Source organism: Spongiactinospora rosea, assembly GCF_003315795.1.
GTDB lineage: Bacteria > Actinomycetota > Actinomycetes > Streptosporangiales > Streptosporangiaceae > Spongiactinospora > Spongiactinospora rosea.
Window position 1 is genome coordinate 54,638 of the sequence record NZ_QMEY01000009.1, and the last position, 112,448, is coordinate 167,085.

The following is a 112,448-nucleotide window of genomic DNA, read 5'->3' on the forward strand; positions in this document are numbered from 1 at the left end:
CATCCGCCTGGCCAGCCCGAGCACCGAACTCACCGAAGGGTCGGCGGCCAGCGCGGCGACCACGCTGGTCCCCACGTTCCCGGTCGCCCCCACCACCACTACTCGCATCACTGCACTCCCTTCACGCGACGGTCTCGGTGACCGGTTCGGCGGCGAACCACGCGATCGTGCGGCGCAGCCCCTCCTCCACCGGCACGACCGGCCGCCAGCCCAGCTTCTCCTCGGCCAGCGAGGTGTCCGGCCGCCGTACCTCCGGGTCGTCCACCGGGCGCTCGATGAAACGGATCGGCGAACGCGACCCGGTCATGTCCCTGATCAGCCCGGCCAGCGCGAGCATGGTCAGCTCCTCCGGGTTGCCGATGTTGACCGGCCCGGCGAACCCGCTCTCGGCCAGCGCCAGAATGCCCGCCACCGTGTCGTCCACATAGCAGACGGACCGGGTCTGGCTGCCGTCGCCGGTCACCGTGATCGGCTCGCCGCGCAGGGCCTGGCCGACGAAGGTGGGGATGGCCCGGCCGTCGGCGGGGCGCATCCGCGGGCCGTAGGTGTTGAAGATGCGCACGATGCCGGTGTCCACGCCGTGCGCGTTGCGGTAGGCGGTGGTCAGCGCCTCGGCGAAGCGCTTGGCCTCGTCGTACACGCTGCGCGGGCCGACCGGGTTGACGTTGCCCCAGTACGTCTCCCGCTGCGGGTGTTCCAGCGGGTCGCCGTAGACCTCGCTGGTGGAGGCCAGTACGAACCGCGCGCCCTTCTCCTTGGCCAGGCCGAGCGCGTGCAGGGTGCCCAGGCTGCCGACCTTCAGCGTCTCGATCGGGTGGCGCAGGTAGTCGGCGGGCGAGGCGGCCGACGCGAAGTGGAGTACCAGGTCCACGTCACCGGGGACGTGAACGAATCCGGTCAGGTCGCAGTCCAGCAGCCGGAACCCGGGAGCGCCGAACAAGTGCTCCACGTTGGCCGGGTCGCCGGTGAGGAAGTTGTCCATGCAGATCACCTGGGCGCCGCGGGCCAGCATGCGTTCGCACAGGTAGGAGCCGAGGAATCCGGCTCCACCGGTCACCACGACGGTGCCCGTGGCCGTCGGTGTCGTCACGTCTTCACCCCATCCGTCGGTCGCGGGCGGCGAGCGGGCTCGCCGTCCAAGGTCGCGCACACGGCGTCGAGCACCTGGCGCACCCCGATGTCCAGGAGCCCCGGGTCGGGGCCGTTCGCGTGCGGGTCGCCGGTACGCCCAGCCCACAGGGCCACGTGCCGGTCACGGCCCGGCGGCGGCCCCCACAGCGCGGGCGAGACCGGGCCGCAGATCACCACGGACGGCGTGTCCATGGCCACGGCCAGGTGCGCGATGCCGGTGTCGCCGCTGATCACCATCCGGGCGCGGGCCACCAGCACGGCCAGCTCCCCCAGCCCGGTACGCCCGGCCAGCACCCGATCCCCCGGCAGTCCGGCGAGGTCGGCGATCTGCCTGGCCAGGACGCGTTCGGCGACGCTGCCGGTGATCAGCACCCGGTGCCCGGCGGCGCTCAGCTCGGCGGCCAGTTCCGCGTACCGGGCGGGCGGCCAGCGGCGGGCCGCCGAGGACGCGCCGGGATGCACGATCACCGTCGCGTCCCGGCGTTCGGCGCGCAGGTCAAGGGCGAGGTCGTCGGGGTCGGCGGCGATGCCGTACCAGTGCAGCATCGCGCACCACCGCTGCACCTCGTGCAGGTCGGCCCGCCAGGCGGGGCCCTCGACCCCGGGCAGGCCGGGGTGGGCGTGGGTGAGCAATGTGGCCGGGCGGATGCGGCGCAGCGCGGAGGTGCTCTGCGGGCCGCTGCCGTGCAGGTTGACCGCGATGTCGGCGCGGTCCAGCGGGACCGGGCCGGTGCCGCTGGTGTGGACGAGTTCGTCCACCGCGCCGATCAGCGGCAGCAGTGGCCGCAGCGAGGACGGCGCGGCCAGCGTGATGCGGTGCCGTGGGTGCGCGCGGCGCAGCGCCCGCAGCGCGGGCACCGCGGTGAGCAGGTCACCGAGGCCGAGCCCGCGCAGCGCGACCAGCGCGGGCGCGCTCATCACCGTGCTCACGGCCATGATGTCTCCGTCGCGGGGCAGACGACCAGTTCGCGCACCTCGCAGCCGGACGGCTGGCCGAGCGCGAAGGCGATGGTGGCGGCGACGTCCTCGGGCTGGTTGAGCCCGGCGTCCGGGCCGGGCCGGTACCGCTCGTCGCGGCCGTCGAAGAACGGCGTGCGCATGCCGCCGGGGATCAGCAGGGTGACCCCGACCCGCCCGGCCAGCTCCGCCGCGAGCGCGCGGGTGAACCCCACCACGCCGAACTTCGCCGCGCAGTACGCCGTCGCGTCGCTCAGCGCGCGAAGCCCCAGCGTGGAGGCCACGGTGACGACCCGCCCGCGGCTTTCCACCAGGTACGGCAGCGCGGCCCGCACCACCGAGGCGGTGCCCAGCAGGTTGACCTGGATCACCCGGTCCCAGGCGGCGGCGGGCACGGCGTCGAGCCGCCCGCAGGCGTCCACCCCGGCCGCGGTCACCACGGCGGACAGCCCGTCCGCCCGGCCGGCCAGCTCGCGTACGGCACGTTCGGCCTGCTCACGGTCGGACAGGTCGGCGATCACGTGGTCGTGGTCGCCGATGGGAGCGTTGACGTCGATGATCAGCGGGCGGCCCCCGGCCTTGGCCACCGCCTCCGCGGTCGCCTGGCCCAGCCCGGACGCGCCACCGGTGATCAGGATGTTGCCCAGCACGATAGGTCCCCTCTCGGTTGTCATGTCCTCATGCGATTCCTCATGCGGTGGCCCGCGCCGCGGTGATCAGGCCGGTGGTGGAGTGGCCCGGGAGGGTGGGCAGGATGACGACCTCGCCGCCGATCCGCCGCACCACCTCGCTCTCGGGCAGGCCGGCGGCGGAGTAGTCGCCGCCCTTCACCCACACGTGCGGCCGCAGCCGGTCGATCAGCGCCGACGGGTCGTCCTCGTCGAAGACGACGACGCCGTCCACGCAGCCGAGCGCGTTGAGCACGGCCACCCGGTCGGCCTCGCGGACCACCGGGCGGCCCGGCCCCTTGAGCCGTCGTACCGAACGGTCGGAATTGACGCACACGATCAGCGCGTCGCCGAGCGCCCTGGCCCGGCGCAGCAGGCTGACGTGCCCGGCGTGCAGCAGGTCGAAGCAGCCGCCGGTGGCGATCAGCCGTCCGCCGGAGGCGCGTACCGCCTCGGCCGCCTCGTGCGGGGTGCGCGGATGGTCCGCCGCGGCCTTGAGGCGGATCGCCGCCGCGCCGCCCGCCGCCACGAACCGGCCCGCCTCGCGCACGGCGACGGCCACGGCCTGCTCGGGGGTGGCCCCGTCGCGCAGCGCGAGCGCCGCCGCGACCGCGAACCGGTCGCCCGCGCCGCAGGAGTCGCGGCCCGCGGCCACCTCGGGCGCGGGCACCCGTACGTGCTCGCCCGTGCCACGGGCGACCGTCGCGCCGTGATCGCCGAGCGTCACCGCCACGGCGTCGGCGTGGCAGGTGCGGGCCAGCCGTACCGCGGCCTCGCCGGGGGTCGCGGCGTCGTCGCAGAGCAGGCGGGCCTCGGCCGCGTTCGGGGTGACCAGCGCGCAGCCGTACGGCGGGGCGCCGCCGTTCGGGTGCGGGTCCCACACGACCGGGATGTCCAGGCCGTGCAGCAGCGGGCGGGCCAGGTCGGCGACCCCGCGCCCGTAGTCGGAGACCAGCACCACGGCCGCGGCGTGCAGCGCGTCCAGCGGGATCCGGCCGGGCCCGGCGTGGCCGTCGCCGTCGTCCACCCGCACCAGGGTCTGGCCCTTGGCGCGGACGCGGGTCTTGCTCGCCGTACGCCCGCGCAGCGGGAGCGCGGCCAGCCGCACCCGGCCCGCCAGCAGTTTGCGCAGCACGTCGCCCGCCGGGTCGTCGCCGATCGCGGTGACCAGCGTGACGTCGGCCCCGTCGGCGGCGGCGAGCAGCGCGGCCAGCCCCGCCCCGCCGGGACGCTGGTGGCGGCCGGACTCCACCACCACGGGAACCGGGGCGTCGGGCGCGATGCGGTCGGCATCGCCGTCGATGTCGACGTCCAGCAGGACGTCCCCGATCACCACGATGGGCCCGCCGGCCACTGCGGCACCTCCTCGATCACGTCGCAGAGCATGTGGATGAGCGCAAGGTGCAGTTCCTGCACCGTGCAGGCGTCGTCGGCGGGCACCGGCAGGGCGTCGTCGCAGAGCTCGGCCAGTGGGTTCGGCGCGGGGCCGGTGAGCGCCCAGGTCAGCAGGCCGCACTCGCGCCCGGCCACGGCGGCGGCCAGTACGTTGGCGCTGGTCCCGCTGGTGGACAGGCAGATCAGTACGTCGCCGGGCCGCCCGTGCCCGTGTACCTGGCGGGCGAACACCGACTCGGCCCCGAAGTCGTTGCCGATCGCGGTCACCGCCGAGGTGTCGGCGTGCAGCGCGATGGCCGCGTAGGGGCGGCGGTCGGCGCGGAACCGGCCGACCAGTTCGGCGGTCAGGTGCTGGGCCTCGGCGGCCGAACCGCCGTTGCCGCAGGCCAGCAGCCGTCCGCCGCCGGTCAGCACGGCGGCCAGCTTCTCGCCCCAGACGTGGATCTTCATGGTCTCGGCGTCCAGCGCGCGGATGGCGTCGCTCAGTTTGGCCAGGTGCCGATGCATCGCTCAGCCTCCCGCCACGGCCAGCCGCTGCCGCCGGGCGGCGATGGCGTTGAGGTAGACGTTCTCGGTGGCGGCGGCCACGGTGGGCCAGCCGTACCGGGCCTGCGCCCGGCGTTCGCCCGCCTTCTCCAGGGCGGCCCGCAGGTCGGGGCGGCAGAGCAGTTCGCGCAGCGCGGCGGCGAGCGCGCGGGGGCGGCGCGGCGGGATCAGCAGGCCGCAGCCCGCCACACTGTCCAGGTGGCCGCCGACCGCGGAGGCGATCACCGGTACGCCGCAGGCCATCGCCTCCAGCGGGACCATGCCGAACGGCTCGTACCACGGCACGGTCACCAGCACGTCGGCCGAGCGCAGCAGCGCGGGCACGTCGGCGCGGGCCACGCTGCCGATCAGCCGGACCCGTCCGGCCAGGCCCCGGCGGGCCGCCAGCCTGGCCAGCCGTACGGCCTCCTCGTCGCGTACGTCGCCTCCGGCGATCACCAGCTCCGTCTCCGGCACCAGGCACAACGCCTCGATGATCGTCTCGACGCCCTTGCGGGGGACCAGGCGGCCGATGCTCAGCACCCGGGGCCGGTCGCCGTCCCGGCCGGCCATCGGGCCGTCCGGCCGGAACAGGTCCAGGTCCACCCCGCACGGCACGACCCGCACGCGGGACAGCGGCACGCCCATCGCGCGCAGTTCCGCGGCCTCGTCGTGGCAGGTCGCCACGATGGCGTCGGCCCGGACGCCGATCTCGGTCTCGATCCCGACCCGCCGCGGCGGGCTGGTGTCCGCGTCGCCCTGCCAGCGCCGTTTGACCGTGCCGAGCGCGTGAAACGTGTGCACGACGGGCACCGGCACCTCGCGGGCGGCGGCGAGCGCGGCCAGGCCGCTCATCCAGAAGTGCGCGTGCGCCACGTCCGGCGGGTCGGCCGCCCAGCGCGCGGCCAGGTGCCGGGCGAAGGCCGGCATGTGCGGCAGCAGTTCGTCCTTGGGCAGCGGCATCGCGGGCCCTGCCGGTACGTGCTCGACGGTCACCCCCGGGGCCATCGGCACGGCCTGCGGCCCGTCCGGGGACGTGCGGCGGGTGTGGACGGTGACCTCGTGCCCGCGCGCGGCGAGGGCCGTGGCGAGCGCGGCGACGTGTACGTTCTGACCGCCCGCGTCCACGCCGCCGACGACCGCCAGCGGATCGGCGTGCTCGGAAACCAGGTCGATTCTCACAGGATCGCCTCCTCCAGTGCGGCCGGGCGGTGTGCCGTCAGCCGGTGTACCGCGGTCACTACGTCGTCGGCGGTCACGGACGAAAGGCAGGGGTGGCCGGGGATGGGGCAGATCCGGGCCCTGGTGGAGCGGCAGGGTGCGCGCTGGTCGCCGAGCAGTTCCACCGGCACGCCGTAGGGGGCCCAGCGGGCGGCCGGTACGACCGGCGCGAACAGGCTGACCACCGGCGTGCCGACGGCGGCGGCCAGGTGCGCGGGGCCGGTGTTGGGGGCGACCAGCGCGGCGGCCCCGGCGAGCACGGCCGCGAGTTCGGCGAGCGTCGTGGCCCCGCCCAGGTCACGGGCGTCGGTACCGGCCACGTGGGCGGTGAGCGCGCGTTCGCCGGGAGTGCCGGTGACCACGACGCGGTGGCCCGCGCGGGTCAGCGCGGTCACCGCCTGGGCGCACAGGTCCGGCGGCCAGCCCCGGGCGGGCGCGGTCACGCCCGGGTGGACGACCACGTAGCCGGGCGGGCCGGTCAGGCCGCCCACGGCGGGCAGCGGGCGGCGTACGGCGAGGCGTCCGTCGTCGCCCTGTGGCAGCGGGAATCCGGCGGCCGTGGCGAGGGTGAGCATACGCACCGGCTCGGGTACGTCGGCGTCCTCGTCCACGACGTGGCGGTGGTCCAGGAGGGAACCGGGGTAGTCGTTGCTGATCGCGGCGATCCGGGGCACTCCGGCCAGGCGGAGCAGCAGGGCCAGGGGGAGCGCGGACTGGTGGAAGGACGTCAGGATCACGGCGGTGGCAGGGGCGGCCCGGCGTACGGCGGTGAGCAGTTCGTCCACGTGCTCGTGGGTCACGGGCGGCGGCTCGGGGTCGATCCACGGGGCGCGCCAGGTGATGATCTCCGACACGCCGGGCAGCAGCCGGGCCGCCGTACTTCCGTGCGGACCGGCCAGCAGCACGACCTCCGCGCGGGCCGCGACGGCCCTGATGGCGGGACCGGCCAGCAGTACGTCACCGGCGTTGTCGGTCCGCGCCACCAGGACCTTCTCCCGGCGGGTCTCCTCGCGCGGGGCCGTCATGCGGCCTCACCCGCCCGCCGCGCGCCCCGTCTGGCGCGCAGTTCACCTCGCAGACGCCACGCACAGGCCACCGGTGGAATGACCACGCTGGTGATCGACATCCACCGGATCTCCTCCGACGTGCGCGGGCCGGGCGCGAGGCGGGCCCAAGTGAACTCGGCGGTCAGGCCTAGCCAGGTCAGCGCGGCGAGCGCGGCCATTCGCCGGGCCCTCCGTCCGCGAGACGCCAAGAGCGAGATCGCCAGCAGACCAGCGGCGGTGGTCAGGGCGTGTTCGCGCAGCCGTCCGGGCGCGCCGATCGCGGACCGCCAGGCGGGCCCGTGGACCTGGCGCATCAGGGCGTCGTCGGCGTTGCCGCGCTGGCGCAGCACGCTGGCCCACGGGCCGTCGTCGCGTACCGGGTGGCGAGTGACGCGGCGGCCCTTGACCAGGCGGTATCCGGCGGCGGCGACCCGCAGGGCCAGGTCGGCGTCCTCCCGGTAGGCCCGGGGGAAGCGCTCGTCGAAGCCGCCCACCCGTTCCAGGGCGGCGCGGCGGTAGGCGATGTCGGCGGTGATCCAGTCGGCGGCGGCCAGGCCGGCGGTGTTGCGTTCGGCGTCGGTGGGCCTGCGGTGGGCGGGCAGCGGTACGTGCAGCCTGGCCTGGCTGGCGGCCACGCTCTCGTCGATCTCGGTCAGGTCGGTGCGGAGCGCGTCCCACCAGCCCGGCTGCGGGATCACGTCGTCGTCCAGGAAGGCGACCCAGGGGGTGCGGGCGGCCCGCCAGCCGGCGTTCCGCGCGGCGGCCGGGCCCTTGCCGCCGGTGCGCAGGACCTCGGCTCCGGGCGCTTTGAGCAGCTTCGCGGTGCCGGGGCGGTCGTCCACGACGATGATCCGGGCGTCCGGCGGGGCCGGGGTGAGCGCGGCGAGCACGTCGGCCAGGCACGGCCGGCCAATGGTCGGGATGACGACGGTGATCACGCGGCGAACACCTCGTTCCTGCGCACGACGTACGGGCCGAGGACCAGTACGTCCACCGGGGCCGAGCCGAAGCACTCCAGCGCGTCGCGCGGGTCGTCCACCATCGGGCGGCCCGCCGTGTTGAGGCTGGTGTTGACCAGGACCGGCAGGCCCGTCCTGGCCTCGAACTCCGTCAGCAGCCCGGCCAGCAGCGGGTCTTCCGCACGGTCCACGGTCTGCGCGCGGGCGGTGCCGTCCACGTGGACCACGGCCGGGATGCGGTCGCGCCACTCCGGCCGTACGTCGTGGACGAACAGCATGTACGGGCTTTCGGCCGGGCCGCGGGTAAAGATTTCGGCTGCCCGTTCGGCGAGGACCATGGGCGCGATGGGGCGGAACTGCTCGCGGCCCTTGACGTCGTTCAGGCGTTCGGTGTTGCGGGCGTGGCCGGGGTGGGCGAGCAGCGAGCGGTGCCCGAGGGCGCGCGGCCCGTACTCGGCGCGGCCCTGGAACCACGCCACGATCCGGTCTCCGGCCAGGTCGGCGGCTATCGCGGCGGGCAGGTCGGGCGGCCGTTCGTACGGGACGCGGGCGGCGTCGAGCCAGGCGGCGAGGTCGGCGTCGGTCCAGCTCCGGCCGAGGGCGGCGCCCGGCATCGGGGCGGCCCGCTCGCCGTACGTGCTCGCCAGGTGCAGCGCGCCGCCCAGCGCGGTGCCCGCGTCGCCCGCCGCGGGCTGCACCCAGATCCCCTCGAACGGCCCTTCGGCCAGCAGACGGGTGTTGGCGACGCAGTTGAGCGCGACCCCGCCCGCCATGGTCAGGTGGCGCTCGCCGGTGCGTTCGTGCAGCCAGCGGGCCAGGTCGAGCAGCACCTCCTCCAGCCGGGCCTGCACGCTGGCGGCGAGGTCGGCGTGGCCCTCGGACCACGGTTCGCCCCGGGGCAGCGGCTTGGCGAAGACCGACCAGTCGATCGGGCCGGTGCGGAAGCCGCCGTCGCCGGTCGCCCTGATCAGTTCGCGGAGTTCGGGCAGGTGGCGCGGGGTGCCGTAGGAGGCCATCGCCATGACCTTGTACTCGTCGCTGGAACGCAGGAAGCCGAGGTGTTCGGTGACCTCCTCGTACATCAGGCCCAGGGAGTGCGGCAGGTCCTGGGTGGCGAGCACGGTGAGTTCGCCGTCGCGGTAGTGCCCGGCCAGGTGGGAGACGGCCTCGCCGCGTCCGTCGCAGACGAGTACGGCCGAGTCGCGGTACGGCGCGGCCAGCCCGGCGGACGCGGCGTGCGCGATGTGGTGCGGGACGTACCGGACCTGGGCGGAGTCCAAACCGGGCAGCGCGGTGGCCAGGAAGGCGGGCGCGCGGCGGGCGAAGGTCGTGCGCAGCGGCTCCCAGCGGGCGTCCTGGCCCTGCTGACCGGCTCTGACCAGGTCGGGGTCGTAGGAGTAGGCGACGGCGTCCAGATCCTCGGGGCGCAGGCCGGCGTGGGCCAGGCACCAGGCGGCGGCCTGTTCGGGGAGTTCCCAGGCGGAGAACGGCACCGGGCGCTTGCCGTGCTTGCGCCTGCTGAACCGCTCTTCCTCGGCGGCGGCGACGACCTCGCCGTCGATCACCAGCGCGGCGGCCGGGTCATGGAATATGGCGTTGATTCCGAGAAACCGCATCTCATCTCCCCCGGGCGGTGGATCTGGTTCGGTCGTGCCTGGGCCTTTGTTTCGGCCCTGGCACCGCTACCGAGCGAAGCGCTTCTCAAACCTCCGCGTCTCGTAGAAGTCCACGTGGCGAGTGCTCTGTACTGGCAATCGTCACTCTCCGTGGTTGTTACCCCGGGCTGCGGGCGGGTAGTGCGGAATTGTGGCGACAAATGTTGATTTGCCGGATTATCGCCGTTCGCTTGCCGTATTGTTCGACCGCGACGGGACCCTTGTGCGGGACGTTCCGTACAACGCGGACCCCGCTCTGGTAACGGCGATGCCGGGGGCGCGCGCGGCCGTGGAACGGCTGCGACAGGCCGGTGTGCCGGTCGGCGTGGTCACCAACCAGTCGGGGGTGGCCAGGGGGCTCATCGCCCCCGGCGCGCTGCGGCGGGTCAACGAACGGGTCGAGGAACTGCTCGGCCCGTTCGACGTGTGGGCGGTGTGCCCGCACGCCGAGGACGACGGCTGCTACTGCCGCAAACCGCGCCCCGGCCTGGTGCTGTGGGCCGCCGCGGCGCTCGGCGTACGTCCGGGCGACTGCGCGGTCATCGGCGACATCGGCAGGGACATGGCGGCGGCGCGGGCCGCCGGGGCCAGGGGCATCCTCGTGCCCACCCCCGTCACCCTGCCCGCCGAAGTCGCGGACGCGCCGGAGGTCGCCGCCACGATCGGCGAAGCGGTGGAGAGGGCGCTGGGATGAGGATTCTGTTGTGGCACGTCCACGGGTCGTGGACGACGTCGTTCGTCCAGGGCGGGCACGAGTACGTCGTGCCGCTCACCCCCGACCGGGGGCCGGACGGCAGGGGCAGGGCGCGGACGTACCCCTGGCCGGACAACGTCCGCGAGGTCCCGTGGGACCGGCTGCGCGAGGAACCGGTGGACGCGCTGGTGCTCCAGCGCCCGCACGAGATCGAACTGGCCGGACGCTGGCTGGGGCGGCGGGTCCCCGCCGTGTACGTCGAGCACAACACCCCTGCCGGGGACGTGCCCCGGACCCGGCATCCGCTCGCGGACCGCGACGACGTCCCGATCGTCCACGTCACCCACTTCAACCGGCTCATGTGGGACTCGGGGCGGGCGCAGGCGCTGGTCATCGAGCACGGGGTGGTCGATCCGGGGCACCTGTACACCGGGGAGCTGGCGCGGGCCGGGGTGGTGGTCAACGAGCCGGTACGACGTACGCGGGTGGCGGGGACGGACCTGCTGCCGGAGTTCGCCGAGGCGGTTCCGCTGGACGTGTTCGGGATGAAGGTGACGGGCCTGGCGTACGGGACCTTCGAGGACCTGCCGCAGCGGGAGCTGCACGCCGAACTGGCCAGACGCCGGGTCTACCTGCACCCCTACCGATGGACCTCGCTCGGCCTGTCGCTGATCGAGGCGATGACACTCGGCATGCCGGTCGTCGCCCTGGCCACCACGGAGGCCGTCGAAGCCGTACCGGCCGAGGCGGGCGTGATCTCCACCCGGACGGAAACGCTCACCGAGGCCCTGCGTGCCTTCGCCGCCGATCCCGCGTACGCCAGACAAGCAGGCAAGGCGGCCCGCGCCGCCGCGCTGTCCCGGTACGGGCTCGGCCGCTTCCTCGCCGACTGGGACCGGACGCTCACGGGAATTGTCGGAGGCGTTTGACATCGTGTGCTCATGAGCGGAGCACTTGAGGGGAAGATCGCGCTGGTCACGGGCGGCACGCGGGGCACCGGCCGGGGGATCGCGACCGAGCTGGGCGCGGCGGGCGCGACGGTCTACGTGACCGGCCGCAGCAGCCGCGCGGGCCGCTCGGAGATCGACCGGCCGGAGACCATCGAGGAGACCGCCGAGCGGGTGACCGCGGCGGGCGGCGTCGGCATCCCGGTCCGGGTCGACCACCTGCGGGCGGAGGAGGTCGCCGCGCTGGCCGAGCGCATCGACCGCGAGCAGGGGCGGCTCGACATCCTGGTCAACGACATCTTCGGCGGCGACCACCTCACCGAGTGGGACACCCCGGTGTGGGAGCACTCCCTCGACAACGGCCTGCGCCTGCTGCACCTGGCGATCGACACGCACATCATCACCAGCCACCACGTGCTGCCGCTGCTGATCAAGCGGCCGGGCGGGCTGGTCGTGGAGGTCACCGACGGCACCACCGACTACAACGCGGCCAACTACCGGCTCAACACCTTCTACGACCTGTCCAAGTGGTCGGTCATCAGGCTCGCGTTCTCCCAGGCCCACGAGCTGGCCCCGCACGGCGGCACGGCGGTGGCGCTGTCCCCGGGCTGGCTGCGTTCGGAGGCCATGCTCGACCACTACGGCGTGACCGAGGCCAACTGGCGCGACGCCACGGCCAAGGTCCCGCACTTCGTCATCTCCGAGACACCGGCGTTCACCGGGCGGGCGGTGGTGGCACTGGCGTCCGACCCCGACCGCGCGCGGTGGAACGGCCGGTCCTTGTCCAGCGGCGGGCTGGCCCAGGTCTACGGGTTCACCGACGTCGATGGCAGCCGGCCCGACGCCTGGCGCTACCTGGTCGAGGTGCAAGACCCCGACCGGCCCGCCGACGCCACCGGCTACCGCTGACCTGGTTTCCGCGCCGCCCGAGGGGTAGGCGCGACGGTTGGGGAGTTCCGGGACTTCGGGGAGGCGTTGATGTCCGATCGAATCGAGCCCCAGACCGACCTGCTGTGGCAGGAGTTCCACCGCATCGTCAACATGACCTCGGAGGAGCTTCGGGCCTGGCTGCTGACCGACGCGTCGGGCGAAGACGCCTTCGAGGCCGAGCCCGATCTGGGCGTCGAAGGGCTGGGCCGGGGCGTGCTGCACATCCTCGGCAAACGGAAGGTCGATCTCACCGGCGGCGACATCGAGGTGATGCGCCGCACGGTCGACTATGTGGAGGACCGGCTGGCCGCCGCGCCGCGCGACGCCGTCGCCGACGACGAGTGGCGGCACGAGCTGATGTCCGTGGGGCACGACCCGCTGCGTTCGACGGCGGCCGGCTGATCTTTCTTGAGGGGGTGCAGATGCGCGCCGCGTACGTCGAACGACCCGGTCCGGCGACCGACATCAAGTACGGCGAGCTGCCCGATCCGGAGTGCCGCCCCGGCGAGGTGGCGGTCCGGGTGGCGGCGGTGGCGGTCAACCACGTGGACACCTTCGTCCGCTCCGGCGCGTACGCCACGCCCGTCCCGATGCCCCTGGTGCTCGGCCGCGACCTGGTGGGCAAGCCGGTCGGCGGCGACCGGTGGGTCTGGTGCAACAGCCTGGGGCACGACGGCCGCCAGGGCGCGTCCGCCGAGCTGGCGTGCGTGCCCGCCGACCGGCTCTACCCGCTGCCCGACGGCGTCGATCCCATCGCGGCGGTGGCCGTCCTGCACCCGGCCGCCACCGCCTACACCGGCCTGATCCACCACGCCCGGCTGCGGCCGGGGGAGACCCTGTTCGTCGAGGGCGGCAACGGCGCGGTCGGCTCATGCCTGATCCGGCTGGCCACCGGCCTCGGCGCCCGCGTCATCGCCTCCGCCCGCGGCCCGGCCAAGGCCGAGACCTGCCGCTCGTACGGCGCGCACACCGTGATCGACACCAATGCGACCGACCTCCGCGAGGCGCTGGGGGATCTGGTTCCTGACGGCGTCGACGTCTACTGCGACACCACCGGCCGCACACCTCCCGCCGAGGCCGTCCCCGCCCTCGCCACCAGAGGCCGCGCCCTCGTCCTCGCCGGCTTAGCCGCCGGCCACCCGTCCCCCCTCGACACGAGCGCTTTGTACACCCACGACCGTTCGGTCATCGGCTTCGCGATCAGCCTCGCCACGGCGGACGAACTCGCCGAGGCCGCCGAATGGATCAACGCCGAGCTGTCCGGCGGCCGCCTCCGCCTGGACACCCAGGAAATGGACCTGTCCAGGGCCGCCGAGGCCCACGAAACCCTCGAATCCGGCTCCCACAAGGGCCGTCGCCTCATCCTTCGGGTGACCCGAGGTTGATTTGCCGCGCAACGGTGTTCGTCCTACAGTGTGACCACTTCGACGAGACGCTCTCCAGAAGTACGCCGCAGGGCGAGAGCGTCCCACCTCACTGAGGTGCCGGAGGGGCGGCAGTCGTCTTCGCCGACCCTTCCTCTCGGAGGCATCACCCATGAACATCGGTATCGGCCTGCCCATCGGCGACCCGCCCGTCCTGCTGGACTGGGCCCAGCGCGCCGACGCCGGTCCTTTCAGCACGCTCGGCCTGCTCGACCGGCTCGTCTACCACAACCCCGAACCCCTGGTCGCCCTCGCCGTCCTGGCGGGCGCCACCTCCCGCATCAGGGTCCAGACCGAGGTACTGCTGGCCCCGCTGCGCGAACCCGCCCTGCTCGCGAAGCAGGCCGCCACCCTGGACCAGATGACCGGCGGCCGGCTCACCCTCGGCCTCGGCATCGGCGGCCGCCATGACGACCACCTGGTCGCAGGCGTCGACATGCACACCCGCGGACGCCGCCTGGACGAGCAGATGGCGGTGATGCGCCGCATCTGGTCCGGCAAGCCGTTCAGCCAGGACGCCGGCCCGATCGGCCCCGCCCCCGCCCACCCCGGCGGCCCGGCGATCCTCTTCGGCGGCTTCCACCCCACCGCCCTCGAACGCGTCGCCCGCTGGGGCGACGGCTTCCTCGCCGCCGCACCCCCGACCTGGGCGGGCGACCTGTTCGACACCGTCCGCACGTTCTGGAAGCAGTACGACCGCCGGGGCCACCCCCGCATCGTCGCCCAGGTCAACCTCGCCCTCGGCCCCCAGCCCGTCATCGACGACGCCCGCGCCAACATGCACGCCTACTACGCCTTCACCGGCATGGCCGACCAGATGGTCACCACCATGCTCACCACCCCCGCCCAGGTCCGCGAAACGATCACCGCCTTCACCGACCTGGGCGCCGACGAGGTCATGTTCTACTGCTACGGCCTCGACCCATCCCAGGTAGACCGCCTATCCGAAGCACTGTGACCACCCCCCGCCCATAACCGCCCCAAGGGGGTGGACCGCCCCACCACCGCGGTTCACCCCCACCACAAGAGACCGCAGAACGCGCTACCGCGCCACAGGCCCCGCCTCCGGCGGAAAATGGACCTCGCTGGCGCTCGGCCTGTTTTCCCAGGCCCGGGCTCCGCCCGGTACAGCACGCCCTTTCTCGCCGCCCACCGTCGTCAATGACGCCCTGGTGCCCGGCATCTCCCATGCGCCGAGGTACCTCGCCGTTCCAGCACCGCCTAACCCGCCGCCTCGCCGTCTGATCCTCTCCCGCCGTAACCCAGCCCCCTACAGCTGTATCTCGATCACCGACGCGCTGACGCCCCCGCGCACCAGGGCCCCGCCTCCCGCGGACAGGACGCGCTACCGCGCCACAGGCCCCGCCTCCGGCGGGAAGCGGACCTCGCTGACGCTCGGCCTGTTTTCCCAGGTCCGGGCTTCGCCCGGTACAGCAGGCCCCCTCTCGCCGTCCACCGCATTCAGTGACGCCCTGGTGCCCGGCATTTCCCGTGGGGTCGTGGCACCTCGCCGTTCCAGCACCAACTAACCCGCCGCCGATGGCGTCCCGCCGGGTGGTGTGATTTCGCGGCTGGTCTCAAGATTCATGGCGGCCTCAGCGCCGGATAGTCGAGGTCCGGCACTTCGCGAAGATCACCCGAAGCTGTACCACTTGGTGGGACACCATCCCGCCGCCTCGCCGTCTGATTCTCTCCGCCGTCGCCCAATCCCCCCTTACCCTCGCGGCCTCCAGCACGCTCCATAGAGGCACACTGGTTCCGGCGGCCAGGACGCGCTATCGCGCCAGGGGTCGCGCCTTCGGCGGGAAGTGGGCCTCGCTGACGCTCGGATTGCTTTCCAGGCCTGGGCTCCGCCCGGTACGGCACGCCACCTCTCGCCGCCCACCGCCCTCACCAACGCCCCGTGCCCCGGCATTTCGCGTGGGTCGTGGTACCCCGCCGTTCCAGCACCGGCTAACCTGCCCTCTCCTGGGTATCCCCAGCCTCCGGCGCACCCGGCACTCCCTCCCCAGCCACAAGAGGGCGTAAAAAAGGGCCTCGTGCAGCGCTTCGCCCAGACGCACACCAATTACACCTCTAAACCATCAGAGATTTCCCAGATCGCCTCCGGCAGTGGCCCACGAAACCCTTGGAGACGGCTCCACATAAGCCCTGGGCGGTCCAGAAATTCGGCGGCGTGGGTCAGCGTATGCAAATCCCTGGCACGGCAAAGGCCGTGCGCCTAGCCTGATGGCAGCGGCGGCTCGGGAGGCGCAGGGCTCATGTACGACCAGGCCACCATCGGTGCTCGGCTACGGATGCTCCGCAAATGGCGAAAACTGTCACTGGTCGAACTGGCCGATCTCGCCGGGATGAGCAAAAGCTATCTGTCCATGGCGGAACGCGGTGAACGCGCCCTCGATCGACGTTCCTATATCGCCGCTCTCGCCGATGCCTTGCAGGTCTCCGAGACCGAGCTGGTCGGTGGCCCGCATCTGACCAAGGACCCCGTGCAAGCCGCACCGCACGCGACGATCCCGCAGATCCGCACCGCCCTGATCGCCAACACCCTGACCGCTCCCCTCGCCGACCAAGCCCGCCCGCTCCCCGAACTCCTCGCCGATATGGACCGGCTCGACCACAGCAAGTACAAGTTCCGCGAGGCGGGCCGACTGCTTCCGGCGATCATCGACGAGCTGCACGTCCACGCCGCCGACCCAGCGGACGAGGCCGAACACCGGCTGGCGCTCGAATGCCTCATCGAGGCGTTCCAGATGGCGACCTTCACCACAAAGGATTTGGGCTACGGTGACCTGGCCCATATCGCCGCGATGCGCGCGGGGGAGGCCGCCGCCATCCTCGGCGACCCGATCAATCGGGGGAAGGCCGACTCCCTGCGGATTCACACCATGCCGGCGACCACCTGGCGAGTCCGGCTCACAGCGGCGGAGCAGGCCGTCGAACGTCTCCAGCCGCATGTCAAGGACGACACCGGCGTCCACGTTCTCGGCATGCTGACCCTCGCCGCGTCCATGGCGGCCACGGTGGCCGCCGACGCCTCCCGGGCCCGGCACTGGCTCGATCACGCGGCCGAACTCGCCGGACGGACGGCGGACGCGCCAGGAGACAACTGGGGCGCGTTCTCGACCACGAACGTCAACGTCTGGCGCATCTCGCTCGCCGTGGAGCAAGGCGAGGGCGGCGGCGTACTTGAGCTGGCCCGCAACGTCGAAGAACGCCGCCTGGCCGAGCGTCGCGGAAGGCATACCGCCTTCCTGACCGATGTGGGACGGGGTTTGGCGCGCGACCCGCGCGCCAGGGAGCGGGCCGTCGAGTGGCTGCATCGCGCTGAGAACGTCGCACCGCACAAGTTCCGCAACGACGCGAAGGCCCGGGAGACGGTCGGCGTGCTGTTGCAGCAGGTCAGATCTACCACCGCTGGGCGTGTACTGCGCGGTATGGCCGCCCGGATGGGCCTTCCCCACTGATCTGACCGCCGCCGACCCAGCAGTTCACAGGCGTGGAATCACCGAGTTATCAGTCGACTACTTTCCGTGCTCATGGAACCTGAGACGGCACTGAGGGCGCGGCCCCAGCTCGAACGACTACAAGCCGCCCTGATGGAGCGGGGATGGCCGGCCGAGCTTCGCAACACAGCACAGAAGGCGGCCCTGTGGGTGCGGAACCCTGACGAGCCTTCAATGAACGAACTGATCCTCTACGCGGATGGGGCGTTCCGCTGGAGTTGGGGTCCTGGAATCGGGCCCGTCGCGGACGTCTCTCAGACGGCCGAGCGAATCATGCACGTGCTGCGAACAGTGAAGGCGTGACTCATGATCGAGCCCCGAGAGGGTGGGAGCGAATCCACCGCCCGAGATGACGGCCTGCTCCTTGTGTGGGAGGTCGAGGGCGGCGAGCGTGGTGCGGGTGATGTGACCCATTGTGAGGTCACCGCTGAGAAGACGATGCTCGACGCCCTGGCCTCCCTGTCCGAGGGCCGAGGGCGGGTTCGGTACGCGCGTCTGTCGTTCGTCCGCATCGGCTACGAGTACGGGACCACGCTGGTCACCGCGCATCGGGCCGATGGAGCGACGATCTCGGTCGCGGGAGATGCGTGGGAGGGCGTTCGGTGACCGAGTTGAGCCCGTGGGAGCGTGCTCACCTGGCCGCGATCGAGAGTACCTACCCCGGCTGGCACGTATACGTGCGAGACGGATGGTGGTGGGCGAGCAAACACGTCCCGCCCACGCTGGAGCAGAAGGCGGCCGGGGTGCTGCACGAGTTCGCCCGGCAGGGGCCGTACGAACTGGTGGCCGCGCTGACGGTACAGCTCGGCATTCTGGCCCGGATGGGCGCGGCTTGAGGGCACCCGCGGGCACGGCGGTCAGGCGTTGAGGTCTGGGTCGCGGGGGAGGTCCTTGTTTCTGGGGAATTCGAGGTCGTCTGCCCAGTCTGGGGCGGCGAGGAGGAACTGCGCGAGATCCGGGGGGCGGTGGGGCTCGGTGATGTCCACGGCCAGGGACTCTAGTGCGCCAGGGTGGGCCGTGTCAGGCGAGTAGGGCGGTGATCACGGCCATGAGGGGGACGGCGAGGGAGGTGGAGAGGAGGACGGCGCCGCGGGCGAGGTGGGGGGCGGCGTTGAACTGGCGGGCGTAGACGTAGACGTTCTGGGCGGTGGGGAGGGCGGCGAAGAGGGTGGCGGCGAGGAGCATGGTGCCGGTCAGGTGGAGGATGTGGGCCGCGGTGAGGTACGCGACGGCGGGCATCACGGTGGACTTGAGGGCGACGGCGAGGAGGACGTCCTTGCCGCCCTGGCGGGCCATGTCCGCGAGGCCGGGGCCGCTGAGGCTGAGGCCGTAGGCGATCAGGACGACCGGTACGGCCGCGGCGCCCACCAGGTCGAAGGGGCGCATGATGGGCTCGGGGATCTCGATGCCCGAGGCCGCGAACACCAGGCCGAGGAGTGAGGCGACGGTCAGCGGGTTGCGCAGGGGGCGGAGGAGGGCCTGTCGTACGGAGCGGCCGGCGGACGGGGGTTCGAGGAGCAGGAAGGTGATCGGGGCCAGTACCAGGAGCTGGAACAGCACGATGGGCACCACCAGCGCGCCGTCCCCCAGGACGTACACGCCGACGGCGATGCCGAGGATGCCGGCGTTGACGTACGACGAGGCGATGGCCCCGACCGTCGTCTCGCGCCGGTCGCGTTTCCAGCGCAGCCGGGCCACCGGCACATAGACGAGCTGGGCGGCGGCCAGTCCGGCGAGGCTGGTGAGCAGTACGGGGGAGAAGATCGACCGCAGGTCGGCGGTGGCCACGGTGCTGAACAGCAGCGCGGGCAGGGTCACGTAGAAGGCCAGGCGGGAGAGGACGAGTTCGTCCGGGAGGCGCAGTACGCCGAGCCGGCCCACGGCGTAGCCGAGCAGTACGACGGAGACGAGCGCCGCGAACGCCGCGAAGACCCCCGACATCAGCCTGCCGCGCCCATGGGCCTGGACTTGTCCTTGCCAGGCAACCGCCGCTCCTTGGTCCACCGTGCCCGACGCCGCCGCCCGCTCCGGCGATCAGCGGCGCTTTCCGACGAACCACGATAGAACGGACCTTTTCCACGAGGTCACGCCCCCCTCACGGTCCGGGCGGCGAGCGGTCCAGTTGACCTCAAGTTAGCTTGAGGTCATACCGTCTTTTCTGTCGTAGCCGTATGGGAGGGTTCGGGCATGGACATGGAAGTGACCGCGTGGCATTCGCTTTACAACGCCATGCACGCCAAGTCGGACCAGCGCCCGTTCTCCATGGCGACGCTGCGGCGGATCGCCGGGTTCGCGCGTCCGCATCGCATGATGCTGACGTGGTACCTCGCGCTCGGCGTGGTGCTGGCGGTGCTCGCGGTCGCGACCCCCATGCTGGCCGGGCAGGTGGTCAACGCCATCGAGCAGGGCGGTGAGCTGGGCCTGGTGGTCGGGCTGGCGGTGGTGATCGCGGTGATCGCGGTGGCCGAGGCCGGGCTCGGGCTGGTGTCGCGGTGGCTGTCCGCGAGCATCGGCGAGGGGCTGATCCTCGACCTGCGCAGTACGGTCTTCGACCACGTGCAGCGCATGCCGATCGCGTTCTTCACCCGCACCCGCACCGGGGCGCTGGTCAGCCGGCTCAACAACGACGTGATCGGCGCGCAGCGGGCGTTCAGCGACACGCTGTCCGGGTGGTCAACAACGTCGTGACGCTGGTGCTCACGCTGGTGGTGATGGTCCAGATCTCCTGGCAGATCACGCTGGCGGCGCTGGTGCTGCTGCCGGTGTTCGTGCTGCCCGCGCGGCTCATGGGCAAGCGGCTGGCCCGGCTGGAGCGCGAGGCCGCCGACCACAACGCGGCGATGGGCACCCAGATGACCGAGCGCTTCTCCGCGCCGGGGGCCACGCTGGTCAAGCTGTTCGGGCGGCCCGCCGACGAGTCGGCCGAGTTCACCGGCCGGGCCAGGCGGGTCCGTGACATCGGGGTGCGCACGGCGATGGTGCAGACGACGTTCGTCACCGCGCTCACGCTGGTGTCCGCGCTGGCCCTCGCCCTCGTCTACGGCCTGGGCGGCTTCTTCGCGCTGCGCGGCTCGCTCGACACCGGCGCGGTCGTCTCGCTGGCGCTGCTGCTCACCCGCCTGTACACCCCGCTGACCGCCCTGGCCAGCGCCCGCGTGGAGGTGATGAGCGCGCTGGTCAGCTTCGAGCGGGTCTTCGAGGTGCTCGACCTCAAGCCGCTGATCGCCGAGAGGCCCGGCGCGGTGCAGGTGCCGGAGGGGCCGGTCTCGGTGGAGTTCGACAACGTCTCGTTCGCCTATCCGGCGGCCGACAAGGTCTCGCTGGCCTCGCTCGAAGAGGTCGCCACGCTCGACACCCGGGGCGGGGTGCAGGTGCTGCACGACGTGTCGTTCCGGGCGGAGCCCGGTCAGATGGTCGCGCTGGTCGGCTCCTCCGGAGCCGGTAAGTCCACCATCGCCCAGCTCGTCCCGCGGCTCTACGACGTCGACGCCGGAGCCGTACGGCTGGCGGGCACCGACGTACGCGACCTGACCGCCGACTCCGTGCGCGACACGCTCGGCATGGTCACCCAGGACGGTCACCTGTTCCACGAGACCGTGCGGGCCAACCTGCTGCTCGCCCGCCCCGGCGCCTCCGACGACGACCTTTGGGACGTCCTGCGCCGCGCCCGCCTGGAAGACCTGGTGGCCACGCTTCCCGACGGCCTGGACACGGTGGTCGGGGAGCGCGGCTACCGGTTGTCCGGGGGCGAGCGGCAGCGGCTGACCATCGCGAGGCTGCTGCTGGCCCGGCCCCGGGTCGTCATCCTGGACGAGGCCACCGCGCACCTCGACTCCACCTCGGAGGCGGCGGTGCAGGAGGCGCTGGGCGAAGCGCTGGCCGGCCGTACCGCGGTGGTGATCGCGCACCGGCTGTCCACGGTCAGGGCGGCCGACCTGATCCTGGTGGTGGAGAGCGGGCGGATCGTGGAGCGCGGCACGCATACCGAGCTGCTGGCGGCGGGGGGCCGGTACGAGGAGCTGTACCGCACGCAGTTCGACCACCAGGAGCAGTCCGCCGCCGGTCGCCCGCTCGCGGAACGGGCCGCCACCGCGGAGGCGCTGGCCTGATCCGCCGCACGGCGGCCCTGTCAGAGGCGCGCGGCGGCCCTGTCAGAGGACCGCCACGATCCAAGCGAGGACAACGATGATCAGTATTGCCCTGACCACCAATCCGTTCACCCGCCGGAGCCCGAGTCCAGCCGCCGCTCGATGCGGTCGATGCGCGCCGCCAGCGGCTCCACCGCCCGCTCCACCGCCGCCGCCAGCCACTTAGCGGCGTCGCCGCCCAGGGCGGGGGCGGCCTGCTGAGTGCCCGCGAGGCCCTGCACTCCCTGGGCGCGCAGGTGGACATATCCGGCGAGGGCGGCGACGACGGCCCGCCGGGTCAGCCTGGCCTCGGCGCCCAGCGAGCGCAGCACCTGACCGGCGGTGCCGTCGGGCTCGCTGATCAGGCCGAGCAGCAGGTGCTCGCAGCCGACGTAGTTGTGCCCGAGGCCGTGCGCCTCCGACACGGCCATCTCCAGCGCGTTGGCCGCCGCCGGGCTGAACCGGCCCCCCGTACCCGCCTCTGACTCCTCCCCGGCGTCCGCGGCCTGGCCGTTAGGGAGGGCCTGCCGTACCTGGGCGGGGTCGACCTCGATGGCCCGCAGCACATGGAGTGCCAGGTTGGTGCCCTCGGCGAGCATCCCGGCGAGCAGGTGTTCGGTGCCCACCTCCGCCGCCCCGGCCGCCCGCGCCTGGGCCACCGACAGCTTCATGACCTCCCTGGTCCTGTCGGTGAAGTGCGGGAAGCGAGCCGCGGGGTCGCCGGTCTCCAGGTCGCCGAGCGCCAGTTCCCTGATCGCCACGACCCGCCGTACGGCCTGTTCCAGCGCGCGCTGACACACCGCGGAGACCGGCACCCCCGCCGCCTTGACCGCCTCGGCCAGCTCATCGGGCAGGTAGACATTGATCTTCGGCATCCGGCGTCACCCTCCCATGGGGTTACCTTAGGGGTATGAACCCTTTATACCCCCCTTGGGGTTACATGGCTAGAGAGAAGCCCGGGGGGTTCAAAAACGCGGACGGGGAAGAGAGGATGCGGTCGTCTTCAGCCGGTCGCGTCGGTCGCGTGAGCGATGGGCCCGGCGGCCGGTGAACCGGTGTCCCCCCATCTGCGAGGAGCAGAGCCATGAGACGTCTCCCCCGCCTGCTGATCGTCGCCGCGCTGATCGTGGCCGGAACGGCGTTACCGGCGTCACCCGCGTTACCCGCCAGGGCGTCGGCCACGGCCATCGAGTGCATCGGCTCGCAAATCTCATCCTTCAACCCCCCGTTGCACGACAAGCCCGCCACCGCCACCACCGTCCATTCGTGGGCGAACATCCGCGAGTGCACCCCCGCGCATCCCGCCCGCCGCAGCGCCGCTCTCCAACTGGATGGCCCCGGCACGCTGACGTGCGATCTCGCCCAGGTGGTGCCCGCGTCGGGCGAGATCACCTGGGACGGCCCCGGCACCGGCGACACGGAGGTCGCCCAGATCGTCGCCGAGCCGCTGCCCGTACCGCCGCCGGGGCCCCGCGCCCTGTACCTGACCGGCCGGATCAGCGGCGGCGCACTGGACGGGTACGGCCTGGCCGTGTACTTCCGCGTCTCGCCCAATGACTCGCTCGACTGCGCCTCGATCAGAGGGATGGGCATGACGATCGGTACGGCCAGGTTCACGCTGACCCCCCCGGGCGAGTGAGCAAAAAGGGATATGTAGTATCCCTGTTATGAACATGGGCGAAGGAGTCGAGTGGGGATTGCACTGCTGTGTGACCCTGGGCTGGCTCGACGGCGAGGGGCCGGTGCCCATCCGCAGTCTGGCGGCCTGGTACGACCTGCCGCAGGAGTACCTGAAAAAGCGCCTTCAGGCGCTGGCCAGGGCGGGCATCCTGGCGTCGGCGCCGGGGGCGCGCGGCGGGTTCATGCTGGCCAGGCCGCCGGAGCGGATCACGCTGATGGACGTCGTCACCGCCCTAGAGGGCGGCGCGGAGGCGTTCCGGTGCGATGAGATCCGGCAGCGCGGGCTGGGGGCGGAGGGCGGCGGCTTCGACCGGCCCTGCGGAATCGCCCGCGCCATGCGCCGCGCCGAACTCGCCTGGCGGCGCGAACTCGCCGCCCAGACCATCGCCGACCTGATGGCCGACAACCCGGCCAACGGCACCCGTACCAGGAAGAACTACGTCCGCCTCCGCGACTGAACGGCGGAGCGGGCCGGCAGTGACATCATCAGGAAAGGAAAGGGGATGCCTAGTATCCCGATTAGCGAGTCACCGTCACGTACCGCGGAACCCTCCGGCACCGACGCCCCCGGAAGCAGCCGGGGGCTGGGAGGGACGGTCGTGCTGGCGCTCGGGGCGTTCGCGGTGGGGACGGACGCCTACGTCGTCGCCGGGTTCCTGCCCGGGATGGCGCGGTCGCTGGCGGTCTCCGAGGCCGCCGCCGGGCAGTCGGCGACGGTGTTCGCGGTGGCGTACGCCCTGCTCTCCCCCGTGCTGGCCACCCTCACCGCCCGGGTGCCGCGCCGCCCGTTGCTGGTGGCCGCGCTGCTCGTGCTCGCGCTGGCCAACCTCGGCTCCGCCCTCGCCCCCGACTTCGGCGCGTTGATGGCGACCCGGGTCCTGGCGGCGTTCGGGGCGGCCGGGTTCACGCCGATCGCGGGCGCGGTCGCCGCCTCCCTGGTCGCCCCGGCGCAGCGGGCCAGGGCGCTCGCCGTCGTGGTCGGCGGGCTGACCGCGGCGACCGCGCTCGGCGTACCGCTCGGCAACCTGGCCGGCCGGATCATGGACTGGCGCGCGGCACTCGGTCTGATCGCCCTGCTCAGCCTGATCTGCGCGGCGCTCGTCGCGTTCATCCTGCCCGCGCTGCCGGGCGGCCCGCGCATTCCGCTGCGCAGGCGGCTCGCCGCGCTGCGCCATCCGGGGGTGCTGGCGGTGCTGCCGCTGAGCGTGTTCGGGCTGATGGCGAGCTACGGGCTGTACGCGTTCGCGGTGCCGCTGCTGCACGAACTCGGCGTGACCCCTTCGGCCGAGAAGTGGCTGCTCTTCCTGTACGGCGTGGGCGCGGTCGGCGGCAACCTGATCGCCGGGGCCGCCGCGGACAGGCGCGGACCGATCCGGGTACTCGCCATCGGGTACGCCGGGCTCGCTGTGACGCTGGCCGTGTTCGCCTGGGCCACCGGCGCGCAGGTCCACTGGCTGCCGCTGACCGCGCTGCTGATGATCGCGTGGGGCGCGAGCACCTGGTTCCAGACCCCCGCCCAGCAGGTGCGGCTCATCTCCGCCGCGCCCGACGAGACCGCCGTGGTCGTCGGCCTCAACGCCTCGGCGCTCTACTTCGGCATCGCCGTGGGCACCGGGCTCGGCGGCCTGCTGCTGCCGGTCGGCGTGCCGGTCGCGCTCGGGGTGAGCGCGGCGCTGGCCGTACTGTGCCTCGGGTACCTCGCCCTGACCCGCCACCACCGCTGACCTGGCCCTCTCGGGGTCGGCGTCAGGCAGCCGGGGCGAGGGCCCGCCACTGGGCCAGCGGGATGACGCGCGGATCGTCGCCGAGTGCCTGGATGCAGACGTGGTCGGCCCCCGCGGCGAAATGCTCGTCCAGGCGGCGCCTGATGTCGTCCGCGTCGCCGTACGCGACCAGGGCGTCCACCAGACGGTCGCTCGCGCCGCCAGAAGGCCCGCCGGTGAAGTCGTCGTCGGTGAAGCCGAGCCTGCGCAGGCTGCCGCGGTAGACGTCACCGCCGACGTAGGCGTTGACGTGGACGGCGGCCAGGCGCCTGGCCTCGGATTCGTCCGGATCGAGTACGACGGCCTGCTCGACCGCCAGCAGCCGGTCCGGGCCGAGCACGTCACGCGCGGTGCGGGTGTGCTCGGGGGTGACCAGGTACGGGTGCGCGCCCTGGCTGCGGTCCCTGGCCAGTTCCAGCATCTTGGGCCCGAGCGCGGCCAGCACCCGGGGCGCGCGTGGCGCGTCCTCCCGGGGCGCGAACGCCGGAAGGACCGACTTCACCGTGTCGCGCACGCCGTCGAGGTCGTCGAGATAGGTGCGCATGGCCGTGTACGGCTTGCCGTACGCCGTACCGAGGAACGTCTCCACACCGAACTTGTGACTCGTGCCCAGCCCGAGCAGGAAGCGCCCCGGGTACGCCTCGGCGAGGCCGTCGGCCAGACCGGCGACGACCTGCGGGCGGCGGGCCCAGATGCTGGCGATGCCGGTGGCGAGGGTGAGTGTGGAGGTCGATTCGAGGGCGAGGGCGGCGTCCAGGAAGGGGTCTCTGACCAGGCCCTCGCTCAGCCACAGCGTGCCGTAGCCCAGTTGTTCCAGCTCGGCGGCGACATCGCGGGCCTGGCCCGGCGGGACGAAGCCGAGCGCGGAGGTCCAGACGCCGATCCGGCCGGTCCTGGGGATGTCGGTCATGGCACGATCCTTTCCGGAGGCTTCCTCCGCAACTATAGGGAGGGTGCCTCCGGTTAGCAAACGTGTCCTTTCAGACGCGGCTCAAGGTCAGCATCGCGTCCCTTTCGAGGTGGGAGAGGTCGAGCAGGAGGTCGCCGGCCTGGTCCAGGTACGCGGCCGCACCGGTCTCACCGGCCTTCGCGATCAGGGCGGCCACGTCGGTCCACAGCGCGGCGGCCTCGCCGTACAGGCGGTGGCCGGTGCGGATCTCGCCGCTTGCGACATGCTCGGCGCATTCGCCGAGGAAATCGCGGTACAGATTACGGAAAAGCGCGCCGCCGGTGCCGCCGCGTTCCATGAGCAGCGCGGCGTGTGGCAGGTGCCGCTGCGGGTCGTCGGTGCGCGACATCCATTTCCGTACCTGGCCCGCGGCCTTTTCGATGCCGCGATGTCCCAGGTTGGCGATGGGGGCGGCGAGAAATGCGGTGGCGCACGAGCGGATGGCGGGGACGATGCCCGCCTGCCAGGAAAGGGCGGGCGGGCCGGTGATGGTGAACGACCGGTTCTTCGCGGCCATCGGGCCGCGTTCGGATCTGGCCAGGGCGAGGTTGCCGAGAGTGGTACGCACCGCGCCGCCCTGCTGGTCGGTGTCGACCAGATAGGCGTGTTCGTCGTCATAGCCGTACATGGCGACGACGTGACCGCCGAAATGGACCTTCGTCGTGAAGTAGTCCAGGTGAAAACTGTCGAGTTGCAGGCCCACCGGACGGCCGGAATCGATGGCGGCGGCCACGTTGTGCCATGCCTTGCGGGCAGAGGTGGTCTCCGCGACCGAAAGGCCCAGGCCCAGGGTAGTGGCCAGGTTCTTGGTGAGCTGGAAGGGCTTCACCCGGCCCCCGAGAAGGGGGAGGTCCATGCCCTTGGCGTCCCAGTAGATGAAGGAAAGGCCGGAGCCGAGGCCGAAGAGCATGGGTTCGGAAAGGGCGAGCCCGGCGTGCTTCAGCAGCACGCCGAGCGCCGTGGTCTCGCAGTGCCGCATTCCGCGGGCGTCGATGTTCTCAAGAATGGCCATGCGAGATCACTTCTTCAGGTAATTCGCGTGCTTCAAGTACTTCAAGTACGGCGGGCGCGGTGCAGTATGTCGGCCTGCTCGGCGAGCGCGGCCACGAGGTCGTCGCCGGTGAGGCGGGCGAGCTGGTGGTGTACGCCGAGCGCGCGTTCGGCCGAGTCCGGCGGGCGGTGCCGGGTCGCGAACCACACGCCCTTGAGGACGGTGATCCGCCAGCCCGGATAGGTCTGCCGGATGACCTCCAGCCGCCGATCGTCCGGCGTCACGCGGCGGATCCCCGGGCCACGGCCGATAAGGACATCAGGGGGGGCATCGGCTCACCGGGAAGGGAGGCTCGGCCGTACCGGAGCCGCGGCACACCGGGGGGCCTGTCCTGCGGCAGCGGAGGGGCGTTGCACAGCACTCCGGCAGTGTAGGTCAACGGGCCGGCGATGGACGGACCGCCGGGCGTACGAGCATGGGCCCAGGTGGTGCGGCGAGTCGATATGTGTCATCGATGCCTTACTCTCTGTAGCTGAAACTGCTAGGGTCATGCTCGTATCCCCAAAGCGTTTTTGCAAGACGGAGCCCCACGTAATACCTCAATCGCAAGGCAAGCACATCGCTCCCGCGCTACGACCCCCCTCAACAGGAGATCCCGTGCCATACAGCCCGACGGTGCGCCGCCGCCGACTGTCCTCGCTGCTGCGCCGACTCCGGCAGGACGCCGGGCTCCACGCCGACGAGGTGGCCCGGCGGCTCGAATGGACGGCCTCCAAGCTCACCCGGATGGAACGCAACGAATGGAAGCTGCCGAGCGTCCGTGACGTACGCGACCTCCTCGATGTCTACGGCGTCACCGACCCCTCTCTGCGCGAGGCGGTCATCGCCCTCGCCCGGGAGGCGCGTCAGCGCGGGTGGTGGGAGGAGTACAAGGACGTCTTCCTGGTCGGCGCGCTGCCGGAGTTCGAGACGGAGGCGAGCGAGATCCGCGCCTTCCAGGCCCTCCTCGTTCCCGGCCTGCTCCAGACACCCGACTACGCCGCCGCCGTGTTCCGCGGGGGCGGCCGGGCGATCGACGACGCCAAGGTCCGGCGGCGGGTGGAGGCCCGGATGGCCCGCCAGCAGATCTTCGAACGGAACGATCCGCCTGTGTTCAGGGCGGTCATCGACGAGGCGGCGCTGGCCAAGCACGTGGGCGGCGCCGACGTGATGCGCAAGCAGATCCTGCACATCGCGGACATGGCGACGCGGTCGCACATCGACGTCCACGTGGTCCCGAACGGCATGGGCGCACACGCCGCCCTCGACAATCCCTTCACGATCCTGCGGTTCGCCACACCGGAGGACCCGAGCCTGGTCCATGTCGGGACGGTCGCCGGCGACCTGTTTCTGGAGAAGACGGACGACGTGCGGAGCTATACGCTGGCTTATGACCATGTACGCGCGTCGGCATTGAGCGCGGACGCGTCACTGGCGTATCTGGCCGAGTTGGCGGACCGATTTCGGTAGAGGCGGGGGGCGGCGGTCATGGCTTCCGTGGAGTCCGATGTGCTTTTCTGGCGCAAGAGCTCATACAGCGGGGCCAACAATTCCGACTGCGTCGAGGTCGCGGCCCTGCCGGGCGGGGGGCGAGCGGTCCGCGACAGCAAGGACGTCCGGGGCGCGATATTGCGGTTCTCCGCTGCGGAATGGGCGTGGTTCGTCGGCACTATCAAGACCGGCGATTTCGGCTGACCGCAATGACCGCCCCATCCCCGCAGTTCGAGGCCATTTTGAGCAAGGCCCGCGTGCCCCGCAACGTCAGGTCAGGCGGGGGCGTGCCAGGGCGAGAAAGTCCGCCTTGAACGGCTCCAGGCGCTCGGCCAGGTTCCCCTCACACACCAGTCATCCCCAACCCTCCCATTGGGGCGGCCGCCGACACCTGCCCGCCGCCCCTGAAATCAGGTCGCGCACAGTACCGACTCGGCGGACTTGACCATCGCCGGACCGATCGCCGCCGTGTCCGCGACGCTGTGCGTGGTGGACACGGCGTACTGCGTACGCCCGTCGAACGACGCGAAGGTCATGGCGGTGAACCCCGCCGTACCGCCGAACACCAGCGACCCCTTGAGCGTGCCCCCGCACAGGCCGCCGCCCCCACCGCTCTGCGGTGATCCACCGGGCCTTTCGGTGAGCACCTGCCGCAGCTCCGGCGGCAGCAGCCTGTCCTGGTGGAACGCCCGGAAGAACGCGCTGACGTCACGCGTCGTGGAGACCACTCCGCCCGGCGCGCCGCCATAACTGGCGTTGAACCGGTGCATGTCGCGCAGCCGCCCGCGCGAATCCGGGTAGTAGCCGTGGCCGTGCGGCCCCTCGATGCCCTGGGGCGGCCGGAAGGTGAGGTAGGTGTCGTTCATCCGGAGCGGGGTGAAGACGCGCCGCTTGAGTTCGGTGGCCAGGGAACGGCCGGTCACCCGCTCGATGATCATGCCGATCAGGGTGTAGTTGGTGTTGGAGTAGGCGAACTTCTCGCCCGGTTCGCCGGTGCGGGGCTGGCCACGGGAGATCCGTACCAGGTCCGTCGGTCGGTAATAGGTGGTGAAATCGAATATATCGACCGACGCGCCCCCCTCGCCGCCCGCCGGGTCGTTACCGAACCAGTCGGGAATGCCCGAAGTGTGCTGGAGCAACTGCCGCACGGTGATCTCACCGGCCCGTTCCACCAGGTCGCGCCTGGCCACTTCGGGCAGCAGATCGCCCAGCTTGTCGGCCAGGCCGAGGCGGCCTTCGGCCACCAGTCGCAGCAGTACCGTGCCCACCATCGTCTTGGTCTGCGAGCCGATGCGGTACCGGGACCCGGCGGGGATCGCGCCGCCTTTGCCACCGAGCAGCCGCGAGCCCGCAGACCCTTGGCCGGTACGCCTGCCGTCCACGTACAGCCCGGCGATGGCGCCGACCACTCCGGGGGTTCGCGCGAGTTCGGCCATGGCCCGCCGTACGTCGCCCGCCGGGCGTACGTCCTGGGCGGCGGCGGGCTGGACGACGGCGAGGGTGAGCATCGCGCAGGCCAGCCCGACGACTCCGGCCCTTTTCCGGTACTTCATCCAGATGGTCCTCTCATCGCGGGGTCGTGATTCGAGGACCTTTGTAGGAGTACGGCCGTTTCCTCCGTGTTATCGGGCGGCCGGTTTGTCCCACACGAGTAGGTAGCGGCGGAGCAGCAGGCGGCGCCAGCGACAGCCGGGGAGAGTAGCGCGGGCCGCTCTGCCCACATCGCCCCAGCTCATGGTGGGGTTCAGGGCGGGCATGCCCGCTCCGCTCTTGGGTCCGTGCCGCAACTGGTGCAGCCGGGTGACGACCTGCGCGGTGCCACTGATGATCCAGTCGAGCGGGGAACGGTTCTGGGCGAGACCGATTACCACGAGCCGCCCACCCGGGGCGAGCAGGCGGGTCAGAGCGGCCATGGCCTGGCCGAAGTCGGCGTGGTGGACGACGGCGACCGCGCTGATGAAATCGAACTTCCCCTCCGGCAGCAGCCCCGCCGGGTCGTCAAGGTAGTCGGCCTGGACGAAGGACAGGCCGGGCACGTCGCCGTGTTGCGCACGGGCGGTCTCGATGGCCCCGGGATGCCGGTCCGCCCCGATGACCGAGCCCGCCTTGGTGATCAGCTTGCGGGCCAGCAGGCCATCACCACAGCCGATGTCCAGGGCGTGCGCACAGCCTTCCGGCACGAGCTTCAGCACGAGTCGCTGGTAATGGACGTTGTGATTCCAGTACGGATCGGCCATCCGATCACAATAGGGGCGGACCTTGATCAATGCGGCGGAGTGCGGACGTCGGCCTGCTCGGGCAGCGATGCCCGGCGCCGATGCCGGCCGGTTCGGCTGGGACCGTGCGGTGATGGTACGGCCCGCCGCCCGGCAGGACGGCCTGAAGGGTCAGTGGGTGGTGAACCAGGTGCGGGCGAGGGTGGCCACGGATTCGAGGGCGCCGGGTTCTTCGAAGAGGTGGGTGGCGCCGGGGACGATTTCGAGGTGGGCCTCGGTGTGTTCGAGGCGGCGCAGGGCGGCGCCGTTGGCCTCGACGACGTCGGGGTCGTCGCCGCCGACGATGAGGAGGGTCGGGGCGCGGACGCGGGCGAGCCATTCGGCGGCGAGGTCCGGGCGGCCGCCGCGGGAGACGATGGCGGCGATGCCGGTGCGGCGTTCGCCGGCGGCCTGGAGGGCGGCGGCGGCGCCCGTGCTCGCGCCGAAGTAGCCGATCCGCAGGTCGGGGGCCTGTTCGTGGAGCCAGCCGGTGACCAGGTCGAGCCGGTAGGCCAGGAGCTGGATGTTGAAGACGTTCAGCCGGTCGCCGCTCTCCTCCGTGGTGAGCAGGTCGAACAGCAGGGTGCCGAGACCGGCCTCGTTCAGGACCTCGGCGACGTACTGGTTGCGCGGGCTGTTCCGGCCGCTGCCGCTGCCGTGCGCGAAGGCGACCACCATGCCGGCGTCCGGTGGCAGGACGAGCTGTCCGGGGAGCCGGAGCCGCATCCCGGGCAGCGCGATCTGGACGTTGTCCTCCACAGCCGTCCCCTTCCCCACATATGGGAGGTGACACGGCGTTTGCCGAGGTAGTACGGGGCAGGAGGGACGTACCCAGCCGAGGAGGGGGGTGTCCAGGTCATGACGGAAAAGCACTGGAACATCGAGGTCAACGTGGTCGAGGACGAGGTCAACACGACCGCGCAGGCCATTTTGACCATGCCGACCGGCGAGGAGCACATCGGCATCGGCAATGCCCGCCGCAACCCGTCCGACCGGCCGGTCGCCGTGATCGGCGACGAGCTGGCGGTCGGGCGTGCGCTCGCCGATCTGTCCGGCCGGCTGCTCGGGCAGGGCGCGCGCGATGTGGCGCGGGTGTCCGGGCACGGCTCGGAGGCCACCGGCCGGGGCTGGTGAGAAACCCGGATGGCGCCCGCGCGGGTGACGGTGGTGGTGGTGAGCCGGGATCGGCGGGCGGATCTCGCCCGGTCGCTGGCCTGCCACGAGGGTCCGGTGATCTTGGTGGACAACGGCTCGTCGGACGGTACGCCGGAGTTCGTGCGGGAGTGGTTCCCGCACGTCACGGTGGTCGAGGCGGGCCGCAATCTGGGTGCGCCCGCGCGTAACCTGGGTGTACGCCTGGCCACCACGCCGTACGTGGCCTTCGCCGACGACGACTCCTGGTGGGCCCCCGGGGCGCTGGAACGCGCCGCGGACCTGTTCGACGTCCATCCCCGCCTGGCGCTGCTCGCCGGGCGGCTGCTCGTCGGGCCCGCCGAACGGGTGGACCCGATCTGCGCGGAGATGGCCCGGTCGCGCATCGGGCGCGAGCCCGACCTGCCCGGACCGAACGTGCTGGGCTTCCTGGCCTGCGGCGCGGTGGTGCGCCGCGAGCCGTTCCTGACCGTGGGCGGGTTCGACGACGTGGTGTTCTTCTTCGGTGAGGAGGAACGCCTCGCGCTGGACCTCGCCGCGGCCGGGTGGGGCCTGGCGTACGTCCCCGGCGTGGTGGCCCACCACCATCCGTCGCCGTCCCGCGATCCGGCCGGACGCCGGGCGCTCGCCGCCCGCAACGCGGTGCTGACCGCCGTGCTGCGGCGTCCGTGGGGAGTGGTCGCCCAGGTGACCGCCGCGACGGCGCTGCGCGGCGGCCGGGCCGGTCGGCGCGGGCTGCGGGATGCGGTGGCCCGGCTGCCCCGGGCCCTGGCCGCGCGGCGGCGGCTGCCGCCCGCGGTGGAGACCGCCCGCCGTACGCTCGACCTGGGCTTGACCTGACAGATCAGCGGGCCGTACGACGGGCGAACAACACACCCGACAAGGCCACCGACACCACCAAGATCCCGGCACACCACGCGAGCGCCACCATGGGCCGCGTACCGACCGACTGCCCCAGCATCAGCCCGCGCACGCTGTCGATGATCGGCGTCACCGGCTGGTGCGTGGCGAACCCCCGAATCGCCTCCGGCATGGTCTCGATGGGCACGAACCCGCTGCTCATGTACGGCAGGAACAGCATCAGGAACCCGAACCCGCCCGCCGCCTCCGGCGACCTGGCCAGCAGCCCGACCGCCGCCGACAGCCACGACATGGCCACCACGAACGCCAGCAGCAGCCCCGCCGCCAGCAGCCACCCCGCCAGGCCGGCCGAGGGCCGAAACCCGATCGCGAACGCCGCCCCGAACACCAGCACCAGTGACAGCACGTTGCGCGCGGTGCTGGCCAGCACATGCCCCGCCATGATGGCCGGGCCGCCGACGTCCATGGACCGGAACCGGTCGATGATCCCGTCCTTGATGTCCTGGCTCAGACCCACCGCCGTCAGCGAAGCCCCATACCCGGCGCACAGGACGAGCACGGCAGGCAGCACATAGGTCACATATGCGGTGCCGGTCTGGATCGCCCCGCCGAACAGGAACACGAACACCAGCATCAGGATCACCGGCAGCAGCAGCGCGATGATCAGCGCGTCCACGCCGCGCAGCGACAGCCGCAGGCACCGCGCGGCCATCGTCGGCCAGTGCGCGCGAGCGGGCCGGATGGCGAGGTCAGACATGCGCGGGCTCCTCTTCCGTGGCGTGGCCGGTCAGGGTCAGGAAGACGTCGTCCAGGGTGGCGCTGTGCACGCCGAAGGTCCGTACCGCGCCCCGCCCCGGGTCCACCTCGTCGAGTACGGCCCGGACGTGCGCGGCGCTGCCGTCCGTCGCCACCGACAGCGTCAGCTTGACCGGATCGCCGTGCGCGACCCGCCCGCCGAGCGCCCCGGTCGCCGCCGAGTACGCGGCCGGATCGGCCATGACCAGGTCCAGCCGCTGCGCGGAGACCTGCCGCTTGAGGTCGTCGGCCGTGCCGTCGGCGATCACCGTGCCCCCGTCGATGACGCTGATCCGATCCGCCAGCCTGTCCGCCTCCTCCAGGTACTGGGTGGTGAGGAAGACCGTCACCCCGGTGCCGACCAGGTCGGTGATGACCTGCCACATGGCCTGCCTGCTGCGCGGGTCCAGGCCGGTGGTCGGTTCGTCCAGGAAGATCACCGAGGGCGGGACGACCAGGCCGGCCGCGAGGTCCAGGCGGCGGCGCATGCCGCCGGAGTACGTGCCGACCCGCCGCCCGCCCGCGTCGGTGAGGTCGAAGCGGTCGAGCAGTTCGGCGGCGCGGCGGCGGGCCGCGGGCCGGGACAAACCGCGCAGCCTGGCCATCATGCGCAGGTTCTCCTCGCCGGTCTGCAACTCGTCCACGGCGGCGTACTGGCCGGTCAGCGTGATGCTGCGGCGGACCTCGGCGCGCTGCCGCACCACGTCGAACCCGGCCACCCGCGCCTCGCCGCCGTCCGCCCTGATCAGTGTGGACAGGATGCGGATGGTCGTGGTCTTTCCCGCCCCGTTGGGCCCGAGCAGGGCGAACACCGTGCCCGCCGCGACCTCCAGGTCCACTCCGGCGAGCACGCTCACCTCCCCGAACGATTTCGCGAGGCCGCGCGCCTCGATCGCAGGCCGCATGGTCGTCCCCCCTTAACTGCGTACTAGGTACGCGCTACTGCGTATGGCGTACATCTGTCTGCGTAGGATATACACAGAAGGAACGTGACGGTCAAGGAGAACGATGGACGACGACGGTGAGAGCGGCACCGGACTCCCGGCGAGCATCGAGGCGGCCTGGGGCATCCGCAGACGTCCCGGCAAAGGCCCCCGGCCCGGGCTGACGCTGTCCCGGATCGTCCAGGCCGCGATGGACGTGGCCGAGGCCGAGGGGCTGCCCGCGGTGTCGATGAGCAAGGTCGCCGCCGAGCTGGGCGTGTCCACGATGTCGCTGTACCGCTACGTCGCCGCCAAGGACGAACTGCTCATGCTCATGCTGGACGCGGCAGCGGGGTCACCGCCGGAGCCGCCGCCCGGGCTGGGCTGGCGGGCGGACCTGACCTGGTGGAGCCGGCAGATGATGGCCACCCACCGGCGCAACCCCTGGACGGTCCAGATCCCGGTGTTCGGGCCGCCCATCACGCCCAACCAGTTGCGCTGGATGGAGCAGGGGCTGCGTGCGCTGGCCGGCACCCCGCTGCGCGAGGACGAGAAGCTGGGCGTGATCCTGATGCTCTCGATCTTCGTGCGCAGCCAGGCGGCGCTGTTCATCCAGCTGGAGACGGCCTTCCAGGGCAGGCAGGACGACACCGAGGTGGGCGCGCTGGCCGGCTACAACGCGCTGCTGCGCAAGGTCCTCGACCCGCGCGACTTCCCCGCGATTCACGGGGTGATCGACGCCGGGGTCTTCGACGCCGGCGACTCCGAGGAGGAGGACTTCCGCTGGGCGCTGGACCGCATCCTGGACGGCGTGGCGCGGCTGTTCGGCGAGTGAGTCAGCGCGTCCACAGGGCCTCCTGCACCGCCCCGACCAGCGCCATCAGCTCCGGCGACACACGCTCGGGCGACCAGGCCACGCCGTAGGACAGACGCAGCCCGCCCGCCTCGAACGGCACGAACACCACATCCGCCCGGCGCACCGACCGCACCAGCAGGTGCGGCGTGGGCAGCAGCCCGGCCCCGGCCGCGACCAGGTCGAGCAGCGCGGCGTAGTCGTCGATGTCGTCGGCCACGACGCGGTACTGGTGGGGGCCGCGCAGGCGTACGGCCAGCCGCGCCCACATGCCGCCGGGCGGCCGGTTGCCGGGCATCAGGATCTTGTGCCGTCCCAGCCGGTCCGGGCGCAGCTCGGACGAACCGGCCAGCGGGTCACCGGCCGGGACGGCGATGTGATCGACCGGTACGTGGAACCGCGCCGCCGTCGTGAACTCCCGGGGGAACGGCGCGCCGACGATGGCCACGGACGCCTCGCCCGCCGCCAGCGCCGCCGTCGCCGCCGCCCACCCGGCGGCCCGCAGCTCGACCTCGATCGGCGGCGTGCGCCGGGCGAGCCGCCTGGCGACCCGCGCGGCCAGCTCGCCGAGCAACGGTGGATAAGCGAGCCGAATGACCGGACCGGCCTGCGCGGCCAGCCGTACGGCCTCGGCGGTGAACGCGCCCGCCCCGTCCAGCAGCGCCTCGGCGTAGGGGAGCAGCGCCGCACCCGCCGCCGTCAGACGCACCTCGCGGCTGGTGCGCTCGAAGAGCCGCAGGCCAAGGGCGCGCTCCAGGCGGCCGACCGCCTGGCTCGCGGCGGGCTGGGAGATGCCCAGCTCGGCCGCCGCGCGGGAGAAACCGAGGTGCCTGGCGACCGCGGCGAAGCAGCCCACCTCCCGCAACGGCGGCGCGGGATCGATTCGGGACACCAATAGATGCTATGCGAGCCCACCGGCTCTCGGCAGGATGCGCTGGACTTGCAGATACGGCCGGAGTGGAAGGAACTCATCGTGACCGCAGTGTCGTTTCCCGGCACATCGACCGTGCTCGGATATCCGCGTATCGGCCCGCGCCGCGAGCTGAAGCGGGCGCTGGAGTCGTACTGGGAGGGCGCGGCGAGCGCCGATGACCTGCGCGCCGCCGGAGCCGGGCTGCGCGAGCAGACCTGGCGGCGGCTCGCCGGGCTCGGCCTGGCCGCGCTGCCGTCCAACACGTTCTCCTACTACGACCAGGTGCTGGACACGGCGGTCGCGCTCGGCGCGGTCCCCGCCCGCTACCGCGCCGGCACCCCGGAGCAGACCTACTTCGCGATGGCCCGCGGCACCGCCGGGCTCGCGCCGCTGCGGATGACGAAGTGGTTCGACACGAACTACCACTACATCGTCCCGGAGATCGGCCCGGACACGGAGTTCGGCCCGGCCGACCCGGGCAAGGCGCTGGCGGAGGTGCGCGAGGCGCGCGCGCTCGGGTACGAGACCCGGCCGGTGCTGGTCGGACCGATCACGTTCCTGCTACTGGCGCAGGGCACGGCTCCGCTGGACCGGCTGGACGACGTGCTCGGCGGCTATGCCGCGCTGCTGGCGGCACTGGCCGACGAGGGCGTCGACTGGGTCCAGCTCGACGAGCCCGCGCTGGTCGCCGACCGCACGCCCGCCGAGCTGGCCGCCGTCCGCGCCGCCTACGACCGGCTGGGCGCGCTGCCCCGGCGGCCCGCGCTGCTGGTCGCGAGCTACTTCGGCGACCTCGGCGAGGCGCTGCCCGCGCTCGCCGAGTCCCCGATCGAGGGGATCGCGGTGGACCTGGTGCGCGGCGAGGTGCCGCGGCATCCGGCGCTGGCCGGGAAGGTCGTCGTGGCGGGGGTGGTGTCCGGGCGCGAGGTGTGGCGTACCGACCGGGACCGGGCGCTCGCGTCCCTGCACGCGATCCAGGCCGGGCAGGTCGTGGTGGGCACGGCGGGTTCGCTGCTGCACGTCCCGTACGACGTGGAGGCCGAGACCGGCCTTGAGCCCGCGCTGCGCGACCGGCTGGCCTTCGCCGAGCAGAAGGTGGCCGAGGTGGTCGAGCTGGCCGAGCTGTTCGCGTCGGGAGTACGCCCGCAGCGCGCCGCCGTGCCGTCGCGCCCCCGCGAGAGCGCGCCGGTCGCCGAGCGGGAGGGCCGCAGCCCCTACCCGGTACGCGCCGCCGCCCAGGCCGGACGCCTGTCGCTGCCCGTCCTGCCGGTCACCACGATCGGCTCGTTCCCGCAGACCGGCGAACTGCGCGCGGCCCGCGCCCAGGTCGCGGCGGGCACGCTCACCGAGGCCGACTACGAGGCGCTGGTCCGCGGCGAGATCGAGCACGCCATCGGCGTGCAGGAACGGCTGGGCCTGGACGTCCTGGTGCACGGCGAGCCCGAGCGCAACGACATGGTCCAGTACTTCGCCGAGCACCTGGACGGCTTCGCGGTCACCCGGCACGGCTGGGTCCAGTCCTACGGCTCGCGCTGCACCCGCCCGCCGATCCTGCACGGCGACGTGAGCCGCCCCGGGCCGATCACCGTACGCTGGGCGACCTACGCGCAGTCGCTCACCGCCAAGCCGGTCAAGGGCATGCTGACCGGCCCGGTGACGATCACCGCCTGGTCCTTCCGCCGCGATGACCTGCCGTTGCGCGAGGTGATGTACCAGGTCGCCGACGCGATCCGGGCCGAGGTGGCCGACCTGGAGGCGGCCGGGATCGGCATCGTCCAGGTGGACGAGCCCGCGCTGCGCGAACTGCTGCCGCTGCGCCGCGCCGACCAGGACGCCTACCTGGCGGGCGCGGTCGGGGCCTACCGGCGGGCGACCTCGGGGGCGGGCGACTCCACGCAGATCCACACCCACCTGTGCTATTCGGACGCCGACCAGATCGCCGCCGCCATCGACGGCCTGGACGCCGACGTGACCAGCGTCGAGTCGGCCAGGTCGGACGGGCGCATCCTGGCGGAGTCGGCGGTCGGCGCGTTCACCCGCGGGCTGGGGCCGGGGGTCTACGACATCCACTCGCCGCGGGTGCCGTCCGTGACGGAGGTGGAGAAGCTGCTCGGGGCGGCGCTGGCCGTACTGCCCGCCGGGCGTGTCTGGGTCAACCCGGACTGCGGGCTCAAGACCCGCACCTACCCGCAGGTGGAGGCCGCGCTGGCGAACCTGGTCACGGCCGCCGCGAGCGCCCGCCAGGCGCTCTGAGCTACCAGCGCACCAGTGTCATGCGGTGACCGACCTGCGCTCCGGTACGTGGATCGACGCGGAACCTCCCGAACAGCGTGACGGTGTCCAGGGACACGGCGGCCTCCCAGATGTCCTGGCGGGCCGTGCTCGCGGCCCGCTGCGCGCAGTGGACGGCCAGGATCCCGGCGGCGACGGCCTGCACCGCCGGGTAGTCCGGGAACTCGGCGCTGCGAGCGAGGAAGCCGGGCACGACCACCCCGGCGGCCAGGAAGTCGGCGAGGTCGGCGTACACCGAGAGGAAGTCCGCCTCCCGCGGCCCGAGGACGTCGCCGTCCGGCTGCCGGTTCGGCACCCACTGGGCGACGCCGAACACGCCCGCCGGGTGCGGCGCCGCCGTGCCGAACGCGGACACCCCGGCGGCGGTCGTGCACATGTGCCGGGGTGGGCGGCTCGCCGCCCCGGCCCGCTCGACGGTCGCGATGTCCTCGTCGAAGCCACCGGCCGACAGCAGGTCCCAGTCCCCGTCGGTCGGCATGTCGCCGTGCGCCACCGCCACGCCCAGCTCCCGCGCGGCGGCCTCGGCCCCGGCCTTGACCTGCCGCGCGAACGAGCCCTTGCCCGCGCCGATCCACAGCGGCGCGCGCGGCACGGCCTCGGCCAGCTTCTCGACGTACGGCCGGGCGTACTCGCTCGCGGGCGTCAGCACCGACACGAGGTAGCCGGGGTAGGCGGCCTGTACGTCGTCGCCGGAGCCGCCGTGGTTCCACAGGACGCGTTCGGCGTCGGTCGCGATCGGCGCGGCGGCCCGTACGAGGTCGGTGGCGTACGGGCCGAGCATGATGTCGCATCCGGCGAGGACGCCGGGCATGACGGCCTGAAGGGTCCGCGGATCGCTCTGGTCGTCCTCCACGATCAGGTCCACCGCGTTCTCCAGCCGCCGCCAGGCGGCGAGGGCGGCCGCCGTCTGACGGCCGTACCGGGCATAGCGCCCACTCAGCGACAAACACACCCCAACACGCACCCAGGTCCTCTACCCCGGAGGGCCTGGCGAATCATGCCTGTTCGGCGAGCGGCAGGGTGAGGACCATGCTGAGGCCGCCGCCCGGGGTCTCGTCGGGGGTCAGTGTGCCGCCCATCGCCTCGGCCAGGCCGCGGGACAGGGCCAGGCCGAGCCCGACGCCGGTGTGGGTGTCGCGGTCGCCGAGCCGCTGGAACGGCAGGAAGACGTCCTCGTGCCGGTCGCGGGGGATGCCGGGGCCGCGGTCGATGACCCGGATCTCGGCCCGGCCGCCGTACCGGCCCGCCGAGACCACGACGTGCCGGTCCGGCGGGCTGTAGCGGACCGCGTTGGAGACCAGGTTGGCCAGGATGCGTTCGAGCAGCGCGGGATCGGCCAGTACGTCGGGGAAGTGGTCGGGGACGTCGAGGCGCACCCGGTCGGCGAGCGGGCCCAGTTCGTCCAGCGTGCCCGGCAGGATCTCCTCCAGCGCGACCGGTTCGGCCGACACACCGAGGACCCCCGCCTGGAGCCGGCTCATGTCGAGGAGGTTGGCGACGAGGCGGTCCAGGCGGGTGAGGGATTGGTGGGCGGTGTCGAGGAGTTCGGCGCGGTCGGCGGGGGTCCAGTGGACGTCGGTGGCGCGCAGGCCGTCGACGGCGGCGGTGGCGGAGGCGAGGGGGGTGCGCAGGTCGTGGCTGACGGCGGCGAGCAGGGCGGTGCGCATGCGGTCGGCTTCGGCGAGGGGGCGGGCTTTTTCGGCTTCGGCGCGCAGGCGTTCCTGGCGGAGGGCGACGGCGGCTTCGGCGGCGAAGGCTTCCAGGACGCGGCGGTCGGCGGCGTGCAGGAGGCGTCCGCGGGCGGCGAGGATGAGGTGGTCGTCGATGCGGACGTCGGTGCCGGCGTCGCCGGGGGTGGTGGCGGGGGGTCCGCCCGCGGTGGCGGCGATGTGCCAGGGGGTGGTGGGGTCGGTGCGTTCGAGGAGGGTGACCGATTCCAGGGCGAAGGTCTCGCGGAGGCGGGCCAGGAGGGAGGGGAGGGCGGCGTCGCCGCGCAGGACGTGTCCGGCGAGGGTGGACAGGACTTCGGCGTCGGCTCCGGCGCGGGCGGCTTCGCGGGTACGCCGGGCGGCGAGGTCCACGATCGCGCTGACGGCCATCGCCACCACCACGAACACCACCAGGGCGAGCACGTTGTCGGGGTCGGCGATGGTCAGGTCGCGGACCGGCGGCGTGAAGTACCAGTTGATCAGCAGGAACGCCCCCACCGCCGCGGTGATCGCGGGCCACCGGCCGCCCGCCAGCGCGACCGACACCACCAGCAGCAGGAACAGCAGGATCACGCTGGGCAGGGACAGGTGGTCGCGTACCGCCGACATGGCGAGCGTGAGCACCGGCAGGCCGAGCAGGGCCAGCGCCCAGCCGGCCGCCCGCCGGGTCACCGTCAGCCCGGTGTCCGGCCGGGAGGCCGCCCGCCGTCCGCGCCGGGCCTGGTCGTGCGGGATCATGTGGACGTCGATCGAGCCGGACCGCGCGGTGGTCTCCACTCCCACCCCACGCGCCCACAACTGGGCGAACCGGCCGCGCCGGGACGCCCCCAGCACGAGTTGCGTGGCGTTCACCCCGTGGGCGAAGTCGAGCAGCGCGCCCGGGATGTCGTCGCCGACCACCTGGTGGTAGCTGCCGCCGAGGTTTTCGACGAGGGTGCGTTGCCTGGCCAGTTGGGCCGGGTCGGCTCCGCTGAGGCCGTCGCCCCGGGTGACGTGGACGGCCAGCAGGTCCGCGCCCTTGGTCCGCGCCGCGATCCGCGCCGCCCGCCTAACCAGCGTGTCCCCCTCCGGACCCCCCGTCAACGCCACCACCACCCGCTCCCGCGCCTCCCACGTCACCGCGATCCCATGCTCGGCCCGATACCGGTCGAGCTGCTCGTCCACCTTCCCCGCCACCCAGAGCAGCGCCAGCTCCCGCAACGCCGTCAGATTCCCCACCCGGAAATAGTTCGCCAGCGCCGCGTCCACCTTCTCCGGCGCATAAACGTTCCCGTGCGCCAGCCGCCGCCGCAACGCCTCCGGCGACATGTCCACCAGCTCCACCTGATCGGCCCGCCGCACCACCTCATCCGGCACCGTCTCGCGCTGCACCACCCCGGTGATCCGCTCCACCACGTCGTTGACCGACTCCAGATGCTGCACGTTCACCGTCGTGATCACATCGATCCCGGCCGCGATGATCTCCAGCACGTCCTGCCACCGCTTGGCGTTACCCGAACCGGGGACGTTGGTGTGCGCCAGCTCATCCACCAGCACTACCCGCGGACGCCGGGCCAGCACCGCCGCCACGTCCAGCTCGGTGAACGACGCCCCCCGATGGATCACCTCACGGCGGGGCAGGACCTCCAGCCCCTCCACCAGCGCGGCGATCGGCGCGCGGCCGTGGGTCTCCACCAGGCCCACGACCACGTCCCGGCCCCGGCCCAGCGCCCGCCGCCCCTCGCACAACATCGCGTAGGTCTTGCCGACCCCGGGGGCCGCCCCGAGATACACCCGCAATCGGCCCCGCCCCATCAGCGCCCGCCTCCCCCTGGCTTCCGGCCTATCCGCATCATCTCTCGCGGCTTTCCCTACCCGGCAGGTAGGGAAGGTCAAGGGCTGTGCGATGGTAGGGGGCATGACAAATCCCGATCGGTCCGCAGCCGCCGGCCGTCCGGCCGTGGACTTCTACTTCGACCCCGTCTGCCCCTTCGCCTGGATAACCTCCCGCTGGATCCTCGAAGTCGAACGGCTCCGGGACATCGACCTGCGCTTCCGCGTGATGAGCCTGTACGAGCTGAACAAGGACCGCGACGTCGATGACGACTATCGCGTCCGGCTCGAACGCGGCAGGGGCATCGGCCGGGTGCTGGCCGCCGCCGCGCAGCGGCACGGCGAACCGGTGCTGCGCGACCTCTACACGGCGCTCGGCACGCGCATCCACAACCAGAAGAACAAGGACTTCCCGCAGGTCGTCCGGGAGGCCCTGGCCGAGGTGGGGCTCCCGGACGACCTGGCGGACGCCGCCCAGGTGACCGACTACGACGAGGCGCTGCGCAAGAGCCACCACGAGGGCATGGACCCGGTCGGCGAGGACGTCGGCACCCCCACGATCCACATCGACGGGGTGGCGTTCTTCGGGCCGGTGCTGTCGGCGATCCCGCGCGGCGAGGACGCCCTGCGGATCTTCGACGGGGCCCGGCTGCTGGCCGGATACCCGAAGTTCTTCGAGCTCAAGCGCACCCGTACCGGCGAGCTGGACTTCACCTGACCTCCGCGGCGGGCCGCCCGGTCACGTCCAGCTCCCGGCGCAGGAAGCGGAGCTGGTGGGTGAGCATGTTCGCGGCCACCGCCTCGCCTGCGGGCAGGTGGGTGGTCCGGGACAGCGGCAGCACCTCGTGCGGGCGGCCCGCGGCCAGCAGCGCGGCCGACAGGCGCAGCGTGTGCGCGGCCACCACGTTGTCGTCGGCCAGGCCGTGGATCAGCAGCAGCGGACGGCGCAGCCCGGCGGCCTCGCGGATCGGCGAGCACCGGTCGTAGGCGTCCGGGTGCTCATCGGGGTGGCCGAGGTGGCGTTCGCGCCAGTGCGTGTCGTACAGGCGCTGGTCGGTGACCGGCGCCCCGGCGACGGCGGCGTGGAAGACGTCGGGGCGGCGCAGTACCGCGAGCACCGCCAGGTAGCCGCCGAACGACCAGCCCCGGATGCCCACCCGGGTCAGGTCCAGGTCGGGGAAGCGCAGGGCGGCCTCCCGCAGGCCCTCCACCTGGTCCGAAAGCACCGGTCCGGCGATGTCCAGGTGGATCGCGCGCTCCCAGGCCGGGCCGCGTCCGGGCGTACCCCGGCCGTCCACCGCCAGCACCGCGAACCCCTGCTCGGCGAACCACTGCGACATGTGGACCCACCAGCTCCGCTCGGCGGTCACCTTGCGCAGCGCGGGACCGCCGTAGGGGTCCATCAGCACCGGCAGCGGGCCTTCGCGGTGCCAGGACGGCAGGAACAGCGCGGCGCGCAGCCGCTTCGGGCCGAGTTCGAGCATCTCCATCCGCGGTTCCAGCACGGGCGTCTCGGCGTGGGAGGTGATCTCGACCGGCGGGTGTCCCCCGCCCTGTACGGCGATGCGCGGCCCGTGCCGGTCCAGGGTCCGCGAGACCAGTACGACGCCGCCCGCCCGGCCGGTCCCGGTGTGGACGCCGGGCTCCTCGCTCAGCCGCCGCACACCGGTCGCCGGGTCGTACGCCCAAAGGTGCGTCTCCGTCGGCTCGTCCGACGCCGTGAACAGCACCGTCTCGCCGTCCACCGCGACCACCGCCGACAGGTTCAGCCCGGTCGGGGTGACCGGCCGCCCGTCCACCACCAGTTTGCGGGTGTCGTCCAGGTCGGCGGAGGTCACCAGCGCGCCCGCCGGCGTCCGCGCGGGCAGGCCCGGCACGAGCTCGACCCACGCCTCGTCGTGCTGTTCGGCCAGTACCTCGGTCGCCCCGGTGTCCGGGGCGATTCCGAGCACCCGTACGTGCCGCTGGCTCCTGTCCTGCACCGACGCGTACGGCCCGCGCGCGTCCCACCCCGCGTGGGTCAGGTACTCGAACGCCGTCACGTCCCAGTCCACCGGGATCAGCGGGCCGCCCGCGACGTCGGCGATCCACAGCGTGACCTCGGCGTTGGCCGTGCCCGCCGCCGGGTACGGGATCGTGGCGGGCGGCCGGGAGGGGTCCGTGGGGTCGGCGATGTGCCAGCGGAGCACGGGCGCGGTGTCCACCCTGGCGACCAGCAGCCGGTCCCCGCCGGGGGACCACCAGTAGCCGCGGTGGCGGCCCATCTCCCCGGCCGCGACGTGCTCGGGCAGGCCGTAGCTCACCTCGGGGCCGTCCGGCGCGGCGACCGGGCGATCGTCGCGGCCGTCGGCCTCGGTGACGCGCAGCGTCCCGCCGCTGACGTAGGCGATCCGCCGTCCGGTGGGGTCGGGGCGGGGGTCGGTCACCGGCGGGGCGGCGGGCAGCTCGCGGGCCTCGCCGTCCGTGGTCCGGCAGGCCCACAGCCTGCCGGACAGCGCGAAGACCAGCAGCGCGCAGGCGTCGTCGGCGGCGTAGGAGCCGATGCCGGACGACGGCTCCCCGGCGGCGGCGAGCAGCGCCGCCGGGTCCGCCAGCAGGCGTTCCTCGCCGGTCGCGCGGTCCAGCGCCCACAGGCGGGAGACGGGGTCGTCGCCGGCCAGGCCGCGCAGGAAGTACACCGTGCCGCCGTCGGGGGAGAGGGTGAACTGGGCGGGCACGCCGAGGGTGAAACGCCGGGTGCGGGCGAACTGGCGGGGGAAGTCGGACATGCGGATACGGCTCCTTCAGCAGTGAAAAAGGCCCCTGAAACGCAAAAAACCGCTATCCGATGAAGTCGGACAGCGGTTTGCGGTCGGGGTCATTTTACCGCATTTCACACGCGTCAGTTGCGTACCAGCACCACCAGGTCGTCCGGGGTGATCTCGCCACGGGCCCGCTCCTCAAGGGCGGTCACGCCGCAGGCCAGGTTGATGAAGACCACGCGGGCGTCCTCGTGGTCGGCGTACGCGGCGGCCAGCGCCATCGCGCCGAACCGCAGGCAGGTGGCGATCTCCGCGGTGACCGGCACGGCCCGGGTGAGCACCTTGTCCAGCAGGTGGACCAGGTTGTCGGCGATCACCGCGGTCAGCACCCGCATCGGCTCGTCGCCTGGCATCGCCGGGGGCACCAGCGCGCGTTCGGCCATGCCCGCCGCCCGGCCCGGCGAGACGTAGAAGGTCGGACCCATGCCGCGCAGGTGCCGGGCCCAGTAGGCGTTCAGGCGTACTTCGGCGTCGCGCCTGCGGTCCAGCGGCCGATCGGCCTGGAGCCAGCGGAACAGCACGACCGGGTAGCTCAGCGCGAGGATCTCGTACGCCCGCGACCGCAGCGCCGGGGAGGACAGCAGGTCCAGCCGCCAGCGCAGCCGCGAGTGCTCCTTGGCGAAGCGCTCGCCGGACCGCACGAAGTCGGAGTCGAGCAGCCCCACGAACCGGCGCAGACCGTCGTCCCGGGCGGCGACGGACGCGGGCAGGAAGTCCGGCAGCGCGCCGGCGAACAGCGTGAGACGGGCGTCCGCCAGGTGCGGGCGCAGGTCGGGGCAGTAGTCGAGGGCGACGCGTACCGGCAGCCAGTCGTACGCCTCGATCCACCCGGGCGTCGGCCCCACGGAGAACTGCCGGAACAGCCTCCGGGCCAGCTCCGGCACGAACGGCGTGTTCTGGGACGCCATCGCGAACATCGCGGCGGGCACCCGGTCCGCCTGCAGCCTGCGCTGCAGGGTCGGCACCGAGATCCCGAACGGGTGCGCCACCCCGGCCGCCGTCGCGGGCTTCGGCCGGCGTCCGGCCATCTCGTTCCTCGCCCAGACCGGCCGTTTGCGGATGTCGGCCACGGGGTGCAGCACGGGGTCGTTCAGCTCCTGGGCGGTCGGCAGCCGGTACGGCTGGTCGCGCTGGTGCTCGCCCACCCACGCCAGGAACGGCTCCAGGTCCACGTCCCACAGCCCGGAGATCGGATCGTCGTCGTCGGGCCACACGCCGCCGGGCAGGTCGGGCCGCCGCTCCTCGCCGCGCCAGGCGGAGTCCTCCACGAACAGGCGGTACAGGCCGGCGGACACCGGGATCGCGCACGCCTCGGCGCCGTTGCCCAGCGTGATCGTACGGCGCAGCGACCGGGTGACCTTGACCTGGACCATGAGCGCCCGGCGTTCGTCGTCCACCGAGGAGGACAGCAGGTCGTCCAGCCGGTCGCGCAGCCCGGGGGCCAGCTCCAGCGCGTCGTCCTGGCAGTCGAACGCGAGCGCCAGCGCCCGCGCCGACCCCGACCGCAGGCACGCCTCCACCAGCGGCCCGGCGTCCGAGCCCGCCGCCCACAGCAGGGCCGTCTCCCGCCACCAGGGGTCGTCCACGGTCTCGGTCAGGATGTCGGGGCGGTTCTTCTCCCTGATCTCCTCGGCCGCCAGGTACTCCTGGAGGGTGAGGTGCGCGAACGCGTAACTGCCCGCCTCCCGCTGCACCAGCAGCCCGCTGCGCTCCACCATGGTCAGGAACTCGGCCGCGTCGGCCCGCCTGACCACCCGGGCCAGCGCGGGCGTGATCACCTTGTGCAGGTCGCGGGTCGGCAGGTCGCGCACCTTGTGCCGCATCATGTGCAGGGCCAGCTCGCGCAGCACCAGCTTCTTCTGCCCGCCGGTCAGCCCGGACGGCGGGTCGGCCAGCCGCTTGGCCTCCTGCCGCCGGTATAGCAGCACCTCGCACATCTCGCCGTACAGCTCGGCCCGGCCGCCGGGCAGCGCGCCCCGGTAGCGGTGCACGTTGCAGATCATCGTGAGCAGCAGCGGGTTGGCCGCGAGGTCGAACAGCGCGGGCTGCGCGCGGACCCGTACCAGCAGGTCATCGGCCGCCTCCCGGGCGTGCGCGGCCACGTCGGGGCCGTCGGCGTTGCGGCTGCGCCGCTCCATCGCGAGGTACCAGCCGTGCACGAACCTGGTCGCCTGCTCGGGCGTGAACCGCCACACCTGGAGCACGGACGCCCCGGCCAGCGGGGCCGTCTCGTAGCCGTAGGGCCGGGAGGTGATCACGAAGTCGTTGCGCGGATAGCGGATGATCTGGGCCGACACCCAGTCCACGATCGCCCGGCGGTGGTCCTCCCCGGCCACCTCGTCCAGCCCGTCGAGCAGTACCAGGCAGCGCCCGCGCTCCAGCCGCCGCTCGAACCACGCGGCCGGTACGTCGCCGTGCAGCCAGCGCAGCGAGGCCACCACGTCGGCCAGGGTCAGCCCGGGGTCGTCCAGGATCGCGGCGACGTGGTCGCGCAGGATCAGCAGGATCGGCAGCCCGCCGCGCCGCCGCTCCCAGTTCAGCGCGGTACGCCGGAGCAGCGTGGACTTCCCCGCCCCCGGCCCGGCCACCACCGCCAGCCGCACCGGCTCGGGCACATCCAGGAACTTCCGCAGCCCGACCCGCTCCCCGACCGCGGCCATCGTCCCGAGGTAGGGCTCCCGCACGGCGTCGTGCAGGGGACGGGGGGCGACGCCGACATCGACATAGACCTCGTGCAGGTCAAGGTGGTACTCGCTCTGCGTGGGCACACCCTCAAGATCGACGTAGCTCACCCCGGCGACCAGGCTCTTGCCGTACCGGCCCCGATAGGACGTACGCCGCATCACGGCCCGATCGAGCACATCGGCCACCCGCTGCGCCCACATCCCCCCGAGCACCCCGGCCACCTGCCCGGCGAACCGCCCGACGGCGACCAACGCCCACCACCCGAGCAACGCCCCGAAAGCGAGCCCGGGACTGCTCCGCACCTCGGGCCACACCTGCGCGACCACGGCAGGAGGGCCCAGCGCGACGCAGAGCAGCAGCACTCTGCCGAGAAAGCCGGAGGGGCCCGGCGGGGTGGACGCCGCCGTCATGTCAGATCACCGACCTGGTGGGGGATGCTTGGCCAGGATTATCGGTCCTATTCTCACTGGAGATGGGGGCGTGCACCATGGGTGGCCTCTGACGGCCGGGCCGATAATCACTTCTGCCCCATTTCTCCCAAACATTACCCATCAACCTCCGGGACCGACCTCGACGTGGGAGATGAGGGCTGACCTGGGATGCCGGGGCGGAGTGTCACAGGGGAGCGACCTGCCGGGCCATTTCCTGAAATAGGTTTAGTTGCAGGCGATTCCCAATTTAACCCCCGTCCCCAATCCCTGCCACCTGGCCCGAGACCCGAGCCGGACTCGGGATCTGCGACTTGCACGCCGGGCCAAGTCGCGCACACGACGGCTTGCCGAGCGGCGATGGCCGGCTACTTCATGGGGCATGCACGTTGGGGTTGAATTTCGAAATAAAGATTCACTCCCAGGGCGCCGGCGAAGAAAACACAGCTCAACACGATGAGGGCGATGCCGGTGGTGACGCTCAGGTCCCGAGCGGGCTGAGTTCGGCCGACCCCGAGGGGGTCGTGAACAACCTCAAGCGCCTCCCCCACCCTGGCATTCGGCGCCTGGCGGGAAACCATCGAATAGGGGCCGCCGGGAGGGCAATCCAGCTCGTAGTAGTACGTTATCGAAGGTCCTGGCGCCGGAGCCAGCGGGTCGCCCGAAGGAAGATCGGCGACGGACTTCTCGCCGACCACCCGGCAGACCATCGACAAACCACGCGCCTGTACGATCCAGGTTTCCATGCCGAAGGCCACCGACATTCCCATGGCGATCATCAGCAATAACGAGGTCAGGTAGCGCCGGTCCATGCGCCACACGACCAGGATCCACAATCCGATCATCCCGGCCATCGCCGAGGCGAATACCGGCGTATCGATCGGATGATACAGAATGGCGAGCGTCGCCGGCGCGGTGAGAATCGGCAGGCCGATCGCCGCGAGCAGCCGTGACGATACCGGCCACCGCATTCGGCGAGTACGGGGACGGTCGGCGCTCCGGAATCTCCCCACAGGCTGTGAATAGCAGACAGAGAGCCTTCCCACTGCGACCCGCCGATGAACACCTCCCCATCAATGGGTGAACGACGACTGGAGGAGTGGGGATGGTGTGGCCGCTGGTCAGAGGTGGTAGGCGAGATGCCGTATCCGCATGACCAGGCGTCCCGCCAGGGCACCAGGCCCGGTCCGAGCCCGACGGAGGCCCTCCTGGCCTGGCCCAAGCGACCGGTTGAAAAAGGTTCAGCGCCCCCGCCGAGTACGACACCCGCGCCGGAAACCTATCGGACATCCCCTGCTAAACGCGGTTGTGGTCGCGCCATTCGGTGACGATCGCTTCGATGTCGAAGGGCATCAGGTTGAGCGGGGGGCCGGAGAGGCCCTTTCGGATCGCTTTGTCGATCTTCGCGTTGATCTCTTCGACGATCTTTCTGGCCTCGTTCTCGGTACGGGCGCCGCGGGCCGCCGCCAGGGCCTCCTCCGCCTCCTTGCGGAGGGCGAGGGTGGGCGGGAGGGGGAGGGTCAGGCCCTCGCTCTGGGCCTTCTGTTTGACCCACCACAGCTCGTCGGCCAGCTCGTTGCGGTTGGGGAGCGGTTTGCCCGCGCCCGGGAGGTCGTCGAACTCGCCGCGTTCCATCGCCTCGCGGATCTGCTGGTCGATCCACGACTCGAAGCCCATCGAGTCGGGTTTGCGGTTCGTCATGCTTCCTTTCTACCCAGTAAATTGTCGGCGGCGTCCGCGATGATCTGCGGCATGACCGACGACACCGACGACCCGTTCGAGGGGCTCGACGACATCCGCTGGGGCCGCATGCGGCACGCGTATGGCCCCGCCGTCGAGGTGCCCGAGCTGTTACGCGGCCTCGCCGACCCCGATCCCGCCGTACGCGAGCAGGCGCTCGACGCGATGTACGGCGGCGTGTTCCACCAAGGCGACGTCTACCCCTGCACGATCGCCACGATTCCGTTCCTGGTGCGCGTCGCGACTCGGCCCGGCCTGCCGGGCAGGCCCGAGGTGATCAGGCTGCTCGCCGACCTCGCCTCGGCCGACGACCCGCTCGGTCTGACCGCGCTCTACCGCCAGGCCAACGAGCGGGTGACCGCCGCCTACCCACTGTGGTCGGCGCTGCTGGAAGATCCCGATCCCGACGTGCGCGCCGCGACCGCGGCCCTGCTGCCCGCCTGCCTGGAGCAGGCGCGGTCCGCCGTCGCCCGGCTGCTGGCCCGGCTGTCCGCGGAGGAGCATCCGGCGGTGCTGCCGGAGATCGTCCGCTCGGCCGCCGCGATGGCCCGCCGGGGCGAGAGCGTCGCGGAGGTCACCGGCAGGCTGGCGCGGATGGTCACCGCCGAGTCCGACCCTGCGATCCAGCTCACCGTGGCCGCCGAGCTGGTCGCGCTGCCCGGCCCGGACGGCACCGCGCCCGCCGTCGAAGTCGCCGACGTGCTCCCGCTGATCGCCGAGGTCTACCAGACCGGCACGCCCGGCACCCCGCCCGCCGGGTTCGACACGCCGACCCTGGTGGGCGCGCTGCGGCGGATGCGCGAGGAGGCCGACGAGGGTCGTCGCGCGCCCAGGGCCGCCGCGCTGGTCAGGTCGCTGAGCACAGCATACGGCGAGCGGGTGGCCGACCGCCTGTCCCTGCTCACACCGCTGCTGCGCGCCCCCAACTGGGAGTGCAGGCTCGACGCCCTGATGCCCGCGCTCAACCTGATCAACGGCTGGCGCGGCGACTACGACGAGCTGATCGCCCTGGTCGGCGAGCAGGTCCGCGGCGGCGACCCGCGGTTGCTGTGGAGCGCCGTACACGTCCTGCAGGATCTCGGCGCGCTGGCCGCGCCCGCGGCGGATGCTCTCGCGCAGGCGCTGACCACGGCGGGCCGGGTGGCCCGCCATCCCGCCACGCAGGAGGGTCACATCGCGTGGGTGGTCGAGTGGCCGGACGCGACGTCCAGCGTCGGCCCGGCGCTGCGCGCGCTGGCCGGGGCCGCGGACGAACGCGCGCTGCCCATGCTGGCGTGGGCGCTCGACCGCGAGGACATGCCGAAGGACATCGGTGGACCGATCGGTCGGTACGCCGAGCGGGCCGCCCCGCTGCTGCCGATCCTCCGCCGCCGGCTGCACGACCTGCCCACCGGAGACCCGCGCGACCACCGCCGCGACGGGCTGATGTACGCGCTCGCCCGGATGGGCCCTGCCGCCGCCGGGGTCGTGCCTGACCTGGTCACTCTGCTCGAATCGGGCGAGCCGCCGACCGCTCCCCTGCTCGGCGCGCTGGGCGCGATCGGCCCGGCGGCCCGCGAGTGCCTGCCGTACATCCAGGCAGCGGCAGACGATTCCGACCGGTCGGTATCCACGGCCGCCGCCAAGGCACTGTGGCGGATCGACGGCGACGCCGAAGGCGCGTACGCCGTCGCCGAACGCCACCTCGGCGGCGACCGGTACGCCGTCACCGCCGCGACCGCCGTCCTCGCCGAGCTGGGGCCCGCGGCGAGCGCCGCCACCGACCGGCTGCGGCGGCTGCTGCGCCACGGCGACGAACACCACTGGCTGCCGCTGGGCGCGGCACAGGCGTTGTGGCGGGTCACCGGCGAGGCCGATCCCCTGCTGCCGGTGCTCGAACGCGCCTGGCTGGCCAACCCCCACACCCGCCGCGAGGTCGCGGCCCTGTGGGCCGACCTGGGCCCGGCCGCCAAGGGTGCCCACCACCTGCTGCACGCGGAGCTGGGCCGGACGCACAGGCACAACGCGTCCGACCACGGCTACAGCAGCTCGCAGGTCCCCGACGACGAGGAGCTGGTCCGCCTGTGCCGGGCGGCCCTGATGTCCTGATCAGGACCAGGACCAGGACATCAGGGGATGGGCGGTACGGTCCGGATGAACCTCTCGGCCGACTGGCCGAGGTGGGTTCTGATGATCTTCTCCCAGGTGCCGTCCCGGATCATCTCCCTGAGGATGCGGTTGATCCGCTGGGCGTCGGCGACGTTGTTCTTGGCCAGGCCGATACCGTACTCCTCGACGGACAGCGACTCGCCCAGCAACCGGAACCTGCCTTTGCCGGCGGCGGCGTACCCGGCCAGGATCGAGTTGTCCGTCGAGACCGCGTCCACCTCGCCGTCGCGCAGCATCTGCACGCACGCGCCGTACCCGTGCTGCCTGACCATGTGCTCTGTGGTGTCCCACCCGGCGGGGAAGCGGTTGATCACGCGCTGGGTGGACTGGGAGCCGGTGACACCACAGAACTTCTTGTCCTTCATGTCGTCGATGTTCTTGACGTCGGCGGTGTCCGGGTCGTCGGCGCGGACCATGACGTCCTGCTGGGCGATCAGGTACGGCCCGGCGAAGGTGATCACGTCGCGGCGCGGCTCGTTGATCGAGTAGCTGGCGATCACCAGGTCGGCCTGGCCGCGCTGGAGCAGCGCCTCCCGGCTGCTTGAGGTGACGTCGTGCCATTCGGGGTCCGCGCCCAGCCGCTTGGCGATCTCCTTACCGATGTCGATGTCGATGCCCTGCCGGTTGTCGGGGTTGCTGTCCACCATCACCCCGATGCCGGGCTGGTCGATCTTCACGGCGATCTTCAGCCACTGTTTGCCCGCCAGCGGGCCGTTGCCCCGGTCGGCCTTGCTGGGCGGAGGTCGGGGGATCGGGGTGGGCGGGGCGGAGGCGTCCCGCAGGACGCTGTGGCTGGGGTCGAGGGTCAGGTCGCAGCGGGGTGCGGCGCCGGGGCGGCGTACCGGGGGCGTCCATTGCAGGGTGACCACCAGCTTGGCGGTGGTGACCTGGCCGAGGTGGAGCTGGTTCACCGCCACCTCTTTGAGCCCGGTGCGCGAACTGCCCTCGGCCAGGGTCCTGCCGTCGCTGATCAGCCGGTACGTGAGCCAAGCGTGGTAGCTACAGCTCTGTAACTCCTGCTGGCGGGTGTAGCCGAGCCGTAACCGCAGGTCCAGGGCCCAGTCCCGGGGCTCGGTCAGGGGGAGGTCGATGGTCAGGGGGTGCCCGGCGGTGATGCCGTACGGCGGGCCGCTGAGCGTGAGGGCGGGCGCGGGGGAACGCGCCGCGACCAGCCAGCCGGTCCCGGTACCGACGATGAAGATCGCCGCGGCCCCGGCGACCAGCGCGAGCTTCCGCCCGTGGCCTCCTCGCCGATGCCGCGCCGACCGTGACACTCCGGGGTCCGGGGGCTCCGGGGGTCCGGTGTTCTGATCTGCGCCCGGCTTCTCGCCGGTGGCGGGAGCGGCACTGCCCAAGGGCCACTGCTCGGCCCATGGCCGGCTTTTCTGGTCCGGCTGCGGGCGGGGTGCCGTTGTGGGGCCGGTCGGAGGTGGATCCGCGTCCCCCGCCGGGGGCACCGGCCCGGCCGGATCGGGCCTGCCCCAGGGAGCCGGGAACATGGGGACCGTGGCCGCCGGCGGGCCCTCGGAAGGCGGTTCGTCGCCTGGAGTGCCACCGGGCCGCGCGTACGGTTCCGAGGACGAATCCCCGGCCGCGGGGCCGCTGCCGAGACCGGGGAACAACGCCCGCGCACCGAACGGGCCGTGGTTCCAGAGCGGGCCGCCGTGCCCTTCCGCGCCGTCGCGACCGGGGACCGGCGTACGTCCGCCGGGGACGTGCGGAGGTGAATCCCCGGCCTCAGGGCCGGCGGGGGCCGGCGTGTGCCCGTCGCCGGGCTCGTCGCCCGCCGTGGACCGGCCGACGCCGGAGGGGGGATCTCCGGAGGCGGGGGTGTTGTGGAGGGGGGACTCAGGGTCGGGGTGCGGGCGGTGGTTCGTTTCGGCGATGGCCTGCCAGGCGAGCCGCCATCTGCGGCTTTCCGCCGGGGGAAGTCCGCAGGCGGCGGCGAAGGCTTCGACGAGTTCGCGTTCCAGGCGGCCCCGGCCGTTCATCGCGGCGTTGAGGGTGGCGTGCGGAAGGCGGCGGCGTTGGTCGGCGGCGCGTTGTTCGAGGGTCTGGTAGGTCAGGCCGACCATGGCGCGCAGATCCTCCATGCGTTTCCGCAACTCCGGAAAGGTACGTGCCGTGGACGGATTCGGGAACGATCCAAGTGGTGTGTGCTTGCGTCGCCATATCTGCCACTTCCTGGCGGCGGCGGCCAGTTCCCATTCGTGCCGCCACGCGGCCGGGTCCTTTCCGCAGGCGTCCAGGAAGACGCTGGTGACCTCCCAGGAGAGCAGGTCGGTGCCGCTGGTGAGCTGCTTGATGGTCTGGGAGAGCAGTCCTGTCTGCTCGACCAGGGACTCGATGGTGATCTTCGGTTCCCGCGCACCGGCCAGTTTGCGCGGGAAGGACTCGGGGGCGCCCACGAGAGGTGGATCAACCGAAGGTGACACGCGCGCCGGAAAGGCCGCGCACGATTTGAACGGCCGCCAGGCCGGCGAGCAGTGCCCCGCCCGCCGCCATGGCGATGTCATACCCCTGGACGATCAGGAAGGAAACGAAGATGAGAATCACGATGAGAACGGTGAGCGGACGCCGCCGGATTCGCGGCGGAGGGGCGGTACGCTCGTTGTCGGAGCAGGTGTGCGCATCACGCCGGGAGTGGAAGTGCCGTGTCATGGAGACTTCCTCCTTCGCCTGACCCGGAAAGGTCAGTGGGTTCGATTCGTGGCCCGGACACAACACATCGTTTCCTAGAAAACGCAAATTCACCACTGTGTCGGGAATCTTGGTTACTCCCGGTCACGCCGGTGTCGGCTCGCCCTGGTGGCCGCCCCTCTTTCCGGCTTGTCCCGGCCGATCCCTCTCGCATCGTCCCCACCACATAACTCCCGGCGAAAATGGCTAACCCGGCATATCCGCATATGTCCGAACCACGCCCGCCCCGCCATCCCACCCGTCCAAGCGTGTCCGGGATATCGGCCCGTCAACCGCTTGACCTGCACCGCCAAAGATCGGTTCGGCCATTGTTGGACGCTTCCCTCGCGACGCCGCCGGATTTCAGGTGTACTTGTTACAACACGGAAGAGAACTATTGTCGCCAATGACATAGTTCCTCCCGTCTCTTCCCTTTCGCGCGGGGAGTCGTTCGTTGGCCCGGACGCATGCTCGCTCACGGGGAAGGCCGGGGGGTTCTCCCCATCGGGGACGGCAGGACCCCCCGGCTCCACATCCAGCCACACCGAGCCGGGTCAGGCCGGGAAGCCCGGTTCGGGCGGGTCACCGGCCGTCGTCGTACGGTGCAGGATGCGCGGGACGCCCGGCCGGAGCCGTCCGGCCCGGTGCAGCACACGGCAGTTGTCCCAGATCACCACGTCGTCGCGCCGCCAGGTGTGCCGGTAGACGTACCGCTCGTCGGTGGCGAAGGCATGCAGCTCGCCCAGCGACAGCTCGTCCACCGGCGTCCCGTCCGCCGATTCGATCCGGTCCAGGCACAGCTCGCTGAGATAGAACGCGACCGTCCCGGTCTCCGGATGGACACGGATGATCGGGTGCCGCACCGGAGGGAACCTGGTGGCGTAGTCCGGCTGGACGGGGGCCTGGTGGATCTCGGCGCGCAGGTGCGCCAGCCGGTCGTAGGAATGTACGCCGTGCGCCCTGCGCAGCACCGCCCGCCACGGCGCGGGCGCGTCCCGGCAGGCCGCCACCATGTCGGCGAACAGCGTCTCGCTCCCCGACGGCGGAATCAGCCGGCCGTACAGGACGGTGTACCTGGTCGGCGCGGGCAGGAACGAGCGGTCGGAGTGCCACCACTGGTTGCCGACGATGGGGGTGGCCCCGGAGTTGTCCACCACCATGACGTCGGTGCTGTCGGGATGGTGGTTGCGCATGTCCGACGCTGGTTCCAGCGGCCCTAGAGACCGGGTGAAGGCGGCCTGTTCCAGCGCGGACAGCCGCCGTCCACGGATGACCACCACGGCGTACCGCAGCAGCGCCTCCTGGATGTCCGGGACCAGCTCGGTCAAAGGCGCATCCGAGCCCATCTCTGGGCCCATCTCTGGGCCCATCTCTGCCACGAACCCGTCCTGGACAGTGGATATCCCCGCTGACATCGGCGTCTCCCCTCGCGCTGCCGGGCCGTCCTGGACAGACCCGGATGGCCCGGGACGCCCCCGGGTCATGTCCCGACAGTGCGGCAGGCGGCGGCCCGCTGAGAAGAGAAGGAAAGTCATCCGTACAAGCCCGTACAGGCTCGGGCGGCTGGCTAGACGACCGGTCTAATGAGTGTTAGGGTAGGGCCATGCCAGCCGGACAGACGGACACCCGTCGCAGCATCCTCGACGCCGCTCAGCGGATCATGGCCCACAAGGGCTTCGCCGCCGTCGGCATCAATGAGGTGCTGACCGCGGCCGGCGTGCCCAAGGGGTCCTTCTACCACTACTTCGGCTCGAAGGACGCCTTCGGCGAGGCGATGATGAAGTCCTACTTCATCGACTACCTCGCCGACATGGACCGCGTCTTCGCCGAGCCGGGCCTGACCTCGGCGCAGCGGTTGATGACCTACTGGCAGAGCTGGCGGGAGACACAGAGCGTCGACGACTGCCAGGGCAAGTGCCTGGCGGTCAAGCTCGGGGCCGAGGTCGCCGACCTGTCGGAGACGATGCGGATCGCGCTCAAGGACGGCACCACGGCGATCGTCGAGCGGCTCGCGCGGGTCATCGCCGCGGGCGTCGAAGACGGTTCGCTCTCCATCGAGGGCGATCCCGAGCAGGTGGCCGAGGTCCTGTACGAGATGTGGCTCGGCGCCAGCGTGCTGGCCAAGGTCCGCCGCAGTCCGGCCCCGCTCGACGGCGCCCTCGTCGCGACCCGCCGGTTCCTGCACCTCTGAAGCACGGCCGGTAAGGCCGGGCCCTTCGCTTGCCCATCAATATACGACCGGTCTACTAAATAGGAGTAAAGACCATGAAGGTTCTGATCGTGCTCACCTCGCACGACCGGCTCGGCGACACCGGTAAGAAGACCGGCTTCTGGCTGGAGGAGCTGGCCGCGCCGTACTACCGCTTCAAGGACGCGGGGGCCGAGGTCGTCCTGGCCTCGCCGAAGGGCGGGCGGCCGCCGCTGGATCCGAAGAGCACGGACCCCGGCTTCCAGACCGACGAGACCCGCCGCTTCGAGAAGGACGAGGAGGCCAAGACCGCCCTGGCCCACACCGTGCGCCTGGACTCGGTCTCGGCCGAGGACTTCGACACCGTCTTCTACCCTGGCGGCCACGGCCCCCTGTGGGACCTCGCCGAGGACGCGGACTCCACGCGCCTGATCGAGGCCACACTGCGCTCGGGCAAGCCGCTCGCGCTGGTGTGCCACGCGCCCGGCGTCCTGCGGCACGCCGTCAAGCCGGACGGCACGCCGCTCGTGCGGGGCAGAAGGGTCACCGGGTTCACCAACTCCGAGGAGGCGGCGGTACAGCTCACCGGCGTCGTTCCGTTCCTGGTGGAGGACGAGCTGGTCAGGCTCGGCGGCGACTTCTCCAAGGCGGGCGACTGGGAGCCGTACGTCCTGCAGGACGGCCTGCTGATCACCGGCCAGAACCCGGCCTCCTCCGGCCCGGCGGCCGACGCCCTGCTCAAGCTGGTCCACGAGGTCGCTCATGCGCGCAAGTAAGGTCGATGAGATGAAGGTCTTCATCGTGGGCATCGCGGGAGGCATCGGTTCGCGGCTCGCCCACCTCCTGCACGCGGACGGCGACCGGGTGGACGGCCTCTACCGCCGCCCCGAGCAGGGCAGGGCGCTCGCGGAGCACGGCATCGAGGCCACTCACGGCGACCTGACCCGCCTCACCGCCGCCGAGCTCGCCGAGCTGGTACGCGGCACCGACGTGCTGGTCTTCTCCGCCGGGGCCGGCGGGGAAGGCGGTGCGGAGGCCACCACCAAGATCGACGGGGGCGGGCTCACCACCGCCGTCGCCGCCGCCCGCCTCGCGGGAGTACGCCGGTTCGTGCTGGTCTCGGTCTTCCCCGAGGCCGGGCGCGACGGGCATGTGTCCGACACCTTCGAGCACTACATCGACGTCAAGAAGCGGGCCGACGTCGAGCTGGCCGCCACCGACCTCGACTGGGTGATCCTGCGCCCGGCCGCGCTGACCGACGCGCCGGGCACCGGGCGGATCAGCCTCGCGCCCGCGCTGATCCACACCGAGGTGACCCGCGACGACGTGGCCGCCACGATCGCCGAGCTCGTCCACACTCCCGAGGTGCGGCGGCGCATCCTGGAGCTGACCGAAGGACCTGCGCCGATCGCCGCCGCCGTCGGGCAGCAGGTGGAATGAGGCCGGGTCAGGCAGAGCCCCCCGCTTCGGCCGTGAAGGACACGGGGGCCTTGGGGCTCGTGTCCACCAGCAGCCTGAAGACGTCCGGGCGGGAGTAGTGGCCGACCACGTCGAAGTCGTACTTGGCGCGCACGATGTCGTCCATGTCGAGGTCGGCGACCAGGACGGCCTCCTCGTCGTACACCGGCCCCGCCAGGACGTCGCCCAGCGGCCCGATGATCGAGCTGCCTCCGTTGGACACCAGGGTGTCCGGATCGTCCCCGAAGGGGCGCGGGTGGTCGTCGGGGAAGTCGCGGACGCGCATCACCTGGTTGGCCGCGAGCACGAAGCAGCGGCCCTCCTGGGCGATGTGCCGCATGGTCGCGTGGTGCGCCTCCAGGCCGACCGCCGTGGGCGCGCAGTAGATCTCGATCCCCTGCTGGTACATCGCCATTCGGGCGGCGGGCATCAGGTTCTCCCAGCACAGCACCGCGCCCACCCGCCCGATCTCGGTGTGGTGGACGTTCATCGTCGAACCGTCCCCGAACCCCCAGACCAGCCGCTCGGCGGCGGTCGGCATGAGCTTCCTGCGCTTGCCGAGCAGCGAACCGTCCGGCGCGACGTAGATCGCGGTGCAGTACAGGGTCGAGCCCGCGCGTTCGATCGCGCCGACGACCATGAAGACCCCGTGCTCGCGGGCGATCGAGCCGAGCCGGCCGGTGGCCGGGCCCGGTATCTCGATCGCGCCCTTGAAGTACCGCAGGTACTCGTCCCGGCCCTCCGGCGAGCGGTAGCCGACGACCGCGCCGAAGTGTGAGCCCTTCGGGTAGCCGCCGACGAAGCCCTCGGGGTAGACGACCAGGGCGGCGCCCTGCCGTGCGGCCTCGGCGGTCCAGTGCTCGACGCGGTCGAGCGCCCCTGCGCTGTCGAAAGGCGTCGTCGCCGCCTGCACAACGGCGGCGCGGGTGATGGTCATGTGCGTCGGTTTCCTTCGTGGGTCGGGATGGTCATGCGGCGGGGGTCGTCCACGGGCCGATCCTGGTCAGTCCGGTGCCGGGCGCGCAGTTGACGTACTCGAACCGGTTGTTCTCCGGGAGGACGAAGACCTCGTGCCAGGTGATGACGTCCCGCCGGGGGCCGTATTCGAGCCCCTTGGCGATCTGGTGCTTGTAGATGGCCTTGTGCGTGGCGTGCCGGGCCGCCCATTCCTCCAGGCCGGCGATGTCCTGGAGGACGGCGTAGATCGACGTCTCGCGGCGCGGCTCCCCGTGCTCGTCGAGGTTGGTCAACCGGCGCAGGAAGATGGTCCCGGTCGAGGCGTGCTCTTCGAGGTGGTCCATGCCACGGTCGAGTTTGGGGCGCAGCGCGTCCTCGTAGTCGGCGGCCTGCTCGGGTTCGGAGTCGTGCCAGAACTGCCCGGACCGGATCACCGACGTGTTGAGCGGGGAGTGCACGATGATCCGCCGCCCTCGGGGATCGAGCGGCGGCCCCTGGACGACTTCGACGCCCAGCGGGGACTCAAGCGGGTCGATCGCCGACAACGGGATCCGGTCGCGCATCGCCCCGAAGTAGCCGTTGGTGGTGATCTCGACGGTCTCCGACTCCCGGGTACGGCCGAGCCCGATCCGGTAGTGCGGCTGGGAGTAGATGGTCTCGTGCCGCTCATACGGGCAGACGATGGTCTCCCGCCAGTACCCGACGCCGTCCTCCAGCCGGGCCGGGGAGTGCCACCAGCCGGCCCAGCGGGAGCCGCACGACCAGGCCGCGTGCGCCGTGGCGGAGGTCCAGTAGGCGACCGCCACGACGGCGGGGCGGCCGGTCTCGTCCTGCGGGCAGAAGAAGACCTCCCACGCCTCGGGCCCGTCGGGGACGTCCATGGAGGTCCGCAGGGCCGTCAGGAAGTCGCGGGCGGCGGCGCCGCCCGGTTCGACCCCCTGGACGCCGAGCCATTCCGCGATCAACGTGGGGGTGGGCCGCCGCCAGCGCAGCGACCAGCGGGCGTTCTTCGGCTGGAAGCCGTCGGGCCTTCGCTCCGGAATACTGCGCTCATAGGTGATGTGGTACGTGTTCTCCATACAGGTCACCCCGCACTCGTACTGACCGCAGACCGGACGGAACGATCCACGGTCAGCCGGAAAAGGTCGGGACGGGCGAAATGGCCCGTCACGTCGAAGTCGTATTTCCAGCGCGGGATCTCGTCGAGGTCGAGATCGGCGAGCAGCATCGTCTGTTCGTCCCAGACCGGACCGGCGAGTACGCCGCCGTCCGGCCCGGCGATCACGCTGCCGCCGCGGGAGATCACCGTGCCGCGCCCCGGCCCGGTGGCCGGGAGGTACCCCGGCGGGTAGTCCGCAACGCGCATCACCTGGTTGGCCGCCAGCACGAAGCAGCGGCCCTCGCGGGCGATGTGCCGCGCGGTCACCACGTCCAGTTCGGTGCCCACGGCGGTCGGCGCGCAGTAGATCTGCACGTCCTGGGCGTACATCGCCATGCGGACGGCGGGCATCAGGTTCTCCCAGCACATGACCGTGCCGACCCGCCCGGCGTCGGTGGGGTGGACGTCCAGCGTGGAGGCGTCGCCCCAGCCGAACAGCAGCCGCTCGGCCCCCACCCCCAGCAGCTTGCGCCGCTTGCCGAGCAGGGCGCCGTCCGGGCCGAAGGTGAGCATCGCGCAGTACAGCGTCGAGCCGTCCCGCTCGATGACGCCGACCACGAGCACGGTCCCGGCGTCGGCGGCGATCCGGCCGAGCGCGTCGGCGGCCGGTCCGGGCACCTCCACCGCCGACTCGAAGTACCGGCGGTACTCCTCGCGCCCTTCGGCGGAACGCCGTCCGATGACGGCCCCGAAGTCGCTCCCCTTCGGGTAGCCCCCGACGAAGGACTCGGGGAAGACGACCAGCCGGGCGCGCTGTGCCGCCGCCCTGGCCGTCCAGCCGGCCACCAGGTCGATGGCGTGCCAGGGGTCGAAGAGGCGGGTGGCCGCCTGGATCACCGCTACGCGTGTCGCGGGCATCGGTACCTCCTCAGCGCGAGCGACGGAAGGGGCTCGGCACGGACCGCAGGTCGCTGCCCTTGGACTCCCGGACCAGCAGGCCGCCGATGACCGCCAGCAGGGAGAGGACCCCGATCCAGAGCCAGAAGATCCAGCCGTTCCCCGACTGGTTGCTCCAGGTCAGCAGCAGGGGCGCGGTACCGCCGAACGCGGCGACGGAGACCGAGGTCGCGAACCCGACCCCGGCGGCGCGAATCCGGGTGGGGAACAGCTCGGAGACCATCGCCGGGTACATCGAGGCGCCCATGGCCCACACGCCCATGCCCACCGTCTGGGCGATGAACAGGGTCCACGGCTCGCCGCTGATCAGCAGTGACAGGGGAAAGTACGTCAGGATGGCGACCACGCCCATGGCGATGATCTGCTTCCTGCGGCCGATCCGGTCCGACATCGCCCCCCAGAAAACGATCAGGCCCAGCGCGAGGGCCTGCGCGGCGAGGCTGGCCAGGAACGCGCCGCTCGGGTCCATCCCCTTGGCGGAGATGGCGAAGGACGGCGCGAAGGTGGCCCAGATGTAGTAAGCGCAGTTGTGCCCGGCGGCGAGCAGGATGACCAGGCCGCCGATCTTGAGGGAGTTCGCCCGGCCGATCGGCGCGGTCGCCGCCTCGGCCTGCGGGTTCTGGTCGCTGAACGTCTCGGTCTCGGCGGCGCTCCGCCGCAGTACCAGCACGAACAGCCCGAGAAGCGCGCCCGCGACGAACGCCAGCCGCCAGCCGTAGCTCGCGGTCTCCTCCTGCCCGAGGACGAGGGTGAGGACCGCGCCGAGGCTCGTCGCGGCCATCACGCCGAGGGTGACGGCGAAGAAGACGGAGCTGGACCACAGGCCCCGGCGTTCGGCGGGCGCGATCTCGGCGACGTAGGTGTAGGAGACCCCCGATTCGCCGCCGTGGGCGAGTCCCTGTACCAGGCGGGTGGCCAGCAGCGCGGCCGAGGACCACACGCCGATCTGCTCGTAGCCGGGCAGCAGGGCGATGACCAGGCTGGTCACGGCCATCGTGGAGATGGTCGAGATCAGTACGGCCCGCCGCCCGTACCGGTCGGCGATCGCGCCGAAGATCAGTCCGCCGAACGGCCGGGCGACGAACCCCACGGCGAACACCGCCAGCGTGGCCAGCAGCGCGGACGCCGGATCGCTCCTGTCGAAGAAGTGAGCGGCGAGGTACGTCGAGAACACCGCGTAGAGGGTCCAGTCGAACCACTCGAGAATGTTCCCGGCGACCGCAGCGCGGAGTGAGCGCAGATCCGCCCGGCTCGGCTGACGGATCGGCCTGGGGGACGCGTGGGCGGTGCCGACCGCTGGTAGGTGGGACATGGGGTTACCTCCTGTGCGGGCTCTCGCGCAGGTACGAGCGAGAACTGTCCCGAAGGTAGGCTTGTATCCAATATCACGTCTAACAATAGTTACGTATGATTCCCATCGACCGGGTCGATCGTGCCTGGTAGTGGGGGGTGGCCGGTGAACGATCCGGACGACGTTCTGACACGGCTGCGCGGGGTGGACCTCAATCTCTTCGTCGTGTTCGCGACCGTGCTGCGCGAGGGCAACGTCACGCGGGCCGCCGAGCACCTGCGGATGAGCCAGGCCGCCGTCAGCGCGTCGTTGACCCGGCTGCGCAGGCTGTTCCACGATCCGCTGTTCGTGCGGGTGCCCGGGGGCGTCGCGCCGACCGTGCTGGCCCGCCAGTTGAGCGGCAGGATCGAGGCGGCGCTGACCACCCTCCACGTCGCCGTGGCGGGCGAACCGGCCTTCGACCCCGCCGCCGACCACGCGGTCTTCCGGCTCGGCATGTCCGACGATCTTGAGGCGCTGCTGATGCCGCGCCTGATCGCCAGGGTGGCCGAGACCAGCCCGGCCTCGTCGCTGCGCTGCCTGCTCGCCAACCGCATGACCATCACCGGGCTGCTCGACGAGGGCAGCGCCGACGTCGGCGTGGTCGCCTCCGACCGCTGGGGGCCGGACTACCGCAGCCGGGTGCTCTTCGAGTCCGGCTACGCCACCGTCTACGACCGCACGGCCTTCGGCCGGACGGGCGCGCTGACCAGGGAGGAGTACGTCGCCGCGCCGCACGTCATGATCTCGGCGAACGGCGCGCGGGGGATCGTCGACGACGTACTGGAGGCGGAGGGCCTGCGGCGGCACAAGCTGGCCTCGACGGCGCACTTCGCGATGGTCCCGCTGCTGCTGGCGCGGAGCACCGCCGTGGCGACGATGCCACGGCACGTCGCGGAGGTCCTGGCGGCGGACTTCGGGCTGGAGGTCTGCGAGCCGCCGTTCCGGCTGCCCAGGTTCACCGTCAGCGTGCTGTGGCACCACATGAGCGGGAAGAATCCGGCGGTCATGTGGCTGGTCCGGACCATCGCGGAGGTGTCCGCGCAGGTCAGCGGCGTCCGGCATGTCCTGGATTGAAGCCGGTTTGAAAGTGGGTGCGGGCGGGCGGCGTTGTGGGGCACGCCGCCCGCCCGCAGAGCGCGGTACGGCCCAGGGAAGGTACAGAACGGCCGCCGCGCGTCTCAGGTGGTGGCGGCGGGCGGGGAGCCGACCTCGTACCCGCCCGCCGCCGTACGGCACGGCGACGCCCTTTTCCGCACCACGCCGCCGTGCCCGCTCAAGAAGGGCCCTCCCACGCGTCGCCGGACACCGTGACGGTCACGCCGTCCTGGCGGTGCGCGGTCAGCCGGGTCGGCCCGTACACATACCCCACGCCGACCCACGACAGCCGCGCGTACCGGACCCGCCCCCGCCCGGACGGGCAGGCGTCCAGCACCTCGAACATCGCGTCCTCGGCGGCGGCCGGGCAGTCGCTCACCCCGCCCGCACCCCGCCCACCGGCCTGGACCTCCCACACCGCCAGCAGCGGGCGTACCGTGCAGCCGAGGAGGAACCCGTCAGGGAACGGCCACATCGGGGGACTCCTCGGCGTCCGGGTTCAGCAGGGCGTAGTCGCAGGCCAGGGCTTCGGCGGCGCCGGTCACGGTGCAGCGGTGGACGTACAGCGGGATGCCGGGGTGCAGCGTGCGGGGGCTGTGCCACCAGATCCCGTCGTCCTGGACGATGGCGACCAGGCCGGAGCAGAGCGACAGCCGGACCCGGTTCTGATCACCGGTGAGGTCCGCATGGATGCCGCGCAGGGCGAGCGCGTCGTGCAATGCGCGCGCGGTTTCGGCCGGGGTGGTGACCGGCGGAGACACCGGGCGTATCTGCCAGAATGCGAGCATAAAGGAATTCATCCGCGATCACCGAATACGTTCCCCTCGTCAGCCGGCAACGCCGTACGATCGTGCATCGTGGTCGCACCTCCTGCGTGCGATCTAGGGGCCCGCCGAACTCCTGGCCGTTGTTCGGCGGGTTCCGCTGTTTCAGCGGCCCTCAGTCTCCTCGGTGTGGGGAAGTGCGGGTAATCCCTGATCGGCGCGCAGAATCACCCCGCGTGAACGACGAAAGGGAGATACATTAAGCATGCTTTAGGTCAGCGATGGTCATCCCGGAGGGCCTGGAACATGGCGAAGCGGACGGCAGACCCGGACAAGCTGAACCACGCACTGCACAAGGCTCGCATACAGAAGGAATCTCCCACCTGGGCGGGGAGCGAGCTTTCCCGTCAGGAGCTGGCAGACCTGGTCAACCAGTGGATTCACCAGCACTCGGGGCAGATGTCCGCGCTGGACGCTGGCTACATCGGCAAGCTGGAACGTGGTGAGATCCGGTGGCCCAGCGCCTCTTATCGATCCGGGTTGCGGGCGGTGCTAGAGGTACAAACCGACGCAGAATTGGGCTTTTCTCCTCCTCGTAGGACTTTGCAGCCTATTGATAACGTAGACGACGTGGATCGTAAACAGTTCCTCTCAGCCGCCGCACTGGGCCTTGGGGCCACTTTCACCCCATCCGCACTTTCCGCACTCATCGAACCCGCCAAGCCCACCCCAATCCCCGCGAAAATCGGCATGACCGAAATCCAGGAGATCCGGACGGTCGCCCAGACTTTCTCGCAATGGGACGAGCAGTACGGCGGCGGTCTCCTCCGCCCAGCGGTCACCGCGCAACTTCGGCACGCCGTCGCCCTGCTGGACGCGCGCTGTCCGGACAAGCTGCACGACGAGCTGTATTCCGCAGTCGCGTACTTGAGCGGCGTGGCGGGCTTCATGGCCTTCGACATCTACGACCACGAGACGGCGAGCCGCCAGTATCGGCTGGCCCTGATGTGCGCCGAAGAAGCCGGTGACTTCCAGCAGCGGGCCATCATTCTGGCCTCGATGGCCCGGCAGGCCCTGTGGCGGAATGACCCCGACACCACGCTCACCCGCATCGAGATGGCACAGGTCCGCTCGGACCGCCTCACCCCCGCCGCCCGCGCCATGCTCTCGGCGGTCCGTTCCCGCGCGCTGGCCCAACTCAGTCGGGACCAGGAGGCCATCGCGGCGGTCGGGCTGGCCGACGACCTGTTCGCGGACATCACGGCGATCGACACCTCCGGCCCGCTGCACTGGTACGACGCGGCCGAACACGCCGGAGAGACCGGCCACACCCTGGCCGAACTCTCCCACGCGCCCTCCCGCGAGGAGGGGATACGGCGACTCACTACCGCTGCCGCCACGCATAGGGACACTTCCGCCAGGGCGCGGGCCTTCACTCTGCTTCTGGTCGCCCGGCTGCACATCGCGGGTGCCGACCCGCACGAGGGCGCCGCCATCGGTGCCGAGATCGTGGACCGCGCCGCGTCAGTGCGTTCCCACCGCATCCGCGACTACCTGATCGACCTCCGGAAGACCACCCGCCAGCACCCGAAGATCAGCGAGATGGCCGACCTCCGCGACCGCATCAACGTGGCCCTGACATCAGCCTGATCGAGCCCTGTCAGAAGGATCAGGGGTGGTGATCAGAACCTGGTGACATCACCAAGCGTGGCATCCGCAACGCACCGGTTGATGAACTCTCTTTCGTACTCGAAGCCACTACCGCGCCAGAACCCGTCGACGTTGACGATGACCGGGTCGATGACATGGGGACAGGCGCGGTGGATGGGCTGGATTCTGCTGAAGTCGCCGCCCGCCTTGCGCAGCACGTCACAGGCCTGCTTCGGGTTGGGGTGGGTGCGGTTGTCGGGGTCGCAGCTCAGGCTTGTCGAAACGACCCTGCCGCTGATCGTGTAGGTGACGGTGATCTCCATGTACGTGAAGATCCCCATCCCCGATCCCGGGTGCGCGGCGGCGGGCGGGGCCGCCGTGAAGGGCGCCCACAGAGTCACGCCCAGCGCGAGCGCGGCCACTCTGCGAACAAGGGGCAGTACAAGAACCATGAACTCTCCCCTTCCATCGGGCTTACGGAACCATTGCTCCTCCAGCCGGTGAGGGCTTGCTCCCCTCGCCCGAAGTCACCTAAACGCGGGGGCCTTGGAGCACCCGAGGGCATCGTCAGGTAGCGTGAACGCTGTTCATGAACGACGTTCATAGAGGGAGCCATCTTGACCCACGCCGCCGACGAACTCGCCCTGGAAGAGCTCGAACAGCAGCAGATCGACAGTTGGGCCCATGACGGTGCCGCCTTCGCCGCGACCTTCACCGACGACGCCGACCTCATCGACGTCATGGGCGGGCACTTCCACGGACGGGCCGCCATCACCGAGACCATGCAGGAGGGATTCGCGACCTTCATGGCGGGCACCCGGATGTCCCCACCGACGACACGCATCGTGGATTTCCTCACGCCCGCCATGGCAGTGGTCATCACCAGCGGAAACTGCATCATCCGCCCCGGAGAGCAGGAATGCCGTCCCGAGGATCTGTCGATCCAGACCAAGGTCGCCGTCAAGCAGGACGGACAATGGCTGTTCCGGACCTTCCAGAACACGAGAATCAACGCCAAACCGTAAGGAACCGACATGCCCCGGCCCGCCGCCGTCCTCCGGACCCCCGAGAGCCCGGGGCTGCGCGACCACCTGATCAGCATCACCCGGCGTCTCATCACGGAACGGCAGACCGCCCAGTTGACGGTCCGAGCCATCGCCCGCGAGGCCGGGGTCGCCGACGGCGTTCTCTACAACTACTTCGCCGACAAGGAGGATCTACTCGCGCACGCCCTGCTGGCCGACATCGAAGCGGCCGAGCGTACTCTGCCGCCGCCTCCATCCCCCGGCACGGGCACCATCGAGGCCAGCCTCGCAGGTCATCTCCGGCACATCCTCGACCTGCACGAACGCGTGATGCCGTCCTTCGCCGCGCTGCTCGGCCAGCCGAAGGCACTCGCCCGCTTCCAGTCCCTCCCGCGATCGGTGAAGGGCGACAACCTCCGCCAGCACATGTCCGCCCACCTCACGGCCGAGCAACGCCTCGGCCGCCTGGCCCCGGACATGGACGCCGACGCGGCGGCCACCCTGCTCGTCGGCGCCTGCTATGACCGGGTGCTGCCCATGCTGTTCCGCCCCTGGTCGCAGGAACCGCTGGAGTCTCCCGAGCGGTTCACCGAATCGCTCGTCCGGACTCTGCTGAACGGCGTCCGCGGCGACACTGCCTGATCACGGGCGCGAGACGCCCATCACACGGACGAGAGGCCGAGGGAAGGCCGCCCGCCGACCTTCGGCTCCTCGATCCACCGACCGCGCCATACCATCGAATGGCCTACCGATGGAGTGTGAGACTGCCGTACCAGAATGGTGATAGGAGTCCAACCGCCAAGATCGCTGCCACACTGATCGCGTCGGGCTAGCGTTCGAGGCATGACGTCACCGGCCTATGTGCCTCCCAAGCAGGGCCCCTCCAAGTTATGGGTCCAGACCGGCCCGCTCGACCTCAACCAGCTCCTCACCGCCGCCTATGAGCAGATCCACCCGGCGGGCCTGACGATCACGATCCCCTTCCCCGGCGTGTGGGAGGTCTCCTACCAAGCCCGTTCGGTGATCAACGTGGGCGCCGCGAACTCCCACCAGTGGGCCGGCACGGTCCTTTACAAGGGGCAGAGCCTCATCGAGGGCAGTCAGGCGCTGGCCGGTGGCGGCGGCCCCGCGAATCTCGTCGGCCAGGCCACCGCCGGGCAGACGATCTTCGCGGAATTCGCCGCGAACGACGTCGTGAGCCTTTACGCGAAGTCCATCGGCACGGCGGGCAACAACGCCTCCATCCTCAGCAACGCCGACGGCCGCACGACAATCGCGGCACGCTGGGTCAGCGCGGTTTGAGCACCAGCGCGGTACCCGCGACCCGCTGAGCTGACGCAAGGCCGAACAGCAGGGTGGCCCGCCGGCGCCCGGAACCATGTGACCGGCCGTTACGGCCGGTAGGTGACCGCCCGGCGGACCAGGCCGCAGGTCATCGGCGTGATCGCCGCGCGCGGCGGCCGTGATGGTACCCGTGTGACAAGCGGTACGGCAGGCCCTCTCTCGCCGACCGCCGTTCACAGTCGCGCACTGTGCCCGGCGTTTCGCGAGCGCCACCGCTCACCCGCCGTTCCAGCACCGGCTGACACGCCCGCCCTGGGGTCTGCGCCCCTGGTGAAGCCGGTCGGCCATGGTCGCCACGGTATCGGCCGGTAGCCCGGCCCTCCGAGATCGGGCAGCATGCCCGGTAACGGCATGCCTCCACGGTGACGGCTCCCCGGCGCACCCGGCGGCCGTGATCCCCGCCTCAGCCGGCGACCACGCTGAGGCGGCGGACGCGGGTCTGGATCGGCAGGGCGGTGCGCTGGCCGGTCAGGCGTTCTTCGTCCCACCACCAGGCGAAGGTGGCGATGTCGGTGGGGCCGAGGGGCGCTGGCGGTGGGGTGCGGGTGATGGTGTACGGGGGCAGGATGTCTTCGCCGTCTCGGTAGCGGACGGCGGCCCGGCCGAATTCGAGGTTGCCCGCGATCAGTTCCTCCACCGCCCTGGTGTAGTGCGTCAGGTCGGGTGAACCGAGCGCCCGCAGCCGGGAACCGAGGCGCACCACCCGGTCCATCGCCTGGTTGTGCAGGCTGACGACCTTCCGGAAAGCGGTGTCGAGCGCCCCGCCGTGCTCCCGCGCGGCGGCGGCCAGGACATTGACGTCGCCGGGCGCGTCGGCCTGCTCCTTGGCGTAGGAGAACAGGTCGTTGTACAGCGACATCACCAGGATCGCCGCCTCGGTGTAGGCCCGGAAGACGCCCTGGCAGGCCACCTCGTCACTGATCCACAGATCATGGGTGATGGGCAGCAGGCCGATGATCCCGCCGACCCCGGCGGTGTAGAAGCGGCACGCGGCGGCCTCGCCCATGTCGGTGCGCACGGTGTCGTCCTCGCCCGCGAACTCCCAGCCGAGACTGCTGATGTACACCCGCTCGGCCTCCGCGAAGCGGCGGTACTGGACGGGCGTGGCGATCGTGGCCGCGCGGCGCAGCACATCGACCATCGGCGCGTTGACCGGGTGCCCGCAGGGCTCGGCGAAGCGGGGGTCGTCGAGCAGCCGCAGCCATCGACCGGCCCATGTCACCGCCTGGGGCGGGGTGGCCCGCGCGTATCTGCCCGAGTAGGCGTCGTCGAAGGGGAACAGCGCGGTGAGCAGGTCCGCGCCCAGCCGGAAGCGCTCGTAGTCGGCCGCGCCCGGATCGAAAAGGCCCCACCAGTAGCCCGAGCGCTCGCTCTCGATCTCCTCCCACTGGCCGGCCGGCCACTCGATGCCGAACCCCCGCAGCCAGGCGATCGACTCGTCGCCCGCGCGCTCGGCCTCCCGATGCATGCGGTGGGCGAAGGGCTGGAAGATGGTCGGGGGCCGCGCCGACACGCCGGACGACGCGGATGCGGGCGCGCCACAGGCGTACAGGTGGGCCGCGGCCGTGCCCAGACCGGTCGGACGACCGGTGAATCGCGTCATGTGAGGTCCTTTCGCAACGGCCGAGGGACGGGCCCGGGGGACGGCGCGTTTCGGTCACCTTCATTCTTTCACAATCCGTATCCGAATATCTACTCTGCGTTACGATATGACAGAAAGAACGCGATCAAGGCCGCCGCCGCCAGCGGAATGGCGGCGTTGGCCAGCAGGCCCGCGTGGATACCGGACAGTACGGCCTGCGCCGACGGCCCGGTCGCGGCGGCCACCACGGCGCTGATCACCGGGATGCCGAGGGTCATCGCGACCTGCTGGGTCATCGTGGCGATGCCCGTGGCCAGCCCCTGTTCGTGATCGGGGATGCGGGAGGTCGCGGTGACGGTGAAGGCGACGACAGCGGCCATGTTCCCCGCGAAGCACGCGCCCACCACGATGATCACGAGCCCGATCGCGCCCCGGCCGGTACCGGTGAACAGCAGCAACGCGGTCATGGCCCCCTGGACGGCGAGCCCCCCGGACAGTACGGCGTGCGAGCCGCACCGCCTGATCAGGGCCGGGGCCGCGACGGACCCGGCGAAGGCGGCGAGCCCCGGTATCCCGAGCGCCAGGCCGGTCACCGTGGCGGAGTACCCGAGCACGCCTTGAAGGTAGATCGTCATCAGGAACGTCGTCGCGGTGGCCATCCCCACGGTGGCCAGGCCGCCCAGATTGCCCCACTTCACCGTGGGCCGCCGGAGCATCCCCGCAGGTACCAGCGGCCGGGGGCTGCGCCGTTCGATCCACAGGAACGCCCCGAGCAGTACGCCCGCGAGCAGCAGCGCGGGGGGCTCGGTGGTCACGCCGTACACGAGGGCGACCATGCCGCCGGTCACGGCGAGCGCGCCGGGCAGGTCGAGCGCGCCCCCGGCCGTGCCGCGCCCGCGCGGCAGCAGTCCCGGAGCGGCGGCGAGTACGGCGAGCGCCACCGGTACGTTGATCAGGAAGGCCCAGCGCCAGCTCAGCGCGCCGGTGAGCACCCCGCCGAGCAGCGAACCCGCCGTGAACCCGGTGGCCATCAGCGCCCCGCTGAGGCCGAGCGCGCGTTCCCGCAACGGCCCTTCGGCGAAGGACGTGGTGATCAGGGACAGCGCGGCGGGCATGGTGATCGCGGTGGCCAGGCCCTGCGCGACCCGGGCGGCGAGCAGCGCGACCGGATCGCCGGACAGGCCGCCCGCCGCCGAGGAGACGGCGAGGATCGCCATGCCGGTGAGCAGCATGCGCCGCCTGCCGTACAGGTCGGCGACCCGCCCGAACAGCAGCGTCAGCCCGGCCGCGGGCAGCGCGTAGGCGGTGGCGACCCATTGCAGCGCGGCGAGGTCCAGGCCGACCGCGCCGCCGATGGCGGGCAGCGCGACGGTGAAGATGGAGAAGTCGGCGGCCAGCATGAACTGCGCGCCGAGGAGGATCACCAGGATCATCCGTTCGCGACCGGTCATCCTGGTGCGGGTGTCGACGGTCATGCGGCCCACCCTGGGCGGGCCGCGCGGGCTTACCCAGCCACCCGCTTTTCCTACCACCGGCAGGGTCAGGCTGACCGCTGGCGAATCGCCCATACTCCTACATATGGAACTAAGCGCCGAGCTGGCGGCCTTCCTGCGTTCCCGGCGTGACGCGATGCCGCCGCACGAGGCGGGCGTCACGCCGTACGGCGGGCGGCGCCGCGTCCCCGGCCTGCGCCGCGAGGAACTGGCCCAGATCGCCGGGCTGAGCGTGGCCTACTACACGCGTCTGGAACAGGGCCACGGCGGCAACGTCTCCGACGCCGTACTCGCCGCCATCGCCCGCGCGCTGCGCCTCAACGCGGACGAGCGCGCCCACCTGTTCCGCATCTCCCACCCGGTACGCCACGCACCGCCGCACGGTCCCGAGCACCTGCCGCCAGGCAAGCGGGCGCTGATCGACGCGATCGAGGCCGTCCCCGCGATGATCGTCGGCCGCCGCGCCGACGTACTGGCCTGGAACCGCCTGGCCCACGCCCTGCTCGCCTGGCACCTGGACTTCGAGCGGCCGCGGCACGAGGACCGGCGGCCCAACCTGAGCCGGATGGTCTTCCTGGACCCCGTCCACCGGGCGCTGTACGCCGACCGGCCCGCCAAGGCCCGCGACCACGCGGCGTTCCTGCGGGTCGTGGCCGGGCGCTACCCCAACGACCCCGAGCTGGCCCGCCTGATCGGCGAACTGACCATGAAGAGCGAGGAGTTCGCCGGGCTGTGGGCCGAGCACCCGGTACGTACCTGCGCCTCGGTGACGGCCCGGTTCGAGCATCCGCGCGCAGGCCGGATGACGCTCGCCGAGGAGGTGTTCGAGCTGCCCGAGGACCCGGGGCAGCGGCTGGTGATGTTCACCGCCGAACCGGGCTCCGCCTCGGCGGCGGCCCTGCGCCGGCTGCTGCCGGAAACCCCGTGATTCACGGGGCCCCGGGCTTTTGGGGGCGTGCTGCGTGAGTATCGTTGTTGCATATTATTCGCAACAAGGGAGCCTACGTATGGGCCAGTACTCACTTCCGGACATGCCCTACGACTACGCGGCCCTGGAGCCGGCGATCACCGGGGAAATCCTGGAGCTGCACCACGCCAAGCACCACGCCGCTTACGTGAAGGGCGCGAACGACACGCTGGAAAAGCTCGCCGATGCCCGCGACAAGGGCGAATTCGGCGGGCTCGTCGGCCTGGAGAAGACCTTCGCCTTCAACCTCTCCGGCCACGTCCTGCACACCATCTTCTGGGAGAACCTCTCCCCGGACGGCGGCGACCGCCCCGACGGAGCCCTCGGTGACGCCATCACCGAGCACTTCGGCTCCTTCGACAACTTCAAGAAGCAGCTCACCACCGCCACGGCCACCGTGCAGGGGTCGGGCTGGGGCGTGCTGGCCTGGGAGCCGCTGGGCCGCCGCCTGGTGGTGGAGCAGGTCTACGACCACCACGGCAACATCGGCATGAACACCACGCCACTGCTGGTGTTCGACGCCTGGGAGCACGCGTACTACCTGCAGTACCGCAACGTCCGCCCGGACTACGTGGAAAAGCTGTGGGGTCTCATCAACTGGAACGACGTCATCCGTCGCTTCGAGGCCGCCAAGGGCGCCTGATCGCCCGCCGGGGCGGTGTTCTGACCGTTTCCGGTCAGAACACCGCCCCCCGGTTGACAGACCGCGGCGCCTCGCGGCTATCTTGCTCATATGAATAGCTCTTCAGACGTCAAGGGCCTGATCGACATCGACGGCTGTACCGTGCGCGTCGTCGACGCGCCCCGCGTCGCCGCGGTGCGAGAGCGGATGCCCGCCACGCAAGACCTCGACGACACCGCCGACGTCTTCGGGCTGCTGTCCGACGCGGGCCGGTTGCGCCTGCTGGTGTCGCTGCTCGACGGAGAGCTGTGCGTGTGCGACCTCGCGGCGGTGACCGGCCAGAGCGAGTCGGCGGTGTCGCACGCGCTGCGCCTGCTGCGGGCGCACCGCATCGTCGCCGTCCGCCGCTCCGGCCGGATGGCCTACTACCGCCTTGAGGACCCCCACGTGCGGATGCTGCTCGACCTGGCGCTCGCCCACACCGAGCACAGCGAGCTCATCCACCCCGAGCGCGGCGAGCAGACCTGATGGGCGTCGGGCACGGGCACGGTCATGGGCACGGGCACGGCCAGGCGAGCGGCCACGCCGGTGCCAAGCACCGCTGGCGACTGGCGGTCTCCTTCGGGCTGATCGGCTCCTTCTTCGTCGTCGAGCTGGTGTACGGCCTCCTCTCCGGCTCGCTGGCACTGCTGTCGGACGCCGGTCACATGGCCGCCGACGTGGTCACCCTCGGCGCGGCCCTGGTCGCCACGCGGATCGCGACCCGCCCCGACACCACCGGACGCCGCAGCTACGGCTCCTACCGGGCCGAGGTGTTCGCCTCGCTGCTGGCCGTGGTGATGATGCTCGGCGTCGCGTTCTACGTGGTCATCGAGGCGATCAGCCGGATCGGCGGCCCCGCCGAGGTGTCCGCCGGGCCGATGCTCATCGTGGGTGCGATCGGCCTGGCGGTCAACGTCGTCGCCCTGCTGCTGCTCCGGTCGGGAGCCGGCGAGAGCCTCAACGTGAAGGGCGCGTACCTGGAGGTCATGGCCGACACGGCGGGCTCGGTCGGGGTGATCGCGGCGGGCTGGCTGATCACCACGACCGGTCAGGCGTACTGGGACACCGTCGTCGCCCTGGCCATCGGCGCGTTCGTCGCCTTCCGCGCGGTCGCGCTCGGCAGGCAGGTGTTCGCCGTACTCGGCCAGCACGTACCCGAGGGCATGGACGCCGGGGCCGTGGCCCGTGACCTGGCCGCCATCGACGGCGTGTGCGACGTACACGACCTGCACCTGTGGACGCTGACCTCGGGCATGAACGTGGCGACCGTCCACCTCGTCACCGGCGAGCCGGACGACAGCCACGCCGTACTGGACCGGGCCCGCCACCTGCTGCGCGAGCACCACGGCGTGGCGCACGCGACCCTTCAGGTCGAGCCGCGCGACCACACCGGCTGCGACGAACTGGGCTGGTGACTCAGCTACCGGGCGGCGGGGTGGCGTCACCGACCTCGAACGCCGACGGGTCGTCCACGACCTCGCACGGCGCGATCGGGCCCTCCACCAGGTGGCCGGAGAACGACCAGACGACGCCCGGATTCGCGACGCTGACCTCCCCCGGGTTCTCCGCGGCCTCGATCAGCACCCGCTGGCCCGGCTTGATGTACTGCGGATAGATCGTGATGCCGTCGCGCGGGCGGATGGCCTTGGCCGAAGGCGTGCTGTCCAGCAGATCACGGACCTGCTGCTGGACAACGGGGTCCTTGCTCCCTATCTGCTCCTTGGTGAACTCGACATCGTCGCCCGGGAGCCGCTTGGCCCGGCCGTTGCCGCAGCGCTTGCCCAGCGGCAGGTAGGTGACGTCGGCGGTGATCCCGTACCCGGCGAGGTCCTTCTCGACCTGGTCGGCGTCGCGCAGTTCGTGAATCTTGAGGTTGATCGAGCCGTCCGCGCCCTCGGTCAGCGCGTACGCGGGCGGCTCCTGGCCGGTCACCAGGGGTACGACCAGCGCCGTCGCCGCCGCCACCCCGACGACCCCGGCCCCCGCCAGGAGTCGGCGGCTGGGCATCCAGCGCGGCGCCGGGGAGCGCCGCCGCGCCGCCCGTTCGGCGACCTCCGCCTTGAGTTCCACGAGCAACCTGTCCTTGAAACCGTTGTTCATTTCGTTCCTCCGATCGCGGGCATGATGCCGGGAACCTGGTGAATCGAGCGTCTGGCCCGGTGCAGCCGCACCCGGGCCGTGCCCTGCCGGATGCCGAGCGCCGCGGCGGCCTCGGCGGTGCTGAGGCCGTCGATGGCCACCAGTTCGAGCAGGGCGCGGTCCTTGTCCGGCAGTTCGGCCATCCGTTCGATGGCCAGGCGGGCCGAAGCCTCGGCGTCGATGCGTTCTTCGAGACGGGCGATGTCGTCCCCGTCGAGCAGCCGGCGGCCCGCGATCTTGCGGTTGGCCCGCTGCTCCCTGACGGACCTGCGGCGTTCGGCGAGCAGGGTGTTGCGGGCCACGCCGTACAGCCAGGCGATCTCGCTCCCCCGGCCGGGCCGGTAGGTGTGCGCCGAGTCGAGCGCGGCGAGGAAGACGTCCGCCGTGAGGTCCGCGACGGTCTGCGGGTCGATCACCCGCCTCGCCAGGAACTTCGTCACGTCGTTGAAGTGGCGCTCGTAAAATGCCTCGAAGGCGGCGGGATCACGGGCGATGCCCGCCAGTCCCGTCTGTTTCAGCTTCACCAAAGCTCCTTTGCCGAGCGTCCCAACACACCCCCTCCTTTGCCGCCGGCCGACCGGCGTTACAAAAGAGGCGGGTGTGCGCCCACGGGACGCCCGCGGAACCGTCAGGCTGTCCGCGGTCGTATACGAAAGCTATACAGCGACGGGATTCAATCTTTCCTGGGGCAACCGCTCGCGAGGAGTCGGATCCGGATGGACTGGACGTTGCGCGACGAACGCCCGCTACGACCACGGCCTCCCGTCCCCGTGGTCGTAGCGTCATCCAAGACGATGCCCCCGGCCGTTCTGGCCGTAGCGGGAGGGGATGGGGGCGGCAACGGGGGCACGCCCCCATCCGGGGACCGGCCCGGTACGCGTGATCACTTCATCACCTGGGCGGCCTCGGCGCGACACCCCTCCGCAGCGTCGAGGTCGCCCACGGCGGCGTACGCGTCGGCCAGTACCAGCAGCGTCCGCCCCAGGAACGAACTCCACCCCCTGGCCCGCCACAGCCCGACGGACTCCTCCAGCCTGCGCACCGCCGAAGCCGCCCGCCCCTCGGCCAGATCCAGCCCGCCGAGCACGGCGAGGGAGTCGGCCAGGTGATGCGACAGGTTGTACTGCCTGCTCATCGACTCGGCGGTCTCGGCGGTCCGGCGCGCGCGCTCGTCTCCGGTGCGGGCGTACAGACCGGCCAGTACGACGAGCGTCAGCGCCTCCGACGCCGGGTCCGGGGAGGCGTTGCAGATCTCCAGCGAGCCCATCAGGCACTCGTGCGCCTGCTCGAACTCCCCCGCCGCCGTGTGCGAGATCCCGAGGAACTGCAGCGCGGTCGCCTCGAACCGCCGGTTGCCGATCTCCTTGGCCAGCGCGAGCGCCTGCCGCAGGTGCGGGGTGGCCTGCTCGGTACGCGCCTCGCCGTGCGCCACCGCCATCGCCAGGTGCGCCCGCGCCTCGCCCCCCGTGTGCCCGGTCTCCGCGGCCAGGCGCAGCGCCTCGCGGCCGTGTTCCAGGGCGCGTTCGCTCTCCCCGGCCGCGGCCAGGCCCCAGGCGCGCATCGCGTACGCGTCGGAAAGGCCGCGGTGCTCGCCGATCTCGCGGAACATCTCCAGCAGCAGCGCGGCCTTGCGGTCCAGGGCGGCCATCGCCTCCCCGTCGTAGCCGGTGCCGATCCAGGTCGTGACGTCCAGCAGGCCGCGCAGCATCACCGCCTCGCCCAGCCGGTTGCCGGTCTTGCGGCACAGCTCAAGCGCGGGTTCGTTGACCCGGCGGCAGTCCTCGAAGTAGCCCCTGACGTCGAAGTAGCGTTCCATCGAGGCGGCGAGGTCCCAGGCGAGGTCGTCCAGGGAACGGGCGCACGCCTGGCGTACCGCGGCGATCAGCGCCCGGCGCTCGTCGGCGAACCACGCCATCGGGTCGGCCAGGTACTCGCGTACGACGACGGCCGGCGGTTCCCAGCGGGCGGCCGGGCCGTGGATGATCGCGTAGCAGGCCCCCGGCACGTGGACCATCGCCCGCTCGGCCAGCGCCAGCCAGCCGCCGAGGGCGCGGGCCACCGCGTCGTCGTCCTCGGGGGAGGTGTGCTCCCTGGCGTACAGGCGGACCAGATCGTGAAACCGGTAGCGCAGATTGCCGGAACTGTCGGTGCCGAACGCGGTCAGCAGTTGCGCGTCCACCAGCTCGTCAACCAGCGCCTCGCCCTCGTGGATCGAGCAGTCCAGCAGCGCGGCGGCCACCCAGGCGGCGAAGTCGGGGCAGTCGAGCAGGCCGAGCAGCCGGAACGCGCGCCGCGCCGGTTCGGTCAGCCCGACGTAACTCAGCGACAGGCTCGCGCGTACCGCCTGGTCGCCCGCCACGAGCTGGTCGAGCCTGCCGTGCTCGTCGCGCAGCCGCCGGGCCAGCCAGGCCACCGTACGCCGGGGCCGCGCCACCAGCCGGGCCCCCGCGATGCGGACCGCCAGCGGCATCTGCCCGCACAGGTCGACGATCTCGGTCACCGCGGCGGGCTCCGCCGCCACCCGCTCCCGCCCGACCACCCGGGCGAACAGCTCCACCGCCTTCACCCTGGGCAGTACGTCGAGGTCCACCAGGTGGGCGCCCGCGAGGCCGGACAGCCGGGTCCGGCTCGTGGCCAGCATCGCGCACGTCGGACTGCCCGGCAGCAGCAGGCGGACCTGCTCCTCGGTGGCGACGTTGTCCAGCAGGATCAGCGCCCTGCGCCGGGCCAGGTGGCTGCGGAACAGCGCCGCCCTGGCCTGCACGTCCTCCGGCACGCTCAGCCCCGAGATGCCGAGCGCGCCCAGGAAGGCGCTCAGCACGGACGCGGGGTCGGTGTTGCCCAGGTTCGCGTAGAGCTGGCCGTCCGGGAAGGCGTCGATCATCTGGTGCGCGACGTGCACGGCCAGCGCGGACTTGCCCACCCCGCCCATCCCGGAGATCACCACGACGGGCACCGCGGTGTCGTCCTTCAGGCGCTCGATCAGCGCCGTCACCTCGCCCTCGCGGCCGGTGAAGTCGGCGATGTTCAGCGGCAGTTGGGCGGGGGAGGGCGCGCCGCCGTGGGCGACCTCGCCGCGAAGGATGGTCAGGTGGAGTTCGCGCAGCTCGGGGCCGGGTTCGACGCCCAGCTCGTCGGCGAGCAGGCGGCGGGTCTCGGCGTACAGGGTCAGCGCCTCGGCCCGGCGGCCGTTCCTGGCCAGCGCGAGCATGAGCTGGCCGCGCAGCCGTTCGCGCAGCGGGTGCGCGGCCACCTCGCCGACCAGCTCGGCCACCAGGTCGGGGCCGCGGCCGAGCGCGAGGTCGGCCTCGATGCGGTTCTCCAGGGTGGTCAGCCGCCACTCCTCCAGGCGGGGGGCGTCGTCTCCCGCGTCCAGCTCGGCGTACGCGGGGCCGCGCCACAGCGCGAGCGCCTCCCGCAGCAGGCCCGCGGCCTTGTCGTGGTCGCCGCGCCGCAGGGCCGCGGCCCCGCCGTCGGCGAGCGTCGCGAACCGGTGCAGGTCCAGCTCGCCCTGGCGTACGGCGAGCAGGTACCCGCCGTGCCGCCGTACGATCCGGTCCGCGCCGAGGACCCGGCGCAGCCTGCTGGCGTAAAGCCGCAGGTTGTCACCGGCGGTACGAGGCGGCGCGCTGCCCCACAACGCCTCGATCAGCACATGGTCGGCGACCGGCCGGTTGGCGTCCGCGATGAGCGCGGCCAGCATGGCCCGTTGTTTGGTGCTTCCCAGTGGTATCCGGGCTCCGTCCTGCCAGACTTCGACCGGTCCTAATATCGCGAAATCCATGTCGCTCCCAACCGGAAGACGTCATCAATCTGCACGACCACCATAGGAGCGTCAAGCTCGGCGGATGTGCGGGCGGGCCCGCGGGGGCGACGTGGGTCCCCCGGCGGGCCTCAGCGCAGACCGTTGACGACCATTTCCGCGTACGTGCCGCCGACCTCCGCCGGTGAGATCGCGCCCTCCCCATCGAGCCAGACATGCGTCCAGGCGCCCATCCCGATGATCCCGAACGCCACGATGCGCGGCGGCCCCACCTGCCGGAAGACGCGTTCCCGCATGCCCGCCTCGATCACCTCCACGAAATGGCGCTCGAACTCCTCACGCTTGTGCTTGATCTCGGCGAAGACCTCCCCGGAGAGGAACCGGCGCTCCTGGAGGAACACGGTGATCTCCGACCTGTAGATGGCCATCGGTTCCAGCAGCGCCTCGACGATCAGCCGGCGCAGTTTGGCGTCGGCGCGCAGCTTGACGTCGGCGACCACTTTGCGGGCGCGGTAGAGCTGGTAGTCGATGAACCGGTCGTGTACGTGGAAGAGCAGGTCTTCCTTGCTCTTGAAGTGGTGGTAGAAGGCGCCCTTGGTGAGGTTGGCGGCGGCGGTGATGCTCTGCACGGAGGTCGCGGCGTAGCCGTTCTTCTCGAAGAGCTGGATGGCGCTGGCGAGCAGGGCGCGGCGCGCTCCCTCGGGGTCGCGCACGATCGTACGCCGGCCCTGGTCGCCCTGGCTCCTGGGACTGAGATCCGCCACGTCAAGCCTCTCCGCATCGGCCCGCCGCGCCCGATCCTACTCGCTTCAGACCGCTCGGTATCTAATTCCTGGCCGTCCCTGGCCCGTTGGCGAGTCTAGATACCAACCGGTCGGTTCCTTTTCAGGCCCGCTCGCGGAGCACCCGCCGCAGCACCCCCGCGAACTCCTTCGTCCTGTCCACGAAGCCGATGTGCTGCCCGGGGAACTCCACCGGCTCGACGCCGAGCCGCGCGCCCAGCGCGACCGAGGTGTCGTACGTCGTCAGCGGGCGCGACTCCGCGCCGACCCCGACGACGACCCGCACCGGCCCGGCCCGCAGTGCCGCGACATCCGGCACATGCCTGGTCGTCGGCCGCATCTCATGGAGGAAGAACCGCCTGCTGTTCTCCAGCAACGTCTCCGGGGACTCCTCCGACGGCGGCGGCGGCCCCTGGTCGTCATCGCCACCGACCCCGAATGCCTTCATGAACGCCTGCCAGGCCGCCATGACCCCCTCCCGCCGGTACGTCTCGACGATGCCGTCCACGATCGCCCGCTGCTCGTCGGCATCGGGCAACAGCTCCAGCACCGGCGCCTCGTGCGCCACCAGCGTCCGCACCCGCTCCGGATACCGCGCGGCCAGCGCGAGCCCGGTCACGGCCCCACCACTGCTCCCGAACACGTCCGCCGTCTCGGCCCCGACCGCGTCCAGCAACGCGACGACATCGCCCGCCCGCAGCTCCGGCGTGGAATCCTGATCCGGATCGGCCGGCACACTGCCCGAGATCCCCCGCGGATCGTGCGTCACCACGGTGTACTCCCCGGCCATCGCCTCCGCCAACGACCCGAACTCCACCGCCGCCATCGGCGACCCCACCAACACCAACACCGGCCCATCCCCGCGCACCTCGTAGTGCAGTTGCACACCGTCGGTTTCCAGCGTGTGAACAGTGGTCATAATGAGCGTCATCCTCTCTTCGGGTGTATGTCTCCGTCGATCGTCACTCCACCACAATGCGATAGTCCGAAATTCGCCCCCGTTCACTCCCCGCCCCACGCACTACGATCTCCCCACCTTCCGGCACAACGAACGCACACAACGCCGGCCCCCGATCACAACCACCACACCAGAAGGCCGGAATCCCCCACCCGGCATCCACACCCTCAACCACAAAAACCAAATCCAGCGTACGCCCCCCACACCCCGGATTTGACCTCTCCGACCCGCCCCGGATCCTGGTACACCCGCGAATACGCATCATGCCAGTCATCAAGGCCGGCCACTCCGCACGCCCCCGGTTCCAGAACAATCAGCCTTCCGGCCTGTAACACACCGGCGTACCCTCAAACCCGCCCCAGTAGACCCACAGCCGACCACAGCCATGGCAGCGGAACATCGATATACATGCCCGATAGACGTCCTCAGCGTCAACGGCCCCCTGGAAGCGATCGAAATCGCTGTCCGAGATGATTTTCCACTCAAGCGGGTTGGGGATCTCCCCGAAAATCCGGATCGACCGGCCACACTCGCAGCTTAACTTCGTCACCCGTCATCACAGCGCCCGCACCCCCACGCATGCGCCCTCACACACCAACCGTAGCCACGCTCAGGCGTAGTGGCAACCAATTCAAAATTTATCAACAGACAAACGCCCCCGCCCCCTCCAGACCGCCGCAGAACAGCGCCGTCGGTGAGGAGGGCCGCGAACAGACGAGGATCATGGGCCGGTGCGACCGGCTTCATCCCAGGGCCGCGGTGACGAGAACGTCGTACAGGTCGTCACCAGTGGGAAGGCGGGCGTCCTTCGGGAGATCGACCAGCCAGAGGGCCGCCTGGTCGTAAAGACTGTGGAATTGAAATCCTCGGCCTGAGCGAGCACCAGCAACCGGTCATCGATACGCCAGGCCGCGTGATGCCATTCGTCGTCGGCATGCAATCCCGTCAGCATGGGAACGCCGAGCGACTTTTGCACCGGCAGACATGCCTGCCGCCACACCTCGTCGAAATCGCCCTTCCTCACCGTATCAGCGAAAGACCAAGCGGGGTCGCGGATTTGCAGATCCTGGAGTGACGCCACATCGGGGCCGTCTTCATCGTCCGGGATATAGAAGAGCGCGAAGGGCACACAGAACCCGGAGACGGCAGGCAGGTCAGAGTGCAGCAACGCCACCATTTCCCTGCCGCGCACTGTGAGCATGTTTTCGAAGTTCTGGAAGATCTGCTGCGGCAGCGACGTATCGGCCCTCCCGCCCAGCCGGTTGACCCGCCAAACTTCATCAAGCCGCCACCGATCCCACCCGGAACCGGCCAACATAATACATAACTTGATGGTGAAATCATCCAGCGGCAGAGTCGCAAGCGCCATGCCCTTCCGTCTCCTCCCAGTGAACCTTTTTCAACCGGGCTCGGGCCGGGCCTGATGCCGCGGCAGGACGCCTGGTCAAGCGGATACGGCATCTCGCATACCGCCTTTGACCTGGGAACCTGAGGTTGAAAAAGGTTCAGTCATGGTGTTCAACCAGGTGCTGATCTCACACGAACTACACCGCTACGCTATCGCCCTGCCCCACTCTTCACCGGGTAAATCACATCGGACCCGCAATCAGAGCACGGCGGCGATCCACCACTCGCCGCCGGAGTGCTATGGACGCTGGGAAATGAACCCGTTCAGCCGGTGCTCGGTACGGCGCACCGGCACATCACCCGCGAAACGCCGGACACCAGGGCGCTACCGAGCACGGGCGGCGGCAGGCAGGAGGCTCCGCCGTACCGAGGACCAGCGCACGACCTCGGCAAACACACCGGCATGCCCGAACACCGCCCCCCCGCGCAGAAGGACACGACGCCACCAGGACGGCAGCCCACGCCCCCGGACACGCCGCACATCTGACCGCTGAGCGGGACACCGCCGCAACGCCGCGCATACGGGAACGACGACGGACCCACAGACCATACGGCCGGGAATGGCAGAGCGGCGTCGGCCGGTGTCAGGCGGCGAAGAGGGAGACGACGGTGCCGGGGCCGGGTGGGGTGGGGTGGGTGAGGTTGGGGGCGGGGGGGCTGACGTGCCAGGCGGGGCGGGTCGGGGTGAGGTCGGTGACGACGGCGGTGAGGAGTTCGGCGAGTTCGATGCCGAGGGCGTCGCAGATGGCGGCCAGGATCTCGGAGGAGACCTCCTTGCGGCCGCGTTCGACCTCGGAGAGGTAGGGGACCGAGATGCTGGCGGCGACGGCCACGTCGGCGAGGGTGCGGCGTTGGTCGCGGCGGAAGCGGCGGAGGGCCTTGCCGAGCAGGGAGCGGAGTGGTTCTTTCGGCCAGCGGCGGCCCAGCTCCACGATCGAACCGTTGCCGGCCGACGGGTCCTCGCCCCGCTTCGGCTGGGGATCGTGAGGTGGGAAGAAGTGCACTGTCACGGCCGGATCCCTCTCTCCGCGCGGTTGAGCCATGCTTCATTTGTAGCCCTGATCCGCGATGTCGAGCAGGGGATTTCGCCGCGGGCGCAGCTCGCGGCCTTGACCGTCACTCGGTGCGGCGTGAGGCGGCCGCCATCTTGTAGAGGCCGTACAGGGTCTCCAGCCCGCCGATCGCCATCAGCACCACACCGATCTTGGACGGCGCGAAGATGACGATCTCGACGTCGAGCCCGTACCGCCACAGCGCGGCCCCCACGACGAGCGTGGCCAGGCCGGTGATCAACGTCTTGCGCGGGGACGCCATGCGGGACTTCCTTCCTGGTGGTGTGCGCGGCACGGATCCCCACGCTAGTGACGGATTTCGCGGGTAATGTCCTGCGGATTGATGAGATCGGGCTACATATTTGGTTTTACGACACCAGCAGCCCAGGCCGCCCCTTGCCGAACACCCACGGATCGGCCTCGCACTCGGCCAGGAAGTCCGCCGGAAACCCCGCCTCGAACTCGGCCGCCGCCGCCAGCCGTTCGACGATCTCCTCCGGCAGTTCGACCTCGGTCGCACCCAGATTGTCGGTGAGCTGGGCGACATCGCGCGCGCCGATGATCGGGTGGATCACCGGAGAGCGGGCGCGGAGCCAGGCCAGGGCCACCCGGGCGGGCGTGGTGCCCAGGTCGGCGGCGGCCTGGCTTACGGCGTACGCGACCGCGTGGTCCCGAGCGGTCAGCGTGCCCGGATCGACTCGCGTGTCACCCTGCGGAGTACCGTCCTGGAGGAACTTGCCGGACAGCACCCCGCGGGCCAGCGGAGCCCAGGCCGCCACGGTCAGCCGCAACGCCTCCGCCATCGGCAGCAGCTCCCGCTCGATGTCCCGTTTGAGCAGGTTGTAGGGCACCTGGAGACCGGCGAACGGCGTCCAGCCCCGCCATTCGGCCAGCGTGTCGGCCCGGCTGACCACCCAGGCGGGAGCGTCCGAGATGCCGACGTACAGCACCTTCCCGGCGCGTACCACGTCATCCAGCGCACGCATCGTCTCTTCGAGCGGCGTGTGCCGGTCCCACAGATGCACCCAGTACAGGTCCACGTACTCCGTCCGCAGCCGGCGCAGACTGCGCTCCAGCGTCAGCACGAGGTTCTTGCGGTGGTTGCCCCCGGCGTTCGGATCGTCCTGGTCACGGGAGATCGAGTACTTGCTGGCCAGCACGAACCGGTCCCGGTGGCCGGCGAGCAGTTCGCCGAGGATCGGCTCGCTCTCCCCGTACGCCGAAGCCGTGTCGATCACGTTGCCCCCGGCCTCGGCGTAGGCATCGAGCATGGCCCGGTACCGTGCCACGTCCCCGCGCTCATGAAACGTCATCGCGCCGAAGAACAACTCCGACACCCGCAGCCCGGTCCGGCCGAGCGGCCGATAACGCATCCCGCTCACGCCACGTCGCGCGCGGTCAGCCGGTAGGACCCGGTGTCAATGCCCCAGGCCAGGACCCGGCGCGGCCGGATCAAAATCCACGCGGCCTCGAACGGGAACGGCGCGCCGAGCCGCCGCCCGACCTCCTCGCCGCCGTCGGTGCGGGCCTCCGCGTGCCCGCGGACCTCGATGCCGCGCGGCGCCCAAGGGTCGGTCGTGGCCAGGTCGTCGATCACGAACGACACGTCGGGGCGCTCCGCGACGTCCCGGAACTTCTTGCTGCCCGCCATGCCGGAACCGGCCACCCCGCCGATCACCAGGGCCTCGGCCTCCGGATCGTAGATGACACCGACCGGCCGGACCGACGGCCTGCCGTCCCGGCCGACCGTGGCCAGCCGGCCCAGCGGCTGACCGGCCAGGTAGGCGACCTCTCGTTCGGTGAAAGTGCTCATGCGGCCGAGCCTGCCGGAGGAGACACCGCCCAGGGAGACCGGCACAGGGCTGGCCCTCCCAGGGCCACCCAGATCCGCCATAGACTCGGCGGCATGGAGGGCAATGAGCTGGGCGCTTTCCTGCGGTCCAGGCGCGAGTCCGTCACACCCGCCGAGGTCGGCCTGCCGGGAGGCCCACGCCGCCGTACTCCCGGCCTGCGCCGGGCCGAGCTGGCCACGCTGGCCGGGGTGAGCGTCGAATATCTCACCCGCCTGGAGCAGGGCCGTGACCGCCGCCCGTCCACGGAGATCCTGGGCGCGCTCGCCGACGCGCTGCGCCTTTCCAGCGACGAGCGCGTCCACCTGTACCGGCTGGTCAAGACCGTCTCGGGGGGCACCTGCCAGGGCAGTGAGCGGTCGGCCGACGGTGTGCGTCCCACGGTCAGGGCGCTGCTCGACCGCCTCGAACCGACCCCGGCCCTGGTGGTCAACCGGCTCGGCGACCTGCTCGCCAACACCGAGGGGTACGCCCGGCTCGCCGCCCCCACCGGCCTGCTCGACGCGTGGCCGGTCAACCTGGCGAGGTACGTCTTCACCGACGCGCGGGCGATGACGGTCTTCCCGGACTGGGAGCACGTCGCCGCCGAGCGGGCCGCCGGGCTGCGGGCCGCCGCCGCGCTCGGCGACCTTGACGCCGTCCGGCTGGCCGATGAGCTGGCCATCACCGCGGGCAGCCGGTTCAGTGACCGCTTCCAAACGGGCGCGCTGCCCGCCCGCACCGGGGTGGAGCGCTGGGCGCACCCGGAGGCGGGTGAGCTGGTGCTCGCGTACGAGAGCCTGGAGCTGCCCGGCCCCGACGAGCAGTGCCTGCTCGTCTACCTCCCGGCCGACGACGCCACCGCCGCCGCGCTCGACCTGCTCACCCATGCCGGACGGACCATGCCCCTCCAGGTCACCAGGTAAGCGGGAAGGTGACCGGGCGGGCGATCATCTGACCGGGGGGCCAGCTCAGCTCGCTGTCGGAGACCGCCAGGCGTGCCTTGGGCAGGCGGGTGGCCAGCGCGGACAGGGCCGCCCCCAGCTCCAGCCGGCCGAGCTGGGCGCCCAGGCAGAAGTGGATGCCGTGGCCGAACGCCAGATGCTGGTTGTCGGCGCGCGCGAGGTCGAGAGCGTCGGCGTCGGGGAAGACCGACCCGTCGCGGTTGGCGGAGCTGATCGAGAGCAGCACCGCCTCCCCCGCCTTGATCTCGGCCCCGCCGATCTCGACGTCTTCGGTGGCGACCCGCATGGTCACGATGCCGCTGCCGATCTGGCTGTAGCGGAGCAGTTCTTCCACCGCGGTGGGGATCAGCTCGGGCCGGTCGTGCAGCAGCCGGTAGCGGGCCGGGTCGCGCAGCAGGTGGTAGATCGCGTGGGTGAGGCTCCCCGTGGTGGTGTGGTAGCCCGCCACCAGCAGGACCACGCTGAAGGCCCGCATCTCCTCCTCGGTGAGCCGGGCGTCTTCGTCGTGCGCCCGCAGCAGCATGGTCAGCATGTCGTCGGCGGGCGTGGGCGCGGCCTTCTTGCGGCGGATGAGGTCGCCCAGGTATTCGTCCAGCGCCTCGCGCGCGGCCCGGATCTGCTCGACCTGCCCCGGCGCGGCGGCCCCGGTGAACAGCATCTGGTCGGCCCACTCCTGGAAGCGCTCCCGCTCGTCGCCAGGTACGCCGAGCAGCTCACAGATGACCGCGAGCGGCAGGGGGAGCGCGACCTCGGTGATCAGGTCGGCGGGCGGCCCCTTGGCGATCATCCGGTCGACGAGGTCGGCGGCCAGCCCTTCGACCCGGGGGCGCAGCGCCTCGATCCGGCGGGCGGTGAAGGCGGCCGACACGATCTTGCGTACCCGGGTGTGCTCGGGAGGGTCCATCCAGAACAGCGCCTTGGAGCCGCTGACCATCGGGATGGGGCTGCGGCCCGCCGTGGTGGCGGCCTGCTTGCTGAACCTCGGATCGGCGGCGACCGCGCGGACGTCGGCATGCCGGGTCACCAGCCACGCCTCCAGCCCGAACGGCAGGACGATGCGCACCACCGGGTCGGCGGCCCGCATCTCGGCGAGCACGTCGGGCGGCTCGAACTTGTTGGCGACCTGGAAGGGGAACCTGTGGAGTTGCGGGCTTTGCGGGCTTTGCGGCATGTTCCGGCTCCTGTCGGGACGGGGGGACGGGCTAGCCGAGCCGTACGGGCAGGGTCTTGACGGTGCGGATGAAGAAGTGGTGCATCCACAGCTCGTTGGGCCTGTCGTGGTCGAGCACGAGGCCGGGGAAGCGCTGGACCAGCGCGAGCACCGATACCTCGGCCTCCATCCGGGCCAGGTGCGCGCCCAGGCAGTAGTGGACGCCTCTGCTGAAGGCCAGGTGCGGGTTGGGGAAGCGGGTGATGTCGAATCGGTCGGGATCTCGGAAGACGGCGGGGTCGCGGTTGAGGGAGTGGATCGGCAGGAAGATCAGCGACCCGGCGGGGATGACCTCGCCGCCGAGGTCGATGTCGGTGGCCGCGTGGCCCTCGACGACCGAGATCGAGCCCTCGTAGCGCAGGAACTCCTCCACCGCCGACTGGATCAGGTCGGGCCGCCGCCTGAGCAGGTCGAGCTGGTCGGGGTTGGTCAGCAGCGCGTGCACGCCGTTGGCGATGACGTTGGCGCTGGTGATGTAGCCCGCCGTGATCAGCAGCATCACGGTGGCCACCAGCTCGCGCTCCGACAGCCGGTTGTCGCCGTCGCGGGCCGCGATCAGGTCGTGGACGAGGTCGTCGCCGGTGGTCTGCCGCTTCTCGGCGATGATCCGGCGGGAGTAGTCGCCGAGGACGGCCTGCTCGCGGCGGAACCGGGCGACCATCGCGGCCGGGTCGGGCCGCTCCTGCATCATGACGGCGTGGTCCAGGCGCAGGGCCGCGGCGTGGTCGTGCAGGATGCCGTCGTCGGCGGGGGACAGCCCGAGCAGGTCGGAGATCATCCGCGTGGACAGCGGGAGCGCCAGGTCGGCCATGATGTCGGCCCGGCCCGCCCGCTCCATGGAGTCGAGCAGGTTGCCGGTGTGGAAGGCGATCCGGGAGCGCAGGTTTTCCATCTTGCGTCGGGTGAACGCGGCCTGCGCGAGCCGCCGCAGCCGGGTGTGCTCGGGTGGATCGGTGCTCACCATGTTGTCGGCGAAGGCGCTCTCGCTGCCTGCGCCGCCACCTGCCCGCTTCTCGGAATGCTTGTGGGCCTTGCTGAAGCCGGGGTCGTTGAGGACGGTGCAGGCGTCGGCGTGCCCGGTGACGAACCAGGCCGCACGGCCGTACGGGATGACCACGTGGTGCACGCGGCCGGCCTGGCGCAGCTCGCGGTAGAAGGGGTAGGGGTCGGCCAGGGCGGCAGGGGGGAACGTGGTGGCGGTGGTCTGCGACATCCCTCTCTCCTAGGGGTCGTCAGAACGGACTGGGACGGGACAGCGCACGCGGGGGATCAGGGGGACAGGACCGTCCTGATCGTTGCCAACTAAGCGATCACGGAACGTTACGGTAGGTAACTATATGCCATCCCGCTACCGAATGCACAGCCCCGGTCACGCAGAGGTGTTCCCCTGGCTGCCGCCGGAGGCGAGGAAGCGGTCCGCCCAGGGGTCCTCGGCCGCGCGTGCCGGGAGGTCCATGGCCGAGGCCATCATGTAGAGAGCGCCCTCCGCGATGAACCGGTGCGCGGTGTCCGCGTTCATCTCCGGCATCGCCTCGACCCGCTCGAAGACCGACCGGGTCGAGCGGTGCATCAGGTCGCGGATGTCGGGGTCGTCGCTCGCGGCGTACCCCTGCAACAGCATGAGCATCAGCTCGCGACGCTCCATCAGCCCGCCCCAGGCGTTGGACATCGCCGGCCGCGGGTCGGACCCGGCGGCCTCGCCGCGCTGCACCATCTCGCGGTCGATGATTTCGAACACCCGTGTCAGCACGGTCACGAACAGCTCTTTCTTGGTGGAGAAGAGCCGGAACAGGTTGGGGTGCGACAGGTCGGCCTGGCGGGCGATGTTGATCGTCGAGCCGCCGTGCAGGCCCTTGTGGGCGAACTCCGCAAGGGCGGCCTCGATGACCTCTTCACGCCGCTGCTGTGCCGCTACCCGCGGGCGCCGTTTCCCCTCCACGTGAAGATAGTAAACAGTCACTATCGGCCCAGCGTCAAGCGAACCCGCCGGCCCGGGGAGTCAGGCGGTGTTCTGGTCGGCCGGGAGTTCGACGCTGATCGTCAGGCCGCCCTCTTCCCGCGGGCTGGCCGTCACGGTCCCGCCGTGCGCGTCGGCGATCACCCGTACGATGGACAGCCCCAGCCCGCTGCCCCGCTCCGAGCGCAGCCGGTCGCCGTGCAGCCGGCGGAACGGCTGGAAGATCGTCTCGATCTCGTACGGCGGCACCTGGAGCCCCGTGTTGGCGACCACCAGTTCCACCCGGTCGGCCCGCCGCCGCGTCGTCACCCACACCTCGCCATCGGCGTGGTTGTGCCTGATCGCGTTCTCCACGAGGTTCTGCACCAGCCGCTCGACCAGCACCGCCTCCCCCAGCGTCGGGGCCGGATCGAGCAGCCGGTGCAGCCGCACCTGCTGCTCCGCCGCCTCCTTGGCGGCCTGGTCGAGCACGTGCTCGGCCACGTCGGTCAGGTCGAACGGCCGGCGGTCCAGCACCGCCTGCTCCCCCTCGGCCAGCGCCAGCAGCCCGTCGATCAGCCGTTCGTGCCTGGTGTTGACCAGCAGGAGGGATTCGCCGAGCCGTTTGACGTCCTCGGTCGCGTCCGGCCGCCGCACGGCGACGTCCACGAGGGTCCGGTTGATGGTGAGCGGCGTGCGCAGTTCGTGCGAGGCGTTCGCGACGAACCTGCGCTGGCCGTCGAACGAGCGCGCCAGCCGGTCCAGCATCGTGTCGTAGATGCCGGTCAGTTCCTTGACCTCGTCGCGCGGGCCCTTGTACCCGAGGCGTTCGGTCAGGTCGTGGCTCTGCGCCACCCGGCGCGCGGTCTCGGTCACCTTCCTGAGCGGGCGGAGCACCATGCCCGCCGTACGCCAGCCGAGCCCGAAGGCCGCGGCCGTCCCGGCGACCACGGCGATCCCGCCGCCCAGCCGCACGTCGTCCAGGGCGCTCCGCTGGTAGGTGGCGCGTACTTCCATCCCGAAGCCGCGGGCCAGCTCATAGCCTTTGGAGTCTCGCTTGGAGGACAGCGTGCGCCCGTCGGGACGCACGGTCGTGATGCGGTCGGGGGTGAAAACCGAGGCGCGGTACTCGAGGCTCGAACGCACGACGAAGTAGACCGTGACCACCACCAGCGAGGAGAGCAGCAGGAACACCCCCGCGCAGGCCAGGGCGAAGCGCATGCGCATGCTCATGGGATGCGGTACCCCGATCCCGGCACGGTCTCGATGATCTGGGGACCGCCGAGCTTCTTGCGGAGCTTCATCATCGTGGTGCGCACGGTGTTGGTGAACGGATCGACGTGCTCGTCCCAGACCTTCTCCAGCAGGTGCTCCGCCGAGACCACCCCGCCCTGGGCGCGCAGCAGTTCGGCCAGCACCCCGAACTCCTTGCGGGCCAGCGGCACGTACCGCCCGTCGCGGAAGACCTGGCGGTGCGCCCAGTCCAGGCGTACTCCGGCGCGTTCCAGCATCGGCGGATCGGCGGGCCTGGCCCGGCGGCCCAGCGCGTGCACCCGGGCCAGCAGTTCCTCGAACGCGAACGGCTTGGGCAGGTAGTCGTCGGCCCCCAGCGACAGCCCGGTCACCCGCGAGCGCACGTCGCCCGCCGCGGTCAGCATGAGCACCCTGACCAGCCAGCCCCGCTCGACCACCGTGCGGCACACGTCGTCGCCGTGGACGCCGGGCAGGTCCCTGTCCAGGATCACCACGTCGTAGTCGTGAACACCGAGGCGTTCCAGGGCCGCGTCACCGTCGTAGGCGACGTCCACGGCCAGCGCCTCACCCCGCAGGCCCTCGGCGATCGAATCGGCGAGCATCCGCTCGTCGTCTGCGACCAGAACCCGCACCGTCACCCCCGGAAGATCCGAAATACCGCCAGTTTGGCGCTGTCCAGATAACGCGGACATAACCCATTTGAGTGACGTTCAGGTTATCCGGCGCACGATGGACTACCGCCCCCAAGGCCGGGATCGCCCCGGCCGGGACAACGGGGGAGTGTGACATGGCAGCCGTCCTGGCGCGGCCGCGACCGAGTGAAACGACCACTCGGGTACGATCCGGGCACCGAATCTTCCTTTTCGTGCTCGCGGCGGCCGTCGCGCTACGCGTGCTGGTGATGCTGGGGTACAACACCGCGCAGCTCTACTGGTACGACTCGTTCACCTATCTGGACACTGCCATACATATGCGCCCGCAAGGAGCATTTCACCCGGCGGGGTACTCGTGGTTCCTGTGGCTGCTGCGGCCCTTCCAGAGCGTGGAATTGATCGCGGGCGTACAGCACGCTATGGGGCTGGGCGTCGGGGCGATGATCTACCTGCTGCTGCGCCGCTGGTCGCTGCCGGGGTGGGGCGCGTCGCTGGCCGCGGCGCCGGTGTTGTTCGACCCGGCGTTCCTGCGGCTGGAGCACGCCGTGCTGTCCGACCTGCAAGTGATCTTCCTGGTCGTGGCGGGCCTGCTGGCGCTGATGTGGCGGCGCGAGGTCTCCACCCGGGCCGCCGCCCTGGCCGGGCTGCTGCTCGCGCTGGCCGGGCTGACCCGCACCGCCGCGGTGCCGCTGATCGGCCTGGCCGCGCTGTGGCTGGTACTGCGCCGCACACCCTGGCGCAGGACGGCGGCCCTGCTGGTCGCGGCGGTGCTGCCGCTGGCCGGGTACGCGGGCTGGTACGCCCAGCACCACGGCCGGTTCGCGCTCAGCGGCTCGGACGGCATCGCCCTGTGGGCCCGCACCATGACCTTCGCCGACTGCTCGGTGATCCGCCCGCCCGCCCGCGAGGCCGTCATGTGCCCGAACGGCTCGGTGACGGACGCCGCCTCGGAGTACGTCTGGCTGCCCGGTTCCGCGCTCAACCGGCTGCCCGGCAACCGGTTCTCGCACAACGAACTGGCCAGGTCGTTCGCGCTGAAGGCGATCGCCGCGCAACCGCTGGACTACCTCAGGGAGATCGTCAAGGACACCTCGCTGGCCTTCACCTGGCAGCCGGTGAACCACCCCAAACGGGTCAGCCTGGCCAACACGTTCCCCCAAGGGGCCTGGACGCTGCCCGAGGAGCACACCCTCATCGGCAAGGTCCGTCGCGAGTACGACTCCGACATCCAGGGCCTGAGCTCGGTCGAGCCCTTCGGCACGATCCTGGCGGCCTATCCCTACCCCTGGTTCCTGCACGGCCCGCTCTTCGGCGTCATCCTGCTGGTCGGCATGATCGGCGCGATCGGCCGCCGCCGCGCGGCCCTGCTCCCCTGGGCCTTCTCGATGTTCCTGCTGGTGGGCCCGGTGGCGGCCCTGGACTTCGACCACCGGTACGTGCTGCCGTCCATCCCGCTCGCCTGTGTCGCCGCCGCCCTGGCCTTCCAGAAGAGGCGTCAACCAGTGGTTGACGTTTGAGAAACGTCAACTTATGGTTGACGCATGGAGAGCAGCGTTCGTCTCGACGACCTGATCAACGCGATCAAGGGCAGGCATCCGGACGGTGACCCGCTGGGGGAGTTGACCGATGCGGTGACCCTTGCGGAGCACATCGGCGAGGTGGCCGATCATCTCATCGGGCACTTCGTGGACCAGGCCAGGCGGTCCGGGGCCTCGTGGACCGACATCGGGCGCAGCATGGGGGTCAGCAAGCAGGCCGTGCAGAAGCGGTTCGTGCCCAGAAGCGGGGGCACCCCCACGCTGGCGGAGGACCTGCAGGCCTTCGGCCGGTACACCGACCGGGCGCGGGCCGTCGTGGTACAGGCTCAGGAGGAGGCGCGTGCCGGGGGGCACGAGCGGATCGAGGCGGGGCACCTGGTGCTGGCGATGCTGCGCGATCCCGGGGCCCTGGCCGCCACGACGATGGAGGCGCTGGGGGCGTCGGGCGACGCGGTACGCGAGGCCGTGACGGCCGCCCTCGGGCCGGGGGACGTGGACGGCGACGCCGGGCGGGCGGTCCCGTTCGCCGGGGAGGGCAAGAAGGCGCTCGACCTCGCGACCCGCGAGGCGCTGCGGCTCGGGCACGACTTCGTCGGCACCGAGCACATCCTGCTCGGCGTCCTGGCCCTGGACGACGTGCCGGCGGTGCGGGCGCTGACCGGCCTCGGCGTCACCAAGGAGCCCGCCGAGGAGAGGATCCGGCGGGAGATCGATCGCGTCCTGCGCTCGGGGGAGACCTCCTGAACAGTGGGCCTCGGCCTTTGGCGGGCCGAGGCCCACTGGTCGGGCTGGTCAGTGGCGTGGGGTCAGCCGGTCGGTGAGGTCCTGGAGGAGGAAGTCGTTCGGCTTGAGGGCCTCCGCGGGCGGTTCCAGCGGTACGGCGGGGCAGCTCGCCCGGTACGCGGGCGGCTTCAGCTCGATCAGGTACCGGTCGATCGTGCTGATCGTGCAGTCGCTGCGGTCGTAGACGGTGTGCCCGGTGCCCTCGTACGTGAGCAACCGGCCGGCCTTGCCGAGCTGGCGGGCGACACTGGCCGCCCAGGCGTGGCCGGTGATCGGGTCGTTGCGGGAGTTGACGACCAGGATGGGCGGGGCGCCGGGTGCGCGCAGGCGGCGCTGCGGATACGGGATGGGGCGCGGCTCGCTCAGGCACCAGGAGTTGACCGTCAGCGTGGACGGATTGAACTCCATGTCCGGGGCGTCGGCCTTGGCGTGGCGCAGTTGCCGGGTGTACTCCCGGTAGTCCCGGATCCGCATGTCGAAGTCGGCGCAGAAGAGCTGCCAGGGCAGATGGAAGTCACCCGGGGCCCGCAGGGGTGCCTGCGCCTGCGGGGCGCTCGCGTCGAGTCGGGCGATCTGCTCGGCGGCGGAGTACCACGCGGGCGCGTACGAACCGTTGAAGATGATCCGGAGTACCTGGGACTTGGTCATCCTGCCCAGCTCACCGCGTTCGGCGCGGTCCTTCAGGCGCGTCCAGATCGCGCGTACGTCCTTGCCGTGCAGAGCGCATCGGGGCTCGCCCGCACACCACTTCACGAAGGCGTCGAAGGCGCCCTGGGCGTGTGCGGCCGTGTCCCGGAAATAGCGCTCGCGGCCGGCGCTGTGGTCCACCACGCTGTCCAGGGCCATGGCCCGGATGCGGCGGGGGAACCGCTCGGCGTACGCCTGGCCGATCACCGTCCCGTAGGAGATCCCGTAATAACTCACCTTCTCCTCGCCGAGCGCGGCCCTGACGGCGTCCATGTCATGGGCCACGGAAATGCTGTCCAGGTGCTCGAACACCGGTCCGGTGCGGGATTTGCAGTCGGCGCGCATGCGGGTGCTGAAATCCCGCCAGTGGTCGAGTTCGGCCTGGTTCTTGATGAACGTGTCCGGATACTGGGCCACGAGATCGCCCGAACACAGGACCTGATTGCTCTTGGCGGTGCCGCGGACGTCGAAGCCCACGATGTCGAACCGGCGGCGGACCTCCGGGCTGAAGAAGTCGAAGGTGGCGAACGTGGCACCGGACAGACCGGGCCCGCCGGGGTTGACCAGCAGCGACCCGATCCGGGCCGCCGGGTCGGTGGCGCGCTGCCTGGACAGGAACAGCTCGACGGTCGGCCCGGCCGGGTTCTTCCAGTCCACGGGCACGGTGAGGGTGCCGCACTCGAAGTTCTCGGCGGGCGGCGCGCAGGCGGCCCACTCGATCGTGGCGGGGTCCGGTCCGGCCGCCTGCGCGGGAGTGAGCCCGGTCAGGCCGACGAGGGCGGCCAGGGCCGCGGCGAGTAATGGCCCGGTCTTACGCATGTGATCTCCAATCACCGGGGCACGTCCATTGCCTGGACGCCAAGATTGTCGATCACCTTGATTCCGGTTACCACGGCCCGCTGTTCATAATGACGAGAAATACGTCAGTGGCCGCGTCTCATTGCTCGTGGTAATACTCGGCGACCGCGTTGAAGGCCGCCTTGGGCTCCCACGGCATGTCAGGGTAGGCGACCCCGTTGCGGTCCTCGTAGACCTTGACGACGCCGTAGGAGGCCAGGTCCAGGTCCGCGCGCGGATCGCCGTCGGGCCGGTGCGGGTGGTCGGTCAGCGCGAAGGTGAACACGAAGGCGGCGTCGATCCCCGCGGCCTCGAAGGCTTCCAGCGACTCCCGCAGGTACGCGGCCTGACCGGCCTCGTCGCGTACGTACTCGCCGTTCAGCCGGACCGGCGCGCCGGTCTCCCGGTCGTACTCGACGATCTCCAGCCCGTTCGCGCCGCGCTCGCCCGCCCCCTTGTACCCCGCCGACCCGAACTCCGTGATCGCCACCGGCAGGCCCTGCCCGACAAGGGTCCGGACACCTTCGGCGAACCGATCCGCGATCTCCGCCGACCGGTAGAGATCCACGGACATGATGTCGAAGAGTGTCCAGTCCACCCGCTCAAGCGGCACCGACGCGTAGGTGACCTTGCCGCCGAAGCGCTCGCGTACCAGCGCCACCGCCTGGCCGAGCAGTTCGTTGATGCGGGCGGCGGTCGCGCCCAGGAGTCCCGGCAGGTCATCGGACTCGCGCAGCAGCCGTACCCGCTCGGCGGAGTCGTCGCCGGGCAGCAGGCCCTTGACCATCAGGCTGAGTTCGGCGCCGGTGACGAACACGACCTCGGCCCCGCGCCGCCTGATCCGTTCCGCGCGCTCGGCGCAGTCGGCGAACAGCGACAGGATCTCGGCGTTGGTCAGTTCCAGCGGATAGGGCGAGAACCAGACCTCAAGGCCCAGGTCGGCGGCGTGCGTGGCGGCGATCTCGATGCGTTCCGGGTCGCCGCCCATCACGCGGACGGCGGTGCAGTGCAGGTCGTCACGGATGACGGTCAGTTCGCGCCTGACCACGTCGGGATCGAACTCCTTGCGGGAGATCACCCCGTCCTTGACGAAACCGGTGTCGTAGCTGATGCCTTTCGCGCGCATGGCTGGCCTCCTCGGAAGATACGGTACGCCACGTACCTTAGTTGCCGACGGACGAGGAGGGCAACCACAATTGGACCGGTACGCGGCGTACCGATGGCCAGGAGAGCGAGGATCCGATGACACAGCCGGGCGGCGGGCGGACACGGCGGCGCGGAGCCGCACTGGAGGAGGCGATCCTGCGCGCCGCGGTGGACGAACTCACCGAATCCGGATATGCCGGGCTGACCATGGACAAGGTCGCCCTCCGCGCCGGTACCAACAAGAACGCCATCTACCGCCGCTGGCCCAACCGCCTCGCACTGGGCGTCGCCGCGTACCGGCTGCTGACCTCGGCGGTCTCCTCGCCGGACACCGGCAGCCTGCGCGGCGACGCCCTTGAGCTGCTGCGCGGGGCCAATCGCCACTGGAGTTCGCCGCTCGGCGCGATCCTGCGCGACCTGCTCGCCGCGGCCGGCGGCGCGGCGGAGGTACTGGCGCAGTTGCAGGAACAGTCCGGGGAGGCCGCGGCGGCCCCCTGGCTCACCGTCCTCGGGCGCGCGGTCGCGCGCGGCGAGGTCTCCCCCGAGGCGCTGCACCCGCGGGTCGCGACCGTGGCGATCGTGCTGCTGCGCAACGAGTTCGTGATGCGCGGGGTGCCCACCGCCCCCGACGACGTCCTCGTCGAGATCGTGGACGAGGTCTACCTTCCGCTGGTACGAGGGCGGGGCGCGGTCACCTCCACCTGACCGCCGTCGCCGTCGCCGTCGCCATCGGAGAGGAACGACGCCAACTCCCGCCCCTGATCGGCGATGGCGTCGCGGTCGGCCCGGGTGAGGTCGCCAAGCGGGGTGACGGTCACGGTGTCGTCCTTGACGGTCCAGGTCGCGGCGACCCGGCCGTCCACCAGCACGACACGGACCCCCTCGACGGACAGGCCGCGGTGGGCGTCGTCGATGATCCGGCTGCGGTCGTGGTACCCGAGGATCGCGTTGTCGAAGGCGGGCAGGAAGCGTACCGGGGCGGGCGTGTCCGGGTCCGGGCGCGGGGCGTCGGGCAGGTCCAGCAGTACGCGGCCCCGTTCGTCCCGGAAGGTGACCAGCTCGTCGCGCATCTCGGCGACCGCCGCGGGCAGTCCGGCGAGGCCCGACCAGGCCCGTACGTCGGCCGTCGCGGCCGGCCCGAACGCCGCCAGATAACGCCGTACCAGCGCCTTGCCCACCGGGTCGGAGCCGTTCGCGGCCGGTGGGTCGATCTCGCGCCCGAGCCAGGACGTCACCAGGGCGTAGCGCGCTCCGCCCTTGGCGCGCCACAGACCGCGCGGCGGCAACTGCACCGCGGGGAGCAGGCCGGCGATCAGCATCTCTCCGAGCGGCCGGTGTCCGGGCTCCGGCCAGCGGGCGGTGAGCGCCCGCGCGAGTTCGGGCATCGTACGCGGCTCGCCGTCGGACATCACCGCGAGGCCCGCGGCGGCGAGCTCGTCCAGGTCCACACCGGCGAGTTCGCGGCGGTAGGTACCGAGCACGCGTTGCCGCAGCATGGCGTCGTGGCGGGCCCGCCAGGCCAGCATGTCGGCGGCGGTGACGAGGTGGACGGTACGCCGCATCAGGGGCGCGCGTACCACCTGGCGGTCGAGCAGCAGGTCCGACAGCGCCGCCGGATCGAACGCGCGCAGCCGCGACCAGAGCCCGACGAACGGCTCCTGCGGTTCCTGGGCCTGGAGGCCGCCGAGATGCGCGACCGCATCCAGGGCGGGCAGGTCGGCGCGGTCGAGCAGTAGCTGGCGGGCGAGGGTCGCGCGGTTGAGCGCCCGGGTGCTGAGAACGGTCATCGGCGCGGAGGTCGCTCCCTTCTTGGGTGGGCTGGGATCACTCTCGCAGCAGTAGCGGACAGGGTGTGGCCGCTTGTTGGTCCGTCAACCACCCGGTCGTCAAGCACCCGGTCGTCCACGAGTAGCACCGCCGCCACGGCGGCGCCCAGCTCCGGCGGGGGTCATCAGGGTCGCCCTGATCGCCTGCACCCGCTGGGCGCTGTTGAACTGCCGTCCGGGCGGCCGGTGTCCAGGCCGCCCATCAGGAGGTCGGCCAGCGCGGTCACCGCGTCGGCGGCGCTCACCCGCCCCCGGGTCAGCTCGGCGGCGATCGCCTCGGCCGCGCCCAGCGCGCCGACGCAGCGCAGCCGCAGCGCTTCGCCGGTGATCGCGGAGTAGGGGACGAGCGCGTCGGCCATCAGGTCGATGTACCTGTCCAGTACTTCCTGCTGCATCGCGTCCAGCTCCGGAATCCCGCGCAGCGCGGCGGCGACGGCGTTCAGCTCCGGCATGGCGGTGGCGCACGCGAAGTAGGCGCCGCTGATGACGCGGGCGACCTCGTGGGGAGTGGGCGGGGCGTCCTTCAGCGCCTCGGTCAGCGCGGCCCGGTGCTGTTCGTCCAGGCGCAGGTAGAGCGCGAGCAGCAGGCCGTGGCGGGTGCCGAAGTGGTCGTAGACGATCGGCCTGCTCACCTTGGCGGCCTCGGCGAGGGAGGGCAGGGTCAGGCCGTCGGCGCCGTGGGCGCGCACGAACGCCGTGGCGGCGTCCAGCAACTGCTCCCGCCTCGCCTGCTTGGACAGGCGGGTCGATCTCGGGGCCATGGTCCTCCCTTGCGTCGGGGCCCCAGCTTAAGCTACAAAGTGTAGGCTACAAAATGTAGGTTATCTGGAAGGGGAGCGTCGATGGAGCACTCGAAATCGGTACTGATCCTGGGTGGTTCGGGTCAGGCGGGCGCGAGTACCGCCGCCCTGCTCCGGCGGTGGCACCCGGAACTGCCGCTGACCATCGCCGGGCGTGACCTCGGCCGCGCGCAGCGGGTCGCCGACGAGCTGGGTGCGGCCGACGCCGTCACCATCGACCTGCGGCGCGGCGACCTCGGCCTGCCGGGCGGGCGGAGCCATTCGGCGGTGGTCGCGACGGTGTGGGACTCCCGGCTCAACGGGCTCCGGTACGCGCAGGACCACGGCCTGCCGTACCTCAGCATCTCCAGCGGCCTGATGGACCTGACGCCGGAGGTCATCGCGGGCGCCCAGCGGACCACGGCCGCCCCGATCCTGCTGGCCAGCCACTGCCTGGCGGGCCTCGTCGTCCTGGCGGCACTGGACGCGGCCCGGGAGTTCGCGCACGTCGAGACCGTCCACATGGCGGCGGTACTGGACGAACAGGACGCCGGCGGCCCCGCCGCCATCGAGGACATGGAACGCCTGATGGCGGTCTCCATGGCGGGCCTGGTCCGCCGCGACGGCGTCTTCACCTGGATCGGCGGCGCGGAGGCGGAGGCGGTCGAGGTCGCCTGCGCCGACGGCGTCGTACTCCCCGGCCAGCGGGTCGCCATCCCGGACGTACCGAGCGTCGCCCTCGCCACGGGCGCCCCCAACGTCCACTTCGACCTCGCGGCCGGCGAGTCCACGAGCAGACGACGCGGCGGACCGCCCTCCATCGAGTTCCGCATCGACATCGAGGGCACAAGCCCGGCGGGCACCCCCCTCACCACGACCCGCCACCTCACCCACCCCGAAGGCCAGCGCCCCCTGACCGCCCTCGGCATCACCCTCGGCATCGAACACCTCCTCGGCCTCCATGGCCCCCTTCCCACCCCCGGCCTCCACACCCCCGAATCCCTCATCGACCCCACCTACGCCACCACCCGAATGACCGAAATCGGCACCCTCCCCATCACCCCCTGACCCCCTCCTGCAAGATCAGGCGACCCGCTTTCGGGACAGGCCCTCACCCCCACCATCACCGAGGAACAGCCACACCCGCCCCCCGGCGTGGACCAATCACGGCACCACCACAGGCGCCAGCACCACACCCGCCCCGGTCCTCCGGCAGCCCCGCGCCCGACCAGCGTGACGTCTAGACCCTCAGTCCCGGCACCTCCACAGGCAGCAGGGCCGAATCAACCGCCACCACCCCCCGGTAGACCTGTCCCCGGCCGGGGTGGCGCTCAGACCGTCAGTCCCGGCGCCACCGTAGGTGGCAGTATCGAATCAGCCGCCGCCCGACCCCGCATCACCGTCAGCCGCAGCAGCAGGTGGTGGGATCGGTACGCCCCCTGTCGGCATCTGCCCCAGGCCGGTCGCCGCCTCAGGTGGCCAGCCTCCGCATCACCGCCGCCGGCAGGGTCGGATTGGCCGCCGCCGCCTCGGCCACCTCCCAGTCGTCGTCGGCGAGCAGTTCGACGATGACCTGCGCGGGAAGGGCCGGGTGCCCGGCGGCGATCGGCCGTGCGCGCCGGTCGGACAGGCAGGCCAGCAGTGCCGCAGCCGTGGCATGCGGGTGGCGGGCCACTTCACGGAACGCCTTGCGGACCGGTGGCCCGTGCAGTACCAGGTCCTCCAGCAGACCCGGCGTCGCGTCGGGATTCCTGGCCACCTGTGCGACGACCTGGGCGCCGAACCGGGCGACCATCGCCCGCAACAGCACATCCGGCAAGCCGGGGTGCGGCGCGACGGCCTTGACCACCTTGGCGTCCGGGTCGACGGCCAGCGCGTCGCGGATCTCCCCCCGCAGATCACGGCGCTCGGCCACCAGCATCCGGACGGCCGGGTCCGCGGCCGCCGCCAGTTCTGCCACCTCATCGCTGGAGGCGGCCGCCACCCGCGGCAACAGAGCCGAGCCGATCTTGGTCACCCCGGCCAAGCGGACGAGCAGGCCGAGCGGCACACACGGATTGTGCGCCAACCCGCGCCGTACGTCGTTGCTGGTGTCGGCGGCCAGTACGCGCGTCACTTCCTCGCCGATGCCGGGATTCTCCGCCAGCGCGGACCGGACGCCCGGTTCCGGACTGCTCGCCAGGCGTTCGTACACCTCCGGCGGCAGGCCGGGCCGCGCGGCCACCTTGGCCCGGAGCAGCATCGAGGGGTGCCCGCCGAACGGGATCACGGCCGCCGCGGGCGTCGCCGGGTTACTCAACGCCATCAGCCATATGCCATGAACCGCGGACTCCTGACCGCAGCCGATTTCGTGGCAACCGGCACTTTCACACGATCCACCACGGGCACCTTCAGAAGAGCCGAGGCAAAGAGCCCCCTTGGATGTGAGCAACCATGCGAGTACCGCCGGTGGAGTGGACTCGTTGGTCGCGACCGCGCGGCGTACCGTGGCCTGCGGGTGAAGCGCCAGCTCGGCGGCCAGATCCGGCGAAGTCGTCCACAGGGCGAGTTCCGCGACGACCCGCACATCGGTGTCGGCCGCGAGCGTCTCCCGTACGTCGGGCGGAAGCCCCGGACAGGCGGCCAGTTCCTCCCGGCGGTCAGCACCAGGGTCGGCCGCGAGCCGGCGTGCCCATTCCGGGCGTCCCGTGGCCGCGGCGAGCAGTGCGAGTGCGGCGTGCGGTTGCGCCGCGGGGTCGATGTCGCTCGCCACCAAGAGCCCGCGCTCGGCCAGTGCCGCAGCGGTTTCCTCATCACGCGCCAGCAAGGCCACCGCCTGACCATGGCTGAGATCCGTACGATTCGCCAGATGTCCCGCCGTGTCCTCGTCGGCGGTGGCGATGAGCCGGTCGACCAGGTCACCGGGCAGGGCCGGATTGGCGGCGAGGCCGCATCGGAGGTGGCTCATGAGCCGATTGTGGCCGTCCGCGGGCTCATGGCCGCGTCCGGGCATCCGAGGCGGCTCGGTAGGGTCGTGGCCGTGATGACCTTCGGTGCGGCAATCGACGTCCGTCCGCTGTTCCCGCGCGAGCGGCAGGCCATGCTCGGCCTGCTCCGGGCGCTGAGCCCGGCGGATTGGGCCAAGCCGACGGTCTGTCCAGGCTGGGACGTACACGACATCGTTGGACACGTCGTCAACGACTACCTGCGCCGCCTGTCGGGCAGCCGTGATGGGTACGGCGGCGCGGTGTTCGCCGACGACGAGACGCTTCCGGCCTATCTGGCGCGTACCAACGAGGAGTTCGTCCGGGCGGCCCGCCAGCTCAGCCCGTACGTGCTCATCGACCTACTGGAACACGCCGGGTCGCAGCTCGACGCCATGTGGGCGACCCGCGACCTGGACGCGCCCGCCGACCTGAACGTCTCCTGGGCCGCCACCGACGTCAACAGCCCCACCTGGCTGGACATCGGCCGCGAATACACCGAATTCTGGGTGCACCAGCAGCAGATACGCGATGCGGTCGGCCTCCCCGGAGCCACCGAGCCCGATCTCATGGCCCCGGTGACGGACATCTTCGCCCGCGCCCTGCCGTACACCCTGCGCGGGCTCGACCGCCCCGAAGGCACGCAGGCCCGCCTGGAGGTGACCGGACCGGCCGGTGGGCGGTGGACCGTGGTCCGGCACGACGGCCGCTGGCGGCCGGCGGCCTCCGGCGAGGAACCGGCCGCGCGGGCCGTGCTGGACCAGGACGCCTTCTGGCGGCTCGCCACCAGGGGCATCACCGTCGAGGACGCCCGCGCCCGCGCCACCCTGAGCGGCGACCCCGAACTCACCGCCGCGATGACGACATTGCTCGCGATCGTCGCATAATCGGCACACCTGTCGGAGAGTGCCTGGCGGACACGGCACCGGTAGCGGTACGGTCACATTCCGTGCCGTCCACTTCCCGAGAGGTGATTCATGGCACCCCGGTTCCGTACCCGCGACGGCCACGCCGTCGGCGTCGGTGATCGCGTCTGGAGTCAGAACCACTGGCCATGGTCGATCGTCAGTGTCGACACCAAGAAGGAGGGACGCTGGGCGAACATGGAGCACACCGAAGTCGAGTTCGACACGCTCTCCCTGTTCGAGGCGGACTTCGGCACCTACATCTACAAGTTCCATCCCGCGGAGGGGTGTCGCGAGGCGGGTTGTGCGCACCGCCCGTGGGGAGCCCGCTGACCTCGGGCTCTACCGGAGGATGCGGAAGACCGGGACGCGGTCGGCGATCCGCTCGAAGTCGTCCAGCGGGGCGTGCCGGTTCACCGGGATGTGCGGGCGGGCGCCCGGCGCGAGCCGCAGGTAGCGGCGGATGATGGGCGGGCGCAGCGCGGGCTCGACCTCCTGGAGCGCCACCTGTCGCCGACGGCCGTGCCGCAGCACCGCCCGGCCACCGGCGGCGCGTACGTTACGCACCCAGTTGGCGTCCTCGCCCAGCATCGACACCAGGTACCACTGCCCCTGATAGTCGGCGGCCACCAGCGGAAAGGACACCGCACGGCCGGTGCGCCGCCCCCTGACCTCCAGGGTCACCCAGTGCCTGGCCAGCCCGGTCGCGCTGCCGATCGCCCCGGCCCGGTTCATGATCCGAGCGACGCGATTCGGCCGCCCGCCCCGGTACAGCCACCGGTGCCAGCGCCCGGACATCCGAGTGCCAACGCTCATCGCACACCTGCGTATCCCCCGGTGTTTCTCCTGCTCATCCCACTTCACCACACGGTACGAGGGGCTGCTTCCACTGGGTCTTCACGAGGGGTCGGGGAGGCGGGCCGGGGCGGTGTTGCCGACCTGCTGGAAGATCACCGACGTACGGAATCCAGTGATCTCCCGGCGCTTGCTCAGCCGCTTGGTGAGGAACAGGTGCAGGCTGTCGAGATCCTGGACGGCGACGTGGAGCACGAAGTCGTCACCCCCCGAGATCACGAACACGCTCAGGACCTCGGGCAGCCCGCTCGCGAAGTCCTTGAAGGTGTCGACGACACTGCGGCTGAGCGGCCGGATCCCCACCGAGACCAGGGCCTGCACGCGGCGGTTGAGCGCGGCGGGGTCGATGTCGGCGTGGTAGCCCCGGATGACGCCACGGCGGGTGAGCGCGCGGACGCGTTCCAGGCAGGTGGAGGGGGCGATGCCGAGTTTTCGGGCGAGTTCGCGGTTGGACTGCCGCGCATCCGTTTGGAGAAGCCGCACGATCTCCGAATCAAGTTCGTCCATGGCCGGGATGCTAGTGCTCATTTCGGTCATTCGTTCGGTAGAGGGGGTTTGAGCGCGGCAAATGCCGGGTCGTCCGGGTTATCGTCGGCCGGAATGAGAGGAAGGCACCCATGCTCGATCACGAACAAATCCTCATCCGGCGGGGGCCGCGCTCCGGGCTTCCGGTCATCCTCGCCGTGCATTCCACCGTCCTGGGCCCGGCCGCGGGCGGACTCCGCCTCTGGCGCTACCCCGACTGGCGCGACGGCCTTTCCGACGCGCTACGCCTGTCGGCCGCGATGACGCTGAAGTTCGCGGCGGCGGGGCTGGCCATCGGCGGCGGCAAGACCGTCGTGGCCCTCCCGCACGACGCGCAGCCGGACTCGATCGCGCGCCACGATGTGCTCTACGACGTCGCCGAGGCGATCGACTCGCTGGGCGGGAAGTACGCGGTCGGCCCCGACGTCGGGACCACGCCGGACGACATGGCGGTGATCGGGGAGGTCACCACGCACGTCTTCTGCAAACCCCAGGCCCTGGGCGGCAGCGGCGACTCATCCCCGCACACGGCCCGGGGCACCCTGGCCGCGCTGCGCGCCGTCACCCGCCACCTGTACGGCGACCCGAGCCTCAAGGGCCGCCGAATGGCCCTTATCGGCCTCGGTCACGTCGGAGAACACCTCGCCCGCCTGCTGGCCGCCGAGGGAGCCGACCTGACCGTCACCGACATCGACCCCGCCAAAAGATCGATCGCCGACGAACTCGGAGCCGCCTGGCAAAGCCCCGAAGACATCCTCACCACGGACGCGGACATCCTGATCCCCGCGGCCCTCGGTGGCGTACTCACCCCCCAGGTCGTCCCGAACCTCCGCTGCCGCGCCATCACCGGCCCGGCGAACAACCAGCTCGACACCGCCGAGGTCGGCGACCTGCTCCACCAGCGCGGCATCACCTGGATCCCGGACTACATCGCGAGCGCGGGCGGTGTCATCAACGCCGGCACCACCGAACTACACGGCTTCACCCCCGACCAGGCCCTCACCCGAGTCAACGCCATCGAATCCACCGTCACCGACCTCCTCACCACCGCGACCACCCTCGGCATCACCCCAGCCCAGGCAGCCCACGACCTGGCCCACCGCCATCTCCGAACCGCAAAGGCACAACACACGCCCGGCGCCTGAAGCTCCACACGATCGCCCCCGGCCACGTGCCGCGGAGCGGTGGAACCGCCCTGCGAACGGAGTGAACCTCCCCTGGCCGCCACCGCCTTGGACCGTTGTCAGAGGTCCGCTGCGGTTGGGGTTGACGTGAAAGCAAAGGTCGTTATGGAAGTGGGCCTTCGGCCTGCCCTTCGTCGCCGCTCTCGCCACTGCGTTGTTCGCCGGTTTCGCGCCGACCGCGCAGGCCGTACCCACCAACTGCACCACCGGTGTCAACGGCTCGACGGCCGGCAGCCACTGCGCCGGTGGGACCGGCCGGCACCAGGTCGCGATCACCGTCCTCCACATCAATCCCAGCGTCGGGTACGTCTACAACACCGGCCCCTGGGTCTCCGCCGGGACCACCTCCTCCGCCTACTTCCCGCCCGGTCAGATCATCTCCATCCGCGTCAACACCCGCTGAGGACCAAGCGGCGCAGCGCGAGCGGGCCTGCTCATGGTCGTGCCAATACGTCTGCCCAGGCCCGCTCCGTGGCCAGGACGCGGGCGGACTCGGTGACGGTCGCGTGCCGGACGGTGAGCAGGTCGCCGTCCGTGGCGAGAACGGTCACGATCGCCGGGGCAGGAGTGGTGACCCGGTGGGAGGTGCCGGGCTCCGGCGGGCCGAAAGTGATCAGATCACCTCTGTCCACGGAGAACACCGGCGCGCCCTCGGGGTCGAGGTCGTGCCGGATGTGGGTGCGGACCCGGTGCTCGGCGAGGGTGCGCCAGGGATACGGGTCGTTCGTAACGTCCGGCTCGGGCTCGTCCGGGGGTGGCGGGGCCGTACGCTCGCGCAGCACAGGCCAGTCCATCGAGGGGACGTAACCGGACGGGCGTGGTGCCGCCCGCTCGGCCCGCACCGTCTCCGGGAGCGCATGGACGCCCGGGTCGAAGACGTCAAGAAGCGGCCAGAAACATAACAGCACGTGCGCCCGTCGCGGATCCTCCCAGAAGTCGCCGTCGCTGCTCCTGGCCGGAGGCACGTGGTAGGCGCGCACGCCGTACCGGAAATAGGGCGGGCCCAGCACGAACGCGTCGAGCGAGCCCTCGCCCTCGTCTTCGATCACGTTCAGGATGCCGCCGCCGCTGGCATAGCCGACCTCGCCGGCCGCCACCCACGGGTCGGGGGCCGGTGGCGGGGCGGCGTCCCAGCTCTCCAGGCGGACATCGATCGTGCCGTGCGAGACGGCGGTCCCGACGCTCAGCATGCCGGTGTGGATGTGGAGGATGCCGTCGGTCATCGACGCGGCCTCGACCTCGCCGCCGTACATGTCGATGAGCTGGAAACTGCCGTAATCCGTGCTGACGTCGTCTCTGAAGGAGCGCAGCTTCGCCGCCATGGTCTTTCCGCCTTTGTTGTGAGGGCTCGCTTACGGGCAGTAAGCGTAGAAGCCCCCACCGACAATTTCGGATCAGGACGAGCGCTCAGTCGCCGATCCTGAGGGCGGCGCCAAGGGACCGGCGGCTCGCGACAGCCGCATACGCGTACGCGCCCCCCACCGCCACCGCCGCGACCCCCGCCGCGAGCAGGGCGGCTGTCCGAAGGTCGATCGGGTGGCCGGAGACGTCCGCGTCCCCGGCGTACACGCTGAGGTCGATCCCCGGGCCGAGGGCCGAAGGCAGTACCAGGCCGAGCAGCAGTCCCGCCGCCGCGGTGAGCACGATCATCGGCGCGATCTCCAGCACCGTGAGCCCTCTGGCCTGCCGTTCGGAAAGGCCGAGCGTACGCAGGTAGGACAGCGCGGTGCCACGGTCGGCGCCGGTGACCACCAGCACGAGAAGGACCGCGAGCAGCGCGTACGCCGCCAGCGCGACGGTCACCACCAGCAGCGCCTGGGAGATGGCACCGGCCAGGGGAGTCGCGGTGATCTTAGCCAGCTCGCCGTCCACGGTCGTCACCGTGGGCGCGGCGGGCAGCCGCAGCGCCGCCGCCAGCCGGTCGGCGTCCAGGTCGTCACCGCTCACCAGCAGCATGTTCGGCTGGGTCCGGGAACCGGCGCGGTCGTTGGTGTCGTACGGTACGACGATCAGCCGGTACGCCCTGTCCACCAGCCCCGGAAGCGCCGCCACGGTACCGGCCGGAATCGCGGTGAACCGGGCGTTCCAGCCGACCTCCAGGCCGCCCTGACCGGCGAGGTCGCGGCTGACCAGCGCGGGCACGGCGGGCAGCGGCGTACCACCCGGTGCGGAGGCTTCGGGAGGCGGTTCCGGGGCGGTCAGCATGCTGCCGGCCAGCAGCGTCCGGTAGGCGGCCAGGTCGATCGCGACGCCGGTGCCGAAGTCGCTCCCCAGCCCGATCTGCACCTGCGATCTCATGGCGGGCACCACCGCGCGTACCCCCGGCACCTGCCGTACGCGCCGCACCGCCTCGGGCGGGATCTCCACGGTGCTCTCGATCCGCGCGCCCGCGCCGGTCCGGAGCCAGGCGGCCTCGCGCTGCGTCGCGTCCAGCCCCGCCGAGATCACCGCGGCGAACACCGAGACCGTCAGCGCGGGGAGCAGGATCAGCACCGGCAGCGCGGAGTACGACCGCGCCCGCGCGGCCAGGGTCAGGCCGAGGAACGGCACCGCGCCGGGCCCGCGGGTGGCGACCGCGGCGATCAGGCGCAGCGGACAGGGGTAGCAGCGTACGACGATCAGCGCGCCCGCCAGGGTGAGCGCGACCGGGACGAAGATCAGGAACGGGTCGGCCCCGCGCTCCGGCACCGAGGTGGTGAGGCCGCGGGTACGCAGCAGGTACGCGCCGCCGAGCGCCACGGCCACCACGATGACCTCCAGGGTGACCCGGCGCGGCGAGATCCGCCGCGTCACGAGGTCATCACGCCCGTCGTACGGCGGCCTGCGGTCCGCGACGACCAGCCTCCCGGCGGCGATCACCATGGCGGCGAGGGTGATGCCCAGCGGCCCGGCGTGCGCGACCGGTATCCCGGCCCCGGGTACGAGGCAGGACGCGGCGTACCCGAGGAGTCCCGCCGGTACCGTGACCAGGGCCACCGCCCCGGCCCCGATGGACAGGACCCGTGGCAGGGAACCGCCGCGGGCGCGCATCAGCCCCAGCGCGGGACGCATCCGCTCGGTGAGGAGCTGTACGGCGAGCGCGATCACGCCCACCGCCACGACGGCGAGCCCGCCCAGGATGAGCAGCAGCAGCGTCTCGGCGGTACGCAGCCGCCGCAGGTAGTCGGTGAGCAGCCCGGTGGGGCCGGGTTCTGCCGTCGCGCTCGCGCCGTACGACGGGACGCCCTTGACCGCGTCGCCGAACTCCGCGACGGCGTCGATGACCTGCCGGGCGTTGCGCGCGGTCACGGCGGACGTCCGGACCGGCAGCACCCACTGGTGGAGCAGCCTGCGGTGTTCGCCGTCGATGTCCCTGACCGACTCGGCCGAGGTCAGGGCGGTGCTGTGGTACTCGGTCGCGGTCGTGCCGGGAATCGGCCACTCGGTGGCGCGCAGCAGGTCCGTCTCGTGGTGCCAGTACGTGTCGGCGGGGTCCACCGCCTCGTAGACGCCGGTGACGCGGGCGGCGACCGTGCCACTGTGCCCGAGCAGCACGGTGGTGCCGACGGGCAGGCCCATCATGCGTACCGCGTGCGTGGGCAGGCCGATCTCGAAGAGGGGGATCTGGCCGAGCCCGGGGTCGCCCGGCACGGTGGTCCGGCGGGTGGGGCCGGGCGGCCTGCCCTGCACGTACCGAACCCGCCGGTCCGCGTCGGACAGCCAGGCCAGATTGAGGTACCGGTTGCTGTTCTTCAGCGCCTTCGCGCTCGCGGAGACGGGGGTCTCCACGGTCCTGACGCTGTGGTGGGCACGCGTACCGGGCCCGCGTTCTGTGACGGCCCGCAGATCAGGTGGCAGCAGGTCCCACCAGGCGCGGTCGTCACGGGCGAGCCGTTCCACGTCCGCCGTGGCCCCCGGTACGCGGTTCACCACCAGATCCACGGCGCTCGCCCGCGCACCGCCCATGCTTCGGTGCAGGGCGGCGTCGTAGGCGTACTGCACGGCCCTGGGCAGCCCGCCGACGAGCAGCGCGGCGGTGAACACGAGCACGGCCAGCACCACCGCGGGCCCTCGGTGCACACGGACCGGCAGGGTGATGTTCACCGGCCCTCCCCGATCGATGGATACAAGAACCATTGATGAGGGGCTGGTCAGGGGCAAGATGCGAAGGATGACGGTGATTGACCCGATATGGCATGGCTACGGGCATGTGATATCGAAATCGTGACACTTCAGGCCGCCGTACCCAGCGGCTTTCAGGCGTTCGCCACCGCGAGCGCGGCTTCGCGGATCGCCTGCCGGATGCGGTCTTCGCCCAGTTCTTCGCGCAGCGCCGCGACGTGGTCGGCGGCGAGCGGGGCGAGCAGGGTGTGGGCCAGTGCGTCGGCGTCGCGGTCCGGACGGGCCGTGGCGAGCAGGATCGCGATGTGGCGGTGCCAGAAGCGGTAGGCCTGCCCGGCGCGATCCCCCTGGTCGAGAGCGAGGTGGCCGAGCGGGCCGCCGGCCTGCTCCCCGACAAGAACGCGGCGATCGTGACCTACTGCTCCAACCCCGCCTGCCCCAACAGCGAGGCGGTCGCCCGGAAACTGACCGGGCAGGGCTACACGAACGTCCGCAAGTACCGCGAAGGCATCCAGGACTGGGTGGAAGCCGGACTTCCCATCGAATCCGGCGTACCCTCCGGCCACTGACCCGGGCCCGTCACACCCTTTCTTAGGATGTGGGCGTGGACATCTCCCGGCTCTCGCCCGAAGCCCGGCGGCGGCGCACCGCCGAGATCCGCGAGTTCCTGCGGTCCCGGCGGGCCCGCCTGACCCCGCAGGACGTCGGCATGCCCGCGGGCGCCGGGCGGCGCGCCCCCGGGCTGCGGCGGGAGGAGGTCGCGGTGCTGGCCGGGGTCGGGGTGTCCTGGTACACCTGGCTTGAGCAGGGGCGCGAGATCAACGTGTCGGCGGACGTCCTGGACGCCATCGCCCGCGTACTCCGGCTCGGCGACGCCGAGCGGGAGCACCTCTACCTCCTGGCCGGGCTCAACCCGCCGAACGGCGGGCCCGCCGACCGGGCCGTCCCCGACGGTGTGCGGCGCGTGGTCGAGGGCTGGTCGCCCCGCCCGGCGTACGTCCTGGACCGGCACTGGAACCTGGTCGCGGTGAACGCCGCCGCCACCGCCGTCTTCGGTTACGGCGAGGACTGCCACAGTTGCCTGGTGGCCCACTTCATGAACGTGCGGGTCCAGGAGGCGGTCTGCCACTGGCAGGACGCGGCGCGGGCGATCGTCGGGCAGTTCCGGGCGGACGCGGCCCGCTATCCGGACGACCCGGAATTCGGGCGGATCGCGGCGGAGCTGTGCGAGGTGAGCCCCGCCTTCGCCGAACTGTGGGCCGAGCACCCGATCGGCAGCGCCGCCCAGGGCACCAAGGCGGTACACCACCCCGAAGCGGGCGAACTGGTCTTCTCCTACACGACCTTGCCCCTCATCGACCTGCCCGGTTACCGGCTGATGCTCTACACGCCCGAGCCGGAGTACGACACCGGCGCGCGCCTCGCCGCGCTGCTGGGCCTGCCGCAGCCCGTCCCCGGCTGAGGAAGGTGGTGCCGGCAGACCCAGGCTCAGCCGGCTCTCACGAGTTCGCGGCCGCCGGTCCAAGGATCGTCGGCATGGAAAGATTCACCAACAGAACGGCCCTGGTCACCGGTGGCGGCAGCGGCATCGGCCTGGCCGTGGCCCGCCGGCTCCTGGACGAGGGCGCGTACGTCGTCATCAACGGGCGCGACCAGGAACGCCTGGAGAAGGCCGCCGCCCGCCTCGCCGCCGGCGAACGCCTGCTGACGGTGCCCGGCGACGTCGCCTCCCTGCCGGACCTCGACGCGCTGATGCGCAGGATCGAGACCTGGCGCGGCCACCTGGACGCGGTCGTCGCCAACGCCGGCATCGGGATCTTCAAGCCCAGCACCGAGATCACCGAGGCGGACTTCGACCACACCATTGAGGTCAACCTCAAAGGCATCTTCTTCACCATCCAGAAGGCGCTGCCGCTGATGCGCGACGGCGGCGCGATCGTGCTCAACGCGAGCTGGACCCTGCACCGCGGCCTGCCGATCGCCTCGGCGTACTCGGCCAGCAAGGCCGCCGTCCACAACCTCGCGCGTACGTTCGGCGCGGACCTCGCGCCGCGCGGCATCCGCATCAACTCCGTCAGCCCCGGCTACATCGACACCGAGATGTACCGCGCCTCGGTCGACGAGCCGGGGGCCGAGGCCGCGCAGGTGCCGCTCGGCAGCCTCGGCCACCCCGACGACGTCGCCGCCGCCGTGGCCTTCCTGGCCTCCGACGACGCCGCCTACATCACCGGGCAGGACCTGGTCGTCGACGGCGGCCTGCTCGGCTCGATCCCGGCGTGAGGCGCGCGTTCACCCTGGCCGCCGTACTGCTGACGCTGCTGACCCTGCCGACCTCGGTGACGGGGTCGGGGGTGGCGCTGGCGCACATCGGCCGGGACGTCCAGGCGCCGCTGGACGCGCTCCAGTGGGTGGTGCACGCCTATAATCTGACGTTCGCGTGCTTCATGCTCGCGTGCGGGTCGCTGGGCGACCTCTACGGACGGCGGCGGGTGTTCGCCGCCGGGGCGGTGACGTTCGGGGCGGCGTCCCTGGTGAGCGCGGTGACGACCGACGTACTGCTGCTCGACCTCGCCCGCGGGGTGGCGGGCGCGGGGGCGGCGGCGCTGCTCACCAGCGGGAGCGCGGTGCTCTCCACGACGTTCGACGGCAAGGCCAGGGACCGGGTGTTCGCGGCGCTGGGCATCGTCACCGGCGCGGGCCTGGCCCTGGGCGCGATGGCCGCGGGTACGCTGGCCGACTCACTGGGCTGGCGCTGGTTCTTCGGCGCGCACGCACTGCTGATGGTGCCGGTACTGGCCGCCGTCCCCGCCATGCGCGAGTCGCGGAGCCGGACGGAGGCCCAGGTCGACTGGCCCGGCACCGGCACGTTCGTGGGCGGGTTGCTGCTGCTGATGCTCGGCACGGTCGAGGGGCCGCAGTGGGGCTGGGGCAGCCCCGGTGTGCTGGGGCTGTTCGCCGGGGCCGCGGTACTGCTGGCGGCGTTCGTCCTGGTGGAGCGACGCCGGCGGCACCCGATGCTGGACCTGGAACTGCTGCGTAACAAGCGTTTCATGGGCCTGTGCCTGATTCCGGTGGTGGTGTCCTTCTCCTTCGTCGTACTGCTGCCGCTGTTCCCGAACTACCTGATGGTCGCCAACGGCCTCGACAGCCGCGCGGCGGGCGCGACGATGCTGCTCATGACCGTCCCCATCCTGGTCGCGCCGATCCTGGCCGGCCGCCTGGTCGGCTGGGGCCTGCCCACCCGGACGGTCTTCGCGCTCAGCCTCGCCTGCCTCACCGCCGGCCTCATCTGGCTCACCCTGACCCTCACACCGGGCATGGACGCCACCGCCCTGGCCGGCCCGCTGATCACCCTCGGCATCGGCCTCGGCCTGAACTTCGGCCTGGTCGACGGCGCGGTCCTGACCACCGTCCCCCCCACCGAGGCCGGCACGGCGGCCGGCTTCCTCAACACCCTCCGCCTGGGCAGCGAGGCCGTAGCCATCGCCGCGACCGGCGCCGCCCTGGTCAACCTCACCCGCACCCGCCTGCCCTCCACCCCATCCCCCAAGGCCGTCTCCAACAGCGTCAACGCGGGCGACATCACCACCCCCCTCTCCTGGCTCCCCCACCAGGCCCGCCCGGCCTTCCTCGACGCGGTCGCGCAGAGCA

Annotated in this window: 109 protein-coding genes and 1 pseudogene (2 of these 110 running past the window's edge); 46 read left to right on the forward strand and 64 right to left on the reverse strand. The window is 71.5% G+C overall.

What is annotated here, in order from left to right:
• The 10 genes in view from DP939_RS21490 to DP939_RS21535 are tightly spaced (at most 16 nt apart) and all read right to left on the reverse strand, a layout consistent with a single transcriptional unit that may run on beyond the window.
• A protein-coding gene (locus DP939_RS21490) for an NAD-dependent epimerase/dehydratase family protein (RefSeq protein WP_113982553.1) crosses the window boundary here: on the reverse strand, positions 1–108 show its start. It extends 927 nt beyond the left edge of the window; only the first 108 of its 1,035 coding nucleotides appear in the window; the start codon lies at positions 106–108; the stop codon falls past the left edge of the window.
• Positions 109–121: 13 nt separating this feature from the next.
• Positions 122–1,090 carry a UDP-glucuronic acid decarboxylase family protein gene (locus DP939_RS21495; protein WP_113982554.1) on the reverse strand — a complete coding sequence of 323 codons (969 nt, stop codon included), beginning with the start codon at positions 1,088–1,090 and terminating at the stop codon, positions 122–124.
• On the reverse strand, positions 1,087–2,067 hold the full coding sequence (locus DP939_RS21500; protein WP_113982555.1) for a glycosyltransferase family 9 protein: 981 nt from the start codon (positions 2,065–2,067) through the stop codon (positions 1,087–1,089). The genes DP939_RS21495 and DP939_RS21500 overlap by 4 nt, the downstream gene beginning before the upstream one ends.
• Complete coding sequence (locus DP939_RS21505) at positions 2,058–2,762, reverse strand: SDR family oxidoreductase (RefSeq protein WP_113982556.1); 705 nt, start codon at positions 2,760–2,762, stop codon at positions 2,058–2,060. The genes DP939_RS21500 and DP939_RS21505 overlap by 10 nt, the downstream gene beginning before the upstream one ends.
• Before the next feature lie 16 nt (positions 2,763–2,778).
• The gene (gene rfaE2 / locus DP939_RS21510) at positions 2,779–4,110 is read right to left on the reverse strand and encodes a D-glycero-beta-D-manno-heptose 1-phosphate adenylyltransferase (protein WP_113982557.1); all 1,332 of its coding nucleotides are present in this window, start codon (positions 4,108–4,110) and stop codon (positions 2,779–2,781) included.
• Positions 4,086–4,658, reverse strand: a complete 573-nt coding sequence (locus DP939_RS21515; RefSeq protein WP_113982558.1) for a D-sedoheptulose-7-phosphate isomerase — start codon at positions 4,656–4,658, stop codon at positions 4,086–4,088. Before DP939_RS21515 ends, rfaE2 begins: the two co-directional genes overlap by 25 nt.
• Positions 4,659–4,661: 3 nt before the next feature.
• Positions 4,662–5,858 carry a glycosyltransferase gene (locus tag DP939_RS21520; protein WP_113982559.1) on the reverse strand — a complete coding sequence of 399 codons (1,197 nt, stop codon included), beginning with the start codon at positions 5,856–5,858 and terminating at the stop codon, positions 4,662–4,664.
• Positions 5,855–6,922, reverse strand: a complete 1,068-nt coding sequence (locus tag DP939_RS21525; RefSeq protein ID WP_113982560.1) for a glycosyltransferase family 9 protein — start codon at positions 6,920–6,922, stop codon at positions 5,855–5,857. The genes DP939_RS21520 and DP939_RS21525 overlap by 4 nt, the downstream gene beginning before the upstream one ends.
• On the reverse strand, positions 6,919–7,881 hold the full coding sequence (locus tag DP939_RS21530; RefSeq protein ID WP_113982561.1) for a glycosyltransferase family 2 protein: 963 nt from the start codon (positions 7,879–7,881) through the stop codon (positions 6,919–6,921). Before DP939_RS21530 ends, DP939_RS21525 begins: the two co-directional genes overlap by 4 nt.
• Entirely contained in the window at positions 7,878–9,518 is a 1,641-nt protein-coding gene (locus DP939_RS21535) for a carbamoyltransferase family protein (protein WP_113982562.1), read from the reverse strand. Before DP939_RS21535 ends, DP939_RS21530 begins: the two co-directional genes overlap by 4 nt.
• Positions 9,519–9,708: 190 nt before the next feature.
• Between DP939_RS21535 and DP939_RS21540 the strand changes: the two genes are divergently transcribed.
• From DP939_RS21540 to DP939_RS21580, 9 genes are all read left to right on the forward strand, one after another.
• A complete protein-coding gene (locus DP939_RS21540) occupies positions 9,709–10,251 on the forward strand; it encodes a D-glycero-alpha-D-manno-heptose-1,7-bisphosphate 7-phosphatase (protein ID WP_404828603.1) in 543 nt (180 codons plus the stop codon).
• The gene (locus DP939_RS21545; protein WP_113982564.1) at positions 10,248–11,180 is read left to right on the forward strand and encodes a glycosyltransferase; all 933 of its coding nucleotides are present in this window, start codon (positions 10,248–10,250) and stop codon (positions 11,178–11,180) included. The genes DP939_RS21540 and DP939_RS21545 overlap by 4 nt, the downstream gene beginning before the upstream one ends.
• 12 nt (positions 11,181–11,192) lie before the next feature.
• Complete coding sequence (locus tag DP939_RS21550) at positions 11,193–12,107, forward strand: SDR family oxidoreductase (protein ID WP_113982565.1); 915 nt, start codon at positions 11,193–11,195, stop codon at positions 12,105–12,107.
• A gap of 69 nt (positions 12,108–12,176) precedes the next feature.
• A complete protein-coding gene (locus DP939_RS21555; protein WP_113982566.1) occupies positions 12,177–12,530 on the forward strand; it encodes a DUF3140 domain-containing protein in 354 nt (117 codons plus the stop codon).
• A 20-nt stretch (positions 12,531–12,550) separates the two neighbouring features.
• A complete protein-coding gene (locus DP939_RS21560) occupies positions 12,551–13,513 on the forward strand; it encodes an NADPH:quinone reductase (RefSeq protein WP_113982567.1) in 963 nt (320 codons plus the stop codon).
• A 151-nt stretch (positions 13,514–13,664) separates the two neighbouring features.
• The gene (locus DP939_RS21565; protein WP_113982568.1) at positions 13,665–14,510 is read left to right on the forward strand and encodes an LLM class flavin-dependent oxidoreductase; all 846 of its coding nucleotides are present in this window, start codon (positions 13,665–13,667) and stop codon (positions 14,508–14,510) included.
• A 1,303-nt stretch (positions 14,511–15,813) separates the two neighbouring features.
• Positions 15,814–17,019: a helix-turn-helix domain-containing protein gene (locus tag DP939_RS21570; protein WP_113982569.1), complete on the forward strand. Its 1,206-nt coding sequence runs from the start codon at positions 15,814–15,816 to the stop codon at positions 17,017–17,019.
• 345 nt (positions 17,020–17,364) lie between these two features.
• Complete coding sequence (locus DP939_RS21575) at positions 17,365–17,664, forward strand: hypothetical protein (protein WP_113982570.1); 300 nt, start codon at positions 17,365–17,367, stop codon at positions 17,662–17,664.
• Positions 17,661–17,894 (forward strand): hypothetical protein, encoded by a 234-nt coding sequence (locus DP939_RS21580; protein WP_113982571.1) that lies wholly within the window; start codon positions 17,661–17,663, stop codon positions 17,892–17,894. The genes DP939_RS21575 and DP939_RS21580 overlap by 4 nt, the downstream gene beginning before the upstream one ends.
• Positions 17,895–17,915: 21 nt before the next feature.
• Here DP939_RS21580 and DP939_RS48765 read toward each other — a convergent pair whose 3' ends face one another.
• Positions 17,916–18,044, reverse strand: a complete 129-nt coding sequence (locus tag DP939_RS48765; RefSeq protein WP_263972336.1) for a hypothetical protein — start codon at positions 18,042–18,044, stop codon at positions 17,916–17,918.
• 34 nt (positions 18,045–18,078) lie between these two features.
• Positions 18,079–18,999 carry an AEC family transporter gene (locus DP939_RS21585; protein ID WP_113982572.1) on the reverse strand — a complete coding sequence of 307 codons (921 nt, stop codon included), beginning with the start codon at positions 18,997–18,999 and terminating at the stop codon, positions 18,079–18,081.
• Positions 19,000–19,245: 246 nt separating this feature from the next.
• Here DP939_RS21585 and DP939_RS21590 point away from each other — a divergent pair.
• Positions 19,246–21,167 (forward strand): annotated as a pseudogene (locus DP939_RS21590) (ABC transporter ATP-binding protein).
• A 107-nt stretch (positions 21,168–21,274) separates the two neighbouring features.
• On the opposite strand, the gene DP939_RS21595 reads toward DP939_RS21590, so the two are convergent.
• Positions 21,275–22,060, reverse strand: a complete 786-nt coding sequence (locus tag DP939_RS21595) for a Clp protease N-terminal domain-containing protein (protein ID WP_113982573.1) — start codon at positions 22,058–22,060, stop codon at positions 21,275–21,277.
• Positions 22,061–22,269: 209 nt separating this feature from the next.
• Between DP939_RS21595 and DP939_RS21600 the strand changes: the two genes are divergently transcribed.
• The 3 genes from DP939_RS21600 to DP939_RS21610 are packed head-to-tail and all read left to right on the forward strand — an operon-like array spanning position 22,270 to position 24,589.
• Positions 22,270–22,824, forward strand: a complete 555-nt coding sequence (locus tag DP939_RS21600; RefSeq protein ID WP_113982574.1) for a hypothetical protein — start codon at positions 22,270–22,272, stop codon at positions 22,822–22,824.
• 28 nt (positions 22,825–22,852) lie between these two features.
• A complete protein-coding gene (locus tag DP939_RS21605; protein ID WP_113982575.1) occupies positions 22,853–23,323 on the forward strand; it encodes an RrF2 family transcriptional regulator in 471 nt (156 codons plus the stop codon).
• A gap of 45 nt (positions 23,324–23,368) precedes the next feature.
• Complete coding sequence (locus DP939_RS21610) at positions 23,369–24,589, forward strand: MFS transporter (protein WP_199565323.1); 1,221 nt, start codon at positions 23,369–23,371, stop codon at positions 24,587–24,589.
• A gap of 22 nt (positions 24,590–24,611) precedes the next feature.
• Here DP939_RS21610 and DP939_RS21615 read toward each other — a convergent pair whose 3' ends face one another.
• The 3 genes from DP939_RS21615 to DP939_RS21625 all read right to left on the reverse strand — a co-directional run bounded on the left by DP939_RS21615 (position 24,612) and on the right by DP939_RS21625 (position 26,852).
• Positions 24,612–25,538, reverse strand: a complete 927-nt coding sequence (locus DP939_RS21615) for an LLM class F420-dependent oxidoreductase (RefSeq protein WP_113982576.1) — start codon at positions 25,536–25,538, stop codon at positions 24,612–24,614.
• 70 nt (positions 25,539–25,608) lie between these two features.
• On the reverse strand, positions 25,609–26,589 hold the full coding sequence (locus tag DP939_RS21620) for a BtrH N-terminal domain-containing protein (RefSeq protein WP_113982577.1): 981 nt from the start codon (positions 26,587–26,589) through the stop codon (positions 25,609–25,611).
• 41 nt (positions 26,590–26,630) lie between these two features.
• Entirely contained in the window at positions 26,631–26,852 is a 222-nt protein-coding gene (locus DP939_RS21625; protein ID WP_113982578.1) for a hypothetical protein, read from the reverse strand.
• 373 nt (positions 26,853–27,225) lie between these two features.
• On the opposite strand from DP939_RS21625, the gene DP939_RS21630 reads away from it, so the two are divergent.
• Both DP939_RS21630 and DP939_RS21635 read left to right on the forward strand, forming a co-directional pair.
• On the forward strand, positions 27,226–28,077 hold the full coding sequence (locus tag DP939_RS21630; protein ID WP_225878410.1) for a helix-turn-helix domain-containing protein: 852 nt from the start codon (positions 27,226–27,228) through the stop codon (positions 28,075–28,077).
• An 18-nt stretch (positions 28,078–28,095) separates the two neighbouring features.
• Positions 28,096–28,302 carry a DUF397 domain-containing protein gene (locus DP939_RS21635; protein WP_113982580.1) on the forward strand — a complete coding sequence of 69 codons (207 nt, stop codon included), beginning with the start codon at positions 28,096–28,098 and terminating at the stop codon, positions 28,300–28,302.
• A 206-nt stretch (positions 28,303–28,508) separates the two neighbouring features.
• Here DP939_RS21635 and DP939_RS21640 read toward each other — a convergent pair whose 3' ends face one another.
• From DP939_RS21640 to DP939_RS21650, 3 genes are all read right to left on the reverse strand, one after another.
• Positions 28,509–29,651 carry a serine hydrolase domain-containing protein gene (locus tag DP939_RS21640; protein ID WP_113982581.1) on the reverse strand — a complete coding sequence of 381 codons (1,143 nt, stop codon included), beginning with the start codon at positions 29,649–29,651 and terminating at the stop codon, positions 28,509–28,511.
• 69 nt (positions 29,652–29,720) lie between these two features.
• Positions 29,721–30,335 (reverse strand): class I SAM-dependent methyltransferase, encoded by a 615-nt coding sequence (locus DP939_RS21645; RefSeq protein WP_113982582.1) that lies wholly within the window; start codon positions 30,333–30,335, stop codon positions 29,721–29,723.
• Positions 30,336–30,485: 150 nt separating this feature from the next.
• Complete coding sequence (locus DP939_RS21650; RefSeq protein ID WP_113982583.1) at positions 30,486–31,112, reverse strand: dienelactone hydrolase family protein; 627 nt, start codon at positions 31,110–31,112, stop codon at positions 30,486–30,488.
• A 99-nt stretch (positions 31,113–31,211) separates the two neighbouring features.
• Between DP939_RS21650 and DP939_RS21655 the strand changes: the two genes are divergently transcribed.
• A complete protein-coding gene (locus DP939_RS21655; protein WP_113982584.1) occupies positions 31,212–31,487 on the forward strand; it encodes a DUF1876 domain-containing protein in 276 nt (91 codons plus the stop codon).
• A 9-nt stretch (positions 31,488–31,496) separates the two neighbouring features.
• A complete protein-coding gene (locus tag DP939_RS21660; RefSeq protein WP_113982585.1) occupies positions 31,497–32,345 on the forward strand; it encodes a glycosyltransferase family 2 protein in 849 nt (282 codons plus the stop codon).
• A gap of 4 nt (positions 32,346–32,349) precedes the next feature.
• Here the strand turns inward: DP939_RS21660 and DP939_RS21665 are convergent, their stop codons facing one another.
• Both DP939_RS21665 and DP939_RS21670 read right to left on the reverse strand, forming a co-directional pair.
• On the reverse strand, positions 32,350–33,123 hold the full coding sequence (locus DP939_RS21665) for an ABC transporter permease (protein WP_113982586.1): 774 nt from the start codon (positions 33,121–33,123) through the stop codon (positions 32,350–32,352).
• Positions 33,116–34,066 (reverse strand): ATP-binding cassette domain-containing protein, encoded by a 951-nt coding sequence (locus DP939_RS21670; protein ID WP_113982587.1) that lies wholly within the window; start codon positions 34,064–34,066, stop codon positions 33,116–33,118. The genes DP939_RS21665 and DP939_RS21670 overlap by 8 nt, the downstream gene beginning before the upstream one ends.
• 103 nt (positions 34,067–34,169) lie before the next feature.
• Here DP939_RS21670 and DP939_RS21675 point away from each other — a divergent pair, with 103 nt between their 5' ends.
• Complete coding sequence (locus DP939_RS21675; protein ID WP_113982588.1) at positions 34,170–34,919, forward strand: TetR/AcrR family transcriptional regulator; 750 nt, start codon at positions 34,170–34,172, stop codon at positions 34,917–34,919.
• 1 nt (position 34,920) lies between these two features.
• Here DP939_RS21675 and DP939_RS21680 read toward each other — a convergent pair whose 3' ends face one another.
• Positions 34,921–35,829, reverse strand: coding sequence for a LysR family transcriptional regulator (locus DP939_RS21680; protein ID WP_158578641.1), 909 nt, complete (start codon positions 35,827–35,829; stop codon positions 34,921–34,923).
• An 81-nt stretch (positions 35,830–35,910) separates the two neighbouring features.
• Between DP939_RS21680 and metE the strand changes: the two genes are divergently transcribed.
• The gene (gene metE / locus DP939_RS21685) at positions 35,911–38,103 is read left to right on the forward strand and encodes a 5-methyltetrahydropteroyltriglutamate--homocysteine S-methyltransferase (RefSeq protein ID WP_225878411.1); all 2,193 of its coding nucleotides are present in this window, start codon (positions 35,911–35,913) and stop codon (positions 38,101–38,103) included.
• A gap of 1 nt (position 38,104) precedes the next feature.
• On the opposite strand, the gene DP939_RS21690 is transcribed toward metE, so the two are convergent.
• The gene (locus DP939_RS21690) at positions 38,105–39,106 is read right to left on the reverse strand and encodes an ABC transporter substrate-binding protein (RefSeq protein ID WP_113982591.1); all 1,002 of its coding nucleotides are present in this window, start codon (positions 39,104–39,106) and stop codon (positions 38,105–38,107) included.
• A 31-nt stretch (positions 39,107–39,137) separates the two neighbouring features.
• The gene (locus tag DP939_RS21695) at positions 39,138–41,645 is read right to left on the reverse strand and encodes a sensor histidine kinase (RefSeq protein WP_113982592.1); all 2,508 of its coding nucleotides are present in this window, start codon (positions 41,643–41,645) and stop codon (positions 39,138–39,140) included.
• Between the two features lie 103 nt (positions 41,646–41,748).
• On the opposite strand from DP939_RS21695, the gene DP939_RS21700 reads away from it, so the two are divergent.
• Positions 41,749–42,381, forward strand: coding sequence for a mycothiol-dependent nitroreductase Rv2466c family protein (locus tag DP939_RS21700; RefSeq protein WP_113982593.1), 633 nt, complete (start codon positions 41,749–41,751; stop codon positions 42,379–42,381).
• On the opposite strand, the gene DP939_RS21705 is transcribed toward DP939_RS21700, so the two are convergent.
• The 4 genes from DP939_RS21705 to DP939_RS21720 form a co-directional block, all read right to left on the reverse strand.
• Positions 42,374–44,431, reverse strand: coding sequence for a S9 family peptidase (locus DP939_RS21705; protein ID WP_113982594.1), 2,058 nt, complete (start codon positions 44,429–44,431; stop codon positions 42,374–42,376). The two genes, DP939_RS21700 and DP939_RS21705, sit on opposite strands and share 8 nt — an antisense overlap.
• Before the next feature lie 113 nt (positions 44,432–44,544).
• Entirely contained in the window at positions 44,545–47,559 is a 3,015-nt protein-coding gene (locus tag DP939_RS21710; protein WP_113982595.1) for an NACHT domain-containing protein, read from the reverse strand.
• 386 nt (positions 47,560–47,945) lie between these two features.
• The gene (locus tag DP939_RS21715; RefSeq protein WP_113982596.1) at positions 47,946–48,548 is read right to left on the reverse strand and encodes a hypothetical protein; all 603 of its coding nucleotides are present in this window, start codon (positions 48,546–48,548) and stop codon (positions 47,946–47,948) included.
• 325 nt (positions 48,549–48,873) lie between these two features.
• Positions 48,874–49,278, reverse strand: coding sequence for a DnaJ family domain-containing protein (locus DP939_RS21720; RefSeq protein WP_113982597.1), 405 nt, complete (start codon positions 49,276–49,278; stop codon positions 48,874–48,876).
• Positions 49,279–49,329: 51 nt separating this feature from the next.
• On the opposite strand from DP939_RS21720, the gene DP939_RS46250 reads away from it, so the two are divergent.
• Positions 49,330–51,405: a hypothetical protein gene (locus tag DP939_RS46250; RefSeq protein ID WP_158578643.1), complete on the forward strand. Its 2,076-nt coding sequence runs from the start codon at positions 49,330–49,332 to the stop codon at positions 51,403–51,405.
• Between the two features lie 20 nt (positions 51,406–51,425).
• Here DP939_RS46250 and DP939_RS21730 read toward each other — a convergent pair whose 3' ends face one another.
• The 3 genes from DP939_RS21730 to DP939_RS21735 form a co-directional block, all read right to left on the reverse strand.
• Positions 51,426–53,873 carry a transporter substrate-binding domain-containing protein gene (locus tag DP939_RS21730; protein ID WP_158578644.1) on the reverse strand — a complete coding sequence of 816 codons (2,448 nt, stop codon included), beginning with the start codon at positions 53,871–53,873 and terminating at the stop codon, positions 51,426–51,428.
• A gap of 10 nt (positions 53,874–53,883) precedes the next feature.
• Positions 53,884–54,126, reverse strand: a complete 243-nt coding sequence (locus DP939_RS46255; protein WP_158578645.1) for a hypothetical protein — start codon at positions 54,124–54,126, stop codon at positions 53,884–53,886.
• 572 nt (positions 54,127–54,698) lie between these two features.
• Positions 54,699–55,472, reverse strand: coding sequence for a TauD/TfdA dioxygenase family protein (locus DP939_RS21735; protein ID WP_158578646.1), 774 nt, complete (start codon positions 55,470–55,472; stop codon positions 54,699–54,701).
• 275 nt (positions 55,473–55,747) lie between these two features.
• Here DP939_RS21735 and DP939_RS21740 point away from each other — a divergent pair, with 275 nt between their 5' ends.
• The 3 genes from DP939_RS21740 (at position 55,748) to DP939_RS21750 (ending at position 57,772) form a co-directional block, all read left to right on the forward strand.
• Positions 55,748–56,335, forward strand: a complete 588-nt coding sequence (locus DP939_RS21740; RefSeq protein WP_113982600.1) for a TetR/AcrR family transcriptional regulator — start codon at positions 55,748–55,750, stop codon at positions 56,333–56,335.
• A 74-nt stretch (positions 56,336–56,409) separates the two neighbouring features.
• A complete protein-coding gene (locus tag DP939_RS21745; RefSeq protein ID WP_113982601.1) occupies positions 56,410–57,108 on the forward strand; it encodes a type 1 glutamine amidotransferase domain-containing protein in 699 nt (232 codons plus the stop codon).
• A gap of 10 nt (positions 57,109–57,118) precedes the next feature.
• The gene (locus DP939_RS21750; protein WP_113982602.1) at positions 57,119–57,772 is read left to right on the forward strand and encodes an NAD(P)H-binding protein; all 654 of its coding nucleotides are present in this window, start codon (positions 57,119–57,121) and stop codon (positions 57,770–57,772) included.
• Between the two features lie 7 nt (positions 57,773–57,779).
• On the opposite strand, the gene DP939_RS21755 is transcribed toward DP939_RS21750, so the two are convergent.
• The 4 genes from DP939_RS21755 to DP939_RS21770 are packed head-to-tail and all read right to left on the reverse strand — an operon-like array spanning position 57,780 to position 62,115.
• Positions 57,780–58,727, reverse strand: a complete 948-nt coding sequence (locus DP939_RS21755) for a carbon-nitrogen hydrolase family protein (RefSeq protein ID WP_113982603.1) — start codon at positions 58,725–58,727, stop codon at positions 57,780–57,782.
• A gap of 31 nt (positions 58,728–58,758) precedes the next feature.
• The gene (locus DP939_RS21760) at positions 58,759–59,826 is read right to left on the reverse strand and encodes a phenylacetaldoxime dehydratase family protein (protein WP_113982604.1); all 1,068 of its coding nucleotides are present in this window, start codon (positions 59,824–59,826) and stop codon (positions 58,759–58,761) included.
• A gap of 5 nt (positions 59,827–59,831) precedes the next feature.
• A complete protein-coding gene (locus DP939_RS21765; protein ID WP_113982605.1) occupies positions 59,832–60,764 on the reverse strand; it encodes a carbon-nitrogen hydrolase family protein in 933 nt (310 codons plus the stop codon).
• A 10-nt stretch (positions 60,765–60,774) separates the two neighbouring features.
• Positions 60,775–62,115: an MFS transporter gene (locus DP939_RS21770; protein ID WP_113982606.1), complete on the reverse strand. Its 1,341-nt coding sequence runs from the start codon at positions 62,113–62,115 to the stop codon at positions 60,775–60,777.
• A 144-nt stretch (positions 62,116–62,259) separates the two neighbouring features.
• Here DP939_RS21770 and DP939_RS21775 point away from each other — a divergent pair, with 144 nt between their 5' ends.
• Entirely contained in the window at positions 62,260–63,210 is a 951-nt protein-coding gene (locus tag DP939_RS21775; RefSeq protein ID WP_199565324.1) for a LysR family transcriptional regulator, read from the forward strand.
• A gap of 199 nt (positions 63,211–63,409) precedes the next feature.
• On the opposite strand, the gene DP939_RS21780 is transcribed toward DP939_RS21775, so the two are convergent.
• Positions 63,410–63,706 carry a hypothetical protein gene (locus DP939_RS21780; protein ID WP_113982607.1) on the reverse strand — a complete coding sequence of 99 codons (297 nt, stop codon included), beginning with the start codon at positions 63,704–63,706 and terminating at the stop codon, positions 63,410–63,412.
• On the reverse strand, positions 63,690–64,019 hold the full coding sequence (locus tag DP939_RS21785) for a hypothetical protein (RefSeq protein ID WP_113982608.1): 330 nt from the start codon (positions 64,017–64,019) through the stop codon (positions 63,690–63,692). Before DP939_RS21785 ends, DP939_RS21780 begins: the two co-directional genes overlap by 17 nt.
• Positions 64,020–64,301: 282 nt before the next feature.
• Between DP939_RS21785 and DP939_RS21790 the strand changes: the two genes are divergently transcribed.
• The gene (locus DP939_RS21790; RefSeq protein WP_147268069.1) at positions 64,302–65,645 is read left to right on the forward strand and encodes an XRE family transcriptional regulator; all 1,344 of its coding nucleotides are present in this window, start codon (positions 64,302–64,304) and stop codon (positions 65,643–65,645) included.
• A gap of 32 nt (positions 65,646–65,677) precedes the next feature.
• Here the strand turns inward: DP939_RS21790 and DP939_RS21795 are convergent, their stop codons facing one another.
• Positions 65,678–66,067 (reverse strand): SSI family serine proteinase inhibitor, encoded by a 390-nt coding sequence (locus tag DP939_RS21795; RefSeq protein ID WP_158578647.1) that lies wholly within the window; start codon positions 66,065–66,067, stop codon positions 65,678–65,680.
• A 195-nt stretch (positions 66,068–66,262) separates the two neighbouring features.
• On the opposite strand from DP939_RS21795, the gene DP939_RS21800 reads away from it, so the two are divergent.
• The 3 genes from DP939_RS21800 to DP939_RS21810 all read left to right on the forward strand — a co-directional run bounded on the left by DP939_RS21800 (position 66,263) and on the right by DP939_RS21810 (position 67,972).
• Entirely contained in the window at positions 66,263–66,670 is a 408-nt protein-coding gene (locus DP939_RS21800) for an SgcJ/EcaC family oxidoreductase (protein ID WP_199565325.1), read from the forward strand.
• Between the two features lie 9 nt (positions 66,671–66,679).
• On the forward strand, positions 66,680–67,312 hold the full coding sequence (locus DP939_RS21805) for a TetR/AcrR family transcriptional regulator (RefSeq protein WP_113982612.1): 633 nt from the start codon (positions 66,680–66,682) through the stop codon (positions 67,310–67,312).
• 201 nt (positions 67,313–67,513) lie between these two features.
• Complete coding sequence (locus tag DP939_RS21810; RefSeq protein WP_113982613.1) at positions 67,514–67,972, forward strand: hypothetical protein; 459 nt, start codon at positions 67,514–67,516, stop codon at positions 67,970–67,972.
• Between the two features lie 445 nt (positions 67,973–68,417).
• Here DP939_RS21810 and DP939_RS21815 read toward each other — a convergent pair whose 3' ends face one another.
• Both DP939_RS21815 and DP939_RS21820 read right to left on the reverse strand, forming a co-directional pair.
• Positions 68,418–69,617: a terpene synthase family protein gene (locus DP939_RS21815; RefSeq protein WP_113982614.1), complete on the reverse strand. Its 1,200-nt coding sequence runs from the start codon at positions 69,615–69,617 to the stop codon at positions 68,418–68,420.
• Between the two features lie 89 nt (positions 69,618–69,706).
• Positions 69,707–71,071, reverse strand: coding sequence for an MFS transporter (locus DP939_RS21820; protein ID WP_113982615.1), 1,365 nt, complete (start codon positions 71,069–71,071; stop codon positions 69,707–69,709).
• 103 nt (positions 71,072–71,174) lie between these two features.
• Between DP939_RS21820 and DP939_RS21825 the strand changes: the two genes are divergently transcribed.
• The 4 genes from DP939_RS21825 (at position 71,175) to DP939_RS21840 (ending at position 74,135) form a co-directional block, all read left to right on the forward strand.
• Positions 71,175–72,017: a helix-turn-helix domain-containing protein gene (locus DP939_RS21825; RefSeq protein WP_113982616.1), complete on the forward strand. Its 843-nt coding sequence runs from the start codon at positions 71,175–71,177 to the stop codon at positions 72,015–72,017.
• Between the two features lie 79 nt (positions 72,018–72,096).
• Complete coding sequence (locus DP939_RS21830; protein ID WP_113982617.1) at positions 72,097–72,699, forward strand: superoxide dismutase; 603 nt, start codon at positions 72,097–72,099, stop codon at positions 72,697–72,699.
• A 90-nt stretch (positions 72,700–72,789) separates the two neighbouring features.
• A complete protein-coding gene (locus DP939_RS21835; RefSeq protein ID WP_113982618.1) occupies positions 72,790–73,206 on the forward strand; it encodes an ArsR/SmtB family transcription factor in 417 nt (138 codons plus the stop codon).
• A complete protein-coding gene (locus DP939_RS21840; RefSeq protein WP_113982619.1) occupies positions 73,206–74,135 on the forward strand; it encodes a cation diffusion facilitator family transporter in 930 nt (309 codons plus the stop codon). The genes DP939_RS21835 and DP939_RS21840 overlap by 1 nt, the downstream gene beginning before the upstream one ends.
• Position 74,136: 1 nt before the next feature.
• Here DP939_RS21840 and DP939_RS21845 read toward each other — a convergent pair whose 3' ends face one another.
• The 10 genes from DP939_RS21845 to DP939_RS21895 form a co-directional block, all read right to left on the reverse strand.
• Positions 74,137–74,820, reverse strand: coding sequence for a hypothetical protein (locus tag DP939_RS21845; protein WP_113982620.1), 684 nt, complete (start codon positions 74,818–74,820; stop codon positions 74,137–74,139).
• On the reverse strand, positions 74,817–75,383 hold the full coding sequence (locus DP939_RS21850; protein ID WP_225878412.1) for an RNA polymerase sigma factor: 567 nt from the start codon (positions 75,381–75,383) through the stop codon (positions 74,817–74,819). Before DP939_RS21850 ends, DP939_RS21845 begins: the two co-directional genes overlap by 4 nt.
• A 359-nt stretch (positions 75,384–75,742) precedes the next feature.
• Positions 75,743–78,562 carry an AfsR/SARP family transcriptional regulator gene (locus tag DP939_RS21855; RefSeq protein ID WP_225878413.1) on the reverse strand — a complete coding sequence of 940 codons (2,820 nt, stop codon included), beginning with the start codon at positions 78,560–78,562 and terminating at the stop codon, positions 75,743–75,745.
• A 191-nt stretch (positions 78,563–78,753) separates the two neighbouring features.
• Complete coding sequence (locus DP939_RS21860; RefSeq protein ID WP_113982623.1) at positions 78,754–79,386, reverse strand: TetR/AcrR family transcriptional regulator; 633 nt, start codon at positions 79,384–79,386, stop codon at positions 78,754–78,756.
• A 121-nt stretch (positions 79,387–79,507) separates the two neighbouring features.
• Complete coding sequence (locus tag DP939_RS21865) at positions 79,508–80,323, reverse strand: alpha/beta fold hydrolase (RefSeq protein ID WP_113982734.1); 816 nt, start codon at positions 80,321–80,323, stop codon at positions 79,508–79,510.
• A 760-nt stretch (positions 80,324–81,083) separates the two neighbouring features.
• A complete protein-coding gene (locus tag DP939_RS21875) occupies positions 81,084–81,731 on the reverse strand; it encodes a hypothetical protein (RefSeq protein ID WP_113982625.1) in 648 nt (215 codons plus the stop codon).
• Between the two features lie 622 nt (positions 81,732–82,353).
• Positions 82,354–82,779, reverse strand: a complete 426-nt coding sequence (locus tag DP939_RS21880; protein WP_225878414.1) for a helix-turn-helix domain-containing protein — start codon at positions 82,777–82,779, stop codon at positions 82,354–82,356.
• Between the two features lie 106 nt (positions 82,780–82,885).
• Positions 82,886–83,083 (reverse strand): DUF5708 family protein, encoded by a 198-nt coding sequence (locus tag DP939_RS21885; protein ID WP_113982627.1) that lies wholly within the window; start codon positions 83,081–83,083, stop codon positions 82,886–82,888.
• A 106-nt stretch (positions 83,084–83,189) separates the two neighbouring features.
• Positions 83,190–84,194, reverse strand: coding sequence for an aldo/keto reductase (locus DP939_RS21890; RefSeq protein WP_113982628.1), 1,005 nt, complete (start codon positions 84,192–84,194; stop codon positions 83,190–83,192).
• 5 nt (positions 84,195–84,199) lie between these two features.
• Positions 84,200–84,634 (reverse strand): PPOX class F420-dependent oxidoreductase, encoded by a 435-nt coding sequence (locus DP939_RS21895; RefSeq protein WP_113982735.1) that lies wholly within the window; start codon positions 84,632–84,634, stop codon positions 84,200–84,202.
• Between the two features lie 93 nt (positions 84,635–84,727).
• On the opposite strand from DP939_RS21895, the gene DP939_RS21900 reads away from it, so the two are divergent.
• Complete coding sequence (locus DP939_RS21900) at positions 84,728–85,576, forward strand: helix-turn-helix domain-containing protein (RefSeq protein WP_113982629.1); 849 nt, start codon at positions 84,728–84,730, stop codon at positions 85,574–85,576.
• Here DP939_RS21900 and DP939_RS21905 read toward each other — a convergent pair.
• The 5 genes from DP939_RS21905 to DP939_RS21925 form a co-directional block, all read right to left on the reverse strand.
• Positions 85,566–86,786, reverse strand: coding sequence for a cytochrome P450 (locus DP939_RS21905; RefSeq protein WP_113982630.1), 1,221 nt, complete (start codon positions 86,784–86,786; stop codon positions 85,566–85,568). The two genes, DP939_RS21900 and DP939_RS21905, sit on opposite strands and share 11 nt — an antisense overlap.
• 31 nt (positions 86,787–86,817) lie before the next feature.
• The gene (locus DP939_RS21910) at positions 86,818–88,038 is read right to left on the reverse strand and encodes a cytochrome P450 family protein (protein ID WP_113982631.1); all 1,221 of its coding nucleotides are present in this window, start codon (positions 88,036–88,038) and stop codon (positions 86,818–86,820) included.
• Between the two features lie 156 nt (positions 88,039–88,194).
• Positions 88,195–88,764 carry a TetR/AcrR family transcriptional regulator gene (locus tag DP939_RS21915; RefSeq protein ID WP_147268070.1) on the reverse strand — a complete coding sequence of 190 codons (570 nt, stop codon included), beginning with the start codon at positions 88,762–88,764 and terminating at the stop codon, positions 88,195–88,197.
• Positions 88,765–88,824: 60 nt separating this feature from the next.
• A complete protein-coding gene (locus tag DP939_RS21920) occupies positions 88,825–89,994 on the reverse strand; it encodes a sensor histidine kinase (protein WP_113982633.1) in 1,170 nt (389 codons plus the stop codon).
• The gene (locus DP939_RS21925) at positions 89,991–90,647 is read right to left on the reverse strand and encodes a response regulator transcription factor (RefSeq protein WP_113982736.1); all 657 of its coding nucleotides are present in this window, start codon (positions 90,645–90,647) and stop codon (positions 89,991–89,993) included. Before DP939_RS21925 ends, DP939_RS21920 begins: the two co-directional genes overlap by 4 nt.
• 233 nt (positions 90,648–90,880) lie before the next feature.
• On the opposite strand from DP939_RS21925, the gene DP939_RS21930 reads away from it, so the two are divergent.
• Positions 90,881–92,185 (forward strand): hypothetical protein, encoded by a 1,305-nt coding sequence (locus tag DP939_RS21930; protein ID WP_225878415.1) that lies wholly within the window; start codon positions 90,881–90,883, stop codon positions 92,183–92,185.
• A 24-nt stretch (positions 92,186–92,209) separates the two neighbouring features.
• Complete coding sequence (locus DP939_RS21935; RefSeq protein ID WP_113982635.1) at positions 92,210–92,950, forward strand: Clp protease N-terminal domain-containing protein; 741 nt, start codon at positions 92,210–92,212, stop codon at positions 92,948–92,950.
• A gap of 48 nt (positions 92,951–92,998) precedes the next feature.
• On the opposite strand, the gene DP939_RS21940 is transcribed toward DP939_RS21935, so the two are convergent.
• Positions 92,999–94,495: an alpha/beta hydrolase gene (locus DP939_RS21940; protein ID WP_113982636.1), complete on the reverse strand. Its 1,497-nt coding sequence runs from the start codon at positions 94,493–94,495 to the stop codon at positions 92,999–93,001.
• Positions 94,496–94,613: 118 nt separating this feature from the next.
• Positions 94,614–95,639, reverse strand: coding sequence for a hypothetical protein (locus DP939_RS21945; RefSeq protein ID WP_113982637.1), 1,026 nt, complete (start codon positions 95,637–95,639; stop codon positions 94,614–94,616).
• A gap of 116 nt (positions 95,640–95,755) precedes the next feature.
• Here DP939_RS21945 and DP939_RS21950 point away from each other — a divergent pair, with 116 nt between their 5' ends.
• On the forward strand, positions 95,756–96,364 hold the full coding sequence (locus tag DP939_RS21950; protein WP_113982737.1) for a TetR/AcrR family transcriptional regulator: 609 nt from the start codon (positions 95,756–95,758) through the stop codon (positions 96,362–96,364).
• Here DP939_RS21950 and DP939_RS21955 read toward each other — a convergent pair.
• Together DP939_RS21955 and DP939_RS21960 are read right to left on the reverse strand one after the other, a co-directional pair.
• The gene (locus DP939_RS21955) at positions 96,319–97,446 is read right to left on the reverse strand and encodes a winged helix DNA-binding domain-containing protein (protein WP_113982638.1); all 1,128 of its coding nucleotides are present in this window, start codon (positions 97,444–97,446) and stop codon (positions 96,319–96,321) included. The two genes, DP939_RS21950 and DP939_RS21955, sit on opposite strands and share 46 nt — an antisense overlap.
• A 164-nt stretch (positions 97,447–97,610) precedes the next feature.
• Entirely contained in the window at positions 97,611–98,246 is a 636-nt protein-coding gene (locus tag DP939_RS21960) for a TetR/AcrR family transcriptional regulator (RefSeq protein ID WP_113982639.1), read from the reverse strand.
• An 81-nt stretch (positions 98,247–98,327) separates the two neighbouring features.
• On the opposite strand from DP939_RS21960, the gene DP939_RS21965 reads away from it, so the two are divergent.
• Positions 98,328–99,332 (forward strand): saccharopine dehydrogenase, encoded by a 1,005-nt coding sequence (locus DP939_RS21965; RefSeq protein ID WP_113982640.1) that lies wholly within the window; start codon positions 98,328–98,330, stop codon positions 99,330–99,332.
• 403 nt (positions 99,333–99,735) lie between these two features.
• Here DP939_RS21965 and DP939_RS21970 read toward each other — a convergent pair whose 3' ends face one another.
• Positions 99,736–101,211 carry a hypothetical protein gene (locus tag DP939_RS21970; RefSeq protein WP_113982738.1) on the reverse strand — a complete coding sequence of 492 codons (1,476 nt, stop codon included), beginning with the start codon at positions 101,209–101,211 and terminating at the stop codon, positions 99,736–99,738.
• 75 nt (positions 101,212–101,286) lie between these two features.
• Here DP939_RS21970 and DP939_RS21975 point away from each other — a divergent pair, with 75 nt between their 5' ends.
• Positions 101,287–102,114 carry a maleylpyruvate isomerase family mycothiol-dependent enzyme gene (locus DP939_RS21975; RefSeq protein WP_113982739.1) on the forward strand — a complete coding sequence of 276 codons (828 nt, stop codon included), beginning with the start codon at positions 101,287–101,289 and terminating at the stop codon, positions 102,112–102,114.
• A gap of 90 nt (positions 102,115–102,204) precedes the next feature.
• Positions 102,205–102,465: a hypothetical protein gene (locus DP939_RS21980; RefSeq protein ID WP_113982641.1), complete on the forward strand. Its 261-nt coding sequence runs from the start codon at positions 102,205–102,207 to the stop codon at positions 102,463–102,465.
• Positions 102,466–102,474: 9 nt separating this feature from the next.
• Here DP939_RS21980 and DP939_RS21985 read toward each other — a convergent pair whose 3' ends face one another.
• Both DP939_RS21985 and DP939_RS21990 read right to left on the reverse strand, forming a co-directional pair.
• Complete coding sequence (locus tag DP939_RS21985; protein WP_199565327.1) at positions 102,475–102,948, reverse strand: nitroreductase/quinone reductase family protein; 474 nt, start codon at positions 102,946–102,948, stop codon at positions 102,475–102,477.
• Between the two features lie 81 nt (positions 102,949–103,029).
• Entirely contained in the window at positions 103,030–103,494 is a 465-nt protein-coding gene (locus DP939_RS21990) for an Lrp/AsnC family transcriptional regulator (protein WP_113982643.1), read from the reverse strand.
• Between the two features lie 110 nt (positions 103,495–103,604).
• On the opposite strand from DP939_RS21990, the gene DP939_RS21995 reads away from it, so the two are divergent.
• Together DP939_RS21995 and DP939_RS22000 are read left to right on the forward strand one after the other, a co-directional pair.
• Positions 103,605–104,657 (forward strand): Glu/Leu/Phe/Val dehydrogenase family protein, encoded by a 1,053-nt coding sequence (locus DP939_RS21995; RefSeq protein WP_113982644.1) that lies wholly within the window; start codon positions 103,605–103,607, stop codon positions 104,655–104,657.
• Positions 104,658–104,850: 193 nt separating this feature from the next.
• Positions 104,851–105,099, forward strand: coding sequence for a hypothetical protein (locus DP939_RS22000; RefSeq protein WP_113982645.1), 249 nt, complete (start codon positions 104,851–104,853; stop codon positions 105,097–105,099).
• Positions 105,100–105,130: 31 nt separating this feature from the next.
• Here DP939_RS22000 and DP939_RS22005 read toward each other — a convergent pair whose 3' ends face one another.
• On the reverse strand, positions 105,131–106,018 hold the full coding sequence (locus DP939_RS22005; RefSeq protein ID WP_113982646.1) for a hypothetical protein: 888 nt from the start codon (positions 106,016–106,018) through the stop codon (positions 105,131–105,133).
• An 85-nt stretch (positions 106,019–106,103) separates the two neighbouring features.
• Positions 106,104–108,779 (reverse strand): hypothetical protein, encoded by a 2,676-nt coding sequence (locus tag DP939_RS22010; protein ID WP_113982647.1) that lies wholly within the window; start codon positions 108,777–108,779, stop codon positions 106,104–106,106.
• Between the two features lie 329 nt (positions 108,780–109,108).
• On the opposite strand from DP939_RS22010, the gene DP939_RS22020 reads away from it, so the two are divergent.
• The 4 genes from DP939_RS22020 to DP939_RS22035 all read left to right on the forward strand — a co-directional run.
• The gene (locus DP939_RS22020) at positions 109,109–109,366 is read left to right on the forward strand and encodes a rhodanese-like domain-containing protein (RefSeq protein ID WP_199565328.1); all 258 of its coding nucleotides are present in this window, start codon (positions 109,109–109,111) and stop codon (positions 109,364–109,366) included.
• Between the two features lie 35 nt (positions 109,367–109,401).
• Entirely contained in the window at positions 109,402–110,259 is an 858-nt protein-coding gene (locus DP939_RS22025; protein WP_318656304.1) for a helix-turn-helix transcriptional regulator, read from the forward strand.
• Positions 110,260–110,333: 74 nt separating this feature from the next.
• Complete coding sequence (locus DP939_RS22030; RefSeq protein WP_113982648.1) at positions 110,334–111,077, forward strand: SDR family NAD(P)-dependent oxidoreductase; 744 nt, start codon at positions 110,334–110,336, stop codon at positions 111,075–111,077.
• A protein-coding gene (locus DP939_RS22035; protein ID WP_113982649.1) for an MFS transporter crosses the window boundary here: on the forward strand, positions 111,074–112,448 show its 5' portion. 122 nt of this gene lie beyond the right edge of the window; 1,375 of the gene's 1,497 nt are visible here — the first part of the coding sequence; the start codon lies at positions 111,074–111,076; its stop codon lies beyond the right edge, outside the window. Before DP939_RS22030 ends, DP939_RS22035 begins: the two co-directional genes overlap by 4 nt.

Bases quoted from the DNA above. Each gene is read 5' to 3' on its own strand.
- DP939_RS21500 (WP_113982555.1), bottom strand. From the start codon at position 2,067: ATGGCCGTGAGCACGGTGATGAGCGCGCCCGCGCTGGTCGCGCTGCGC.
- DP939_RS21505 (WP_113982556.1), bottom strand. From the start codon at position 2,762: ATGACAACCGAGAGGGGACCTATCGTGCTGGGCAACATCCTGATCACC.
- DP939_RS21515 (WP_113982558.1), bottom strand. From the start codon at position 4,658: ATGCATCGGCACCTGGCCAAACTGAGCGACGCCATCCGCGCGCTGGAC.
- DP939_RS21525 (WP_113982560.1), bottom strand. From the start codon at position 6,922: ATGACGGCCCCGCGCGAGGAGACCCGCCGGGAGAAGGTCCTGGTGGCG.
- DP939_RS21535 (WP_113982562.1), bottom strand. From the start codon at position 9,518: ATGCGGTTTCTCGGAATCAACGCCATATTCCATGACCCGGCCGCCGCG.
- DP939_RS21545 (WP_113982564.1), top strand. From the start codon at position 10,248: ATGAGGATTCTGTTGTGGCACGTCCACGGGTCGTGGACGACGTCGTTC.
- DP939_RS21550 (WP_113982565.1), top strand. From the start codon at position 11,193: ATGAGCGGAGCACTTGAGGGGAAGATCGCGCTGGTCACGGGCGGCACG.
- DP939_RS21555 (WP_113982566.1), top strand. From the start codon at position 12,177: ATGTCCGATCGAATCGAGCCCCAGACCGACCTGCTGTGGCAGGAGTTC.
- DP939_RS21560 (WP_113982567.1), top strand. From the start codon at position 12,551: ATGCGCGCCGCGTACGTCGAACGACCCGGTCCGGCGACCGACATCAAG.
- DP939_RS21565 (WP_113982568.1), top strand. From the start codon at position 13,665: ATGAACATCGGTATCGGCCTGCCCATCGGCGACCCGCCCGTCCTGCTG.
- DP939_RS21570 (WP_113982569.1), top strand. From the start codon at position 15,814: ATGTACGACCAGGCCACCATCGGTGCTCGGCTACGGATGCTCCGCAAA.
- DP939_RS21575 (WP_113982570.1), top strand. From the start codon at position 17,365: ATGATCGAGCCCCGAGAGGGTGGGAGCGAATCCACCGCCCGAGATGAC.
- DP939_RS21585 (WP_113982572.1), bottom strand. From the start codon at position 18,999: ATGTCGGGGGTCTTCGCGGCGTTCGCGGCGCTCGTCTCCGTCGTACTG.
- DP939_RS21595 (WP_113982573.1), bottom strand. From the start codon at position 22,060: ATGCCGAAGATCAATGTCTACCTGCCCGATGAGCTGGCCGAGGCGGTC.
- DP939_RS21600 (WP_113982574.1), top strand. From the start codon at position 22,270: ATGAGACGTCTCCCCCGCCTGCTGATCGTCGCCGCGCTGATCGTGGCC.
- DP939_RS21605 (WP_113982575.1), top strand. From the start codon at position 22,853: ATGAACATGGGCGAAGGAGTCGAGTGGGGATTGCACTGCTGTGTGACC.
- DP939_RS21610 (WP_199565323.1), top strand. From the start codon at position 23,369: ATGCCTAGTATCCCGATTAGCGAGTCACCGTCACGTACCGCGGAACCC.
- DP939_RS21615 (WP_113982576.1), bottom strand. From the start codon at position 25,538: ATGACCGACATCCCCAGGACCGGCCGGATCGGCGTCTGGACCTCCGCG.
- DP939_RS21620 (WP_113982577.1), bottom strand. From the start codon at position 26,589: ATGGCCATTCTTGAGAACATCGACGCCCGCGGAATGCGGCACTGCGAG.
- DP939_RS21635 (WP_113982580.1), top strand. From the start codon at position 28,096: ATGGCTTCCGTGGAGTCCGATGTGCTTTTCTGGCGCAAGAGCTCATAC.
- DP939_RS21640 (WP_113982581.1), bottom strand. From the start codon at position 29,651: ATGAAGTACCGGAAAAGGGCCGGAGTCGTCGGGCTGGCCTGCGCGATG.
- DP939_RS21645 (WP_113982582.1), bottom strand. From the start codon at position 30,335: ATGGCCGATCCGTACTGGAATCACAACGTCCATTACCAGCGACTCGTG.
- DP939_RS21655 (WP_113982584.1), top strand. From the start codon at position 31,212: ATGACGGAAAAGCACTGGAACATCGAGGTCAACGTGGTCGAGGACGAG.
- DP939_RS21660 (WP_113982585.1), top strand. From the start codon at position 31,497: ATGGCGCCCGCGCGGGTGACGGTGGTGGTGGTGAGCCGGGATCGGCGG.
- DP939_RS21665 (WP_113982586.1), bottom strand. From the start codon at position 33,123: ATGTCTGACCTCGCCATCCGGCCCGCTCGCGCGCACTGGCCGACGATG.
- DP939_RS21670 (WP_113982587.1), bottom strand. From the start codon at position 34,066: ATGCGGCCTGCGATCGAGGCGCGCGGCCTCGCGAAATCGTTCGGGGAG.
- DP939_RS21675 (WP_113982588.1), top strand. From the start codon at position 34,170: ATGGACGACGACGGTGAGAGCGGCACCGGACTCCCGGCGAGCATCGAG.
- DP939_RS21695 (WP_113982592.1), bottom strand. From the start codon at position 41,645: ATGGGGCGGGGCCGATTGCGGGTGTATCTCGGGGCGGCCCCCGGGGTC.
- DP939_RS21700 (WP_113982593.1), top strand. From the start codon at position 41,749: ATGACAAATCCCGATCGGTCCGCAGCCGCCGGCCGTCCGGCCGTGGAC.
- DP939_RS21705 (WP_113982594.1), bottom strand. From the start codon at position 44,431: ATGTCCGACTTCCCCCGCCAGTTCGCCCGCACCCGGCGTTTCACCCTC.
- DP939_RS21710 (WP_113982595.1), bottom strand. From the start codon at position 47,559: ATGACGGCGGCGTCCACCCCGCCGGGCCCCTCCGGCTTTCTCGGCAGA.
- DP939_RS21715 (WP_113982596.1), bottom strand. From the start codon at position 48,548: ATGCGGTGGCCGGTATCGTCACGGCTGCTCGCGGCGATCGGCCTGCCG.
- DP939_RS21720 (WP_113982597.1), bottom strand. From the start codon at position 49,278: ATGACGAACCGCAAACCCGACTCGATGGGCTTCGAGTCGTGGATCGAC.
- DP939_RS46250 (WP_158578643.1), top strand. From the start codon at position 49,330: ATGACCGACGACACCGACGACCCGTTCGAGGGGCTCGACGACATCCGC.
- DP939_RS46255 (WP_158578645.1), bottom strand. From the start codon at position 54,126: ATGACACGGCACTTCCACTCCCGGCGTGATGCGCACACCTGCTCCGAC.
- DP939_RS21740 (WP_113982600.1), top strand. From the start codon at position 55,748: ATGCCAGCCGGACAGACGGACACCCGTCGCAGCATCCTCGACGCCGCT.
- DP939_RS21745 (WP_113982601.1), top strand. From the start codon at position 56,410: ATGAAGGTTCTGATCGTGCTCACCTCGCACGACCGGCTCGGCGACACC.
- DP939_RS21750 (WP_113982602.1), top strand. From the start codon at position 57,119: ATGAAGGTCTTCATCGTGGGCATCGCGGGAGGCATCGGTTCGCGGCTC.
- DP939_RS21755 (WP_113982603.1), bottom strand. From the start codon at position 58,727: ATGACCATCACCCGCGCCGCCGTTGTGCAGGCGGCGACGACGCCTTTC.
- DP939_RS21760 (WP_113982604.1), bottom strand. From the start codon at position 59,826: ATGGAGAACACGTACCACATCACCTATGAGCGCAGTATTCCGGAGCGA.
- DP939_RS21765 (WP_113982605.1), bottom strand. From the start codon at position 60,764: ATGCCCGCGACACGCGTAGCGGTGATCCAGGCGGCCACCCGCCTCTTC.
- DP939_RS21770 (WP_113982606.1), bottom strand. From the start codon at position 62,115: ATGTCCCACCTACCAGCGGTCGGCACCGCCCACGCGTCCCCCAGGCCG.
- DP939_RS21780 (WP_113982607.1), bottom strand. From the start codon at position 63,706: ATGTGGCCGTTCCCTGACGGGTTCCTCCTCGGCTGCACGGTACGCCCG.
- DP939_RS21785 (WP_113982608.1), bottom strand. From the start codon at position 64,019: ATGCTCGCATTCTGGCAGATACGCCCGGTGTCTCCGCCGGTCACCACC.
- DP939_RS21790 (WP_147268069.1), top strand. From the start codon at position 64,302: ATGGCGAAGCGGACGGCAGACCCGGACAAGCTGAACCACGCACTGCAC.
- DP939_RS21805 (WP_113982612.1), top strand. From the start codon at position 66,680: ATGCCCCGGCCCGCCGCCGTCCTCCGGACCCCCGAGAGCCCGGGGCTG.
- DP939_RS21810 (WP_113982613.1), top strand. From the start codon at position 67,514: ATGACGTCACCGGCCTATGTGCCTCCCAAGCAGGGCCCCTCCAAGTTA.
- DP939_RS21815 (WP_113982614.1), bottom strand. From the start codon at position 69,617: ATGACGCGATTCACCGGTCGTCCGACCGGTCTGGGCACGGCCGCGGCC.
- DP939_RS21820 (WP_113982615.1), bottom strand. From the start codon at position 71,071: ATGACCGTCGACACCCGCACCAGGATGACCGGTCGCGAACGGATGATC.
- DP939_RS21825 (WP_113982616.1), top strand. From the start codon at position 71,175: ATGGAACTAAGCGCCGAGCTGGCGGCCTTCCTGCGTTCCCGGCGTGAC.
- DP939_RS21830 (WP_113982617.1), top strand. From the start codon at position 72,097: ATGGGCCAGTACTCACTTCCGGACATGCCCTACGACTACGCGGCCCTG.
- DP939_RS21835 (WP_113982618.1), top strand. From the start codon at position 72,790: ATGAATAGCTCTTCAGACGTCAAGGGCCTGATCGACATCGACGGCTGT.
- DP939_RS21840 (WP_113982619.1), top strand. From the start codon at position 73,206: ATGGGCGTCGGGCACGGGCACGGTCATGGGCACGGGCACGGCCAGGCG.
- DP939_RS21845 (WP_113982620.1), bottom strand. From the start codon at position 74,820: ATGAACAACGGTTTCAAGGACAGGTTGCTCGTGGAACTCAAGGCGGAG.
- DP939_RS21855 (WP_225878413.1), bottom strand. From the start codon at position 78,562: ATGCTGGCCGCGCTCATCGCGGACGCCAACCGGCCGGTCGCCGACCAT.
- DP939_RS21865 (WP_113982734.1), bottom strand. From the start codon at position 80,323: ATGACCACTGTTCACACGCTGGAAACCGACGGTGTGCAACTGCACTAC.
- DP939_RS21875 (WP_113982625.1), bottom strand. From the start codon at position 81,731: ATGGCGCTTGCGACTCTGCCGCTGGATGATTTCACCATCAAGTTATGT.
- DP939_RS21885 (WP_113982627.1), bottom strand. From the start codon at position 83,083: ATGGCGTCCCCGCGCAAGACGTTGATCACCGGCCTGGCCACGCTCGTC.
- DP939_RS21890 (WP_113982628.1), bottom strand. From the start codon at position 84,194: ATGCGTTATCGGCCGCTCGGCCGGACCGGGCTGCGGGTGTCGGAGTTG.
- DP939_RS21895 (WP_113982735.1), bottom strand. From the start codon at position 84,634: ATGAGCACTTTCACCGAACGAGAGGTCGCCTACCTGGCCGGTCAGCCG.
- DP939_RS21900 (WP_113982629.1), top strand. From the start codon at position 84,728: ATGGAGGGCAATGAGCTGGGCGCTTTCCTGCGGTCCAGGCGCGAGTCC.
- DP939_RS21905 (WP_113982630.1), bottom strand. From the start codon at position 86,786: ATGCCGCAAAGCCCGCAAAGCCCGCAACTCCACAGGTTCCCCTTCCAG.
- DP939_RS21910 (WP_113982631.1), bottom strand. From the start codon at position 88,038: ATGTCGCAGACCACCGCCACCACGTTCCCCCCTGCCGCCCTGGCCGAC.
- DP939_RS21920 (WP_113982633.1), bottom strand. From the start codon at position 89,994: ATGAGCATGCGCATGCGCTTCGCCCTGGCCTGCGCGGGGGTGTTCCTG.
- DP939_RS21935 (WP_113982635.1), top strand. From the start codon at position 92,210: ATGGAGAGCAGCGTTCGTCTCGACGACCTGATCAACGCGATCAAGGGC.
- DP939_RS21940 (WP_113982636.1), bottom strand. From the start codon at position 94,495: ATGCGTAAGACCGGGCCATTACTCGCCGCGGCCCTGGCCGCCCTCGTC.
- DP939_RS21945 (WP_113982637.1), bottom strand. From the start codon at position 95,639: ATGCGCGCGAAAGGCATCAGCTACGACACCGGTTTCGTCAAGGACGGG.
- DP939_RS21950 (WP_113982737.1), top strand. From the start codon at position 95,756: ATGACACAGCCGGGCGGCGGGCGGACACGGCGGCGCGGAGCCGCACTG.
- DP939_RS21955 (WP_113982638.1), bottom strand. From the start codon at position 97,446: ATGACCGTTCTCAGCACCCGGGCGCTCAACCGCGCGACCCTCGCCCGC.
- DP939_RS21960 (WP_113982639.1), bottom strand. From the start codon at position 98,246: ATGGCCCCGAGATCGACCCGCCTGTCCAAGCAGGCGAGGCGGGAGCAG.
- DP939_RS21965 (WP_113982640.1), top strand. From the start codon at position 98,328: ATGGAGCACTCGAAATCGGTACTGATCCTGGGTGGTTCGGGTCAGGCG.
- DP939_RS21970 (WP_113982738.1), bottom strand. From the start codon at position 101,211: ATGAGCCACCTCCGATGCGGCCTCGCCGCCAATCCGGCCCTGCCCGGT.
- DP939_RS21975 (WP_113982739.1), top strand. From the start codon at position 101,287: ATGACCTTCGGTGCGGCAATCGACGTCCGTCCGCTGTTCCCGCGCGAG.
- DP939_RS21980 (WP_113982641.1), top strand. From the start codon at position 102,205: ATGGCACCCCGGTTCCGTACCCGCGACGGCCACGCCGTCGGCGTCGGT.
- DP939_RS21985 (WP_199565327.1), bottom strand. From the start codon at position 102,948: ATGAGCGTTGGCACTCGGATGTCCGGGCGCTGGCACCGGTGGCTGTAC.
- DP939_RS21990 (WP_113982643.1), bottom strand. From the start codon at position 103,494: ATGGACGAACTTGATTCGGAGATCGTGCGGCTTCTCCAAACGGATGCG.
- DP939_RS21995 (WP_113982644.1), top strand. From the start codon at position 103,605: ATGCTCGATCACGAACAAATCCTCATCCGGCGGGGGCCGCGCTCCGGG.
- DP939_RS22005 (WP_113982646.1), bottom strand. From the start codon at position 106,018: ATGGCGGCGAAGCTGCGCTCCTTCAGAGACGACGTCAGCACGGATTAC.
- DP939_RS22030 (WP_113982648.1), top strand. From the start codon at position 110,334: ATGGAAAGATTCACCAACAGAACGGCCCTGGTCACCGGTGGCGGCAGC.